This window comes from Oscillibacter sp. (assembly GCF_040505565.1).
Lineage (GTDB): Bacteria > Bacillota > Clostridia > Oscillospirales > Oscillospiraceae > Oscillibacter.
The window spans coordinates 54,631-168,654 of record NZ_JBEUWZ010000011.1 but is presented as its reverse complement, the minus strand read 5'-3'; the positions used below and the strand labels follow the sequence as shown (position 1 = coordinate 168,654).

The following is a 114,024-nucleotide window of genomic DNA, read 5'->3' as shown; positions in this document are numbered from 1 at the left end:
GGCGTCAGGAAATAAGCGATGTTCACACGCATACCTCTTTTCATTTTTTCATTCTAGGATGCCGGTGTGACGAAACCTTATATTTACTATAACCGATTCCTTCCGGAGAATGATGAACAAATTCTTAAATTGTGCCTGCAAGCGAAAATGGGCTTTACATTTACAAAAAATTCTGCTAAAATGTGATAAATGCAACAGAGGGGGCGTTTTTATGCTATCGCCGGAGGAACTCAAGGCAAGCCCGATATTTGAGGGGATCAGCTACCAGAACTATCTTTTGATGATCGACTGTTTTCAGGCAATTCAAAAGACCTACCGTCCCGAGGATGTGGCCTATAATTTTGAGCAGGGCGGAGAACAGGTCGGGATTCTGGAAAGAGGAGAGGCGTCTTTGATCCGTATTGACGAGGACGGCGTTTCCACCGTTCTGGAGAATCTGACGGTTGGCAGTGTTTTCGGCCGCAGCCTCGCTTTTTACGGGGGCAGCGGAGACAGCATGGAGGTAGTCTGCCGGACGGCCTGCGACGTGCTGTACATAGATTTTCCGCACATATTGAAAAGGTGTGAGAAGGCCTGCGTCCACCACAGTCTGCTGGTCCAGAACATGCTGATGCTCATTACCGGCAAGGCTCAGGTGCTGGCGGAACGAATCGACGTGCTCTCCCGCCGCTCCATCCGGGAAAAACTCCTGTGCTTTTTCCACCAGCAGGTGGAGAAGACCGGAAAAAACTCATTTATGCTGCCGTTTTCCCTGAGTATGCTGGCGGATTACATTGCCACCGACCGAAGTGCCATGATGCGGGAGATGAAGCATCTGCGGGAGGAGGACCTCATTCGGACGGATGGGCGGGAAATCACCCTGTTGGGCTGAGAAGCGTTTCGTAAAAACGGAGAAAAAAGAAACCCGCCGACATGGGAAAGTTATCATTTTTGCATGAAGGATTGGAAGAAAATCGGTTTCTTTTCCTGAATCTACGAATGTTACAAAAATATTGTCAAAATTTTGACACAAAAATAGAGGAATTGATTTGACGCGCCGGAACCCGTGTGTTAACATGGGAAAAGTATGTTATCCCTGTGCGCAGCAATATGAGGAAAGAAGGAGAACTATGTTTCGTATTGTGAGAAAAGAGGCGCTCAAACCCACCGTCGTGCTGTTTGAGATTGAAGCTCCCATGATCGCCAAAAAAGCCCAGCCCGGCCAGTTTATCATCCTGCGCGTGGATGAGAACGGCGAGCGCGTCCCCCTGACGATCCATGATTACGACCGCGAGAAGGGTACTGTCAGCATCATTGTCCAGATCGTCGGTGCTACCACGGAAAAGCTGAACCATCTGAACGAGGGCGACTGCCTGCAGGACCTCGTTGGTCCTTTGGGCAAAGCCACCGAGACAGAGGGCAAAAAAAAGGTCTGCGTGGTCGGCGGCGGTGTGGGCTGCGCCATCGCGTATCCCGTTTTGAAGAAGTTCCATGACGACGGCGCGGAGGTCCACGCAGTCATCGGCTTTAAGAACAAGGATCTGGTGATTTTGGAGGACAAGTTCAAGGCCGCATCCTCCATCCTGAAGGTCTGCACCGACGACGGGTCCTACGGCCAGAAGGGTATGGTTACCGACGCTGTAAAGGAACTCATCGACGCCGGCAACCAGTATGATGAAATCTTTGCCATCGGCCCCATGATTATGATGAAATTTGTCTGCAAGACCACCCAGCCTTACGGCGTCCCCACCACCGTTTCCATGAGCCCCATCATGATCGACGGTACGGGTATGTGCGGCGGCTGTCGGTTGAGCGTGGGCGGCGAGATGAAATTCGCCTGCGTGGACGGCCCCGATTTCGACGGGTTTAAGGTTGACTGGGATCTGGCTGTCAAGCGCAACCAGATGTACCGTGACTTCGAGACGCACAAGCATGAAGAAGTCTGCAACCTGTTCAAAAAGGAGGTCAACTGATCATGGCTAATATGAGTTTAAAGAAGAATCCCATGCCCGCTCAGGACCCCAACGTCCGCAATAAGAATTTTGAAGAGGTCACCCTGGGCTATACGAAGGAAATGGCACTGGACGAGGCGCAGCGCTGCCTGAACTGCAAAAACCATCCTTGTATTCAGGGCTGCCCCGTCATGATTCACATTCCCGAATTCATCGCTGAGGTTGCCAAGGGCGATTTCGAGGCAGCTTATCAGATTATCTCCCAGACCAGCTCCCTGCCTGCGGTGTGCGGCCGCGTCTGCCCGCAGGAGAGCCAGTGCGAAAAGTACTGCGTCCGCGGCGTGAAGGGCGAACCCGTGGGCATCGGCCGACTGGAGCGCTTTGTGGCCGACTGGCACAACGCCAATGTCTCTGCCACTCCCGAAAAACCCAAGTCCAACGGTCACAAGGTTGCCGTCGTTGGCTCCGGTCCCTCGGGCCTTACCTGCGCGGGTGACCTTGCCAAGAAGGGCTACGACGTGACCGTGTTTGAGGCCCTGCATTTGGCGGGTGGCGTGCTGGTATACGGCATTCCCGAGTTCCGTCTGCCCAAGGCCATCGTTCAGAAGGAAGTGGACGGGCTGAAGGCGCTGGGGGTCACTGTGTCCACCGACACCGTTGTGGGCCGCACAATCTCCGTCGACGAACTGATGGAGCAGGAGGGCTTCGAGGCCGTGTTCATCGGCTCCGGCGCGGGCTTGCCCATGTTCATGGATATCCCCGGCATCAACTACAAGGGTGTTCTCTCCGCCAACGAGTTCCTGACCCGTATCAATCTGATGAAGGCCTACCTTCCCGACTCCGACACGCCCATCATTCACCCCAAGAAGGTGGCGGTCATCGGCGGCGGCAACGTGGCCATGGATGCGGCCCGCTGCTCCAAGCGCCTGGGCGCCGAGGTACATATTGTCTATCGCCGCGGTATGGAAGAGCTTCCCGCACGTCATGAGGAAGTGGAACATGCCGAGGAAGAGGGAATTATCTTCAATACCCTCAATAATCCCATTGAAATTCTGGCGGACGGGGACGACAACGTCCGTGCCATCCGCTGCATCAAGATGGAACTGGGCGAGCCGGACGCTTCCGGCCGCCGCCGTCCCGTGGAGGTTGTCGGCAGCGAGTTCGACATGGAGGTGGACTGTGTCATCATGGCGCTTGGCACCAGCCCCAACCCGCTGATTAAGACCACCACCAACGGTCTGGAGGTCAACAAGAAGGGCGGCATTGTCGTCAATGAAGAGGGTCTGACCTCCCGCAAGAGCGTCTACGCCGGCGGAGACGCCGTTACCGGCGCGGCCACTGTTATCCTGGCCATGGGCGCCGGTAAGACCGCCGCTAAGGCCATCGACGAAGAACTCAGTAAGCAGTAATTTTTCCAATTTTCAAACGCCCGCGGGAATTTTTCCTGCGGGCGTTTTTCCTGCCCCTGACCTGAGTGCGACAAAAGAAACAGATAAACTAACCAAAAAGGCTGTAATTTTTTTGAGAACTTTGACATATGTTTGCTTGAATCACAAAAATAAACCACAATATTTTGTGGAAACAGATGACTCTTGTACAAAATAACCATGAGGGTCTTGACAGTCGGACTTGAAATGATATAATAACCTCAGAAAATCTTTCAGTAGGGTAATGTGATACATGGAAAATAAGGAAACGCTGTACATTATTGGCGAGTCTCGGACCAACAGCGACAATGCCATTACGAAGATTTACGGCTCATTCTACATGGCACTGGAAATTGAACCGGAGAGCGGAAAAATTTTGAATTTCAGCTGTACGCACTCTCTGGACCTGACGGAGGAGTTCCTGCGGCGCATTTTTATGGGAAGGTCCCTGCTGGAACAATATGCCCAGATTGAGGACGAGGTAGCCCGCCGGTATCACGGTTCTTCCGCAAAAGCAGTGCTGGCGGCCATGAAGGACGCGGAAAAACGGTATCGGGCCGCAGCGGAAAAGAGCGAGTAAATCATCAACTTCATAGACTGCTTCCCTTTGTGTGATATATCTTCCAATATATCAATCAGCAGGGGAAACCCAGTGAAGATCGAAGAATTTCTTCGGTCCTTGCTGGGCTTTTATTTTTTTTCTGGCAGACAATAGAACCTAATTTGTGCCCTATGCCGCTGCCTCGGCAGCGGGGCAGAGAATGGAGAGGAACGCGCAATGGAACTGAAAGACCTTGTGGAGGGGCAGCGGGATGCACTGCTGGGGACCTTGCGGGAGAGTATCCGCATCCCAAGCGTACGGGAGGAGGACAGCAGCGGCTATCCCTACGGCGCAAATATTCAAAAATGTCTGGAGTTTATGCTGGAAACGGGGAAGCGTCTGGGTTTCACGGTGGGGAACCTTGACAATCAGGTCGGCTGGTGTGAGTACGGGGCAGGGGCGGAAATGGTGGCTGTGCTGGGTCATCTGGACGTGGTCCCCGCCGGAGAGAGCTGGAGCGGCGACCCGTTTTCCGGCGAGATCCGGGACGGAAAGGTGTTTGGCAGAGGCTCCATGGACGACAAGGGCCCCACGGTGGCCGCGCTTTATGCGCTCAAGGCATTGAAGGAATCCGGACTTCCCCTGCGGCGGCGTATCCGCATCCTGATGGGCACAAACGAGGAGACCGGTTCCGCCGATATGAAATATTACCTCGCCAACGGCGGCGAAAAACCGGTGATGGGTTTCACGCCGGATGGGGAATACCCCCTGATCAACGGGGAGAAGGGCATTGTCAACGTGACATTTTCCCATCGCCTGCACCAGCCCGGCCCAGTGCGGCTGAAAAAAATATTCGGAGGGACCGCACCCAATGTGGTGCCTGCCTTCGCGGCTGCGGAGCTGGAATGCCCCGGTGAAATGCTGGGTCAGATCCGCGCGGCGCTGCCGCAAAAGACGGTCTGCGTCCCCATTTCCGGCGGCGCGCGGATCGAGGCTCAGGGCGTGGGCGCCCACGGCAGTGCCCCGGAGCAGGGGGAAAACGCGATCGGACGCCTTCTGCTGGCACTGAACGACCTGCCGCTGGAGGGAGAACTGAAAGAGACAATCCGCTTCCTTGCGGTGAAAATCGGAATGGAAACCGGCGGAGAGTCTCTGGGGATTGCACTGCAAGATGAGATCTCCGGCAGGCTGACCTTCAATCTCGGTACGATCGAGGGGGATGAGACCGGCCTGTCCTGCTGCGTGAACTATCGCTATCCTGTGACAAAGACGCTGGCCGACTGTGACCCCAAATTCCAGGCGGAGCTTGAGGCGGGCGGTTTCTGGGTGGAAAAGCAGACCCACAAGGCAAGTCTTTACGTATCACCGGAGAGCGAATTGGTGACCAAGCTGCTGCGGGTGTACAGGGAGGAAACGGGCCTGCCTGCGGTTCCCAAAAGCATCGGCGGAGGAACCTATGCCAAGACCATGCCCAACGTTGTGGCCTTTGGCCCTGTTTTTCCCGGAGATGAGGTCCGGGAGCACAAGCCGGATGAGTTTATCGAGGTGGACCGGCTGATGAAGAATGCGCAGATCATCGCGCGGGCGATGTATGAACTTGCGATTTAAAAAACGAGGAGGAGCGGTATGAAGATCACAGAAGTCCGGCTGGGACGCATCTCCGTGCCCCTGCGGGTGCCATTTAAGACGGCGCTGCGGCAGGTGAACAGCGTGGAGGACATCATCGTGGAGGTACACACTGATACCGGCGCGGTGGGCTATGGCGAGGCGCCCCCCACCGGCGTTATCACCGGCGACACCACCGGAGCGATTATTGGAGCATTGAAGGACCACATCATCAAGACGGTGGTGGGCCGGGACGTGGATGAGTTCGAGGATTTGATGACGGCCCTGAACGGCTGCATCGTGAAGAACACCAGCGCAAAGGCCGCCATGGACATGGCGCTGTGGGATCTCTACGGCCAGCTTTATAGGATTCCGGTCTACAAACTGATGGGCGGCGCACGGAAGAAGATCGTCACCGACATCACCATCAGCGTGAACGATCCGGAGGAGATGGCCCGGGATGCGGTGAATGCCGTTGAGCGGGGCTATGACTGCCTGAAGGTTAAGGTCGGGGCCAATCCCGAACTGGACGTGGCCCGACTGGCCGCCGTGCGGAAGGCAGCAGGGAACAGCATGTGCATCCGAATCGACGCAAACCAGGCATGGTCTCCCAAGCAGGCGGTAAAGCTGCTGAACCAGATGCAGGAAAAGGGACTGGATATCGAGTTTGTGGAGCAGCCGGTGAAGGCCCATGACTTTGAGGGCTTGAAATACGTCACCGAGCGGAGCTATGTCCCCGTCCTGGCGGACGAGAGCGTGTTTTCTCCGGAGGACGCCATGAAGATCATGCAGATGGGCGCGGCTGATCTTGTGAACATCAAGCTGATGAAGTGCGGCGGTCTCTGGAACGCGTTGAAGATTGCCTCCGCTGCCGAGGTTTACGGAGTGGAGTGCATGATCGGCTGTATGCTGGAGGCTAAGGTCAGCGTCAATGCGGCGGTGCATCTGGCCTGCGGCAAGAAGATTATCACACGGGTGGATCTGGACGGTCCGGTGCTGTGCAGCGAGGACCCCATCGACGGCGGTGCGGTGTTCAATGAGAAGGAGATTACCGTCTCCGACGAGCCGGGACTTGGCATCAAGGGCATCCGGGGCCTGACCTATCTGGATTGAGCAAATCCGCGGACGGTCCTATATACCATTGAAAAAAGAGTTGAAGGAGGCGGTGTGTTTAGGTATGGGGCGCCGCGCGCGCTTTACCCAAGCGGGCCGGGCAGTATGGGAACTGCGGAAAACCGGCCAATCTGAATAAAAAAGGGAGAGACGACTATGATTACCAACGGATTTACTTACATTGCGTTTCTGATGTTCCTGGCCGGCGGGTTGTTAGCTTTGGAAAAATACGCCAAGTGGAAGGTCTTTGGCTATGTTCCGCCCCTGGTCTGGATTTACGTGCTGAACATGGTGTTCTGCACCATGGGACTGTATGCCTCGGACGAGTGCTCCGCTACATATAGCGGATTAAAGAACAACCTGCTGTATGCCATGATCTTTGTCATGCTGCTGCGCTGCGACTTCCGGAAGCTTGCAAAGCTGGGTGGCCGCATGGTGGCTATTTTCCTGGGCTGCTCTGTGACGCTGGCCGTCGGCTTCATCATCGGCTATCCCATTTTTAAGGGTATGCTCGGAACAGACACCTGGGCCGCCACAGCCGCGCTGTATGCCTCTTGGGTGGGCGGTTCCGCCAACATGGCCGCCATGCAGGATGCACTGCCTGTGAATCCCGGTGCGTATAGCTGCGCGCTGGCACTGGATACCGTGTGCTATTCCGTGTGGATCGCGCTGCTGCTGTTTATGGTCAGGTACTCCGGCAAGTGGGATAAGTCTGTGAAGGCCGATACCTCCAAGCTGGCCGCTGTGGCCGCGGCCGCCAATGCTGAGGTTGCGAAAGAAAAGCAGCAGGCTAAGGCCGCCGACTGGATCTGGCTGATCGGTCTTGCACTGTTTGTCTCTGCGGCTTCTCAAAAGATTGGACTGCTGATGAATACCGGCCTAAAGGCTGTCGGTCTTAGTATGTTCGATAAGGGTACCTGCACGACCCTGTTCGTTACCGTTCTGGGCCTTGTGTGCGCATTGACTCCCATCGGGAAGCTCCCCGCCGTGGAAGAACTCTCCAACATCCTGTTGTACGCAGTTGTGTCTCTGCTGGCAACACAGGCTCCGCTAAACGACCTGCTGTCCGCTCCCATGTGGGTGGTCTACGGCGTCTTCATTCTTGCTGTCCATGTCGTGCTGATGTTCGTGTTGTCCAAGGCGTTCCACTGGGACCTGTGCATGGTCTCCACAGCGTCGGTTGCCAATATCGGCGGCAGCGCCTCAGCGCCAATCATTGCGGTTTCCTATCATGAGTCCTATGCCGGCATCGGCGTTTTGATGGGCGTTCTGGGTGCGGCCATCGGAAACTTTGCGGGCCTTGGCATGGGCGTCATTCTCAAAATGCTCGCTTGAGATCAGTCTAAAAACGATTCTGCGGAGATAAGGAGGAGTCATGGGCATCAACGACAATTTTAAATACCTGCATATCGGTCTTCCGGAGGATGTTTTGCGCCTGAAATACTTCGGGGACTTCACCGGGGCGGATCGCGCCATCGGGCGGTATTTACATGCGCCCAATACACCTGAGGCGCTGAAGAGCTGTCTGACCGTTCAGCGGGAGATGATGGCCCGGCTTCCGGCGGACTATCCGCTGACGCGTGCCGAGGCGATTGCTCTGGCGCAGTCCGCCGCCCCGGACTTTACGGCGGCGGAATTCGATGCGCTGGTGGATGCGGGGCGGATAGACTGGATCTACATGCAGGGCGTGCCCCACTATTTTAACCGTTTTTTTGACTCCCTGTGCAAAACCGATGCCTCCTACGCCGCGCGGGCGGGAGTCTCTCAGCTGGGTGCGGACGGCTCCAGTGCCGCCGGGGAAAACGGAGAGCCCCGTCTGGACCGGGCGGCGCGGTTGCTCAGGGAGAATGGGCGGATGTCTGCCCGGATTCGCTGCCGCGCGTCCTTATGTCTGAAAGACGGAGCATTTCAAAAGGGGGAACTGGTTCGGGCATATTTGCCGCTGCCCTGTGCCTGCGGCGCGCAGAGTGACATCCGTATTGAGCGGATATCGCCGGAGCCTACCCACATCTCCCAGGAAGACGCGCCCCAGCGGGTGGTGTTCTGGGAGGAGCGCATGGAGGAAAACCATGCGTTTTCTGTGGAATTTTCCTATGTGCGCACGGCGCGGTATACGGATCTGAGCCGCCCGGAATACGGCTTGGAGCGGCCGGATTTCTTTCTGGAGGAGCAGCCGCCCCACATTCTGTTCACACCCTATCTCCGCGCCCTGGCCGAGGAACTGACGGAGGGCACGGAGGAGCCTCTTGAAAAGGCACGCAAGCTCTACGATTTCGTAACGCTGAATGTGAAATATTCCTATGTTCGCGCCTATTTTGGGCTGGAGAACATCGCGGAAAACTGCGCCCGGAATCTGGTGGGTGACTGCGGCATCATGGCGCTGCTGTTCATCACCCTTTGCCGCTGCGCGGGAGTTCCCGCCCGATGGGAGAGCGGATGGAAGGCGGAGCCGGGCTTTTGCGGAGCCCATGACTGGGCGCAGTTTTACGCCGCGCCCTACGGCTGGCTGTACGCCGACCCGTCGTTCGGAGCCGGAGCCGTCCGGGATGGGAACGAGGCACGCCGCAGATTTTACTTTGGGAATCTGGACTGCTATCGCATGGCGGCCAACACGGCGTTTCAGGCAGATTTCGATGTTCCCATGGACCATTGGCGGGCTGACCCCTACGACAATCAGGTGGGGGAGATGGAACTCAAGGACCGCGGCCTTCGGTACGACGAGTTTGAACGGACGAAGGAAGTTCTGGAATTCACGGAGCTGTGAGCGGCTTCAAAAGTAATTGAAACAGAGAGGGTGGAGGAAGCTGCAAAGCAGCTTCCTCCACCCTTTTAATTTTCTAGTGCGGGTGCTCCTTCAGCGAGGAACCTACAGCCCGTTTCCTATTTTTCGGAGATCACCTGATAGCATTCGGGTCGGCGATCCCGGAAGATTCCCCAATTGAGACGCTCCTCTTCAAGAACGTCCAAATCGAAGGAAGCCGTGAGAACCGTCTCTTCCTCTCTCCCGGCTGAAGCCGCTAAATCGCCGGTTCCGTCGGTAATGAAGGAAGACCCGTAAAATAAAAGCGCGGAGGACTGACCGCCGTTTTCCCGGCAAGGTTCTACCGTCTCCAGCCCAACCCGGTTGGCGGCAGCCAGCGGCATCAGATTTGCCGCCGCATGCCCCTGCATAACGCGCCGCCAGTGCGGCATGCTGTCGCAGGTCAGGATGGGTTCACTGCCGATGGCGGTGGGGTAGAGCAGCATTTCCGCCCCGTTTACTGCGAATGCCCGGGCCGTCTCAGGGAACCACTGGTCCCAGCAGATTCCCACACCGACCCGCCCATAGGCGGTGTTCCACACACGAAAACCGGTATCGCCCGGTGTGAAGTAGAATTTTTCCTGATAATAATGGTCGTCGGGTATGTGAGTCTTCCGATAAACTCCAAGGAGACTCCCGTCCGCATCCAAAACAGCCACGGAGTTAAACAGCCGGTTTCCGTCCTTTTCAAAAAAACTCACCGGCAGTACGGTGCCCAATTCCCTTGCCACGGAAGCAAACCGGATCACGGCGGGATTTTTCTCTGCCGGGGCGGCATAATCATAATAGTCATAGCGGCGCTCCTGGCAAAAGTAAGGGTGTTCAAACAGCTCCGGCAGTAAAACGACCGTCGCGCCCTGCGCAGCGGCTTGGCGAACCAGCGCTTCCGCCTGATTCAGATTTTCGTTTGGATTCTTCGAACAGCGCATCTGCACGGCCGCCAGAGTTACCTTACGCACGGACAGGACCTCCTTTTGGAATTTGCTGCGTAATACAGTGGATATTGCCGCCGCCCACCAAAATATCCCGGGCGGGGATGGGGATGACGGTACGGTTCGGGAACAGGTTCCCCAGCCGCTGGGCGGCTGTCAGATCGTTGGGATCCCCAAACTGCGGAAGAATCACGCCGCCGTTTGAGAGATAGAAGTTCACATAACTTGCGGCCAGACGTTCGCCATTTTCCCGGACATCCTCTCCCTCCTCGAAGGAAAAGCCGGATACCTCTTCGGCGGTCAGGCAAACCGGATGGGATGGAAGCGGCAGCTTGTGAACGGTGATGGACCGCCCCCTGGCATCCACCGCACGGGACAGTGCGTCCAGACAGGCGGCGCTGTAAGCGTACTGTGAATCGTCCTGATCGTCCGTCCAGGCCAGCACGACCTCCCCAGGGCGGACAAACGCGCAGATATTATCCACATGCTCATTGGTCTCGTCTCCCCGGATACCGTGGGGCAGCCACAGAATCTTTTCTATTCCCAGATACTCCCGCAGCCGCTCCTCAATCTGCTCCCGGCTCAGTTCCGGGTTCCGCCCGGGGCTTAAGAGACAGGCCTGCGTGACCAGCGCCGTGCCTTCGCCGTCGGAGTGGATGGAACCGCCCTCCAGCACAAAAGGGTGGGCGTCGTAGCAGTCAAATCCAAGAAGGCCGCAAAGTGCTTTCGCCACGGCATCGTCCTGCTCCCAATGGGCATACAGCCCGTCGTACGTGCCTCCCCAGGCGTTGAACCGCCAGTCCACGCCCCGGACACCGCCCTGATCGTTCACCACAAACGTGGGGCCGACATCCCGGGCCCAGGCGTCGTCGCTCTCCATGGGCAGAATCCGGACGCTTTCCGGCAGCATCTCCCGGGCGCTTTCCATGCCGTCCTTCCCCGCCAGCATATAGACCGTTTCACTCTGTGCAATCGCGGAAGCCACGGCAGTAAACGCTTTCCGCGCCGCCTGCGCGCCAAAGGGCCAGGAGCCGGGCCGGGACGGCCAGATCATCAGGCAGCCCTGGTGAGCCTCAAACTCACCGGGCATCCGAAACCCATCTCGGCGTGGTGTGGAAGAACAGTTCATAAGGCACCTCAGGAAAGCCGGGATTTAAAATCCTCATAGCTGAATTTCTTGATGATACGGCAGCTGCCGTCTGGATCCATGGCGGCGATGGCAGGCAGCGGAATCCCGTTGAAGGTATTGTTTTTCACCATGGAGTAGATCGCCATGTCCTCAAAGCACAGCCTTTGACCAATCTCAACAGGCCGGTCAAAGGAGTAGTCGCCGATCACGTCACCCGCCAGACAGGTACAGGAGGAGAGCCGGTAAGAATAAGCTTTTTCCCCGGGCTTCCCCGAGTCCCGCAGCGGCGGCCGGTAGGGCATCTCCAGCACATCCGGCATATGACAGGCGGCGGAGGTATCCAGAATCAGCGTCGTAACGCCGCCGTTTTCCACGATGTCCAGCACCTCGGTGATCAGGTATCCGGCATTGAGGGCAACGGCCTCTCCCGGCTCCAGATAGACCTGCACTCCGTAGGTATCCTGTACATGACGGATGCACTTCTTCAGCAGATCGATCTGATAGCCCGGACGGGTGATATGATGCCCGCCGCCCAGATTCAGCCAGTTCATCCGGTGGAGAGCCGTTCCAAATTTTTGCTCCACCGCCTCCAGTGTCACGGCCAGCGCATCGGCATCCTGCTCGCAAAGAGTATGAAAATGAAGTCCATCCACCCCATCCAGCTTGTCCGGACTGATTTGATCGGCGGTGACGCCCAGCCGAGAGCCGGGCGCGCAGGGGTCATAGATGGCATGGGATTCCTGCGTAGAACATTCCGGGTTAATACGAAGCCCAATGCTGACGCCGCAGCAGCGGGAACGGTACTTTTCCAGCTGAGCAAAGGAATTGAAGACGATGTGGCTGCAAAGATCCGCAACTTCGTCAAAGTCCCCCTCCCGATAGGCGGGAGAGAAAATGTGGGTCTCCCCGCCCATCTCGGTGGCGCCCAGCCGGGCTTCAAAAAGGCTGCTGGCAGTGGTCCCGGCGAGGTATCGGCGGATGAGGGGGTACTCGGCGTACATGGAAAACGCCTTTTGGGCCAGCAGAATCTTACAGCCCGTATCCCGCTGAACGGTTTGCAGCAGCTCCAGATTTCGACGCAGCTGCCCTTCGTCCACCACATAGCAGGGCGTGGGCAATTGATCGAATCCGCTCACTCGACCGTCTCCGGATGCTCGTCCACGACCCAGGGAAGTCCCCACTGGGTCAGGGCGTCCATAAAGGGATCGGGGTCAAACTCCTCCACATTGAACACGCCGGGCTTCCTCCATTGGCCGTCCGCCACCAGCATCGCGCCGATCATAGCGGGTACGCCGGTGGTATAGGAGATGGCCTGACTGCCCACCTCCCGGTAGCACGCCTGATGGTCGCAGACATTGTAAATATAGATCGTCTTTTCTTTTCCGTCCTTCACACCGGTAAAAATGCAGCCGATGTTGGTCTTGCCAACAGTGCGGGGGCCAAGAGAGGCGGGGTCCGGCAGCAATACCTTCAAAAACTGGATAGGCACAATCTGCTGTCCCTGAAAGTCCACCGGAGTTGTGGACAGCATGCCCACATTTTCAAGGCACTTCATGTGGGTCAGATAGCTCTGGCCAAACGTCATGAAAAATCGGATGCGGCGGACACCCGGGATATTCTTTGCCAGGGATTCGATTTCCTCGTGATGGAGCAGATACATATCCTTTTTGCCCACCTCAGGGAAGCTGTACTCCCGCTTAATGGACACCGCCGGAACTTCCACCCACTTTCCGTTTTCCCAATAGGAGCCGGGGGCGGAAACCTCCCGCAGGTTGATCTCCGGGTTAAAGTTGGTGGCAAAGGGGTAGCCATGGTCGCCGCCGTTGCAGTCCAGAATGTCAATGGTGTGGATCTCGTCAAAGTAGTGCTTCAGGGCATAGGCGGTGAATACACTGGTGACGCCGGGATCAAAGCCGGAGCCCAGTAGGGCGGTGAGGCCGGCCTGCTGGAATTTTTCCTGATAGTCCCACTGCCAGGAGTAGTCAAAATAGGCAGAAAAGCCCAACTCCTTGCAGCGCTTTTCATATACGGCCCGCCATTCGGGGTCATCCGTATTCTCTGCCTCAAAGTTGGCGGTATCGATATAGTGCACACCTGCGGCAAGGCAGGCGTCCATAATGGTGAGGTCCTGATACGGCAGGGCTACGTTCAAAACGGCGTCCGGCTGATATTCCCGGATGAGGGCCGTCAGGGCGGGGACATCCGCCGCGTCCACCTGAGCCGTGGTGATCCTTGTGGCAGTCTTGCCGGTGAGCTTTTCTTTCAGCTCGTTGCATTTGGAAATGGTGCGGCTGGCAATGCATAACTCGGTGAATACCTCGCTATTTTGGCAGCATTTGTGAATGGCGACGGACGCAACGCCGCCGCAGCCGATGACTAAGAGTCTGGACATCGAAAGTCCCTCCTATCAAAATTCTTTTAAATTTAACGGGCCTTATCGACCGCGTTTTCCGCCTCGACCAGCAGGTCCTCCACATATTTTGGCAACAGAAAGGCGCCCAGGTGCAGATTGGTGGTATAGTACCAGGTCTTAATGCCGCGGGCATTCCAGCGGGCAGGATCAAAGTCATTAATCGGATGATACTTCTTGGAGGCAAAACCGAACATCCAGTAACCCGAAGGGCAGGTCGGAATGTGGGCCTGATAAACGCGGCTGATGGGAAAGCTCTGGTATACTTTTCGGTGCATTGCCCGGAAAGCGGTCTCGTCCTCGTCGAAAAACGGGCTTCCGTGCTGATAGATCATGATCCCGTCATCCCGCAGGACACGGTAGCAGCTTCCGTAAAACTCCTTGGTGAACAGCCCTTCCGTATGGCCAAACGGGTCGGTGGAGTCGTTGATGATGATGTCATACTCTGACTTCCGCCCGCGCAGAAAACGAAGACCGTCCTGATAGATAATGTTGACTTTCGGATTTTCAAAGCTCCTGGCGGCCTCCGGGAAAAATTCCCGGCTGACCTGAACAAACATCTCGTCCGGCTCCACCACGTCGATGGTCTCGATTTCGGGGTATGCCGTAAACTCCCGGGCCACACCGCCGTCTCCGCCGCCGATGATTAGAACATTTTTGACATGGGGATGCACCGCCATGGGTACATGAGCCACCATTTCGTTATAAATGAACTCGTCCGCGGAGGAAAAAATCACATCTCCGTCCAGAGCAAGCAGCCGGCCGTAATCCGGAGACTCAAAGACCTCGATCTTCTGGTATTCGCTCTCCGCAGAATAGAGCTCCCGGCTGACCCGCATGCTGATCTGACCGTTTGCGGTATAAATCCACATATCCATCGCGCTGTCACTCCTTAATCACTTGGAGATAATCCACTCCGGGATCGGCAGTTCCCTGAAGCGAGCAGCCCTTCTCACGGGCAAAAAGGATGTGCTCAATGATCTCTTCGGTGACCCGTTCGCCGGGTGCCAGGATCGGGATTCCCGGCGGATAGCACATGACGAACTCGCCGGTAACCCGGCCCGCCGTCCGGCGAATGGGCAGAGGTTCCTTTTCGGCATAAAAGGGTTTCTGCGGGGAATAGACCACTTCCGGCTGAACAAAATCTCCGAAATACAGGCTGGAGCCCTCTTTTGCATACAGCCGTTCGATGTCCTCCAAGGCGCCCACAAGCCGCTCAATATCCTGAATGCGGTCACCAATGGAAATATAGGCCAGAATGTTCCCGATATCGCCAAATTCAATCTGAATATCATACTCGTCCCGGAGCAGGTCGTAGACTTCAATGCCTGTCAGTCCGATACCCTGAGTAAAGACGGATAATTTGGTCACATCGTAGTCACAGACGCTGACACCGTCAATTAGCTCCCGCCCATAGGCGTAATATCCGCTGATCCCGTTGATTTCGGATCGGGCATATTCGGCCATCCGGACTACCTTGGCAAAGGATTCCCGGCCCCGAAGCGCCAGGTTTCGGCGGGAGATATCCAGACTGGAGAGAAGCAGATAGGATGCGCTGGTGGTCTGGGTGAGATTGATGATCTTGCGGACGTGGCCGACATCCATCTCTTTGCCAAGGAGGAGAAGAGAGCTTTGAGTCAGGCTTCCGCCGGACTTGTGCATGGATACGGCAGCCATATCCGCCCCCACCGACATAGCGGAGGCAGGCAGATCGTCGCCGAAACTGAGATGCGTGCCATGCGCTTCATCGACCAGCATCTTCATCCCGTGGGCATGGGCTAGCTGCGTAATGGCTTTCAGGTCAGAACAGATGCCATAATAGGTGGGATTATTGACCAATACCGCTACCGCGTCCGGGTTTTCCCGGATGGCAGCTTCCACGGAGGCAACTTCCATTCCCAGCGCCACCCCGATATGGGGATGAATCTCCGGTTTTACATAGACAGGAATCCCGCCGCAGAGAATCAGCGCGTTGATAACGCTCTTGTGAACATTGCGGGGCAGGATGATCTTCTCTCCCGCCCTGCATACTGAGAGGACCATGCTCTGTACCGAACTGGTGGTGCCGCCCACCATAAAAAAAGCGTGAGCCGCGCCGAAAGCATCGGCAGCCAATTCCTCTGCCTCCCGGATCACAGACACCGGATTGCAGAGATTGTCCAGCGGCTTCATAGAGTTTACATCCAACCCCACACACTTTTGCCCCAGCAGTTCGGCAAGCTCCGGGTTGCCTCGGCCTCTCTTATGGCCTGGCACATCGAAAGGAACAACCCGCCGCCGCTGGAATTGCTCCAAAGCCTGGCAGATGGGGGCTGATTTCTGACGTTCCAAATCCATGGTTTTCTCCTTTCTGACGCCCGGCACAAAACAAAACCGCAGATGACAATGTCATCTGCGGTCAAAACAATCAATAGAAAAGCCTAACGAATAAGATCGCATAGTAACATGCGACCAAGTTTCGTATGGCAAAGATTTGAGCGGTTCCGCAAAGAATCGGCTGCTACTCTTTTATTGACCGTTTCACAAGATGATTGCCCGCAGGCTCGATTATAAAGTAATCAACTTATAAAATTTGAGCTTCTAACTCAATCAATAATGCGGATTATACCGCCCGGCAACCGACCCGCCTGTCCGTAAGGGCTTATCTTCAGCTTAGCAGAAGATTGGTCTGCTTCTTTTTGCGAGAATTCACAAAAAGATCTTGCTGAGAATTTTAACATTTTTGTTCTCTTCTGTCAAGAAAAAACAGAATTCCCCTTTGCATTCCGGATGCCTCTGTTCCCGGCGGCTTACTCATTTGATTCCCACCGCGATGCCTATTTTGAAAGCTGCTCCGCATTGCTCAGATCAGCCTGCAAAAATTCGCCCTCTTTAAATTTAAAATGCCCGGATGAATAGGGGCTGCCCTCAATTGTCAATATCACTTTATCCGTATGATAGTAATCCCCAAAGGTATTTGCCAGGCATTTAAGAATCGCGGACTCATACCCGGACCCGGCATTCATCTCTGTTAAAAACGCCTGGTTCAGGTCCAGAGAGACGCTGCCGTCGTCATTCAGGAACAAGCTGTTGATCTCTGTGTTTTCGGAAAAGACGTTTGCGGCCCCGTTGGGAACTTCCCGATAAGCCTTCGCAATTACGTCTTTTGTGACATCATTTGTATAAAAATTGATCTTTTTTTCCTTATAATAAATCTTATCCTGGTCAACATTGGGGTAGAAAAACCGAACGTTTTGCGTCAGAGGCACATCTTTTTCAACGGAACTGAGCGTGGAGGAAATCTGAGATTCTCCCGACCCATAGACAATTTTAATCAGGCCAATCGCCTTGGCGTAATACTGAATGGTTGTGCCGTTTGCTCCTTGGGTTGTAACTTCAAGCGCGTCATAATCTACGGAAGGGGTGGAAACGGAAGCGGAAGTGTCGGTGATCGTTCGGGTACTCCCGTCTTTCAATGTCCAGGCAGTGCCCCTGACGATCGGTTCTGCCAGCAGGACCTCTTCTTCACCGGTCTTATTTAAGTCATTTTCCCGATCATATGTCTCGCCGCTTGAATAGGTCTGAACCAGTTTTCCGTCAGAGAGAGCAATCACCATTGTTAGAATGGTGCCGCCGTTGTCAATCCTCAGCTGTATCTGATTTTTCGAAGTGAAATCAGGATAAGCGTCATAGAAGGCGTACTCGTTTCCCTCGCCCTGATATACGTATCTTGTGTTCTCCACCATTGGAAAATAGTCGCTTGCTTTCAATTCCTCGGGCTTATTCGTATTCGACGATGTGTTTGGCGCAGAAGTAGATCCGCTTCGACAGCCGGACAAAGCAAGTAAAAGACAAAAGACAGCGAAAAATTTTGCTGCATGTTTCATCGGTGACCCCCTATTCCGTGCACACAATCAATTCTACATTAATAAGAAAAATATGGTTCTCGATTATTCTGTGTGGCAATTCTGTTTTTATGTATAGTGCATATAGAACGAAAAAACTGTTTGGCTGCAGAGGTACTGACCGTTAACAAAGCGGAGGATGTGCCACTGATCGGAGGTGCAAATTTATTTCCGGCCCGAATCAATCCTGACAAATATGCAATATAAATTGCGCAACATTGCGTAATAATAATTTTACTTTTGCGTATTGTGTGATATAATAGCACTGGGGCAAACCGAAATTCGATCCCAGCAAAAACAAGAATATGTCGGGAGGTAAACAATCATGAGCTATCCGCAAACGGGCAAAGAGGTATTTGTCAGCTTTTCCCTGTCCAATACGATGTTCTCCGGAATTGGAAAGGGGACCATTACCAGAGAGGAAGTGTCGGTCGACTACTTAAAGGAGCTGTTTGAAAAATACGGCGTGATTGTCTCGGCCAAGCCGGAACAGCGCAAGCTGCTGAAAGAGATCAACGAAATTTACGATTTGAAGCTGGAAATTCCGGAAAACCTGAAGATCATTCATCTCTCGGAAAAGAACCGACGTCTCGTGGTGATCTCCGTGCAGGGACTTAAGCGGTTCAACGGCTCCCTCCTGCCGCAGTATACGGAAGAAGAGTTTCAGGAGGCCACCTTCAGTTTTGTCAAATATTACGTACAGAGCCGCCATTATGACGACCTCGTCGCAGAGAACGCCAAGTTGAAAAGAGATCTGGAGGTCGAGATCGCTTGGCGTACAAGGGAGTGCGACATCTAATCGCCTACGGCAGCGTTTCGCCTGCGGCTGCTGTACCGGACTTGCGGCAAAGAGTCATACAGGAAGCATCGTCTTTGACCCAAGGATTAAAAAGGAAAGAAACACGCGTGTGTTTCTTTCCTTTTTGCTGTATAATTGCCTGCCCTAACCGAGAGCGAAGAAGACAGGTCCGGCTCGGAGTAGGGAATTTTGCGGAGCGGCAGACCATATCGCAGCGGAGAGCCGCCGAAGAAGACTTATCGCGTCTCCCGGGGGCCGGGACGGAAGTCCTCGCCCCGTTTTGCCATGGACAGAGCCCCGGCTGAGAGTTCTGTCAGACGGGGGGCGAACAGCTCCGCGCCGCCCTGGGGGAATGCGGCAAGAAGCGAGATGTCAGCGCCGTAGTCCGCGCGTTCAACAACGCCTCCGATAGCTGCCAATTCTAGCTTAACCCGCTCCAGCAGGGGATAGGTGCAGGGCACGTCCCACAGCGTCCACAGGCTCACACGGCTGACTCCGGAGGCATCCAGTGCATCCTTCGCACCTCTGGCATAGGCCCGGGTCAGCCCACCGGCTCCCAGCAGCACACCGCCGAAATAGCGGGTGACCACGCAGCACACATGGGTGACTTCCTCCCGCTGAAACACATTCAGCATGGGCTGACCCGCTGTGCCCTGAGGCTCGCCGTCGTCGGCGTAACGCACCGCGCCGCCCTCCCGGAGCAAATAGCACCAACAGTTGTGACGGGCGTCGTAGTATTGCTTTTTTGTTTCCTCAATGCGGGCGCGGGCCTCTGCCTCGTTTTCCACCCGCCAGATATGGCTGATGAAGCGGGAGCGTTTTTCCGTGAATTCGCTTTCGGCGTCCTCAAAGGGTACCAAGTATCCGCTCATGCCACTCCTCTAATTGTCATGGGGGCTCTCCGCCTCCCGCACGTAAGGAGCTACCTGCCCCAGAACCCGGGGAGCGCACACGGCGGTGACGTCGATGGTCTGCGCGTAGTCCACCTTTTCCACCTTTGCATCCCGATATAAAATGTCCAGGAGCCCGCCCTTGTCATAAGGCAGGTGGATGATCACCCGTCGGGCGCCCTTATCAAGCCGCTGGTCAATCAGCTGCAAAAGCTCCGGCACGCCCTCGCCGGTTTTGGCGGAGATGGTTACCATATCCGCCCCGCGGGGCAGGATTTCGCCGCCCGATAGGTCGCTCTTGTTAAAAACCTCAATGCGTGGAAGGTCACTGGCCCCCAGTTCCGCAATCAGGTCCTCCACCACCTGAGCCTGCTGCTGCCATTCGGGGTTGGACACGTCGATGACATGGAGCAGAAGGTCCGCGTATTCCAGCTCCTCCAGCGTTGCCTTGAACGCTTCCACCAGATGGTGGGGGAGCTTGCGGATAAAGCCGACGGTGTCGCTGAGAATCACGTCCAGTGTATCGCTGACCGTCAAAAGCCGGCTGGTGGTGTCCAGCGTGTCAAACAGGCGGTTGTTGGCGGGAATGGACGCGCCGGTGAGTTGATTCAGCAGCGTGGATTTGCCGGCGTTGGTGTAGCCCACGATCGCCACTACGGGAATCTCATTTTTTCGCCGCTGCTGGCGTTGGGTACCACGGACCCGGCGTACGTCGTCCAGGTCGGCACGGAGCTTGTCGATCTTTTTGTGGATCAGCCGCCGGTCTGTTTCCAGTTGCGTCTCGCCGGGGCCCTTGGAACCGATGGCGCCATTGCCGCTGGTGCCGCCCTGCCGCTCCAGATGGGTCCACATGCCGGTCAGGCGGGGGAGAAGGTACTGATATTCCGCCAGCTCCACCTGTAAGCGGCCTTCCTTTGTCTTGGCACGCTGGGCAAAAATGTCCAGAATCAACCCGCAGCGGTCCAGAACCTGAATACCCAGAATCTCTGTCAGAACCCGCTGCTGAGAGGGGGACAGGTCGTTGTCGAAGATGACCATGGTGGCTCCCACATTTTCACAGTAGAGCTGCACCTCAGCCACCTTACCCTCGCCGATAAAGGTACGGGGGTCGGGCTTTTCCCGGTTTTGAATGATGATGCCCTCTGTTTCTCCACCGGCGGTCTCCACCAGAGCGGACAGCTCCTCCATGGTGGACTCGTCGGCATTACCTTCCTTATTTAGTACCGGTGAGTTCAGCCCCACCAGTACCACTTTGTCTCGAATTTCGTTTGTTTCCTGCATAAATCTCCTTCACCGCTTCAGGCGGTCATGCGTGATAAGCCTCCACGATCTCGCCAATATACATCCGATGCCAGTCGCCTTCCTTGTAAAAGGGGGCTGCCGCGCCGTGATCGATCACACAATCCTGATTCATGTCCTGTGTGTACAGCTTGCGGCACACCAGCACCAGCTCCGCCTCGTCGAAAAAGGGGGCATTGCCGGCGCCATAGCATACCGTGAGGCCGCAGGATGAAATCTTGTCCGTATCCCGGCCACTTTTGGTTCCGCACAGGAGCAGAACGTCTCGGTGGCTTTCCGGAAGGACGGACACGGTGAAATAGTCGTGTGACTCCATAAATTGAAAGGTATAACGCGACTGCCGCACGTACACCGTACAGACTGGCTTCTGCCAGAGTTCCCCCAGACCGCCCCAACCGATGGTCATGGTGTTGCAGGCAGTCCGGTCCCCTGCGGTCAGCAGAGGAGTCCTCCCGGTGAACAGGCGGAGCGTTTCCAAAGAAAGGTCCTTGGGATTAACAGCTTTCAGGCGCATGGCAATCGTCTCCTTTTATGTTGAACATAGCGGTATTATTATATCCGCTCCGCCGGAAATTGTAAAGCGGGCGAATACGCAAAAAACCCCCGTATCCTCACGGATACGGGGGTTCGTGAACGTGTCAGTGGACTTACTTGTCCAGACCGAACTTCTTATTGAACTTGGCCACGCGTCCGCCGGTATCTACCAGCTTCTGCTTGCCCGTAAAGAAGGGGTGACACTTAGAGCAGACTTCCACCTTGATATTCTTCTTGGTAGAACCTGTCTCAATCACATTACCGCAGGCGCAAGTAATAGTAGTCTGCTGATAATCGGGATGGATTCCTTCCTTCATTGCTCGTGTTCACCTCTTTCGATCCTGTTGATTCTGATAAAAGCCTTCTCACAAAGGCACAAGTTAGTCTAACACAGTTTTTTGAGTATTGCAAGGATTATTTAAGAATATTTGTAAAAAACAGATACTCGCCGCTATTTCAGGATGTTCCGGATGGCCCGCAGGCAGAGTTCCACTTCCTCCACCGTATTTTCCGGACCGAAGGAGAATCGGACCGTGCCTTGAGGAAAGGTACCCAGCGTTTTGTGGGCACGGGGAGCACAGTGCAGCCCCACCCGGGTCATGACTCCGGCCTCCTGCTCCAGGGCATAGGCCAGCTCTGCGTTGTCCGATGGAGAAAAGTCCACACTGACGACCCCCAGCCGCTCTGCCAGTCGGGCTTGGTCGGAAATGCCTGCGACTTTTGCACTTGGAATTCCAGAAAGTCCATGCAAGAATTGAGAAGTCAGCTCCATCTCATACCGATAGACCGCCTGCGTACCGTTTTCAAGCGCCAGCAGCGCCTGCCTTAAGCCGATGATGGCGGGGAGGGGAAGGGTACCACCCTCAAACTTGTCCGGTAGGAATTCGGGCTGTTCCTCGGAGTCTGAACGGGAGCCGGTACCGCCCTCAATCACCGGACGCATGGCCGCCGCCAACTGCGGCGTGACCAGAAAACCGCCCACGCCCTGAGGTCCCCGCAGACTTTTGTGACCGGGGAAGGCCAGAAAATCAATGCTCATGCGTTCCATGTCGATGGGATAGATCCCGGCGGTTTGAGCCGCGTCCAACGCGAACCAGACGCCCTTTTCCCGGCAGAGCGTACCGATCTCGTCCACGGGCAGGATTGTGCCGCAGACGTTGGAGGCATGGGTACAGAGCACCGCCTTTGTGTTGCTCTTAAAGCAGGCCCGGACCGTCTCCAGATCCAGCGTTCCATCCGGTGCGCACTGGGCCGCGCTGACCTCCACGCCTGCCTGAGCCAGCGTATACAGAGGACGCATCACTGCATTGTGCTCCATGGAGGAGACGATCACGTGGTCTCCGGGAGAGAGTGTTCCCTTCAAAAACTGGTTCAGCGCGGCGGTGACTCCACCGGTAAAGCAGACGCAAGTTTCCTTTGGCGCGGAAAACAGCCGTTTCAGCCGATCCCGAACGTCCAGCACCTGGGCCAGCAGTTCATAGGACCGCTCGTATCCGCCCCGGCTGATATTGAAGGCTCCCTTTTCAATCAGGTCGGCCATTGCCCGCCCCACGCCGGGGGCCTTGGGAAACGAAGTGGCGGCGTTATCAAAATAAATTGTATCCATGTCGTTCCTCCATAAATTATCGTTATTGTTATCTTAGTATGAATGGGGGAAGGGTTCAATCGGCGAATAAAATTGTTGAGTGGTATGTATTGAAAAGACCGATGGATGTTGAGGAACGAAGCCTCACCTTTATGACATGGCTCCGCCCCTTTTTATGCGATTTTACAGGGCACATAAGCCTTCCCCAGCTGAAGCAGATACTGGACCGCGGAACGAAGCTGGTCCTCACTTTATACCGCAATGCTCTCCTGCGACGCTGTGCTGAATGTGTGGAAAAGGGTCCCGTTGTCTGCGCGTCATTCTCCGGGACCTCGAAAAGGATAAACGGGGCTTATTCCAGAAGGAGTCGCTGCTCCATGGCAGGCTGCGCCTGTTCCCGGCATTCGCCCAGCTGAGAGATGGACGCGGCCCTTTCACTGATACTGAAAAACAGATCAATACGCTCGCAGGCGTGGATTTCCAAGCGCAGTTCCTTGATGACCCGGGTCAGTGCAGCCTGAAGCTGCTCATAATTCAGGGGAAGGTAATTCAGAATACCGAAAATCTGGCGACTCGGGCAATCGTATTGAATTTATGGCAGAGAGGGCGGATTAGTTCTCTCATGTCGGTTTCCACCAGAAGGAGAGGCAGATCGAAGACCAACTGCGCGTAAGGATGTCGACGGTCTGAAAATCCTTAAAGGCCCCCTGAACGCAGAAAATTTTAAAAATGCCAGACTGAAATTGAGCATACTAATTTTTATTGACCTTCGCCTAACCATTTTTTAATTGTACCACGTAAGGACAAAAAAGCGAAGCATCCCGCAGAATAAGCCGAAAATTTAGATCAATTGATTTTAAAGATTATTGGAAGCATACAGCCCAAAATAACGGTGTACATGCAAATCTCAGCGAATTTTGCGGCAGGGCATCATTCATTACCTGAGCTTTTACAAAATATTACCGGCAAAATTCCGGCATATTCTTAATTTTTCGAGTCAAACTATGCTTGCGATACCCAGATAACCCACAAATAAAATAAATTTAAGATTGAGAAAAGGAGAAACGATTATGTATTCCAATAGTAACAGCAAGATCAACGTGCCCGAGGCTCGTGCGGCCATGGATAAGTTCAAGATGGAGGCTGCTTCTGAGGTTGGCGTCAACCTGAAGGAAGGTTACAATGGCGATCTGACCTCTCGTGAGGCTGGTTCTGTCGGCGGCCAGATGGTCAAGAAGATGATTGAGTCCTACGAGAAGTCTCTGTAACTTCTCCACTGGACCAAGAAGCGCGGCTCCCGGCAAAAGCCGGGAGCCGCGCTGTTCAAACAGAATTGTGCGCTCAGCCCGGATAAAAACAAAAGCCCGCCTGTTTGCTTTATCCAAACAGGCGCGCTTTTTAAGCTGTGAATTTTAAACTCAGGCGGCCTTAGAGGCGGTCAGAGTGGAGGCAAAGCGATAGATGATCGCCGCGGACTGACCGCGGGTGGCAGTGCCGAAAGGACGAACCGTGTTGTCACTGAAACCGTTTACCAGACTGTTCCCGTTGGCCCAGACCATGGCTTTTGTGGCGTAGGAAGAGACCTGACTGGCGTCTGTGAAAGCGCCCAGACTGCCGCCGACGCTGACACTATAACCCAGGGCCTCCGCATAACGGAACATAAACGACGCGAACTGTTGACGGTTTACGGAATCGCCGGAGACAAAGGTAGTCGCCGTCTTACCGTTGACGATGCTGTTCTCATTGGCCCAGGCCACAGCCTTGCCCAGATCGGTGGTAAAGTCCACGTCGGTAAAGGCGGGAGTCGCTTTGGCGGCGGGCTTTCCGGCAAGATTCCACAGAGCCAGGACCACATCGCCGCGGGTCATGGTGACGTTGGGACTGAAGGTGGTGGCGCTGGTGCCGGGAATCAGGCTGTTCTTCTCGGAGAAAAGGACTGCGTCATAGTAATAGGAACCGGAGACCACGTCGGTGTAAGGCATAACCACGCCGGTAATGGTGATACGGCCCTGAGCTTTCGTGTACTCAGCGGGGACCGTGCCCTTCAGCGTACCGGTGATAAAGTTGATCAGGATTTGGTTATCCAGCATAGCGGGAACGGCCAGAAACTTATCCTTCTGGAACATGTTCAGACCGTCGCCCGCGCTCTCCAGCATGTAGTTGTGAGAGGCCAGCTTATAGGTTTTGGTGGCCACGATGGCCACGCCGCCGACCTTGACGTCCTTGACGCGGCGCGCACCGGTGACGGAGACAAACATCTTGTTGTCGTCGGTCTTGACGGTAGAGGGGATGGAGGTGTCGATGGTGTAGGTCAAGCCAGAAACCTGGAGGAAGCCGCCGTTTTCATCAGGAGTGCTGCGGGCGGACATTTCCAGTGCGTCCAGAATCTGCTGGCCGGTGGCTTCTACCATCCGCAGCTCGTTGCCAAAGGGATGGACGGCGATGATCTGCCCATAGGTGATGTCGCCGGCTTTGATGTCGGCCCGGATGCCGCCGCCGTTGACAATGGCGATATCGGCGCCTGCGACGTCACGGTAAGCGTCGGCCACCAGATCGCCCAAATTGGTTTCCTGATTGCGGATGGCGCGGGTCTTGCCGTCGGCTTCTATGGTGGTCAGGTCAACGGAGGTCTTGGCCACGACCTTATTCAGCAGGGCTTCGTTCTTGGACTGAATGCCCTTGACGAAGGTATCCATTGCGGGGTTCTTGGCTGTGTAATCCGTGACCAGTTCGGTGGTGACAGCGCCGCTGGACTTCAGAACCAGCTTGCCGATGGCAGCCAGCTTGGTGCCGGTGGAGGTCAGGAGAACAGTCTTGCCGTCCTTGCCAGAGACCTTCTGTGAGGGAATGGTGCTGTGGGAATGGCCGTCCAGGAAGGCGGTCAGACCGGAGACGTTGGCGATAATGTCCGTGGAACGCCAGGGAGCGCTCTGCTCATCAATGCCGCAGTGGCCCACGGCGATGACGTAATTGGCGCCTGCGGCCTTGGCGGAGTCCACAGCGGACTGCACGGCGTTGTACAGCTCCTTGCCATTGTTGCCATTGCAGAAGCCATAGATATACTTGCCGGTATTATCCTGGAAATAGGTGGGGGTGGATTTGGTGATGGACTCGGGAGTGTCGATGCCCACATAAGCCACCTTGGTATTGCCATAAGTAATCATCTTGTAGGCGTCGAACACGGGCTTATTGGTCCGCAGGTCCATAAAGTTGCAGCAGACGTAGCCACACTTCATTTCCTTGGAGAGGTTCAGGAACTGATCCATGCCATAGTCAAATTCGTGGTTGCCGGGGACAGCCACGTCATAGCCCATCTGATTCATGATGTCCACAATGTACTCGCCCTTGGACAACGTGCCCAGAGCCGCGCCCTGCACGGCATCGCCCACATCGGCCAGAGTCACATAGTCGGTGGCCTTCTGCATTTCGGCTTTGTAGGCGGCAAGGCCCGCGTAGCCGATGTTGTCATCCACGCCGCAGTGGACGTCGTTGGTGTACAGAACCACGATGTCGCCCTTGTCCACCGCCGTAGTATCGGCGGCAAAACTGACCGTGGTCAGAGACATCGCCATGACCGCAGCCAGCAACAGGGAAATTACCTTTTTCATCTTCTACCTCCTTCAAAATCAAAAGCACGGCGCTTTCCGTACTTTATAGTATTTTTAGTATAAACTGCTCTGCATAAAAAATAAAGAAGATAACATAAAAATAGTGTAAAATTTTCCAAAATTAAACTGTTTTGGGAAATGGACAAAAATACAAAAAATATCTATATCAAAAATTTTGCCATTTTTAATAAAACGGAAGGGCCGCACCGCAAAAATATTTCTCTTCGGCGGGCGTTTGACAGCTGGAAATCCGGGGAGAACTGTGCTATGCTGAACCTGCATAAACGCAAGGATGCAAGGGAGGATTTGCGATGAGAACATTACTAAAGGGCGGCAGCGTGGTGTCTGGCCGGGGTGTGCGCAGGGCGGACGTGCTGATCGACGGGGAGAAGATTGCACAGGTGGGCCGCGGACTGTCTGCCGCGGGCGGAAATGTGATGGATGTAACGGGGATGCTCCTGTTTCCTGGGTTTATCGACGCCCACACCCATTTCGATCTGGACGTGTGCAACACCACTACCGCCGACGATTTCACATCCGGCAGTCGCGCGGCTATCCGGGGCGGCACTACTACGGTGATCGATTTTGCCTGCCCAAACAAGGGGGAATCCCTTCAATACGGCTTGGATCTCTGGCACAGGAAGGCCGACGGGCGAGCCTTTTGTGACTATGGTTTCCACATGACCATCGATGATTGGAACCCTGCCATCGAGGCAGAGCTTCCGGCCATGTTTGCTGCGGGGATTTCATCTTTTAAAATGTATCTGACCTACCCCGCCATGATGATCGGCGACGGGGCGGTTTACAGCGCTCTGAAATCCATCAGGCGAATGGGCGGGATCTGCGGCGTCCACTGCGAGAACGCCGGAGTGATCGATGCCATGATTGCCGAGAGAAAAGCCGCCGGGGAACTGTCACCCGCCTCCCATCCCCGGACCCGCCCCGCGTGTCTGGAGGCGGAGGCGGTGGGCCGACTGCTGCGCATTGCTCAGGCAGCGGACTGCCCGGTGGTGATCGTCCACCTGACGAACCACCAGGCACTGAACGAGGTAGAGGCCGCCCGGAAGCGGGGACAGAAGGTCTATGTGGAGACCTGCCCTCAGTATCTGCTGCTGGACGAGAGCGTTTACTTCAATCAGGACTATTCCGCCGCCGCACGGTATGTCTGTGCTCCGCCCATCAGGGAGAGAACGGAGCAGGCGTATTTGTGGCGGGGACTGAAGCGCGGTCAGATCCAGACCGTTTCCACCGACCACTGCTCCTTCACGCTGGAGCAAAAGGACGCCGGACGGGAGGATTTCACGAAGATTCCCGGCGGGCTTCCCGGTGTGGAGACCCGGGGAGAGCTGATCTATTCCTATGGCGTGGAGAAGAAGAAAATCGCCCTGCCGACGATGTGCCAGGTGCTCAGCGAGAATGTCGCGAAGCTGTACGGCCTGTATCCCCGCAAGGGCGTGATTCGTCAGGGGAGCGACGCGGACATTGTGGTTTACGACCCGGGAGCCAGCCATGTGATCCGGGCGGAAGACTGCGTTGGCGCGGCGGGATACAGTCCTTACGAGGGCTTCGTTACCTCCGGCGGGATCGCACAGGTATATCTGCGGGGCAGACTGATGGCGGAGCTTGGCAGGATTCTGGTGGCGGAACCCAGCGGGAAATACATGGTTCGGGGAAAGAACAGCCTTTGATGCCGCAAGGATACTCCACAAGGTACGTTGCTTAAAAAGCGCTTCAGGGCGCCGTCGTGATGAACGACGGCGCCCTGTTTTTGTTAGGAAAGTAATCTGCGCTGACATTGACCTCTAAAGGCGGGCCTCAGCCGCTCAGATCACGCGAAATGCTCGATGATATCTACCAGCTCGGCGCCGATGCGCTTCTGGGCCTCTTTGGTGCCCGCGCCGATGTGGGGCGCGCAGGCTACCGACGGGTGAGCGGCCAGCGCCCAGTTGGGCTCCTTTTCGCTCAGCCACACGTCCAGGCCCGCGGCTTTTACCTTCCCGGAATTCAACGCGTCCAACAAAGCGGCCTCGTCGATATTGGTCCCCCGGGAGGTATTAAGGATGACCACGCCGTCCTTCATCTTGGCGAGGCTCTGCGCATCCACCATGGGCTTCTCCCCGGCGGGAGCGCTGAGGGCGATGATATCGGACTGGGCCAGCAGCTCATCCATGGAGACAAAGTGCATCGTTTCGCACTCGCAGCCCTCGGGCTTGGTGCGGTGGACACAGGACAGCACGTTCATGCCCAGCGCCTGAGCCTTGTCGCCAATCAGGCGGCCGATACGGCCATAGCCCACCACGCCGATGGTCTTTCCCTGAAGTTCAAAACCTTTGGAATAGGCCTTCTTTTCCCATTTCTGCTCCCGCATGGTGTGGCCCGCGATGGAGAGATTCCGAGCGCAGGCGAACAGCAGCGCGATGGCCAGCTCCGCCACGGCGTTGGAGGAGGCCCGGGGCGTGTTCGTGACCTGAATGCCCGCCGCCTCCGCGTATTTCACCGCGATGTTGTCCACGCCGACGCCGGCCCGGATGATGAGCTTCAGACTGCTGCCCTTGGCGGCATCGATCTGCGGCTCCTTGATCTTGGTGGCGCTGCGGATGACCACGATGTCAAAATCCCGCAGGGCCGCACCCAGCTGGTCGGGCTCATAAAACTGCTCGACGACCTCATAGCCGTCCAGCCGCAGTTTCTCTATTGCACCGGCATCCATGCCGTCAGTAACTAAAATTCTCATATCAGGTTCCCCTTTTCATCGATTTTCCGGCGCACCCCAGGGACGCCATTCCGTCGGAAAAACTACCCATTGGGGGATGGGTACGCATGGAAGGTTTCAACCGTTCCAATATGGCTCAGGCATGCTCCTTCTCGTACTTCGCCAGGAAGTCCACCAGTGCCTCAACGCCTTCCTTGGGCATGGCGTTGTAGATGGAGGCGCGCAGACCGCCCACGGATTTGTGTCCCTTCAGATTATCAAAGCCCGCAGCCTTGCTGGCGGCCACAACTTCGGCGTCCTGCTCCTTGCTGGGGGTGACGAACGGCACGTTCATCAAAGAGCGGTCTTCTTTCACCACCGCGCCGGTGAAGAACTTGCTCTGGTCCAGGAAATCATACAGCACCTTGGCCTTTTCCTCGTTGCGCTGGTTCATGGCCGCAAGGCCGCCGTTTTTCAGCAGGTACTTGAAGACCTTGCCGCAGCAGTAGATTGCCCAGCAGTTGGGGGTGTTGTACAGGGAGTCGGCGTCGGCGTGGGTATTGTAGCTCAGATAGATCGGCAGCTTGTCATCCAGATCGTCCCGGATCAGATCTTCCCGGATGATGACGATGGACATGCCCGCAGGTCCCACGTTCTTTTGTACGCCGCCCCAGATCAGTCCGTAATCAGATACGTTGCAGGGCCGGGACAGGAACATGGAGGACTGGTCGGACACCAGCACATGGCCCTTGGTGTCAGGCAGCTTGTGATAGGTCAGGCCGTGGATGGTCTCATTTTCACAGATGTAGACATAGTCCGCGTTATCGGGAATGTCCAGATTGGAGCAGTCCGGGATATAAGAGAAATTTTTGTCGGCGGAGGAGGCCACAACCTTTACCTCGCCAAACTTTTTAGCCTCCTTGATGGCCTTCTTGGACCATGCGCCGGTCTCCACATAGCAAGCCACGCCGCCTTTCAGCAGATTCATGGGCACCATGGAGAACTGTACCGTGCCGCCGCCCTGCACGAACAGAATCTTATAATTGTCGGGAATGCCCATCAGCTCCTTCAGATCGGCCTTAGCCTCGTCAAAGATCGTCTGGAAGGTCTTGGACCGGTGGCTCATCTCCATGACGCACATGCCGCTGCCGCGGTAGTTCATCATTTCGGCTGCAATCTCCTCCAGAACCTCCTCAGGCATCATGGCCGGGCCGGCGGAGAAGTTATAGGTACGTCCGTATTTCATCATCTGATCCTCCATTGTTCAATAAATTTGTCAGGTTCCCAAATGTTTTGTTTGCATTCTCACATTCAGTATACGACATCTCAAGGGGATATTCAACCGTAAAGAGGGAGTTGACGTAAGCCAAATATAGATCATGTTTTTATTTAAAAAGACCAAAAACGTTTACGTATTCGTATACATAAAGACGGCTTCCACGCAGAATGTGCGTCATCTCCGGAAAATAAAGCTCCAACGGACAGGCGTATCCTGTTTTAAAGCACTTTTGACCAAATCCTTGAAATTTTCTGAACATTCCTGTATACTATAAGTCATATTGGCACCGACCTATCGCGGCGCGACCGCGGGAAAGGAACGTGTGAGCGATATGAGAGCGGACGGCACTCGCGTCAGGGACCTGACGTCCATCATGCAGGCTCTGCCCTACATCATGCCGCGCCGGTACGACGCCCAGAACTGGGCCAGCGACATGATTGACGAGGATATTGTGAAGGCATATATCCGCCGGAAGCGGCGGGAGGGATGCCGCGTGACCCACATGAGCGTGTTGGTGGCGGCGTATTACAAGGCCGCGCTGGAAAATCCTAAGATCAATTATTTTATCATGAACCGGAGAATTTACAGACGGAACCATTTTTGCTTTTCTTTTGTGCTGCTGAAAAAGCGGGCTGACGGAACGCCGGACGAGACGACGCTAAAGGTCTTTCTGAAGCCGGAGGATACGGTGTTCACCATCAGCTCCCGTGTTCAGGAACTGATTGACCGAAACAGCGAGTCCGCGCACAGCAACAGCACGGACAAATTCGCCAATCTGGCCTTTGCCGTTCCGGCTCTGCCGCGGTTTATTTTTTGGCTGATTTATCATCTGGACCTCCACGGGCTGCTGCCAAGAAAGATTATTGACCTGAGTCCGTTCCACACCAGCCTGTTCGTTACAAATCTGGCGTCCATCAACACCAGCTGCATCTACCACCACTGCTATGAGTTTGGCACCACCGGCGTCTTCATCTGCATGGGCAAGCCGGTGCGCAAGCCGGATGCCCTCCCCGGCGAAAAGGGGAGAGTTATGCCGCTTGGCGTGGTGATGGATGAACGGATTGCCACTGGCATCGAATACTCCCGCTTTTTCGCGGCGTTCAGCCGCAACATGAGGAATCCGGAGACGCTGGAGACCCGGCTGGACGGATTGGACGCCGGTGAAACGTTCCGCGGACCGGATGAAATCCCGGAGGTCATTACGCCTACTGCGAAATAACCCTTCTCCCACGCGGCGGACCGTGTTTCACAGGCGGTAGACAGCGAAACGCTGTCTGCCGCTTTTATTCTGAAATGAAACAACGAGTTTCTCAAAAGCTTTTTGATTACTCTTGTTTATTTCTTATAAATTTTTCCGGGAGACTTGTTAAGATATCTTAACGTGTGCTATACTGCAAATGTATGCAGTCTTTTTGAATTATTAATTCAAGTACAGAGGTTTTTTAAATGAGTGAACAGAGAGCAAAAATTTACCGGTTTCTATCCGACTTCAATCGACTAAAATGGAGCATTGCGTTCAAGGCGATTCTCACCGGCGCGGTGGCGGGGCTGCTGGCGGTTTTGTACCGATTGGTTATCCAACGCGGAACCGCCACGGCCGTGGCTTGCTACGGCTACTTCAAGGACCACCCCGTGTTGTTGATTCCCTGGGCGCTGGGCGCGGTAATTGTAGGGCTTTTGGTGGCTTGGCTTGTGAAGCTGGAACCGGCGGCCGCCGGAAGCGGCATCCCTCGGGTGGAGGGTGTGGTGCTGTTTGGTATGAAAATGAAGTGGTACACGATTCTGGCTGTGCGCTTCGTGACCGGCGGACTGTGCAGCATCTTCGGACTCTCTCTGGGACGGGAAGGTCCCTCCATTCAGATCGGCGCCGCGGGCGCCCAAGCGGTGTCACGGCTGCTGGGTAAAAGCAAGGTGGAGGAGAACTACCTCATCACCGGCGGCGCCGCCGCCGGCCTGGCCGCTGCGTTCAACGCGCCCTTGTCCGGCGTGATTTTCGCGCTGGAGGAGGTTCACCGCAACTTCTCTCCCGCAATTATGCTTACGGCCACGGCTGCGTCCTTGGTGGCGGACTTCGTATCGAAGTACTTTTTAGGCCTGACGCCGGAACTGCAATTCACAAAGATCCCCCAGCTGCCCATCCACATGTACTTCTGGATGATTCCACTGGGTATGCTGACTGGGTTTGTGGGATCCCTGCTCAACCGGGCGCTGCTTGCCGCCGGACCTCTTTACGGGAAAATGTCCGCTCGGTGGGCGCCTACCGTGGCACTGCTGCTGGCCATCCCCTGCGGCATGTATCTGCCCTTGACCCTGGGCAGTGGCCGGGATTTGATTGAATTTGCGGAAAACGCCACGGGTGGTATTTTGCTGCTTCTGCTTTTGCTGGCGGTTAAATTCCTGTTCACCTGCACCAGTTTCGGCAGCGGCGTCCCTGGCGGTATTTTTATGCCTATTCTGGCGGTGGGCACTCTGACGGGCAGCATCTTCGGTATCGTCTCGGTAAACCTGGGTCTATTCCCCGCTCAGTACATCCCGGATTTTGCGGTGTGCGCCATGGCGGCGGCTATGGCTGCGTCGGTGAAGGCTCCCATTACCGCCATTTTGCTCACGGTTGAGATGTCCGGCTCTCTGGTACATATGCTTCCGGTGGCAACCTGCGCATTCTCCGCGTTGCTGATTTCCGACTTTATGAAGATCGACCCGATTTACGAGGTGCTGCTGGATCGCTCCATTAAACAAGAGAAGGATATCGCCACGTCCCAAGAGAAGAAAAATTTGATGGAGATTCCCGTGGAGCTGGGAAGCTGCGCGGCGGGTCGGCGAGTCGACGAGATTAACTGGCCTGCGGGCACGCTGATCGTTAGCCTGCGTCGGGGCAACAAGGACATCATCCCCCACGGTGAAACTACGCTGATGCCAGGGGATTATATTGTGGTTTTCTATCCCCAGGGGCAGGAAGAAGAGATCCGCAGGTCCATCACAGATCTATGTCACGAAAAATTCTGATGTGTCCGCCTTGCGCGGGGCAGCGGGAATAAATTCCACTTTTATGGCAACACTCCTTCCGTACGCTTATACGGAAGGAGTGTTTTTTCATGAAAGAGGCCATGGCCGACATCGGTCCCACGGTACTGACTTCAATGTTATCTCTGGTGGCGTTATTTGCCCTGACCAAGCTGATGGGCTGTAAGCAGGTATCTCAGTTGACGCTGTTCGATTATATCATCGGTATTACCATCGGCTCCATCGCCGCAGAGCTGGCCACGGAGTTGGAAGAACCGCTACAGCCGCTGACGGCCCTGATCATTTATGGTCTGGTGGCTTTCGGCATTTCAGAACTGGCCACCAAGTCTGTCCGGGCGCGCAACTTCATTAACGGTAAGCCCTTGGTACTGCTGGACGCGGGGCAGATCTACCGACAAAATCTGCGCAAGGCCCGGCTGGACCTGAACGAATTTCTGACACAGTGCCGGGCAGCGGGGTACTTTGACCTCAGTCAGGTTCAGACCGCGCTGATGGAACATAACGGCTCCGTCAGCTTCCTGCCGAAGGAGCCCTATCGTCCCGCGACGCCCTCGGATATGGATCTGAAGCCGAAACAGAGCCATGTGCAGATACCCTTCGTCATAGATGGAAAGCTCCTGCCAAAGAACTTAACCGAGGCGGGTAAGGAGGAAACTTGGGTTCGCAGGGAGCTGATGAAACAGGGCTATCGGGACGAAAGCAAGGCGTTTCTGGCCCTGTGGGATGGGGAGACAAAATTGATCGTGTTTCCGATGGAGACCGGAAAGACGCCCTCCTGACGCGGCGCGTCAGGGCTCATTATTACAGATATGCCTCTGCACCGCGATGGTGGTCAGCGTACCTCCCAGTTGAGAAATCACCGCAATCAGAAGATCCAACTCATCATCGCTGAGATTTTTGGCCAGCGCCACAGACAGAGAGTTGATTGCCATGGTCAGAGCCAGAGGGTCGCAGCAGAAGTTATCCATAAAATCACCCTATTTAGGGTATGAGGGAAATGCAGCTTCAAGCACCGAAAATAAGGCGGCTCGCATTTACCGCGTGTTTCTCAGCCGCCTGAATTCCCCATCAGGCGCTTTGCGGTTTCGACGTTTCTGCGCTCCATCTCCTGAAGCCGTGCCACGGCGGCCTCCTGCTCCTCGGGGCGCTCCGTGCGCTCCACAGCCAGGTCGATCATGGCGCACAGCTGCTTTGCGGTGACGTCCGCCAGACTCACGAACAGATCCTGTCCGATGTAGCGCAGAAAGGCGGAGACTTTAGGGTCGTAAACCACGCCGATCAGAGGAATTCCCTGCCCGGCGGCGAAAATCAGCGCATGAAGCCGCATGGAGACCACCACTTGCATCCGGGAGAGGGCGCCGATGATGGTGCCGGCCTTGCCCGCGTCATTGAGAAAGTAGTGGGGGACGGAGACACCCTGAGCGGCGATGGCTGCCGCCAAAGGGTCCTGGCGGTTCTCCACCGCCAAAAACACCGGCGTCAGGCCGTGACGGTTATAGGCGTATTCCGCCGCCGCGGCAAAGACCGGGGCCTTTTCCTCAAATCCCTTCCACTTGCGCAGCGCAAAGCAGAGATACCGCCCGTCCGTGGGAATACCCGCCTGTAAAAGCACGCTGTCCGTTTTCTCCAGAGGAGCGCAGTCCAGCGTCAGGGCCGGGTCGGCGGTCAGGAGAATTTCGGGTTTGGTTACGCCCATGGACTTCAGTTCTGCCTGAGAGTCCGGCTCCCGGAGGGTGATGACGTCCACGGAGGCGTTGAGAACCCGGGCGGCCATTTTCCGGTGACTGGGGCGGGAGACGGGGCCAATGCCGCAGCCGTACATTTGAACCTTGCAGCCTAAATGCTTCGCAGTGGATATATTGTGCAGGTAGAACCAGAGGGACCGGCGGGAGGTCACATCCTGAATGAGACTGCCGCCGCCGTTGATGTAGAGTTTGCCGCGGCACATGGCATTTCGCCATGCGGGATAGTTGAATCGGTGGACTGCCCGGACCCGGTAGGTGAGGCGGGTCTCTTTGGGGCTTTTACTGAGAACCAGCACCGGCATATCCGGATCGATGCCTCGCATCTCCTGCAAAATGGCTTCCAGGATCGCGTCGTCTCCCGCGTTGCCCCGGCCGTAGGCACCGCAGATCACCACGCCGTCCCGATCCGCTTTGGGACGGTTGTGGCGGCGGACGATCTCTTTATAAATATGCAGCTGGGTGTCCACCGTGTGCTGGATGGAAAACTGAGCGGACGCCTTTTCATAGAGCCGTTCTCCCATGGCGCGGCGCCGTTCGTCGTTCTGCGCCAGAGAGACCAGAGCGTTTCCCAGCGCCGTGTCGTCGCCGGGGGCGAACAGATAGCCGTTCACGTCCGTGTCGATGAGGGCGGGGATGCCGCCCACGGCGGTGGCCACGGTGGCCAAATGAAACCGCGCGCCCTCCGTCAGGGCATAGGGAAATGTCTCGGACACGGAGGTCAGGGCGTTCACGTCCAGAGCGCTGTAAAACCGGTCCATACCCCCGGAGATCCATCCGGCAAAGCAGACCTTGCCGCCAACGCCCAGCTCGTCTGCAAGTGATTCCAGCTTCTGCCGCTCCTCACCATCCCCGGCGATCAGAAGGCGGAGGCGGCCGCACTTGGCATAGGCCTTCGCAAAGCCACGGACCAGAGTGGAAATGTCCTTCACCGGGTTCAGCCGGGCGGCAATGCCCACCACCACGCTGTTCTCGTCCACCTCCAGACCCAGATCCCGCAGATAGGGGAGCCGTTCGCCCTGAGGCGGGGCGGGAGTAAAATCAATACCGTTATAAATGGTGAAGAACCGGTCGGGCGGGAAGCCCCGGTCGATCAAAAGGTCCACCATGGCATCGGACACGCCGATGCGGTAGTCCAGCGCCCGCAGAGCGTGGGCGTTGATACTGCCAAAGGTGAGGCGGCTGAAGGGGCGGCCCATGTAATCCAGCTTGTAGTCGCTGTGGACTGTGGAGCAGACCGGAAGGCCGGTGGTCTTGCGGAGCATGGAGCCGATCATGTTGGCCCGGGCTCCGTGACAGTGGATGACCTCATAGCCGCCGTCCCGGATATACTGCGTCAGCTGTTTGCGGATGCGGAAAATGTGGTTCCCGGACATAATCTCCGTGGGAATGCCCAGCTGGCGGGCCTCTTCGGCGAAGGGACCGTCCCGGAAGCAGACCAGCTGGGCGGTAATGGTTTCGTTCAGATGCTGGAGGAGGCTCAGGACGTGAGTCTTGGCTCCGCCGGAGTCGCCTCCGCTGATGAGATGGATAACTTTCATAGTGTGCCCTCTTTTGAAAAACGCGCTTTTGCGCGAAATCCCTCTTGTACAAACTCAAAAAATATTATACAATAGCAAAAGTCTGAAAGCAAGGACCAACGGACAGACCGGAGGCGGTTTGATGGAAAAAGACTGTACTGTGAGGGTTGCGTCGCCGCGGGATGCGGAGGCGCTGCTGCGCATATACGCGCCCTATGTGGAGAAGACGGCGATCACCTTTGAATATGAGGTCCCCTCGATCCGGGAATTCGTGGGACGGATTGAGCGGACTCTGGAGAGGTATCCCTATCTGGTGGCCGAGGCGGACGGTGTGCCTGTGGGATACGCTTACGCGGGCCCCTTCAAGACGCGGGCGGCCTATGACTGGGCGGTGGAGACGACGGTCTATGTGGGCGGCGACAGGAAGCGGCGGGGCATTGGAAGAAAGCTCTATGAAGTGCTGGAAAATGCTCTGGCGTTGCAAAACATCCTGAATCTCAACGCCTGCATCGCCTATCCGGCGGAGGAGGACCCGTTTCTGACAAGAGACAGCGCGAATTTTCACCAGCGCATGGGGTATCACACGGCGGGACGGTTTTCCCAGTGCGGCTATAAGTTTGACCGCTGGTACGACATGGTGTGGATGGAAAAGCATATCGGCGCGCACATCGCGCAGCAGCCGGCGGTAAAGCCGTTCGGCGCGATTGCGGGAGATCTCTTCCTATGAGAACCACCGGGAGTCTGGGGGTGCGAATCAGTCCCCAAGACTCCGCAAAGTTGAAAAAACCCTATTACTTGGAGGTTAAATGATGGAACAGCAGTCCAAAAAGAAATTCAACGTGATTGACGTGATCGCGGTAATCCTAATTCTGGCGGTGGTCGCTTTCGTGGGGTTCAAACTGATGAACCGCGGCGGAGGGTCCGGCGAGGCGAAGATGATCCATGTTACTTATGTTGCCAAGGCGGAGGGGGTGGACAAGTCTCTCTATGATAACTGCACGAAGCACCTGCCCTCGCCCCTGATGGCTTCCGGTGCAATTCTGAGCGGGCAGATTGAGTCTGTAAAACAGGAGCCATACTACGTTGTGGATGAAAACGGTGACTGGGTGGAGGACCCCTATCATGTGAATCTGTATTTTACCGCCAGCATCGACGTGCCAGACGCCGCCGTTCAGACCACCAAGGTGGGCGATCAGGAAGTCCGCGTGGGGAAGACGGATTACGTTCTGAAAAGTGAGTACATCGAATTCAGCAATGTCACCATCGTGGACGTGCAGTGGGGCGAGTAAACGCTTATTCCACAAAAACGATTTATTCAGCAAAAAAGCGCACCGGAGGAAAGCTCCGGTGCGCTTCTTTGCGCGGCAGCGAAAAAAGTTCATATTTTTTAACTGACGCTTCTATTTACTTTTTGAAGTTGTCAGTGTATAATAATCAATACGAGCAAATTGCATTGTATGAGCCAAAAGAGGAAGGAGAGGCTTTTCCAAGCGGAAAAACAGAGCTGTTTTGACCAAAATTAGAAATCAGAGGTGAAAGATGTGCGGCAAATGACCGTACCTGCACAGTATTTGCAGATTGCGGTGGACGTGGCCTCGCGGGTGTCCGGCGGAGACTTGCGGGAGGGTGACCGGCTGTATGGCCGGTCGGTGATGGCATCGGAATACGGCGTATCGCCGGAGACCATCCGCCGGGCGCTGCGGCTGCTGGCGGACATGAAGGTCATCGATGTGAAGCCCCAAAGCGGTGCGGTGGTCCTGTCTCGGGACAACGCAAAGCGCTACGTCGAGGGATTCAGCGAGGGGGCGGAGACCCGGTCTCTCCGCCAACAGATGAAGGAGATATTGGGGGAGTACGAGGGTTTGAACCGGAGGCTGGTGGAAGTATCCGCTGCTCTGATCCAGAGCCAGGAGATGTATTCCTCCGCAACAGAGCCTCTGCCTAATTATGAAGTGTCGGTGCCGTCCGGTTCCCCCCTAATCGGAAAGAGCATCGGAGAGCTGAAGTTCTGGCAGTCCACCGGCGGCACCATCGTGGCTATCCGCCGCAAGCAGAGGGTGATTCTGTCTCCCGGGCCATACGCGGAGCTGTATGATGGGGACATGATCATTTTGGTGGGCCCGCCCGCCGCCGCAGAGGCGGCGCGAAAGCTACTGGCAGGTCCCATAGAGGAGTAGGAAACAGGCGGGCGCAGCCCGCCGCGGTGAAAGGAGCTGGCTGACGAATGATCCAGTTTGAACATGTTTGTAAGCGATATGGAAAGACGACGATTCTTGAGGACTTGAGCTTTACTATACCGGATGGGCAGTTTGTGGTGCTGATTGGACCTTCCGGCTGCGGAAAGACCACCACGATGAAAATGATCAACCGGCTGCTGGAGCCGGACGGCGGCAAGGTGCTGATTGATGGAAAGGACGCCGCTTCCATGGACCGGGTGGAACTGCGCCGCCACATCGGCTATGTGATTCAGCAGATCGGACTGTTTCCCAACATGACGGTGGCTCAGAATATCAGCGTGGTGCCCCGACTGCTGAAATATGACAGGGAGCGCTGCGACCAGATCGTCCACGAACTCCTTGAGATGGTGGAGATGCCCTATGACCGGTATGCGGGCAAGTACCCCAACGAGCTCTCCGGCGGACAGCAGCAGCGCATCGGCGTGCTGCGGGCGCTGGCGGCGTCGCCACCCGTGGTGCTGATGGACGAACCCTTTGGCGCGCTGGACCCCATGACCCGGGAGGTTTTACAGGACGAGGTGAAGAAGCTCCAGATGAAGCTCCACAAGACCATCGTTTTTGTGACGCACGACATGGGCGAGGCACTGAAGATGGCGGATACCATTCTCTTCATGAGCGGCGGCGGCATCGAGCAGATGGCGTCCCCGGAGAAGATGCTGGAAAATCCCGCCAGCGATCTGGTGCGCAGCTTCCTTGGAAAGCATGTCCCCGGCAGCGGAGCCGCCGCCAGAATCGAGACGTTCATGCGCCCCAATGCCTACCGCGTTCGAAAGGACCGGGGCGTTTTGGAGTGCGCGGAGATGATGGCCCGCAACAGTGTGGATACCCTTCTGGTGACGGACGAGGCGGAGCATTATCTGGGCGTGGTCACTATCCGAGGAATCAAGCTCTGGGGCAAGGGCCTGCCCAATATTGAGACCCTGATTGTCCAGACGCCCCATGTCGCGCGGATTGGGGACGAGGCCAAGGAGAGCGTGGACTATCTGCTGGAATCCGGGGACGACTATGTGGTGGTGCTCAACGCAGACGACACCATCGCCGGAATCGTCACCAAGACCAGCGTCGCCAAGTCTGTGGCCACGACGTTGTGGGGGGATGAGCGATGAGGGCTTTCTTTGCAACTTACGGGTCCATGCTGGCGGAGGCCATCGGCGTCCACATGCTCTACGTACTGGCCAGCGTGGCGATCGGGTTTGTTCTGGGACTGGCGCTGGGTGTCCTTTTGAGCCGGGTGCCCCGGTGGTCCGCGGTTCTGATCCCGGTTATATCCATTTTCCAAACTATTCCGGGTCTGGTGTTCATCGGTGTGCTGTTCATCTGGATCGGGATGCGACCGGCCACGGTCATCATCGCCCTGTCCATCTACGCCATGTTCCCTGTGCTCAAAAATACATACACCGGAATCTTAGGCGTGGAGCCGAAATACGTGGAGGCAGCGAAGGGCTGCGGCATGTCCCCGCTTCAAACGCTGTGGCGGGTGGAGCTGCCACTGGCCATGCCCACCATCATCGCGGGATTGCGAATGGCGGCCATTTATACCGTCAGCTGGACGGTGCTGGCGGCCATGATCGGGCTGGGCGGTCTTGGGAACTTTGTGTATCAGGGTGTCAGCTCCAACAATAACACGCTGATCATCGCCGGCGCCGTTCCGGCGGCGGTCCTTGCCATTGTCATCGGGGCGCTGATCGATCTGCTGCAAAGGAAGGTCACACCCCGTGCGATGAAAAAGGAGGTGGGCAGATGACTTGGGACCTGATTCTCCAACATTTGTTCATTGTGCTGGCCTCGGCGCTGCTGTCCATTGTGGCTGGCCTGCCGCTGGGCGTACTGGCCTATCTTTACCCCAGGGCCCGGACGGCGATTTTATGGGTGGCGGATCTATTGCAGACAATCCCGTCCCTGGCGTTGCTGGGCATCATCATGGTGGTGGCGGGACCGGGTAAGCTGACTGTCATCATCGGCATCACGCTGTACTCGCTGCTCCCAATCGTCCGCAACACCTGCCTGGGGCTTCAGGAGGTGGACCCCGGTGTCAAGGAAGCGGCCCGGGGCATGGGCATGGGGCAGATTTACCGTCTGCTCCATGTGGAATTTCCCCTGGCGTTCCCCATGGTGTTCACCGGGGTCCGCATCGCGGTGGTGAACGCCATCGGCTCCGCCGTATTCGCGGCGTTCGTGGGCGGCGGGGGCTTAGGCAGCGTTATCAACCGGGGCATTCGGATTTCCAACATGGGCATGATCCTCTCCGCCACCGGGGCGCTGATGGTCATTGCCGTGCTGCTGGACCTTGCCATGGGCTGGTTTGAAGGACATTTAAAAAAGATGCACGGCGTCAGCCGTCGGTCCGGCATCATTCTGGCCTGCCTCATGGCGGCTGTTGCCATCTCTATCCCCTTTGGCCTGAGGGATACCACCGACGCCAAGGAGCTGATTCTCTATGACGGGGATTACTCCGAGACCCAGATCATGGATCGCATCATCCAGCAGTTGGTGGAGAGCAAAACGGATTTGACCGTCACAATCAAGGATCAGATGTCTCAGGTGAATAATTTTAACGCCCTGAAGGGCGACAGTCACAGCTGCGACATGATGATCTCCTACGACGGAACGCTGCTGACCACCTTTTTGAAGAAGGACCCAAACGACGTGCCGGAAGGGGAGTCGCTGTACGACTTCACAAACGCTTTGTCGCTGGAGCAGCACGATATGCGGCTTCTCAATAAGCTGGGCTTCAACAATACCTATGCCATTGCGGTCCCACAGGAGATCGCGGACCAATATAACCTTGAGACCGTCAGCGACCTGGTCCCGGTGGCGGATCAGCTGACCTTCGGCGCGGAGCAGGAGTTCTTTACGCTGGAGGGTAGTATGAAATACGGACCTTTCACGGATTTCTACGGCCTGAAATTTAAAGAGGCCGTCCCGGTGGACGCGGGGCTCAAGTATACCGCCGTTGAAAACGGAAGCTTTAACGTCACCGAGGTCTTTGCCACCGACGGCCTGAATCGCAAAGCGAAATTGAAAATTTTGAAAGACGATCTGAACTTTTTCCCGGAGTACAACGGAGCGTTTTTGGTCCGGGAGGATACGTTTAAAAAATTCGCGGACGCGGCCCCCAATTTGGAGGACGTTTTGAATCTGCTGACGGGAAAGATTTCCAACGAGGATATGACGGAAATGACCTATCAGGTGGATGTGCTCGGCCGCAGCGCCGACGATGTGGCACGGGAATTTTTACAGAGTCTGAATCTGTAAGATTTTCGCGGCGGGAAAAATGAATAATCGTGCGGCTTGCATAGTTTTATTCCTGCGAGTGTGGTATTCTATCTGAAGAGTGCGCAGCCGCGCACCGGGAATCGTGCGGCGCCGCCCCAAGTAAAAGGAGAATTGCCGGGACCGGCCAAAACACATGACAGGAGGGCGTTTCCATGCTTCAGGAGATTGTGCCGCACATCTTGCACAATGAATTTAAAAATCCACCTCCGTCCCCGCGGGATACCGATTTAGTGGCCGTGTTCGACGGCGGCTCCGCGCTGCTGGCCCAGGAGGGCGGATTTCCCACGGTGGCGGCGGTCCGGGCGTTGGGTGCGGCGGACGGTGAGCTGATCTACCTCTTCGCCGTGGATGAGATCGGCTTTTTCCTGCTGGAGCGGCCGTCAAAGACCGTGAAGGCTGCGCTGCAGCCCGCACCGACGACGGCGTTTCGGACGATGGAGCCGCGTTTTATGCGCCTGGCGGCGCCGACGGCGCTGCATCTTATGAACTGGTATCGGACCAATCGTTTCTGCGGCTGCTGCGGCGCGCCCACTGTTCGAGAAGACAAGGAGCGGGCCATGCGCTGCACCTCCTGCGGTGCGCTGGTCTATCCCCGGATCAACCCCGCCGTCGTGGCGGCGGTGAGGGACGGGGACCGCCTGCTGCTGATCCGTTACGCCGACCGGCCAATGACCACGGCGCGGTACGCGCTGATCGCCGGGTTTACGGAGATCGGAGAGACGATGGAGCAGACCGTCCGCCGGGAAGTCCTGGAGGAGGTGGGCCTCCATGTGAAAAACGTCCGGTATCACGCAGACCAGCCATGGGGCTTTGTGGGTAATCAGATGGTGGGTTTCTGGACGGATTTGGACGGAGACGGGACCGTCACGCTGGATACCCGTGAATTAAAGGAGGCGGTCTGGCTGCGCCGGGAGGAGATACCGGAGGTACATGACCCCGTGGACCTGACTCACACCATGACGGAGCTTTTCCGGCTGGGCAGGGACCCCCGCTGACACGGCTTTTTAAATAGGCGCAGGAACGGCTCTCCCCAGAGGGAAGAGCCGTTCCTGCGTTTTTTAAGTTATCAGGCCAGCTCCGCCTGACCGGTATAGAGCTGATAATAGCGTCCTCTCTGGTTGAGCAGCTCCTCGTGGTCACCCCGTTCGATGACCTCGCCCTGTTCCAGAACGAGAATCGCGTGGGAGTTGCGGACGGTGGAAAGCCGATGGGCGATGACGAAGACCGTGCGGTCTGCCATCAGCTGGTCCATGCCCCGCTCAATGAGCTTTTCCGTCCGGGTATCAATGGAGCTGGTGGCTTCGTCCAGAATCAGCACCGGAGGATTGGAGAGGGCCGCGCGGGCGATGTTCAAAAGCTGACGCTCTCCCTGACTGAGACTGCCGCCGTCGCCGGAGAGAACCGTTTGATACCCCAGAGGCAGGTGCCGGATGAAATTATCCGCGTTGGCAAGCTTTGCCGCCGCCTCCACCTCCTCGTCCGTTGCGTCTAGCTTGCCGTATCGGATGTTGTCCGCAACGGTTCCACTGAACAGGTGGGTGTCCTGCAGAACAACGCCGAGAGATCGGCGGAGGGAGTCCTTTTCGATGTCCTGAACGTTGATGCCGTCATAGGTGATGACGCCGCTGTCGATGTCATAGAACCGGTTGATGAGGTTCGTGATGGTGGTCTTGCCTGCGCCGGTGGAGCCGACGAGGGCAATTTTCTGACCGGGCTTGGCGAAAAGAGAAATACCGTTCAGAACCGTCTTCTTCCCATCGTAGCTGAAGACCACGTGATCGAACCGCACGTCGCCCTTCACGGGAATCAGCGTACCGTCAGTCTGTTTCCATGCCCACGCGCCGGTATCCAGGTCGGTCTCCTCCAGCTTATCGCCGGGGAGGAACTTCACGCGGACCAGAGTGACCTTGCCCAAATTGGTCTCCGGTTCGGTCTCCATGACCTCAAAGATGCGCTCCGCGCCGGCCACGGCGGCCAAAATGGTATTCACCTGCTGGGCAATTTGGTTTACGGGCTGAGATACCTGACGGGTGTACTGCAAAAAGGTGGCGAGGCCGCCCAGATCGCCGCTGCGGATGGCGAGGATAGCGCCCACCATGCAGGTGAAAGCGTAGTTGATATAGCTGAGGTTACCCATGACGGGCATCATGGCCCCGGCAAAGGTCTGAGCGCTGGTAGCCGCCTGCCGGTAGACTTCGTTCCGCTCTCGGAAACCGTCAATGGCGGCGGGCTCATGGTTGAAGACCTTGATGACCTTTTGCCCCTCGGTCATCTCTTCAATATAGCCGTTCACCGCGCCAATGGCTTTTTGCTGGGCTGCGAAGCTGCTGCGGCTGCGGCCGCCGATGCCCTTCACCGCCGCAAACATGACCGCCAGCACCGCGAAGGTGATGAGGGACAGCAAGGGACTGATATAGAGCATCATGGCAATCGTGCCCACAATTGTGGCGGAGCAGGAGATCAGGGAGGCGAAGGAGTTGTTGATAGCCTCGCTGACGTTATCGAGATCGTTGGTAAAGCGGCTCATCAGTTCGCCGTGGGTGTGGGCGTCGAAGTACTTCAGGGGCAGACTCTGCAATTTTGCAAACAGGTCCCGGCGCAGGGCGGCCACGGTATTCTGGGAGATATGGACCATGGTTCGGGCATAGGCAAAGCTCATGAGGGAGCCCAGAATATAGACTCCCGCCATGACCGCCAGCATTTTGGCAAGGCCCGGAAAGTCACCGGGAAGGATATAGTCGTTGATGAGGGGGCGCAGCAGATAAGACCCGCCCACGCTGCACGCCGAGCTGATAAGAATGCAGATCGCCACCAGAATCAGCTGGAGCTTATAGCGGCCCAGATAATTCATCAGCTTGCCGACCGTGCCGCGGAGATTCTTGGGTTTTTGATAACCGCCGCGGTTAGGACCATGCCGGGGCATGGGCATGTTATTTTCGCGTTCAGCCACCGATGCTCACTCCTTCCTGCTGGGACTGATAGACGTCCCGATAGATTTCACAGGTTTTCATCAATTCCTCATGGGTTCCCTGCGCCGCCACATGTCCCCGGTCGATCACCAGAATCAGATCCGCATCGGCAATCGAGGAGACACGTTGGGCAATAATCAGCTTGGTGGCGCCCTTCAGGTCCGCGCGGAACGCCTGCCGGATTTTAGCGTCGGTGGCGGTGTCAACGGCGCTGGTGGAGTCGTCCAGAATCAAAATTTGTGGCTGCTTCAAAATAGCCCGGGCGATGCACAGCCGCTGCTTCTGCCCGCCGGAGACATTGACGCCGCCCTGACCCAGATCAGTGTCCAGGCCGTCTGGCATACGGGACAGAAATTCATCCGCGCAAGCGGCGCGGCAGGCGGATTGAAGCTGTTCCTCCGTGGCGCCGGGATTGCCCCAGAGCAGGTTCTCCCGGATCGTACCGGAGAACAGGGTGTTTTTTTGCAGCACCACGGAAACCGCATCCCGCAGGTGCTCCATGGTGTAATCCGACACGGGGCGGCCGCCCACGGAGACGGTGCCCTCCTGAGCCTCATACAGCCTGGGAATCAAGGATACCAGCGTGGATTTGCCGCTGCCGGTTCCGCCCAGAATGCCCACGGTGGAGCCCGCGGGGATATGGAGGTTTACATCCTCCAGAACCCACTCGGTCCCGTTCGCGTTATACTTGAAACTTACATGATCGAAGTCGATGGAGCCGGTTTCCACCCTCGCACCGGGCAGGGCGCGGTCGTTGGTGATGGCGGGCGCCTCATCCAGCACCTCGCAGATGCGTTTGGCGCAGGCGATAGACCGGGACATCATCATAAAGATCATGGACACCATCATGAGGGATATCAGAATCTCCGTAATATAGGAGAAGAAGGCGGTGAGGTTGCCCACCTCCAAAGTCCCGGCATAGACCATTTTTCCACCGAACCACATGACGGCGATGATGGTGCCGAACACGATCAGCATCATGACGGGCATATTCACCACGACCGCGCCGAAGGCCTTTTCGGAGGTGGAACGCAAATCGTTGTTTCGCTTTGCAAATTTCTCCTTTTCATGGTTTTCCCGAACAAAGGATTTCACCACTCGGATGCCGGTCAGGTTCTCCTGAACCACCAGATTCAGGGAGTCGGTCTTTTCCTGAAGAATTCGGAACAGGGGGCCCACCTTCACCATCAGGATGCAGATGAACACCAGCAGCAGCGGGATGGCCACCAGAAATACCCGGGAGAGCTGTCTGCTCAGCCCAATGGCCAGAACCAGAGCCGCCACCAGCATCACCGGTGCGCGGACCAGCAGCCGCATGCCCATCATCAGGGTCATCTGCATGGAGTTGACGTCGCTGGTCAGCCGGGTCACCAGCGATGCGGTGGAGAACTTTTCAATGTTGGAAAAGGAGAAGCTCTGCACGCGTGCGTACTCCGCCGCCCGGAGGTTTGCGCCGAAGCCCATGCCGGCACGGGAGGAAGACGCTGCGCTGCCCAGACCGAACGCCAGCGCAATCAGTGCCATTGCCACCATTAGTACGCCCTTGCGTACGATGAAATTTGTGTCGGCGTTTGCAATGCCGATATCCACGATGTCCGCCATCACCAGCGGGATCAGCAGCTGAAAAATGGCGTCCATGGCGGAGCAGATAACGCCCAGTGCAATCCATTTTCGATATCCTCTGGTATACGGGGAGAGTTTTTTCAGCATTTTTTCCGGTCCTCCTCTAAGTTCTGAATCACGCGATTCAGCAGTGAATGAAACTGGGTCAGTTCCTCCGGCGTAAATTCGGATTCGAACAGACGTTCCGTCTCCCGCATCTCCCGGCGGAACAGATCCAGCTGCGCCTGCCCGGTCTGTGTCAACGCAATGCGGCGGCGGCGGGCGTCCGACTCGTCCGCGCTGCGTGCCACAAGCCCCCGCTCCTCCATGCGGTCCACGATGCCGTTGACGGTGGAGGGCTTTACCCGCAGGTGTCCGCCCAGCGCCTGCTGGGTCGTTTGGCCGCCCCAGTGGGACAAATACAAAATGACATGGGCCTGAACAGGCGTTACATCGTATTTGGTCATTCGCGCGTCCGCTCGCTCCCGAAACAGATGCGCGGCGCAGGCAATGGACTGTCCAAGGGATCTGGTATCATCCATAGCGACAGCTCCTTCCAAAAAATTCTTCGTTCGCTAAACATTAGCGTGCTAAATAATAACACCTGGCAGGTAAGTTGTCAATGAGCAATTTACCATTTTATTTGAACGAATTGTGAACAAATTCTGGAAAATCAATGCGTTTGTAAACAAATTGTGAAAGGTCACCCCAATCTGTTGACTTTTTACTGGAGGGCCGCTATCATAAAACCATCAAGCAGAACACTTGATACATTTCTCCAAGTTTTCCCTCTCCTTTCTCTATACCATACAGGCAAAGCGGACGGCTGGCAGGCCGTCCGCTTTGCCATTCCGGAGAAGAGGGATAATAGCAGGGAGAGGCACATTGGATGCCTCTCCCTGCTATTTTAACAAAAAGAATTTATTTGTTTCCCTTCTTCGGCTGCTCTCCCTCCGTAAGGCGGGAAATGATCCGGGCATAGCCATCTGCGCCGTAAACAAGACATTTGCGGACGCGAGTGATTGTGGCGGAGGAGACACCGGTCTTTTCGTTGATGGCGTTGAAGGTCTCTCCCTCTTGGAGCATCCGGGCCACCATCCATCGCTGAGCCATGACCTGGATCTCTCCGACAGTGCACAGGTCGTCAAAAAAGCGGTAGCAGTCCTCCTGGTCCTTCAGGGAGAGGACTGCCTGATACAGATGATCTACCATCTCAGATTTCATTCTGCTTTCATACATCTTGTAGCCCCACTTTCAAACTCAGGTGTCATCGGATGCTGATCCCGACGGCAGCTTGCTTTCATACAATAATGAGGTATCTTACAGTCAACAGGATAGCAGACTTTTCAATTGCTGTCAATCTACTTTGCTTTTTATGGCAGGCAGTTCCAAGAAGGTTGTACTATATTTTTTTCGCTGCCGTGATATCGTGTTAGTGCTTTATCAGAACACCGTGATAATGCACAAAAAGTAATATTAAATTTTAAATATTATGTTGATTTTACACAAAAACGGTGTTACTATAACTATAAGCAAAAAATCAACCGACAAGCGCACAATACAGACAGGATCGTGAGGGCTCACCCCTGGGCAGGGTGAAGGCGCTTCCGGCGCGGGCCGCGCCGGAAGCGCGCTTTGGCTTCCGCGTTCCAGACACATTTCTCATAAAACTTGGAGCTGCCGCTGGGGTATGCCCCTTTCCGAACGCTGTCCGCGCAAACGGACGGGCGCCGCTGAGAGACTGACCGTTCAGGGCAAAAATTGAAACGAGGTACGAGTAAATGATTATGAAGCCTTCCGAGATAAAACATGTGATTGTCGATGGACACAGTCTGACACTGGAGTCCTTTGTGGCTGTCGCCCGTTACGGCGCGACGGTAGAGCTGGCCGATTCCGCGCTGGAGGCCATGCGGAAGTCCCGCGCGCTGGCAGAGAAAATTGTCGCCGAGAACCGCGTTGCTTACGGAATCACCACGGGCTTTGGCGATTTTCAAAAGGTTGCCGTCCCCGAGGAGATGAGCAATCAGCTCTCCACCAACCTGATCCTCAGCCACTGCACCGGCACTGGCGATCCCTATGCCGAAGAAGTGGTCCGCGGTATGCTGCTGCTGCGCGCCAATGCCCTGAGTGGAGGCGTATCCGGCATCCGGCCCATTCTGGTGGAAATGATGCTGGCAATGCTGAACGCAGGCGTTACCCCCGTGGTTCCTCAGAAGGGCTCTCTGGGTTCCTCCGGTGATCTGGCGCCTTTGGCGCACATGACTCTGCCCATGCTGGGTAAGGGTCTTGCTACCTACAAGGGCGAGAAGCTGTCCGGCGCCGAGGCCATGGACAAGGCCGGCATTAAAACGCTGGACACACTGGTGTGCAAGGAAGGTCTCGGCATGACCAACGGTACCTGCGCCATGACCTCCGTGGGCTCCTTGGCACTGTATGACACCATTTGCGCCGCTCAGTTGGCCGACACCATCAGCTCTCTGGACTTCGAGGCGCTCACCGGCCTTCGCAACGCGTTTGATCCCCGCGTTCACGCCGTCCGCGGTCAAAAGGGCCAGATGCTGGTGGCCGCCAATATGCGCAAGCTTCTGGCCGATTCCGAGATTCTGGACAACTGCCAGAAGGACCGTGTGCAGGATGCTTACGCTCTGCGCTGCATTCCCCAGCTCCACGGCGCTGTCCGCGATGCGCTGGAGTATGTGCGGAGCAAGGTTGAGATCGAGCTGAATGCCGTCACCGACAACCCGCTGCTGTTTTTGGATGATGAGGCGGTCATTTCCGGCGGAAACTTCCACGGCGAGCCCATGGCGATTCCCTTTGACACGCTGGGCATCGCGTGCAGCGAGATCGCCAATGCCTCCGAGCGCCGTACCGAGCGCATGGTGAATGCGGCGCTGTCCAACGGCCTCACCCCGTTTTTGACCACGAAGCCCGGCGTGAATTCCGGCTTCATGATTGTGCAGTACGCCGCAGCTTCCATGGTGTCCGAGAACAAGGTCCTGGCTCATCCTGCATCCGTGGATTCCATCCCCTCCTCTGCAAATCAGGAGGATATCGTCTCCATGGGTACCACCGCAGGCCGCAAGGCGGGTTGGATTGTGCAGAACACTCTGTCCGTGCTGGCGGACGAACTGCTGACCGCCTGCCAGGCCGTCGATATCCGCCGCAACCTGAATACCCACGGTCAGGGTATCGCTCCTGTACACGAGGCTCTTTACAAGCATGTGCGCGAGAAAGTTGACTTCTACGAGATCGACCGCGAGATTTGGCCGGACATCGCGGAGGTGGAAAAGATGGTCCGCAGCGGCGAGCTGCTGGATATCGTCAAGGAGCACATCCCCGACTTTGAATAAGCCGTACATCAAGCGGAAAAGCCGCCGTGCCGGGAAACCGGCGCGGCGGCTTTTAACAGCCCAAAGTCGTGAGTGTGAATGTTGGGAGGAGCCTACGCCGCGTTGAATTTTCCGCCGCAGCGCGTTCCCAGGGCAGAATTTGCGGCGATGCTCTCTCTGCTATCCCCGCGCCCTGCACCGCCAACAGAGACGGCGGAGATTGATAGCTGCCTCACAGCGTACGGGGAGGACGATTCTTTCGCCTCGCGAAGAGAGAACGCGGCCCCCGGAGAGTTCTCCGGGGGCCGCGCTTTCAGGCTTTTTTCTTCCGCTTTGCGGCTGGATTTGTTTTTTCACTGATATCGCTGACTTTGATGCCGGAGTTCCGCTTCGCTGCCAGCTCCATAATCTTTTTCGCGTCGCTCTTGGTAAAAAACAGTCGTTTACTTTTGATGTCGTTGGCAAAGTAGAGCGCCACTAAATCGGGGTAGCCTCGATCCTCCCGGGTAACCGCGCGAATCTCGTCCCAGCTCAGAAAATCGTAGTGGGTGGTGATTTTCATCTGGTAGTAAATTTCCACGCCGCGGCTGGTTACTGCAGTGGTTTTCACCATCATCAGCGCCAGCAGGTACAGAAGGCCAAAGACAGCCGCCACATGATACTGCGTCACAAGTCCGCCCACAACCAGCAGACCGGCCATAAACCAGCTACCGACTTTTACCCACTTTTTCAAAGGCTTCAATTCTTTTGCATAATATTTGGGCCCCTCGACGGATTCCCATGGGAGATGTTCGATCATCACGCAGCGGTTCCTTTCTTTACGGAGAGTCAGGAGAGAACGGTATCCTTACACGGATGGCTCAGGCCTGAATGGAAGGCGCCTTGCCAGCGGCGCGGCGATCCTCCAGATTCTTCACAGCGCGCTCGTGCGCTTCCTCGGGAGCGCCGGCGGGCTTTCCTGCCCGGGTCTTGCCGAAAAGGTTAGTGTAAGAGCCGTCAGCCCAGAAAATGTTGCGGCCCAAGGCAGCTGTGACGGCGGCGTAGATGGGGTTCAGCAGGTTCAGGAAGGCGTACGGGAAATAGACGAAGGGGTGGACGCCCAGCACGCCGTACTGATAAGCGCCGCAGCCGGTCCACGGGAACATAACGGCCCACAGCGTGCCGCAATCCTCCAGCGTACGGGAGAGCATATTGCGGCCAAGACCCATCTCATCGTATTTATCCTCGTACAGCGGAGCGGGAACGCCGATTCCCAGGAACTGGTCGCACATAGTGGCGTCGCAGAACAGGGAGGTCAGCAGAGTTGCCAGAATCAGACTGCCCACAGAGTGCAGGTGGTTCTTCAGCTTGCCAAACAGCGCTTCCACGCAGCCGCAGCGGGCCAGAGCGCCGCCGTATGCAACCGCCAGCAGAATCAGATTGATAGTCCACATCTGATGATCCATGCCGCCGCGGCTGAGCAGGTTGTCCGCCAGCTCGTTGCCGGACTCAAAGCCCGTGCCGTAATGCAGGGTATCAAAGATGGTGCTGATGTCGGTCATGCCCTGGAAAATGGCTGCAAACAGAACGCCGCAGCCAACTGAAATGGCAATACCCACGAGACCGGGGAGCTTCATGACGCAAGCTATGATAATGACGAGAATGGGAACCAGCAGGAAGGGATTGATATTGAACCCATTATAAATAGCGGCCTGCAGATCCGTGGCTACGGTGCTATCATAGCCGGCGCTGTCAATATTAAGACCCAGAATGGTATAGAGAATCAAAGCGATGACAAATGTAGGAGCCGTGGTGGAGACCATGGCGGCCACATGGTCAAAAAGTCCTGTTTTCGCAACTGCGGCAGCCAGGTTGGTGGTATCGCTCAGAGGAGAGAACTTGTCGCCCACATACGCGCCGGAGATGATCATACCGGCGGTGATGGCGGGGTTGATGCCAAGGCCCGCGCCGATGCCGAGGAACGCAATACCGATGGTGGCAGTGGCGGTCCAGGAGGAGCCGCAGGCCAGACCCACGACGGCGCACATAATGCAGCCAACCGGCAGGAACAGCTTCGGGGTCAGCAGATCCAGACCGTAATAAATCAGAGCCGGAATGGTTCCGGACATGATAAAGGAGGCCACGAGAATACCCACGGTGCAAAGAATCAAAATGGCTTCCATCGTGGCGTTCAGCTGGTCCAGCATACCGGCCAGCATATCGGAAAAGCTGTGTCCGCAGGCAAAGCCCACGATGCAGGCCACCACGATGGCTACCATCAATGGCATGTGGGCATCACGATAACGATCGGGGCCCATAAAGCCGTAAATCATCAGGCCCATCATGACGACGATGGGCAGCAGCGCCTCAAAAATGTTGGGAAGTCGGACAGTACGTACCTTTTTCTGCTTGGTTTCAGGCATTTGAAATCCCTCTTTCCTTATGATAGTTGATTTTTGCAGTTTTTACGGGAAACCTTGTACAGCGGGCTGCCGATTTTCATCCGGCTTGCCGCCTTTCACATTCTCCGTAAATGCCCTCCTTTCCGGACAGATTCGCTGCAACAATACAGACACAGGAAATACCGCCCGCGCCTTAGAGCGGACGTTGAGCGCCGGAGAATACCAGAAGCGGACAAACGCTGTTTGGGCAAAACAGCGCTTTCTCATGCTGCCGTTTCAGACCTTCCCCGACGGGACTTCACGGACAAACGATTTCCTCGCTGAGAACTTTCTCCATTCCCTCTCCGTGATTAGATACATTTTACATGATGGAGCGTCTATAAAACGTCTATTTTTGTGAGATTCGCAGGACAAGAGAGAGTGAGAATTTCTAACGCTCCCGTAACTCGGCAGTTTTCGCTGGCATTTGCCGTAATACTCCAGAAAACGGGGAGTCATTGCGTATTCCGCCGCTTGGTGAGAAACTCCTCCGCCACCTGAGGAAATAGAGTCAGGGAGAGCACGTCCTCCTCACTCTGGGCCAGATCCCTGTATTTTTCCCGATTTTCAGGCAGCTCCGGCTGCAGAAGATCCGCCGGGCGGCAGAAGATACGGTCTTCTTCCCGGATGCCGGCTTTTTGAAGAACCTCCGGGTTGACCTTGCCGGGAAGCTTCCCATACTCTCCCTTTAGCATGGCTTTGGATTCTTTGGAGAACATCTGATAGCGCTTCCCTGTGATTACATTCAAAACTGCCTGAGAGCCGACGATCTGACTGGAGGGAGTCACCAGCGGAGGATAACCAAAATCCCGGCGGATATTTGGAATTTCCGCCAGAACGGTTTCATACAGGTTCTCCCGTCCAATCTGCCGAAGCTGGGCGATGAGATTGGACAACATCCCGCCGGGAACCTGCCAGAGTAGGGCGTTGGAGTCCACCCGCAGAACGCGGGGATCAAGAAAGCCCTCCTGTTCCAAAGAGTTTGCCACGGTCTTGAAGTGAGCCGCCGCCGCACCAAGGCGGGAGAGATCCAGTCCGGTGTCCCGGGGCGTGCCGCGCAGCGCGGAAACCATGGACTCGGTGGCGGGTTGGGAGGTACCGCCCGCCAGAGGAGACAGGGCAGTATCAACGATGTCCGCTCCGGCAAATGCCGCCATCAGATTCACCATGGCACCGGTCCCCGCGGAATCGTGGGTGTGCAGGTGTATGGGAAGCGTGACGGACTCCTTTAGCCGCTTGATCAGGGAATAGGCTGCCATGGGGGACAGCAGGTCTGCCATGTCCTTGACGCAGATGGAATCAGCGCCCATTTGCGCAAGCTCCTGGGCCAGACAGACGAAATAAGCCTCGTCGTGGATGGGAGAGACTGTATAGGAGATGGCGGCCTCTGCAAGGCCGCCGTATTTTTTTACGGAGCGGATGGCTTGCTCCATATTCCGAGTGTCGTTCAGCGCGTCGAAGACCCGGACGATGTCAATGCCGTTTTCGATGGATTTTGCGCAGAAGGAGTCAACCACGTCGTCGGCGTAGTTTCGGTAACCCAAAATGCTCTGCCCACGAAGCAGCATTTGAAGTTTCGTGTGGGGCAAGTGCTGGCGAAGTGCGCGGAGCCGTTCCCACGGGTCCTCGTCCAGATAGCGCATACACGCGTCAAAGGTCGCGCCGCCCCAGCACTCCAGAGAATAGTAACCGATTGAGTCCAAAATTTCACAGGCGGGCAGCATGTCCTGGAGCCGCATCCGCGTGGCAGCCTGAGACTGGTGGGCATCCCGCAGGATCGTATCGGTGATAAGAAGAGGCCTGTCACTCAGAAATTTCATATTAATTCTCTCCGTTTCTAAATCCACTGTACCGTTATTCGTCAATTTCAACATGGGAAATCCTTAGTTGCACTTATGATTTATTTATAATATACTTGTTCCGTGAAAGCAAACGCGGAGACTAATTCCATGAAAAGAAAAGCTCCACCGGCTTTTTGCTTTGCAAAAGAAATTGTAATCGTATACCTACTGATTTATACGAAACGCATCTAAAGAAAACAAAGGAGTATTTATATGGATGACATTGATCACAGAATTCTGCAATGCCTCCAAAAAGACGGCAGAATGTCTTTGAAGAAGATTGCGGAGATTGTGCCGCTGACGCCGCCGGCCATCGCGGAGCGTATCCGCAAGCTGGAGGAAAGCGGAGTCATTACCGGCTATACTGCCATTGTCAACACCCTGAAACTGGAGGAAAACGTGCGGGCTATCATCAACGTAACGCTCCCGCCGGAACGTCAGGACGCGTTTGTCGAATGTGTGCGGGAGCTGGAGGGCGTGCAGTGGATGCATCACGTGACCGGTGCATTCTCCATGAGTATTTTTGCCGCTTTTCGGAATACCGGTGAGTTGGAGCGGATGGTGAAGACGCTTCAGAAGTTTGGAAGGACTCAGACACTGATCGTCATGTCGACGCCAATTCCTTATGCACTTGGAGGGGCATAGAACGGAAAATAAAAAAAGCAGCCGCAGCCCGAAGACGGGCTGCGGCTGTTTGATTTTCAGGACCGGCATCCAGGCTGCAAAGGGGAAAAACGAAAGGGACTGGGCGGTTTTTCTCCGCTTTGCACCGACAAGAACCGTCGATTTTCAGCCTTTCGCATCCGGATACGGCCCGAAATACCCCTCCGGCTGATTTTTGTCATCGAACAGGTGATTATAGGCCATGATGCGGTAATCGTTATAAAGCTGTTCCTCGCTCTTTGAGAGGGCGCTCTCGTCGGTTTCGCTGAGAAGCGTGCCGTCGGGCCTGCCGAAGCCGATGGTGGTGTTCACCGGCAGCGCGTCCAGCAGCTTGGCGTGGAGCTGTTCATAGTCGGTCAGCTGAATGCCCGCCAGCTCCATGGTCAGTGTTCCCAGCATGTTGGAGCTGATGGTCACGCCGTCTTGCGCCGGAATATCGTAGTTTGCCCAGATGAAAAACGGGACCTCGTACTGCTGGAAGACCTCTTTTGTGGTGCGGTCATCCAGTTTTTTGCCGTATAGCTTTTCATAAAAATCGTTGCCCAGCGGCGGTTGATGATCGCCAAAGAAGACGATCATGGTCCGCTCGTCCGTGTTTTGATAGTGTTCGATCAACTGACGGATGGCATTGTCACTTTCCTTGATGAGTGAGAAATACTGAGCCGCCACGGCGGACGATCCCCGGCTGCTGCCCGCCAATTCCACGGACCGCTCCAGATTGTTCCAGCCCTGCGCGTAGCCGCTGTGGTTCTGTATGGTGACGTTAAACGTGAACAGAGGGCCCTTCGTCTCGTCGGTCAGGCGGTAGAGCTGCTCATAGTCCGAAGCGTCGCTGATATAGTTGCGTATGTACTGGGGATTAACCACGTCCTCCTCATACAGCTGTTGGTCAAAGCCCATCCAGCTGTAGACGGACGTTCTGTTCCAGCCGGAGGATAGGTAGGGGTGGAAGGATGCGGTGTGATAGCCCAGAGCGCTCATCTGAGACACCAGAGAGGGCATCCCATTGTAGCAGTACAGCTGATAGGCTACGGTAGAAGAGGGCAGAAACGCCAGAGAATCCCCCGTCAGGTACTCGAATTCCACGTTGGCGGTGCCGCCGCCGGTGACGGGGGAAACCATCATGCCCTTTACCGTATTCTTCGTCAGGGAGTGATAAAAGGGCAGAGGGTCTTCCGTCAGCTCCAGGTTGGGGAAACTGGCTTGCAGATCGGAGAAGGACTCGTTCATGATGACCAGCAGATTTTCCGGCGGCTGCGTGTCCGTCGCCGTCCCGCCGCCGGCACCGTCGGCGATCCCCTGAGCCGCGTCTGGGGAGTAGCCGTCCGGTGCGGAGACAAAGCTGTACCGCAGGGCGGTCATAAAGTTCAGCAAAAAGCCGTTGGCCTGTGTTTTCCACTGCTGCGCCCAGATGCCCACCGTGGGCAGCAGCGGCGTATAGAAAAAGGCGTACAGGAACACAGCGATTGCGGCCCAGGAGCCGACTGCCGTAATCTTTTTCAGCTTTTGCCGCCCTTTGACCTGCTTGGGCGGCAGGGCCAGCAAAAGAAGATATACAGCGAGAATGCCCACCGCGATCCAGACGTTTTTGTCCGGTGTATAGTCGTAGCTGTCGGCCACGTTGGCGGCGGTCCTCAGAGTCATCAGGTCAACCGGAAAGATAATGCGCCCCCGGAACTCCAAAACATAGTGATTCGCAAGGCCCAGCAAGAAGCAGAGAATCACGGCAATCCGCGCCCCGGCCTTGGGCCGCCCCGTCACCATCCGGGCTACCCAGAAGATCAGGTAGTACCAAAGAGCCGAAAACAGCAGCTGGGTGTGGTTCAGCGCGGTGAAGGGATCGTTTTCATTCAGATACTCCACGCACAGATATGCCGCCCACGGCCCCATCAAAAAGAGAAACCGAGCGGGGGTCCGGGCGTCATGCAGCACCCCCCGCAGCCACAGGCGCAGACGGGAAACCTTTTTTTGCGGCGCGGCGGCGATTTCTTCCGTCACTGCCGGTTCGGTCTGGGGGATCAGAGTTTGGTCGTTCAAGAGAGAACGCTCCTTTCAGAATGCGACATGGCAGGCGACAACAAGTCACCTGCCATGCGGATAAACTGCCTTACTTGTGCAGAAGGGGAGACAGCGGCTTGTAGATCAAAAAGCACAGCGCCACATCCAGAATGCCCTTCAGGAATGTAAACGGCATGTTAAAGGTGACCAGACAGTCCAAAAGGCCGTTGGTGGAAGGCCGGATTGCCTGATACATCCCCACAATGGTGTCGATGGGCATGAACTGGGTGTAAATGGGATAAGTAACGTAGTAATTCACGGGCACAGACAGCACCGCCATGGCCGCGGCACCGATCAGTGCACCGAGAAGCGCGCCCCTACGGCTCTTGTGATGGTGGAACCGCTGATAAACAGCACCCGCGGTCCCCACGAAGATAGCTCCCAGCAGGAAGTTGCAAAGTTCACCCACGCCGCCGGTGGAAGTCCGCAGACAGTTGATGACGTTTTTCACAAGGCAGACAGCCACGCCGTACCAAGGTCCGATGCTGAACGAGGCCAGCAGAGCGGGGAGCTCCGAAATGTCCAGCTTGATGAATGAAGGCATGAACGGAACGGAGAAGTCCACAAACATCAGCACCGTTGAAACGGCGCTAAGCATGGCGGCGACGGTGAGCCGATGGGTGCGGGACTTTGCAGAGGAGCGGCTGTTAGCCGCGGTTTCCAGTTGAGACATAAAAATACACTCCTTTAATTAGCTTGAAAACACCTCAGTACGGAGTCTCCCCAAGGTGAAACAAGCAACAAAGAAGCGCGCCGAAAGCGCGGCTCTGCCGCAGGAATCTTCTTCCATCCAGACTGCTGCCCTCGCATTAGAAGGCATCACTGTCGGTCCCGGAGTCACACCGGGTCAGCGGACACCCTTTCGGATGACCGGTCGCGGACTATACCGCCGGTGGGGAATCACACCCCGCCCTGAAGACACGTATTCAGTTGCTTTCTGTGGTGAAGTATACGACTTCTAAAACAAAAAAGCAAGAGGAAAATTCAGCCGAAGGCAAAGAATTGGGCATATGGTCGGTTTCGTAATCGCTTGGCAAATTGTACTTTACAAACAAGAACGCATGTTCTATAATAGAAATTGACAAGTTCGTAGATTGCAAAAGTGAGCATCCGATTTTCAGGAAAAAATGAGTCTTAGACCGGTTGATTACCTTTGCAATAGAAATGTGCTAGTATGGATTCGGTCACAATCTGTGGGAGGTGGGAATGAGCCGAATCACATTATCGGAAAGCTAACTTTGGCTGAAAGCGGAAAGAAAATTAACAAGAACAGAAGTGAATTAAAGCGAATTGGAGAGATTGAATTCACAGTTGCCGTCGAGCGCCGAACAAGGGTATGCTACTGTGATCCGCAAGCTTCGTGGCAAAAACCACACATAGAGAAAAATCATGAATACACCAGATACGTACGGCCCATAGGCAAGAGTTTTAATCCATATACACAGGAAGACATGGTGCTTTTAATGAACCATATCAACAACACTAAGCGAAAAAGCCCTGGTGGTGGGGCTCCTTATGAACTGGCCACAACAGGCGAGTTTAAAAAGCTTATGCAGGTACTGAATTTTCACTTATTACCGGCTGACGATGTTAATCTGAATTCCAAGTTACTGAAACGCAAGACGGAAAACGGAAATATCTCGTATTGAAAAGCAGAAAGTGACCGATATATTTCCACTTGATGGGGCGATGTTCACTTCTGCAAAAAGGGCAGCGTCCTGTCCACTTCATTATGCAAAAATTGCGTGGAATGTGCCAATTTAGGCATCTTTTTACTCTGAATTTGGCGTTTAAATGGCCCAGATTAACTTGAAATTTGGTAAGCCGTTGTTTTATATTACGTTCACTATTTTATTCAACAATTACAGCTCATCTGCGGTTGCTGCGCAATGCTGAAAAATGACTGCCCGCGGCCGGGCGGATGAGGAAAGAGAGGGGATGCGTGTGCGGGGAAGACAGTCGGCCTGCTGCTTCACCGGCCATCGGCCGGGAAAGCTGCCCTGGGGTTATGAAGAGAGTAACCCCCGCTGTGCGGATTTGAAGCGACGGCTTTGCGACGCGGTGGAGGCGGCCTATGCCGAGGGGTATTGCCATTTCCTCTGCGGCATGGCCCAGGGGTGCGATTTGTACGCCTGCGAGTGTGTGCTGGAATTAAAGGCCCGTCATCCCGAGGTGACAGTGGAGGCCGCGATTCCCTGCCCCACGCAGGCGGATGCCTGGCCGGAGGAGGAGCGGACGCGGTATCGGCGGCTTTTGGAGCGGTGCGACTATGAGACCATGGTTTCCGCTGCATACAGCCCCAGCTGTATGCAGCGCCGGGACCGGTATATGGTGGACCATGCGTCGCTTCTGATTGCCATGTTTGACGGCAGCTCCGGCGGCACCCGTTATACCATGGAATACGCCATGCGGCAGGGGCTGGATGTGGTGGACCTGCCCATTATGGAGGAAACTCAATGAACGAACTGAAACTGACTGCCCCGGCAAAGCTGAATCTGACGCTGGATATTCTCCGCCGGAGGGAGGACGGCTATCACGATTTGAAAATGGTGATGACCTCGGTGGACCTGTGCGACTATTTGACGGTACGTCTGCGGGATGACGGAAAGATCCATGTCCGAGTCCCCGGTACGAACCTGCCGGAGGGTGAGGATAATCTGGCGGGAAAAGCAGCCCGGACGTTTTTCAACGAGACCGGATTGGCGCCGGGGGCGGAGGTCACAATTGAAAAACACATTCCGTCTCAGGCGGGTATGGCCGGCGGCAGTTCCGACGCGGCGGCGGTGCTGCGGGCGCTGCGGAAACTGCTTTGTCCCGAGCTGACGGTTCGCCATTTGGAGGCCATGGGGGAGCGGGTCGGCAGCGACGTACCCTACTGCGTCCGGGGAGGTACGGTTCTGGCGGAAGGCAGGGGAGAACGGCTGACGGACTGGCCCGCGATGCCGCCCTGTCAGATTGTGGTGTGCAAGCCGGAGTTCGGACTATCCACGCCGGAGCTGTTCGGGCGGGTGCAAGCGGAGAAGCTGCGCTTGCACCCGGACCACACCGCCATGTACGCCGCCCTGCTCAGCGGGAATTTGAGCGCGGTGGCCGCCAAAATGGCCAACGTGTTTGAAGAGGTGCTGACGCTGCGAGAGGCGGAGACAGTCCGGGACATCAAAACGCGGCTGTGCCGTTGCGGTGCGGAGAACGCGCTGATGACCGGTTCCGGCCCCACGGTGTTCGGGCTGTTCCAAAGCCCCGAAGATGCCCGGCGGGCCTTTGAGGAGCTGCGTCCGCATTATCCCCGGACGTTTTTGACCCGTCCCTTGTCGAAGGTATGAATTTTTTCGTTTCTGTCTAAACTTTTCCCAGAGGCCAATTGGCCCGTACATCTCCCGCTCTTGGGCGGGAACGGAAAAGGACGGAAACGACATGGAACAGACAAAGGAGCGGCGCACCAACAGAGCGCGCCGTGTTTTGGAGATCGCGCTGGGAATCGGACTGGCCGTTGCGCTGGTCTGGGGGACGACCGCGCTTCACCGCCAGCAGGAGCTGGCGGACCGGGTGGTGCGGCTGCACATTCTGGCAAACTCGGATTCGGAGGAGGACCAGGCGCTGAAGCTGCAGGTACGGGACAGGATTCTGGACCGGGCCACGGAAATTTTGGAGCAGTCGAAAAACCGAACAGAGGCGGAAGCTGCGCTGCGCTCCGAACTGCCGGAGCTTCAGCATCTTGCGGCAGAGGAAATTGCCGCCCGGGGGTACGACTATACTGTCACGGCGGAGTTGGCTGAGACCGCTTTTCCCACTCGGGAATACGACGATTTTACCCTCCCCGCCGGAGATTACCTGGCGCTGCGGGTGGTCATCGGTGCGGGAGAAGGGCACAACTGGTGGTGCGTGGTGTTTCCGCCGCTGTGTACCGCCTCGACAACCGACTTGACGGAAACCGCCATGTCCGCCGGACTGAGCGGTGACGATGTAAAACTTATCACGGAGGATGGAAGCGGCTATGTGTTGAAATTCAAATCCATCGAGCTTTGGGAAGCACTGAAAGAAAAATTTTCGTGACGCACGGGGAAACTTGGGAGGGTGAGGACAGGATGCAATATAAAGGTCCGCTGTTGGTGGTGAAGGACCTGCCAAGGTCGCTGGAATTCTATCAAAAGGTGTTGGGATTGCGCAAAACCGTCGATTTTGGAGCCAATGTGACGCTTACGGGCGGCATTTCCCTTCAGACGGAGGAGAGCTGGCTGGACTTTATTGACCGGGAACCGTCTGATCTGACGTACGGAGGCAACGTCTCCGAGCTCTATTTCGAGGCGGAGGACTATGATGCGTTTCTGAAAGAACTGGAGGGCGCGGAGCTGGTACACCCGCCAATTGAACACCGCTGGGGACAGCGGGCCGTGCGGCTTTACGACCCGGACCGACATTTGATTGAGGTTGCGGAGCCTCTGACGGCGGTCGCCCACCGCTTCCGGGATGCGGGATTGACGGAGGAGGGTATAGCAAAGAGGATGGACGTGCCGCCGGCAATGATTCACCGCCTGCTGAAGTGAACAGATCGAAAACGCCGTCGGAACTTTCGTTCCGACGGCGTTTTTAGATGTTGAAAAATGAATCAATTATCCTTCAACTGAAAGCGATTCACCAAATCCCGGAGCGTTTGAGCCTGAGCGGACAGCTCCTCGCTGGATGCGGCGGTTTCCTCAGCTGTGGCGCTGTTGGTCTGCACCACCCGGGAAATTTGTTCGACACCGTGAGCGACCTGGTCAATGGAGTGGGATTGCCTGTCGGATGACTGTGCGATCTGATCCACAGCCTGCGTGACGGATTTGATGTCTTCCACCGTCGAACGAAGGGAAGCGGCGGTTTCGTCCGCCAGAGCGCTGCCGCGCTGAACAGCTTCTGTGGAGGCCTGAATCAGGTCCGCCGTACCCTTGGCGGCCTCAGCAGATTTAGAGGCCAGATTTCGCACTTCATCCGCCACCACGGCGAAGCCGCGCCCAGCGTTTCCGGCACGGGCAGCTTCAATGGCGGCGTTCAGGGCCAGAATGTTAGTCTGGAAGGCTATGTCGTCGATAGACTTGATAATCCGGCTGATCTGCTGGGACTGCTCGTTGATATCGCTCATGGCGGAAATCAGCTGCTGCATACGCTCGTTGCTTTCAGAGACGCGCCCTGCCGCGGCGTCCACATCGCCGCTGGTCTTACGGCAGTCGGTGGCATTGGCGCGAACCTGCTGAGACAGATCATCGATGGTAGCAGATAACTCCTCCACGGAGGAGGCCTGCTCCGATGCACCCTGAGAGAGGGTCTGGGCTCCGGCAGAGAGCTGGTCTGCACCCACGGAGACTTGGTCCGAAGCCTGGTTGATCTGAGCCATCGTTTGATTCAGAGAGACGGAGATATTTTCAAGCGCCGCCTTGATTCGGGCAAACTCGCCCACATACTCGCGGGTGAGGGTAAAGGTGAGATTGCCTTTGGCGATCTCGCCCAGCACGGCGGCGATTTCGTTGATGTAGTCCACATAATTGTGGAGCCGGTCCACGGTTTTGCCGAAGTTGGCAGCCAGAGCACCAAACTCGTCGCTGGACCGGTATTCCAGCTTGGCTGTCAGATCGCCGTCCGCAATGCGGCGGGCAACGCCGTCCAATTTCTTCACAGGGACGACGACCATCCGGCGGATTAAAATGAAGAATAGCCCAGCCATGACCGCAATGGCAATGACGGCTATGATGGAAAGCAGGGTGGTCAATGCAGTCAGATCCTGCACAATTTCCGTTTTTGGAACATAGGACACCGCGACCCACCCGCACCCGGGGACCTGCTGCAGATCCAGGCACATCTGCCCGTTACTGGACGCACAGGTCTGCAGGCCGTATGTTTCGCTGCCGATCCACTGGGCTAACTGGGAATAGAAGGGATCATCGGCGTGGTCGGTCAAAAGCGTGCCCGTCACAGTGTCGTCCTTGTGCCCGATGATCATGCCGGTACTGCTGTCCACCAGCAGGGTGCCGCCAGTCTGTTCAATCTGTACCTGCTTGACAATGTCGGAGATTGTGGTCAACTGGATGTCCGCTGCGGCTACGCCGCGGGTGCCGCCGTTTTTATAGTGCAAGGCGGCGGAGGCGAAAACCACGTTGTTCCCCGTGATGACGTCCAGATAGGGAGAGCCGAAGACAAAGCTGTTGGAGTTCAGTCCTGCCTGATACCAGACTCTCTCGCGGGGATCATAGCTGGCATCGGGGACATAGCTGCTGTGAAGAAATCCACCGGCGGTGGTACCATAATAGATACCGTCCGGAATGGCGCTGTTGACACCGGCGGTGTGCCGGATATAGGCAAGCTCTTCTTCCGGCGTCATGGACATGTACTCCAGCGTGTCTCGCTCTGCGTCCAGTGTGGAGGTAATGCTGTTCATCCAAGCCTGAACCGTGCTGACCACGCTGTTGGTGTTGGCTTCCAGCAGGGAGTTGCCTTTTTCCAACAGGATTTTGGAGGTGGCCGACTGGACCGCTATCACGATACCGCCAATCACCACGATTATGATGGGAATCAGGGCTACCAGCAACTTCGCCTGAATGCCCAACCCCTTTTTCCCGCTGGAGGATCTGACTGCCAAATTTCCGGTGGACTTTTTTTGGTCGGCTGCCATGGTGCTTTTGAGATTGAAATTCTCTACAGGTTCTTTTTCTTGCAAATCCTTCATCTCTTCTACGCCCTTTCTTAGTGAAACATACCCGCTTATCCATGTATGCGCCGCGTTTCCTTCAGGTAGCCACGGAGCCGAGGGTGAGAACTTTAAAAATCACATAGAAAAACAGGGCAATTCCAATTTTCTCTGCGCGCCGCCGCGAAAACAGTCCCTCCACCATTTGTGCGGCAACAGTACGGAATATGGAGAACTGACCGTTGTTTATTATAGCAGTCTGCCGCTGATTTTACAAGATAAATTTGGAAATGTTTTCAAATCCGGCATAAAAGTGTAACCATAACTTGTGAAACTATTATTCGGCGGCTCAGCGGTAAAAAACCTTAGACGCCAATGCTGATAGACTTGCTCTCCGTGGAATCCGTCCAGTCGTTAGAGTTGATGACCTTGAATTTCAGTTCCACGCCAGTGATATTGGTGATGTTGTTCTGATCCAGCGCGCTCCTATAAAGCTTGATGTCGCTGTTGGCCTTTTTTCCCGCGGCAACCTCGCAGGAAAAGACGCTGTCAGTCATGAAGCCGTTGACAGAGAAGTCCCGTACCTGTACCATAATGCCCTTGCTGGAATTGTTTTCAATCCGCAGATTGATATTGGAGCCGCCCAGAGACGAAGATCCGGCAGTGATGCCCAGATAGTAGATCTTTACGCTGTTCTGATCGTACACCAGCTTTTCCGTCGCAGGTGTCTCCTCTGCTTTCGTCCCGGAGGTCTTCAACACCACCGTGTTGGTACTTCCATCCCAGGCGACGTCCAGCCCTAACGCCTCAGCCAACGCCCGGGCGGGGAGATAATTGGTCCCGTCCAACATGAACGGCTCCACGGCGTTACCCGCTGCGTCCTTCAAATCCAACTTTTTGCCGTCCAGCGAAACCTGAATGTTTTTATATTCCAACGTTTTCTGACTCTTAGCCACTGAGGCTCCCACCATACAAATGGAGGAGACCAGCAGGAGCGTGGTAAGTACTCCGGCAATAAAACCCTTTAAACCGTTTGTTTTCATCATAAAAAATCTCCTTTCTTTTTTGCGCTCCCGCATCTTGGATATTTGGACGCTATGTTGTTGTAAACTGCGGGTGCAGGTTGATTTTACCACTACGTCGAAAAAAAACAAATCTTCAAAGCAAAAAAGGATATAAAATTATTTTCCGTCATAAGGCGCGAAAAGGTAGCCGATGCGGCGCTGGGCACACGTACAACAGCCCTGACTTTTAAGTCAGGGCTGTTGCGAACCGCTGTTTTGAGGATGCCCATAAATTAAAGGGCGGAACTCAGCTGTGAAACAAAGGATTCCATGCTGTCTACGGGGACGCTTTGAATTTTAAGGAGGAGTCGCTGCTTCTGCTGGGGGGTGCAAGTGTCGTAGATGTGAGCGGCCTCAGGGTTTTCCCGCAGGAGCGCTCCGAAGGCCATGGCGGAGGAAATGCCGCTGTCCATTAAAATCACCTCTTAAAGCAGTATACCGTTTTAGAAAAAAATTTATACCGTGAAGAGCTTTCCCCGGAATATAAGAATGTCTGTCTGGGGCCTTGGTTCCGGCCTGCACGGGGCCTCAAAAATTTTTTCTTAAATGCGCTGTATGATGCAGTTATCTTTTGGCTCTGTGGGGATCTGCAAAAATCGGATTATAGCAGAGATGAACTGTGGTGCATAGCATTGGTCTGATATTTATTGTGGTAGACGTAAAAGACAGTGAAAACATTTTTTTAAAGAAAAAATTTGGATTTAACTGTTGACAAAGCAATCTTTCTTTGCTATACTGACAACTGTTCTAAGCGCCGCATGGTGCTGCGGGGCAATGGTTTTGGGGTTCGGAACGGGTTTTGTATTATTTTTTCAGCAAGGTGTTTTTTATAATTTCGGTTGTATTCTTTTCTATCTGGGGGATTAGTTCAGCCGGGCGTCCAACACAAGCGTGTCCTCCGTTCTTGTAAGTTCAAAAAGTTCATATTCGCACTCTCTACTATCTGGGGGATTAGCTCAGCTGGGAGCGCAAGCGCTCAGGTATGCGACCCCTCAAAAATGAGAAAAAGCAAAAAACTGAATAGCCGGGAAATCCAGTGAAATCAAGGGTTTCCGAACACATGGGGGTATAGCTCAGCTGGGAGAGCGCTTGAATGGCATTCAAGAGGTCAGCGGTTCGATCCCGCTTATCTCCACCAAAAACAATAAGCCACAAGGCCAAAACCTTGTGGCTTTCGTTTTACCTATCAGACCGGGCACTTGATAAAGAGCAAAGCATAAAAAGAGACGCCGTTGCACATTACTGCACACGACCGCGCCTCTTTTTTGCATATCATCCTTACCCCCTTCACGTATAGAAGCGGAAGCACTTGATTTGGCAGAAAAAAGTAATTATACTGAACCTATACTTTATAGAGAAGGGTGATTAAAATGCCGCGCGGATCACGTAAAAAGCCCATTGAAGAACAGATTGCGGATGTTGAATCCAAGATTCAGGAACTCCAGACGAAAAAGAAAGAACTGCTGGAGGCAAAAGAACAGGAAGATATCCGTCGACTTCTGGATGCCGTAAAAGAAGCCGGCACAACTCCCGAAGAACTTGTAAAGCAGCTTCTCTCTCAAAATGAAAATCAGTGATCTTTGATCGATAAAAACGAAGGCATGAGGGGAATTCCTGATGCCTTTGCTTTTTTATAAAGTGAGCGCAAGCATAAATAAATTTGGACAGAGCCATGTTTTCCGATTTGGAGAGCATGGCTCTTTTTTATACCCCGATATAAAATTCAGAAAAGAAAGGCGGAATGCTCCATGGTCTATGCAACCCTATCAAATTCAAACCGGCCCGGCTCACCTGCCGTGACAGTCGGCTTCCCCATCACGGAAAATGTATACGCGGATTTGGAGTCCATTGGTATCGGCAGCGCTACGGAGCGTGACTGTTATGCTGCTTCGGTCGGCGGTGACGTTCCGATCCTCAAGCGTCTTGAAAAGACTGCCGTGAACGTCGACGAGCTGGACTATCTCGTCAAACGGCTGGACAGCTTTGACCGGCGCGAGCTCGCACAGTTTCAGGGTGTGGCTGTCAGCCGCGGCTATTTTGACATGACCGATCTCATCAATCTGACCTTTTGTTGTCAGAGCGCAACGGTGGTGCAGAATTTTTCCGACCTCGCCTCCATTGGCCGCGCGCATTATCTGGACATCCATGGCGGCGCAACGGCAGAAGAACTGCAGTCAGTCGACGCCCGAAAGCTGGCCCTGTCCCTTCTGCTCAACGAGGACGGTAAGGTCACGCCTTACGGCGTCGTCTATGACAACGGCATGCAGCTGGAACAACTCTACGATGGACAGTACTATCCCGACTACCTGTACAGCGGCAATACCGTGCTGACTGTGGCGATGACGGATCGCAGATTTTCTGAAGATGCCACGCCGATCACCTGGCTGCACTTTCCTATAAACGACTGGCAGATAGAACGATCTGTCATTCGAACCGGGATCTCTGTTCCCGAAGACATGCGGCTGCGGTATTCCGACAGCGAGCTACCGAAGGAATTAACTGCGTTGCTGGGCGGCGAGAACCTCCATGACGTCAATGATCTATGCGCCGTCTTTGTAGAATTGGATCAGGGCTACCGGCAAAAGCTTGGCGCCGTCCTTCAGATGGTTCAGCCCGATGATCTTGTCCAAGCGCGGAACCTCCTGAAACAGCTCGACCTGTTCGATTTCATTCCGAAGGTCTCCACTCCCGCGGAATACGGGCGGTACATGATCGCGGAATCTGGTCGATTTGAATACGATGAAAATTTGGATGAGTTCTATGACTATCAAAAGTATGGAAAACAGCGCATGAGTCAGGAGCAGGGCCAGTATGTCGGCGGCGGCTATGTCAGCTACCACGGCTTCATTTCCATTGAGGAAGTGCTGGCGGGCAGTGAAACGGAACGGATGGAACAGACGCTGGGAGGAATGTGACATGCTCAAGCTGCAGTTGACCCGAGACGGTGCCTATGACGACGAATATCTGGAGCTTCCGGCAACTCTGGCCGATGTCGGTGAGGTAATGTCACAACTGGATGAAACAAGCAGCAATGTTGCTTCCACCCGCATCTACGGCACCATCAGCGACGTCTGGAATATCGGACGCTACTTGAAGCGTGCAAACGTGAATGATCCCGATCAGCTAAAAAAGCTGAACCGCATCGCGGAGATCGTCAACACGCTGGGCCGCGAGCAGTGCTTCGTATTCGAGGGTGCGTTGGATGCCGAGTCTGTAAATGGCCTGGATGATGTGATCGACATTGGAGAACGGCTGGAAGATTATATTCTCGTTCCCGAAATTACTACTGACCGGGAGCTGGGCGTTTGTCTTGTGGAATCCGGCGTCAAGCCTTTCAGTGAAAGCGTCCGACCTTATCTGGACTACGGGAAGATCGGCACCGAGTATTACGCCGATCACGGCGGCGCGTATATTTCCTGCGGCTATGTTCTCAGAAAAGACAGCGCGGATCAGGCCCTGCTGGATTTTACCCAGCCCCACCAGGCTCAGGAGTTCGGCGGAATGAATATGGGATAGCTATTCCCGCCGCTTCATGGTATCCTGTGTGCTTGACAAATATAAAGGAGATGAAAATTACACATGAGCGTAAACGCCAGAGAGGAACAGTATGAACATGTGGAGCTTTTCGGAAAACCCGCCCTCTTTACGAATTCCCGCATTGACCGCGCCACGATACCCGAAGGCTTCCACTGCTACGACCTGCGCGGCTCCGACTACGATCCCGGCAAGCCGGTGACAGTGGAAAATCAGGTTGCGGTCAATCACGCCGGCACGGTGCTGACTGCTGAGCCGGTGACCATTCCCAAGGAGGGCTTCCGCCGATTGCGCGGCAAGCTTAATTTTCTCGGTGAATGCCTGACGCTGCCGGAATTCTGCGAGGAACACGGCATCGCGCTCCCGCCCGACCACCGGAAATTCATTCTGCGCCCCGCCTCTCCTAATGAGGCGGGATTTTTTTATGCCCTGCCGGAGGAACAGGACGCGGAGCTGGGCGCCATCGGCCATGTCCGCATTGATTTTGGGCACGACGGCAATGAGTTCTGGCACACCTGGCATCCTCGCGGCGACGAGTCGCTGAACAGCCCCGAGTTCAAGACGGAACTGACAGAGCTGGTCAACGAGCTCAGGGAAACCGGCCCTCTGAAAAATCTCAGTGCCATGTACGGCTATTGCGGCAATCGCGGCGGAGAGATCGAGGGCGGCTGGCGGCAGAACTACGGCTATGTGATTGAAACCGGGCGGTACCGTTACTGCCTGCGGTGCAATCCCGGCTCCGGAGATTACCACGCCTATCTCACCGCCTTCGACCTGCGGGCGCAACGGATGAACATGAAGCAGGAATCTCCAGAACAAAAACATGGCCTCACGGAGGCTGGAAAGGAACTGCTCCGGAACGCCGCGGACAATACGCTGCCTCACAGCTACAGCTGGTTCATTTTTCAGGATTATAACACGCCCAGTGAAAAGCTCACCAGCGACCTGACGCTTCCGGAGGCGATCCAGTTATATAACGACATAGGCAGCGGCAACAAGCGGCTCGGCGTGACCAAGGACGGGATCGCCACCGTGGATCTCGCAATCACGCTGAACGGCGAACAACAGCTGTCGGAGGACTACACCCGACTCGCCAGCTTCTCCGGCGATCCGGTCATCGCGGAGGCGGCGGAAACGCTGCGCGGGGCAATCATAGAACAGACGCCCGAGCAGGGCATCACGATGGGAGGTTTATGAAATGAGACAGAACTCCGAATGGGTGAAATTCATAAAGGAACAGTATCCGCCCGGCACCCGCATCCGGCTCACGGAAATGCGCGATCCCTACGCTCCGGTGCCACCCGGCACTGAGGGAACCGTTGATTTTGTTGACGATGCCTGCGGGATACACATGCAATGGGACAACGGCCGCACCCTCGCGCTCATCCCCGGTGAGGATCGCTTTTCCGTCATTCCGCAGCCGCTTCAGACGCTGAAGCTGTACATGCCGCTCACCGTCAGAAGCTATGAGCGCAACGAATACGGCGACATGGACGATGATCCCATTGAGCTTGACGGCCGGACGGCCCTTTCCTATGAGGATCACATTCTCGCCGCCCTTCTGAAAGAACGCAGGCCGGAGGAAACGGAGCGCGGCCTTATGAAATACTACGGCGCGGACGACAGCGTAAACAGAAAGGTACGGTCTTACGTTTTCACAATAGAACGTGTTCAGGGCCAATTGATGGGGGTTGCCGAGTGCCACGTGCAGGGCGATCTGATGGCGGAGGAACTCGACCGGCTCAAGGAAACCATCATCGGTCAGGCAGCAGACGGCTTCGGGGAAGGGTTCGAGCAGCGCCCAATCAAAACCGGGGACGGCGAAATTTATGTCAGCCTGTGGAGCAGTGATAAAAGCTGGAGCATCATGACACGGGACGAGTTGGAGCAGGGCCAGCAGATGGGAGGAATGACGCTTGAATAATAAAACTATGGAGCTGGAGATCAGCCGCCCCGGCCCGTTCGGGGCAAACACTTCCGCAACCCTCGTTCTGCCTGCCATGCCCTATGAAATTCTGGACGCGCTGGACAGGGCGCGCGTGACGGATGAGCGCGTCATTTACTCCACGGAGATCCTGAGCTGTGAGCTGGACTACCTGCCGCAGTTTCTCAGCCCGAGCTCCAACCTTTATGAACTCAACCACCTGTGCAATCGTCTGGCTTCCCTCAGCGATTGGGAGTTGGACTGCTTCGAGGGCATGGTCATGATGGACGCTGTGCAAACCAGCTACGCACCCATCCCCTTGGACCGGCTCATCAACATGACCGCCAGCATGGAGCACTGCCAGATCGCCTATGAAGCGCACGACGACGAATCCCTCGGCAAATTCTACGCGGAAAACGGGTTTGTCCCGCAGCTCGACAGTGTGCCGGACAATATCTACGCCTGGCTGGACTTTGAAAAGATCGGTAAGGAGATGCGCGAGGGCGAGGGCGGCGTCTTCACTCCCCACGGTTATGTGGTACAGAACGGCATCATCGCACGGCTGTACCAAAGCGGAGAGGCCGTTCCCGCCGAGAAGCCGGATTATACCGTACTCCTTCACGTGACTAAGGGACGCTTCAACGATCCCGAATATGACAACGACCTTTCAACGCTCCTGAAGCTGCCCACCGGCGATCAGGAACTTTTTCACGCGGTGAAGGAGGTTGACGCAGCCTCCCCGGAGGAATGCGCGTTCACCGCCGTGGACTGCACCGTCCCCCGGCTGATGGAAAAGATCACTGACGAGCTGGAAGCCACGAACGGCGACTGTTACGGGCTGGTTAATGAGCTGGCCGGACAGCTCCGACACCTCGACCGGGAGGGCGGCATCCCGGTCTGCAAGGCCATGATCGCAGCGGCGCCCGATGACATCTCACTGGACGAGGCGCTCGACCTCGCGTATCAGGCCGACGAGTTTTCTCTTCTGCGGGAAGCCGCCACCCCCGCGGACTACGCGAAAACGGAGCTTGCGAAATGCTCAATCCCTCTGAAAGAAGAACTGTTTTCCGGCGATGCGGCTCTCCATCATTACGGCGAAAAGCTCATGGAGCACAACCTCGCCTCCGCCACCGATTATGGCATCCTCGTCTCCCGAAACGGCCGGACGGTGGAGCAGTGCCTGAACCGGCCCGGGCCGCAGATGGAAATGAGGTGAAAAAGATGAAAGCATATCCGTATCCCTACCCGTGGAAAGATCTTTCCGGCAGCATGGATGAAACGGCATATCTGGAACGCCGCTTTGCCGAAATGTCCGTCCGGGAACGGTATTTGCTGGAGGGTGCCGCCCGGCTTCAATCCATCGACACCGCCGCGGACATGATTAATCTGACGGAGCAGCTCGACAGCTTTTCCCTCTGCCTTGGCGCGACGGATGACGCCGCGCTCGGCGCTTATGTCGCCCGTTGCCGGGAAAGAATTCCCGAAAAACAGATACCCCTTCTTGATACGGCGCGCTGGGGACGCGACCTGCGGGAGCAGCATGACGGGGTTTTCACATCGGGCGGCTTCGTGGAGCAGACCTCTCCCCTCCGGCAGATCTACGCCGCCGGGGACTCTCTCAGCAAGCTGACGGCCGGAGACGCCGCCATGCGGCTGAAGGTTGCGTCCGCTCACTGTCCGGACGGCGTGTGGCTCATGCTCCCCGACCACGAACCCATCACCGGCGAGCCGGACGAGCGGGCCGCCGCGCGGGAAGTGCTCGGCGTGACGGGATGGGACGGCGCGGTCTTGCTGGAGGCGAAATGCTGCCTCTGGAACATCACGAACCCCGCGCGTCAGTACGCGACTCTCGAACAGCTCATCGACGCCGGAAATAACCTCGGTTACGTGCTGGAGGAACAAGAACAGGGAATGACCTGCTTCGACGAATATTTCCGGGCGGCAATGGAGCTGGAGGGCTGTACCCGGCTCGACGAGGCGCTGGACATCTCCCAAAATCTGAACTGCTATGATTTCATTCCTTCCGAGGAACATTGGAAAAAGTTCGGGCGCCGGATTGCTGAACGGGCAGGAATTATCGCTCCCAACAGCACCGCGGCCCTGTATTTCGACTATGCCTCCTACTGCAAGTCCGAGATCGAACGGCTTGGACTCAAGCGCTGCGCGGACGGATATATTGCCCGGAACGACCAAGCGTTCATCCATGAATTCAGCGAACCTGCCCCACAGGAACAGAGTTTGAGCCTGAACCTATGAAGGAGGCTGGCGACATGAGTATGATATTTTCTCTCGTCGGTCTGGAAACCAACACCGGCATCCGGGATATCGGGATCATGGGTGGCATACCGGAACTGGAGGACATCCAGAACTCCAAGGTGTACCGGGAGCTGGTGGAGGACTGCGGCGAATCGGAATACATCGCCGTCGTTGTCAAGTCCTTCCGTTATGGGCAGGGCCCACCCGAGCCCGCCTCCTCGGAAGACCTGAGCTGGATCGGGATGCATCCTGAGATTGTGAAAAACGGCGACGCGGCGGAGCTTCAGACCTCACGCTTCGCCATCCTTTATCCCGACCAGGGGATGCAGTTTCATATGTAGCGCCTTCTGATTTTAAAAGAATCGGAAGGCGCTTTTTGCGTTTCAGGGAAAAAAGCAGGTCGTCGTCAAATCGATACACAATCGCATACGGAAAACGAGAGGCGCTGTCTTTGTAAAAAGGCGGCGCCTTTTTTGTTTTCCGGGAAAGGAGCGCGCCATGCGCCAGGAAACCAAAGCAGAAGAAAAAACAGGAGCCGGAGCGACCGGCCCTCCGGAGAAACACACCGTGCCCCCTCCGCGGGATCTCCCACGCTGTGAGGGCTGCCCATATCCCCGCGTCGGCTTTATCTGCTGGAGTCCGGACGGTTCCTGCATGAAAACCGACATGGACAGATTCAGCCGCAGCCGGAAAGGCGGGTGACGCGATGAACAGCATCATCAGCTGGGTGGGCGGCAAGAAAGCGCTGCGGGATCTCATCTATCAGAAAATGCCGAAGGAGTTCGGACGGTATATCGAAGTCTTCGGCGGCGGAGGCTGGGTGCTGTTCGGACGAACACCCGACGCCGCCATGGAGGTCTACAACGACTTCAATTCCGACCTTGCCAACCTGTTCCGCTGCGTCCGCGACCAGCCGATGGCGTTCCTGAAGGAGTTGGGTTTCCTGCCGCTGAACGGCCGGGATGAATTCTTTGTGCTGAGAAAATTTCTGGAGCAGGAGGAATTCACCGACGCGTTTATGCGCCAGGAGCTGGAGCTTGCCCAGCGGGAGCTGACGCCCGTCCAGTTCGACGAGATCAAGGCGATTCTTTTGGAAAGAGCCGAGATGAACAATATCCGGCGGGCCGCCGCGTTTTTCAAGGTGATCCGCTACAGCTACGGAAGCGGCTGCACCAGCTACGGCTGTCAGCCTTTCGATATCCGTAAGACTTTCGATCTCATTTGGCAGGGCAGCCGGAGGCTAAAAGATACGGTCATAGAGAACAAGGATTTTGAAGAACTCATCAAGCAGTACGACCGGGAAAACGCTTTCATCTATTGCGACCCGCCGTACTATCTGACGGAAGGCCACTACGCCGTGGAATTCCGCAGAGAGGATCACTTCCGGCTGCGGGACACCCTGAAGGGCTGCCAAGGCAAATTTTTAGTCAGCTACAACGACTGCGAATTCATCCGGGAGCTGTACCAGGATTTCCGGATCGAAACGGTCAGCCGCCTGAACAATTTGGCGCAGCGGTACGACAGCGGCTGCGAGTACGCCGAAGTCCTGATCTCCAACTACGACACCGGCGAACGCCTGCGGGACTTGCCGATCCAGCTGGGGCTTTTCGATACCGCCGGGCTTACCGCGTGAAATCGACCCAAATATATTTTAGGAGGAAACCAATATGAAGCTTTTGAAAGTGTCCGCAAATGTGGACAAGGAGGGCCGCCTGGTTCTGCCCATGGAGTCCGTGAAACTCGAAGGGTTCCGGCCCGGCGACGAGGTGTTCGCTCTTCTGGCCGTCCCGGAGGACGAAGAATTTCCCGGCCTGATGATGCTGGCCGCGCCGAAGGATTCGGCCATGTCTTTCTTCACACAGGACTGCGGCGGCGATGAGGACGGAGAAAGCGCTGAGGAAGCGGACGATTTCGCCCTGCCGCACGATCTCCTGCGGGCCGCGGGCATCCCCATCGACGGGGATCTGGACGTCACCTGCGTCCCCGGCGCCATTATCATCCGGGAATCGGACGTCCTCGACCGCCTGCCGGACGGTCTCCGGGAGATATTCCGGTCCTTCGGCATCCATCCCGACACCGTGCGGGAGGTTATGAAAAAGGAGGGTTACTTCGCATGAAAGCAAAGCAGATGTATAAGGTCGTGGACGGCAAGGGCCGTGTCCTCATTCCAAGAGAGCTCCGCGCCGCATCCGGTATGGATTACGGCGACATCGTCCGGCTTGGCGTCAGCCAGGGAGCCGTCAACGTGAAAAAGGTGGATCTCATCGAGGTTGGCGACCAGTCTCCGGAGGCGGTGGAAGCCTTCATCTACGCCGCGATCCGGGACATGCCAGAGGAAAAAAAGATCGCCATAGCCGCGAAGCTGCTGGAACAGCTTCAGGGCGGGAAGGAGCCGCTTCGTGTCAACTGAAAAATCGCGGTACGGGCCCGAGGACTGCGTCCGGACCGGAACCGGCATGTTTATCGCCGGTTTCGTGGCCGTCATCGATCCGGATGCTCTGCCGGAAGACCAGCGCGGCGTCCGCCAGCTCCTGTTCTGCGAAGGCGGGGCAGGCAGCTTCCCAAACGCGGCCGACGACGCCGTGCGCGCCGTGTCCCTCTCAAACGGAGAATGCGTCATCAGAAAGCGCGGTGAGCTTCTCGGCCTGTTAAAGCCCGAACTGCTTCCCGACCGCGCGCGGCTCCAGCTCTCGCAGATTCGTCCTCTGGATTCGGAGATTCCGAAGAAACCGGAGTTTTTCGGCTACTGCTTCCTGCCGGACGGCCGGTACGCTTCAGGTGTCCCACTTGCGAATGATCTGGAGGTCCGGGAGTACATCGATATCCAGAGCCGCTACCAGCACCGCCTCATGATCTGTGACCGGGAGGATTGCTGCGTTTTTGATATGCGGGAGGGCAAGCTCATTTTCCCGACGAGGGAAGCTCTGGACGTACAGCGTCCGGAGTCTGACAGCGGCATGGAACTGAAATTATGAACCATATGCCGGGAAAGGAGGAACCCCCATGGACGGCATTCAGGTGAAAAACAACCGCATCCTGTACTATGGCAACACCGCGGGATATCTTGACGCAAAGCGGAACAAGGCGGTCGTCGACCCCATGTTCCGCACCGACGAAATGGAGTCTTATCTCTCGGAACAGAAAGGGCTCTCGGTGGAATGGGCGTCCGGTACCTATGACCGTCTCACGTCCGGCATCTCCGATACGGAGGGCAACCCGCAAGTGCTGAAAAAGTGCCGGATTCATCAGCTGAAGCCAGACGCCGACGTCATGATGAAATTCATCGGCTACGACGAGCTAACGGAACGCTTCGGGGAGCCGGACCCGGAAAATTATGAGGTAGTATACGACGGTGAGGTAAGTACCAACGATCTCGAAGCGCTCTATGAGAAATTCAACATCGACCACCCGCCCGGCTATAAGGGCCACAGCCTCTCGATCTCGGACGTGGTGGAGTTGTACGACGTGTCCGGCAGCACCTTTCACTATGTAGATCGCTTCGGGTTTAAAGAGATTGGCTTTCAACAACCTGGACAGGAAATGTGTCAGGGGCCCGCCATGAGCCCTTAAAAGATTCTCAAGGATTTTATCACATATGGAGGTGTGATATGCAAAAAAGGATTTTGATGATTGTCCTATTCATTCTTTTGCTCGTGGCAATCGGTATCACTTTTTCTTTTTGCCATGCCGGGACACCGAATGGCAGCCCATCCCCATCCAGCCAATCGGCCCCTTCTTCGCTCGATGATAACGGCAATGCCTTACCGGGCGGGTACGTTCCCAAATCCCGGCAGGAGATCCTATCCGAGCTGCGGGAGAAGGAGGTCGTAGTCACCGACAAAGTAAGCGAACAGATCGCTTTTTCAAGCGGTGGAAAGGGCACAGTCGGGACATGGACGGTGGAAAACCCGGCATCCAACAAGGTAATTGAGCAGTGCGCTGTCATACTGAACGGGCAGACTGTCGCAACGTCGGTGCCAATTTATCCAGGTCAGCACATTGAACAGATTACGCTCTCCCAGAAGGTGGCCCCCGGTACTTACGACGTCATCGCAAATATCAAATATTACAGCACGGATACCAAGTCACTGCTCGGCCAGGCGGATTACCGCCTTAAGCTCACCGTTTCATAATGAGTCGGAATTTCGGCTTACAATCAGATTTATAAGGAGGATTCCCCATGAAAAAAGGTATCAAGAAACTGCTGGCGGGTATTGTCACCCTTACTATGCTCACCCTCGCGGCGGTTCCGGCGTTTGCTGCGACCACCACAACCGATTCGGGCACCGGCAGCGTCACCGGCAACGTGACGATCAACGGCTCCATTTCACCGCTGACTATCAGCGTGACGCATCCGATCAACGTGGCATACGCCATCAGCCCCGACGCCGGCACGTTCACCTCGCCGGACATTGGGATCACCAATAATACCAAAACGGCGGTCAATGTTACCGTTCAGTCCCTCACCGCAGCATCCGGCGGTACACTGACCTTTACCGATGTCGATCCTGCGGCGAAAAGCTGGAATACGCTGAACAACGCAGATTCCAAGAAATACATCGCGCTCGGCGTGAAGGCAAAGGACTCCATCGGCTGGAACTCCGGTTACAGCACCGCCACCCATTGGGCGACCACCCCGTCGTCGCTGCTGGTCGGATCGCTGAACCCTGCCACGACCGGAACCTTGACGCTTACGGCGGATTACGGCCTTGCCTTTGACGCGGCCTACACCGCAAACCACAGCCTCGTGTTCCTGTTCCAGCTCACATAACCGATAACGGACAGGCTGCCGGAAGCACATCGCTTCCGGCTATCTGCCCCCCGGAAAGGAGGTCAAACTCTTCATGCATCACTTAAAGCGCCTGCTCTTCGTCCCGTTTCTTTCGCTCGCGCTGCTGTTTTCCTTCGCCGCGCCCGGCGTGACGGCTTCGGCCGCGACAGCGTTGACCCTTTCCGCTTCGCCCAACGCGTCCGGCAACTATGTCGCGCTCAGCTGGACCAACAGCGACAAAAACCAGCCGTACAGCTATATGCTCTACAGCAAGTCCTCCCACGAATCCACGTTTCAGAGCATCCCCTCCAAAAGCAGCGTGAAGGTGCTGAACATTTACCCCGACGTGACGTCCACCGTAACTTTTACAACATGGACGGGACAAAACTACACCCTGCCGAAGTCGGCGTCACTTAAAATGTGGATGGAGACTCCAAACCAATACGACTCCAAAGGTTACGGCAAGGGTTTAATTTCAGTCGATACCGTGTCCATCACCAGTTATAACGCCAATCCGAACGCATACCTGAAGAATTCGGGTGGCTCGTATAAGTACGATACCCTCTATTTTGGAGCATGGGATGCCTTTGCCAGCGAGGATCTTTCGGCTGCGGCGGAAACCGCTACCGACACTTTCATCAAAACCGGCAGAGGTGTGCTGTTCGGGCACGATACTATGGTAGACAACAGTGGCATCTCCATGCCGAATTTCTTTAAATTGGCCCATTACTGCGACATTCAGACCATCAGCAATTACACAGTGCTTGGCAACACGCAGATCAAGGTTTTGAAAAAAGGCTTGCTCACCAACTATCCATGGCAGATCGGAGACGTCGGCACGGTGCTGAATGTACCGCTTTCTCACTCCAACCAGATGGCCTTCGGCGATATATGGATGACCTACCAGCAGCCTTTTACTTATCCAAACAGCGCTCTGGTCACCTCGGGCATGGGCACCAACAATTTCTACCTCACCAGCTGGAGCAATGCCGCCATGATCCAGACGGGGCACAGCAATGGCGATGCCACCCCTGACGAGCAAAAAGTGACGGCTAACACGCTCTTCTATTTGAGCCAGATCACTACGGATACTTCGTGGAACGATCACAAGGGGCAGGATCTGGATTCACCGGACGCACCGGCGATATTGGGTGTCACCCACAATGCTGGCCGGACGCAGTACACGATCAGCTATTCATCGCAGGACAATGCCACTGGTTATCAGTATTATGTGGAAAGCACAGGCGAAAACGATGGTGCGAAATACAGTTCGTCCACCATCAGCACCAGTATAGAAAGCGGCATGCGGGGATATTCAGTTTCCGTAGACAATAACCCTTCAGGCATTCCAAACGGTATGGTTACCACTACGATGGGAAGTTACACTTTTGCACGGCCCTCCGGCAGCGGCTTCTATATTCACGTCGAGGCAATTGATGCGTCCGGAAACATCTCTCCGGTGACGACCTACCATGTGGACGAGTTAGTTTCCATTACGCACCCGGTCAGCGTCGGCTATGTGATCGATCCCAACAGCGTGGCTCCTTTTACGGCACCGGATGTCCAGATTATCAATAATTCCACGATTCCCATCCGGGTCTCGGTTCAGAACCTTTCCGCGACCGCAGGCGGTTCGCTCACGCTGAACGATGTGCCGCCGTCCAAGTATGCGGACTGGAGCAAGCTGACATCCGCGCAGACCAAGTCGGATATCGCCTTCGGGCTGGTGATCAGGGAAACCGTAACCGGAAGCGGCACATGGTCGGAGATCAACCGGACAACCCCGCTTTATGCCTCAGATATAACAGGCAAAACTCCAATTGGCATATTGAACCCCAATGGTGCCACAGGGACACTGGTGCTTACGGCGAAATACGGGCTTGCCTGGGATAAAGCATACACCTCGGTTCATGCTCTTACGCTATTTTTTGACCTTACAGACTGAAAATACTTCTCGGCTGTTTGGCCGCATCCATCTTGGACGTGGTGGAGCTGTACGATGCGTCAGGCAGCGCCTTTCACTATGTCGACCGCTTCGGCTTCAAGGAAATTGCGTTTCAGGCGCCGGAGCAGGAACAGCGGCAGGGCCCGCAGATGAGCCTGTGACCCACGGCAGCCGAACGGCTGCTTTTTTATTTCACAGCAAGGAGGATTTACCAATGTCAGATGAGTTTCCGATTATCTACCCCTATTCTTGCGAGGAAGCAAGAAGCCGGAACCAGATCTCCCAGTGGCGTGAGAGCCACAGGGAGAATATCGCGTGCAAAAACGCCATTGAGGAAGCGATCCGCAGGGATTTTGACGGGATGCACCTCAAGGCTGAATGCGCACAGAGCGTGATCGAACAATACGGCTTCAAACGCGTTCAGCGGGTGCTGGCAAACACCGTACAGCAGAAATCATGGGACGGGCGCTTTTCCCATGACAACAAAGCCTGGGCAAAAAGCGTGTACATCCCGCCCGATAAGAACAGCCTTACAGACCACAATCTGGAGTATGTGGCGGAAAGCCACCCCGCCGTGCTGGATGGCTTCATCAATCAGTACCGCCGCGCGTATCAGGCGCTGGAACTGTTCGGCCCCGGCCAATGCGAGCCGGACTCCGATAAGCTGAGCTACGAAGGCCGCGTTCTGGTGCTGTCGCCGGACATTTTGAAGGAGAACAGCTGGAGCCAGCAGAATCAGCTCTGGCTGGCGACCGGCGGCTTCGGCTGCGCCCCCAATTCTTCCGGCCGGGCGGTGTTCGCCACCTGCCTGAACGATGGAGAAAAAACGCGCTGGAACCGCGCTGACTTTACCGGCGTTCTGCAAGAGCAGCTTCTGCCCGATTGGGCGAAGGAAAAGTTCTCGGAGCTTCAGGAGCAGCAACCGTCCGAAGGCATGGGCGGCATGAAGATGGAATGATCACAGACACAAAAATCTGAAGGAGGAAACGATCATGAGTAAAAACCAGGCAGCCGAAAAAGCCCCGCAGACGGCGCAGAGCGCCGCGGAACAGCCCATGCCGATGAAAGTAGACGTGAAAATCGGCTCCATCCGGCCGGAGGGCAGCGTCCGGGCCTTCGCGTCCATCAACCTGAACGACTGCTTCGCCATCCGGAACGTCAAGGTCGTGGACAGCACCAAGGGCCTGTTCGTCGCCATGCCCAGCTACAAAGCGGGCAACGGCGAGTACAAGGACATCTGTTTTCCGGTGACCAAGGAATTCCGGGAGCAGCTCAATCAGGCGGTGCTGGACGCCTATCATCAGGTTCTCACGCAGAGCCAGAACCAGGGACAGACCCAGCAGAGGGCGGCAACGCCCCCTTTTGAACAGGCACCGGAGCAGGGTTCCGGTATGAAGATGGCGGGGCTGTGAGGCCCCGCTTTTGCTATGAAAAAACATATTGGAGGTAAAGCGAAATGAAGAAATTTCTGAGCAACACAAAGAACGGCCTGGTTTCCATGGCGAGGCGCGCGAAACGCGGCCTTAAAAGTATGGCAGACAAGGCCAGATATGAGCTGACCATGTTCTACCTGAATTCCCGCGGCCTGCTTCGCTCCCAGAGCGGCGAAGGCTACGTGGACACGGCCATCAAAATCCTCATCGCGGTCGTCATCGGGGCGTTGCTGCTGGCGGGCCTCTACGCTCTGTTCGGGGAAACGGTGCTGCCGACCCTGAAGAAACGCATTCAGGACATGTTCAACTATGGCGGTTAACGGTCCGCTTCTTCTGCAGGCGGTCAGCTTCACCATTCTGCTGACCGCCGCGGCGGTGTGCGATATCCGCAGGCGAATCGTTCCGAATCTGCTCTGCGCGGGGATCGCCCTGACGAGCCTTCTCGCGTTTGAACCGGAAAATCTCGCCGGAGCGCTCATCGCAGTGATCCCGCTGGTGATCGCCCGGTTTTTCGGCGGTATTGAGGGCGGGGACATCAAGCTCATGGCGGTGTCCGGGTTGGTGCTGGGTTTCCGACAGAGCCTTGCCGCCGCCATTCTCGGCTTCACCGCGTTTGCGGTGATTTCCGGCATTTACACGTTAATCGGGAAGGTGCGCGGAAGGGATACGGAAAGAATGCCGCATCCCCTCGCGCCCTTTCTCTCTCTCGGCTGTCTTGCAGCCTATTTTCTTTTCTGATGGGAGGAAATACTCATGAAATTTTTAAAAAACCGCACGGTGCTGGGCGCTGTCTGCATCGTGCTTTCCTTGCTGATCTGTTTCGCGCTGACGCCGCTTTTCAATCAGAGCGTGTCGCGAAAGACCACCGTGGTAAGAGTGGTTAAGGACATCCAGAGCGGAGAGCAGATCACCAAGGACATGGTCCAGACTGTGGAGGTGGGCGGCTACAACCTGCCTGAAGCCGTCATGAAAAAAGCCGATTCCGTGGTCGGCAAATACGCCAAAGCCGACCTTGCTCCCGGCGATTATGTCCTTTCCGCCAAGCTGTCGGATGCTCCGGCAGTGGAAAACGCCTATCTGTCCAGCCTGAACGGGACAAAGGAGGCCATCTCCGTCAGCATCAAGAACCTTGCGGAGGGGCTGTCCGGAAAGCTGGCGTCGGGCGACATCGTCAGCGTCATCGCCCCGGACTACAAAAAGCAGGGCTCCACGGTCATCCCGCCCGAGCTGACCTATGTGGAGGTCATCGGCGTGACAGCCAGTTCCGGCAATGACACCGATCAGACCAAGACTGAGTCCGGCAAATCCGACAGCGAGGACGAGGAAAAGCAGCTCCCCGCCACCGTGACCCTGCTGGCAACCTCGGATCAGGCGAAGATCCTGGCGGAGCTGGAGTCGGAGGGCAGCATCCATCTATCCCTTGTCTACCGGGGCAGCAAAGACAAGGCCGATGAATTTCTAGCGACGCAGGACAAGCTGCTGGATGCGTTATATCCGAAAAGCGCAGGCAGTTCCAGCGGAACAGGCACCGGTACGAATGCCCCCGCCGCGAGCTCCGAGGCGCCGGAAAGCGAGGGGAAATAAATGCTCAATTTCATGAAGGGGAGCATCTTCACCCGAAATAAACCGGCCCCTCCCCAGGAGGAAGCGGAGCCGGACATCCGGATGCTGGCGGTCTGGGGCAGCCCCGGCAGCGGCAAAACCACCGTCAGCGTGCGCCTCGCCAAATATCTGGCCGACCACAAGCGCGACGTGGCGCTGCTTCTGTGCGACATGACGGCTCCCATGCTGCCCTGCGTCTGTCCGCCCGCCGAGCTGGAGTGTGAACGCTCCCTCGGCAGTATTCTCGCGGCAGCCCATATCACCGACACCCTCGTCAGGCAGAACTGCGTCACCTTGAAAAAGACGAGCCACCTGACCATCATCGGCATGCTCAAGGGCGAAAATGTGTTCACCTATCCGCCCTATACCCAAGAGCTGGCGGCCGAGCTTCTGGACCACCTGCGCGACGTCGCCCCGACCGTCATCGTCGACTGCGGCAGCTATATCGCCCACGACGTCCTCTCGGCGGTGGCCCTGCTGTCGGCCGACTCCGTTCTCCGGCTGGTGAACTGCGACTTGAAGTCCGTCAGCTACCTTTCCAGCCAGCTTCCGCTCCTGAAAGAGCAGAAATGGGACGCTGACAAGCAATACAAGGCGGCCTCCGACATCAAATCCAATCAGGCCGGGGAGCACATCGAGCAGGTGCTGGGCAGCGTGGCGTTTCAGATTCCGCATTCCTCCGAGCTGGAAAATCTGGCGCTGGAGGGGAACCTGCTGGGTGAGCTGGCCCTCAAGGACAGCCGGGGGTTCCGCTCGGAGATTGCCAAAATCGCAAAGGAGGTGTTCGGCGTATGAGCAGAAGGCCCGATCTTTTAGCTTCCCAAAACATGACGGACAGCCAGGATCTGTTCTTCTCCTCCGGGGAAACAGTTCGGGATTTCCGTTCGGTGCTGCGCGACGTGCAGGAGTACATTTCCAGTAAATACGCGACGCTGATCACGGACGGCGGAACCGAGGAAGTCAAGGCGCAGGTCAAGCGGTATATCGCAAAATATGTGCAGGATTACCGCCTGACGGTGCAGGGCATGACACAGGAGCAGCTTGTGGATGCGCTTTATACCGAGATGGCGGAGTTCTCGTTTCTGACCAAATACATCTTCGGAACGGGCATCGAGGAAATTGATGTGAACGCCTGGAACGACGTGGAGGTGCAGTACAGCAGCGGCATCACGAAAAAGCTGGACGAGCGATTCGACAGCCCGGAACACGCCGTCAACGTCGTTCGCCGGATGCTCCATGTGTCCGGCATGGTGCTGGATAACGCCAGCCCCGCCGTGCTGGGACATCTGTCGAAGAACATCCGCATCGCGGCGCTGAAAACGCCGCTTGTGGACGAGGACGTGGGCGTATCGGCGTCCATCCGTATCGTCAACCCGCAGTCCATGAAAAAACAGGACTTCATAAACGGCGGCACCGCCACTGGGCCGATGCTGGATTTTCTCTCAGAATGCCTGCGTTACGGCGTTTCCACCTGCGTCGCCGGGGCCACCAGCTCCGGCAAGACCACGCTGGCGGGCTGGCTTCTGACCACCGTGCCGGACAACAAACGAATCTTTACCATTGAAAACGGCTCCCGCGAGCTGTCTCTGGTGCGGCAGGAAAATGGGAAGGTGGTCAACAGCGTCATCCACACCCTGACCCGCGACAGCGAGAACGAGCGTCAGCGGATCACGCAGACCAGCCTGCTGGATATGTCTCTCCGCTTCAACCCAGATTTGATCGTGGTTGGCGAGATGCGCGGCTCCGAGGCTTACGCGGCGCTGGAAGCCGCCCTGACCGGCATCGGCGTTCTGACCACCATCCACGCAACCTCCTGCGACGCGGCCTACCGCAGAATGGTCGCGCTGTGCAAGCGCGCCGTGGACATGTCGGATGAAACGCTCATGGCCTACGTCACGGAAGCCTATCCGCTGGTGGCCTTCTGCAAGCAGCTGGAGAACAAACAGCGCCGCATCATGGAGATCATGGAGTGCGAGATCCTGCCGGACGGCACAAGAAGCTTCCGCCCGCTTTTCCGGTACCATATTTCCGAGAACCGCATGGAGCAGGGCAAATTCATCATTACCGGCGAGCACGGCAGCGTGCAGCCGATCTCGGAAAGCCTGCAGAGGCGGCTCCTCGAAAACGGGATGCCGCAGGCTACCCTGAACCGCATCCTTTCCATGGGAGGTGAGGCGGCGTGAACGCCATTCTTCTGATTGCCTGCGTCGGCATGATCGCCGGCGCTTTTTTACTGCTCGGAATCTCTCCGCTGGGGTTTGCCGACGGGCTGTTCGGGTTTCTGACCCGGAGGAACAAAAGTCTCCGCGCGGAGATCGACGAGGCCGCGCGGCGCAAAAAGGCGTCCTTTTTCCGCAGGGAAATCTCGGAGGTACAGGAAATCCTCAAGATCACCGGCCGGAGCGGACGGTTTTCCCTTGTCTGCGCGGCGTCCCTGCTGTGCTTTGCCGTGGGCGCGGCCTTCGCCATCCTGCTCGGAAACGTGTTCCTTCTGCCGGTGATGGCCATAGGGATGATGTTTATTCCGCTCTGGTATGTCCGCCTGACCGCAGGCCACTACAAAAAGGCCGTCGCGTCTGAGCTGGAAACGGCTCTGTCGATCATTACCACGGCCTACCTGCGCAATGAGGACATCGTGTCGGCGGTGGAGGAAAGCATCGCATATCTGAACCCACCCGTGAAAAGCGTGTTTGCAGGTTTTCTCACGCAGGTGAAGCTTATCAGCCCGGATGTGGAGGCGGCGCTTCATGACATGAAGCCGAAAATCGAAAACGACGTCTTTCACGAATGGTGCGACGCGCTTGCCGCCTGCCAGTATGACCGGAGCCTGAAGACCACTCTGACGCCCATCGTCAGTAAGCTGTCCGACATGCGCATCGTCAATGCCGAGCTGGAATATCTGGTGTTTGAGCCGAGGAAGGAATTCATTGTCATGGCGATGCTGGTGGCCGGAAACATTCCTATCATGCGCCTGTTAAATAAGGATTGGTACTATACCCTGATGCACACGCCGGCGGGACAGATCACTCTTGCGGTGTGCGCGGCCGCCATTTTTATCTCCACGGCTTTTGTCATTAAGCTGACGAAGCCCATCGAGTACAGAAGATAAGGTGCGCACAATTTCTGCGGAAATTGCATGGTTCGCTGTGCTCACGGCGCACCTCACGGGCGGGACCAGTCCCCCCGTGTGCCCCCTTGCTCTCCGAGGGGGATTTTTACAGTAAAGGAGGTTCTATTTTGAATTTACTCTTTGTAGTTGGCGGTCTTCTGGTAATTGGACTGTTCTTTATTTTGGCGGATGTGCTAAAGCTCCCCACGCTGAAAGCGGCGAAAGCCATGCTGGGTGCGGGCAAGGAAAGCAAAAAAGCCTCCAAAACGTTGGAGGCCTGGCTGATGTCCGGCGCCGTGAAGCTGGCAAGGCACATCCGCATGGACGAGTACAAAAGGGCGCGGATGGCGAATGTGCTGAAGGCGGCCGGTTATTCCATGACCCCGGAGGTGTACACAGCCTACGCCCTGACAAAATCCGGCGCCATCCTGCTGGGCGTGATCCCATGCCTGCTTCTGCTGCCTCTGTTGACCCCGCTGGTGGTTATCCTCGCCGTCCTGTCGTATTTTAAGGAAGCGCGCAAGGCGGACGAGCAGCTTAAAACAAAGCGGGATCAGATCGAAGGCGAGCTGCCCCGGTTCGTAGCGACCGTGGAGCAGAGCCTGAAGGCCAGCCGGGACGTGCTGGCAATGCTGGAAGCCTACAAGAAAAACGCGGGCCCCGCCTTCGCCCATGAGCTGGACGTGCTGACGGCCGACATGCGCTCCTCCTCCTACGAGGCGGCGCTCACCCGGTTCGAGGCAAGGTTCAATTCCCCTATGCTTTCCGACGTGGTGCGCGGGTTGATCGGCGTCCTGCGCGGCGACGACAGCGCCGTGTATTTTCAGATGCTGTCCCACGATTTCAAGGCGCTGGAGCTTCAGCGCTTAAAAGGCCGGGCACAGAAAATCCCGCCAAAAATCCGCGTGTTTTCCTTCGTGATGCTGATGTGTTTTCTTTTGACTTATATGGTCATCATCGCGGTGCAGATCATGGATTCTCTCGGCACCATGTTTTAACAAGGAGGGTTTTGTATGGATCAAAATGAAAAACAATTGGAGAAAAAACTGCGTGACCGGATCGAGGCCAACTACCGCTCCTATATCCAGCAGCTCCAAAGCAGGCCCGCTCCCGACCTGATCGAACAGGCCGCGGAAATCGCCTCGGTAAAGCTGGTGTATGACGAACTTATGGATTGCTGCAATCCCGGTGACGCGGAATACCTGCTCCGGTTTGAAAACCCGCTGCGGCTGGTGAGTGACCAGTGGCTGGCTGAGCAGAACGTGTCGCACAGCGACGAGCTCGGGCATGTGCTCTGGAGCATCACCGACAAGGGGCTTGGCGAGGGCGAATACGCCATGCTGGATGCGGTGCAGGATGGCCCGGAAACGGCCGGGCTTGATCAGGGGGTACAGCTATGCTGAAGCTCCTCCGCTCCCGGCGCGGCGAGGGATATATCGACACAGCGGTGATGATTCTCTGCGCCATGCTGGTGATCGCGGTGGCGATGAGCGTCCTGCCGGTGTTTGTCACCAAAAACAGGCTGGACACCTATGCCTCCGAGCTGTGCCGTGAAGCGGAAATTCAAGGATGCGTCGGAACGGAAACAGCACGTCGGGCGCAGGTGCTGACCGAGCAGACCGGCCTCGAGCCGGACATCTCATGGTCGAAGACCGGAAAGATTCAACTCAACGAGGAATTCACCGTTACCGTCTCCGTGCGGGCCGATATCGGGCTGTTCGGCGGGTTCGGGAGCTTTCCCGTTACGCTGACGTCGAAAGCGTCGGGCAAAAGCGAGGTGTACTGGAAGTGACATCCAAAAAATTCTGTGCTATACTCAAAAGCAATAGAGGATCGGCCTTTCCGCTCACCATCGCGGTGACGCTGGCGCTTTTGCTGCTTCTCTGCGTCGCTTCCGAGGGCATACGACTGATGATCATCGCCCAGGGCGTGCGGGACGCGGTGCAGTCCGCCGTGATCTCAACCGTAAATGACAGCTATGACAATGTATATCACGGCGTGCGGGAGGGCTATTCCGGCGCTTACCAACTCTCGGCGGACGACTTCGAGGAAAGCCTCGATTACGGCGATATTTACGGACGGCTGGACAATCTGCTGGAACTCCGGCAGGAGAATGGATATCATGTGAAATACGCCGGGGACGAAGCCGAGTTTCGGTTGTCAAACCTGTCCGTCAATCTCAGGAACATGCCGCTGGCACCGTCCGATCCGGACAACGCGAACGGTTATCTGGCCGACGCGGTGATCCGATTGGAGGTTCCCGTGCGGTTTGGAGGGAATATCCTGCCGCCCATGACGATCAGCCTCAAGGTACAGGCAAAATATATGCCTTTATTCTGACTATTTCACGCGTGCCCCATAGACTTTCGAAACCGTCTGTGGTACTGTGTGATACTGAAAAAAGTCGATGAATCAACAACATGAAAAAGGAGGGTATCTCATATGAAACTGACAGATAAAACAAAAAAACGGCTCACGCTTGCCGGGCTCGGCGTTTTGAGCATTGTGCTGGTCGTCGCTATCGCCGCGCAGTTCAGAACGGGGACGCCCATGGATGGGAAAGGGAACGCCTCCTCCGCCGCGTCGGATGCCTCGGTTCCTTCAATCTCCGCTCCAGAAACCACGGGCTCTTCACCGGACGTCAGCGTCCCGGTTGTTTCCGCGCCGGACACGGCTTCTCAGAATGGCGGCGCCGAAGATACCGGGGATTCCAGCGGCACGGACCAGAGCATTCAGGCACCGGTGACCAAACCGTCCGAGCCTTCGTCGGAAGCGAAAACGAACCCCAATCAGACGCCGGACGGTAAAAAGACAACGAAAACCGATGGCGGAACGCCGACCGCGAATTCCTCCTCCGAACCATCGACACCGAAGGCCGGAGATAAGAACAGCAAAGGTCAAGTTTATTTCCCCGGCTTTGGATGGGTTGATGACGAAGGCGGCGGTACATCGGGAACAACCGCCGGTGATATGTACGAAAACGGCAATAAGATCGGCAACATGAATTAGCTCGATATCACGATATTACGGAAAGCACGGCTTCGGCCGTGCTTTTTCGTTTGGAAGGAGGATTTCATGAAACGAATCATCAGCCTTTTTTTAGCGTTTGTACTGATGATTTCCGTATTCCTGCCGATGAACGCCTATGCCATCGGAGACGGGAATGTGGATGGCGGCGGAGGTGGGATGGGAGACGGAACTAACACGGATTTCTGGAACACCGGCGACGAGGGAGTACGGGTAACGGTCATCCGGGCCAACGATCATGCGGTTGTGACAACGCCGGTCGATTTAACGAACAGGACCCCAGCCGGAACAATATGGCACTTTGGAAAGGTGTGCAAAATCTCTTATAATAGAGGGCAAACTTTAACACCAAGGACCGGAAACTATTCTTATGTAAACCCGTCTCAGGCTCTGCCCAAGATCATCAGCACATCCGGAGGAAACGGTAACATCGCCGCGATCAAGAGCTATTTCACTGACGAGCAGGTAATTCGGAGTATCGCGAACCTAACCGGAATGAACTTTAATGTCCTGATCAACGGGCAGTACAAGCTGCTTCTGGAGCCCATCGCATATATGACGTTCGGCGGTGTCAAATACGCCATGACCGCCACGGAGGCCGCGCTGTTCGATCAGCAGCTCGGGGGCGGCCTGCGGAGCAAGATGGTCTCTCTCAGCCACAAAAACCTGCCGCTAGCGATGTTCTTGGAAACCCCGGATCTCGGCTACCCGGCGTGGGGCGGTTCCACGACCAGGGCGGCGTCGGACACGGATATCATCTCATCACTTGGCCTTGGCATCGTGCGGTTCAGCGAAGCGGAACCGCCTACGATCAGTACAACAAATTATGAATACCGCGTCAACACGGAGGTCATCACATCCGTGACGGTGCGGGGCGGGCAGTCCGATCCGAACAATCCCGTCACAGTGCGTTTCACTATTGGGGGCCAGACTTACACCGTAGGCGGCGTCTACTACCCAGATGGCGACAGCCAGCTGGCGTGGGTGCGCTGGACAACCCCATCCACTCCGCAGACCATGACCATCCGCGTGTCGGTGAACGGCGGCGGCTCGGCAAGCGAGGGAACCATCACCGCAAAAATTACGGATCTCTCCGGACACGATCCACCCGATCCGGTGGCGGATGACCGGAACGACTCCTACGCCGCGTCACCTGTCCCCAATAATACGCAGAAAACTTCGGCGTCCTGGGGAGTCTGGTGCCCGTCATGGCACGCGAATTGGGTCTGGATTTCCACAGGAGAGGACTCCGGCTATTGGGAAGACACTGGATGGTGGGACTTTAACTGGACTTCTTATTCCGCGAGCCTGACCGCTTCCATGAGCATTACGCCGGATGCGAAAGATCCCACGGCATCGGGCAAAGTCCTGAAAAGCGGCTATGGGATCAACCAGACAACGACTGCCAGAGTAAGCACCGGCCAGTCTTCGGCGGTGACGGACGCGCAGACCGCCGTCACGTACTTTCCGGAATTCGGGTACCAATCATTCTGGCGGCTACTGGAACAGACGCGCTCCGGATATAACGCAGAATTTGAGTTTGCATCAAACAAATATTCGACTTACAAACGCCGGACGCACTTCACGCCGATTTGGATGCCGGACGGCAGCTACACGCCCTATACCTATCTGGAGGACTGCTGGACGCCCGCGGGGATGCTCAGCATGAACCTCACCGACTCGGTAACGATACGGGGCAGCCTTTGGAGCGACTGGCACATCACGCCTGTAAAGCCATAGCAACAGAAAAGAAAAAGGATCGCGGAGCAGGAGCTTCAGCGGTCTTTTTTCTTGCACAAAATTATTTGAAAGGTGGAAAATCCATGAAAACGAAACGTATTTTCGCGGTTCTGTGTGTGGTTCTCATCCTGACCTGCCTCTTTGGAACGACCGCGTATGCTGCGGGAAGCGGCGATGTGGCGGGAGCCGTGGAAGGCACTTGGAAAACAGCGTCACAGCAGATAAAGACTGTTGTCAACAGCGTGGTATTCCCAGCAATCGACCTGATTCTGGCCGTGTTTTTCTTCGCCAAATTAGGCACGGCTTATTTCGACTATAGAAAACACGGGCAATTTGAGTGGGCGGCGCCGGCAATCCTATTCGCCTGTCTGGTGTTTACATTGACGGCGCCGCTATATATTTGGAGCGTAGTTGGGATGTGATATATGAAAGCAGTCCGGCTCCAAGAAAGCCGGACTGCTTAAAATGGTATTGAATTTCAATTGGTCACTTTAATTTTGAAAGAAAATCCTGCAATTCAGGTCCGTTGTGAACAGGTGAACCATGCGAAGGACATAACCATTCAAATTCCAAGTTTTTGAGCATGGAGAGTGATTTTATTACTTCATCCTGATTCCAGTTCATAAATCCAGGGAAAAGTGCAAAGCGGCCATGGATAAATTTAAACAGATCGCCTGTAAAAACAATGTCCCGAACCTGAAAAATAGTATGTCCCGGCGTATGCCCGGGCGCACGCAGAATATGTATATCGCTGTAAGGCCAACCGGCGCTATAAGTTCCGCTGACGGCAGATTTTCGCGGCCTTATGATGGTTTCAATCAGATGCTTTACACCTGGACGCCTTTTCTCACCAATGATGTAGGGAATGTCTTCCGAAGGTGCCCACAGCTCGGCACCGGTGGCTTCCTGCAATTGCTTTGCATTTCCGATATGGTCTACGTCATGATGTGTGAGCAGAATCATGCGAATATCGTCGGGGCAAGTGCCGAGGCTTCGGATTTCTTCCAATATTTTTTTTGAAAGCCCCGGCATTCCCGTATCGATTAAAAACGTTTCATCCGTCCTGACTAAAAAAACATGGCTGCGTTTAGCAGCTTCCAGTTGAAAAACATTCTCGGTAATTTTCAAAGATATTCCTCCAATCAGCATGCGAACAATATTCCGATCGTTCATATACACTATTTAAACATCAGCATACCGCCCATGACAACGATCATTATGAAAAGCACCGGCTGGAGAACCTTCTCCAGCTTTTTCTTGTCCGCCCGTTTCAGGAGGAACGGCCCGGCGAGCGCGCCGCACATGGTGCCGATGGCCAGAAGCCCGACAAGCTGCCAGTCGATATTCCCAACGCTGAGATGCGCGAGAAAACCTGTCACCGCGATTCCGAACAGCACCAGAACCGAGGTGCCAACGGTCTCCAGTGCCGGACAGCCCAGGATCATCAGGCCCGCGACAATCGGACCGCCGCCGCTTAAACCCACCAGTCCGGACATGATTCCGCCGAGCAGTCCGAAGCAAACAGCCTTTATGGTGTTAGCCTTTTTTATTTGGGCAGAGTCCTGTTCCGCTGTTTTGCCGTGCTTTTTTCGCAGGAAGGAGATTAGCATCTGCAGGGCAAGCAGAAGTAGGATGATTCCGGTTAGTTTGTTATAAAGGCCCTGCGGCAGAAAACCGGAACACAGCGAACCGATGACGGAGCCGACCGCGCCGCTTACGAGCATTGTAATGCCGAACCGCAGATTCATGTTTCCGGCCTTCCAATGGGAAAACGCCCCCACCGCCGTGGTAGGGATCGTGGTAGCAAGCGAGGTTGATGCCGCAATAGCAGGCGAAATGTGAAAGAACACCGTCAGAATCCCAACATAGACGGCTCCGCCGCCTCCGCCGAGAGAAACAATCAGCAAGCCTACGACAAACCCAACAATGGGTAAGGCAATATAAGTACCCATATCAATCACTCTTTTCCATACTTAAAGATGAAATCAACCGAAAAGCAAGCTGTCGATAACTTTCGTCGACGTCCGCACCATTTCCACGGAAAAATCCAGCCGCTTCCAGAGAAACAAACCCATGGAGCGCACTGCGGAAACCACGGACAAAATGGATCGTTTCCTCTTCCCCTAAGTGATACGGCTCCATCACCTGATACAGAATCCGGACAACGGTGTGCCCCTTCTCCTGAACATCGCTGTCGCCGCAGTCCGGGAAGCGCAGGATTGCCTTGTAAAGCTCCGGATTTTCTTTCGCGTAGCTCCGATATGCCAGGGCGATTGCCAGTAACGCGTCGCCCTCGGACCGGCCGACCGCCGCGCCGCGGATTGCTTCTTCCAGCCTGCCGAGGGCAAGCTTCGCAATTCCTGTGGAGAGCTCCTGAACTCCGCTCAGATGGTTATAAAGGGACGGCGATTTGACCCCCAGCTTTTCCGCTACCTGAAGCAGAGAGACATTTTCAAGCCCCTTTTCTTCCGCGAGCTCCGCCGCAGTATTCAGGATTGTCTGCGAGTCCAGATTTCTTCTTGTGCCCATTGTGACCACTTCCATAAACTATAATATGCTTATTATAAACTAATGTAATTAGTTTATCAATACCCAATAATAAAAAAGGAGGCGATGTCCGATTGTTCTATCTCTAAGCGCCCGCAATCGTTTTGCATTGGAGCCTGCGAAAGCGGGCTCCATATTTTTTGAAGGAGGTGACCTCCCATGTTCATATGGGACTTTGTGGCAAACACCGTGCTGGGGCAGATTCTGGACTGGATCTACAGCCAGATGATCGGATTCCTCGGCAACTTTTTCGCGGCCATGGGCAACATGGGCGCGGACCTGTTCGACATGACATGGGTAAAATCCATCGTCCTGTTTTTTACTTACCTTGGCTGGGCGCTCTACGGGACCGGGCTGGTGGTTTCGGTCTTTGAGTGCGGCATTGAGTACCAGTCCGGCCGGGGAAGCATCAAGGACACCGCGCTCAACAACATCAAGGGTTTTCTCGCGGTCGGCCTTTTCTCCACGGTGCCGGTGGAGCTGTATAAGCTCTCAGTCTCCCTGCAGAGCAGCTTCACGGCTGGCATAACCGGGCTTGGAACCGGCATTGACACCGTAGCCGGAAACATTATCAGCCAGCTGTCCTCCGCGGGGGCGCTGGAGCAGGCCGCGAATGCCGGAGTGTTCGGCGGGATCGGAGGCACGCTCAATCCCATCATGCTGATCTTTATCCTCATCATGATGGGCTACGCCGTGATCAAGGTGTTTTTCGCCAACCTGAAGCGCGGCGGTATCCTGCTCATCCAGATCGCGGTGGGCAGCCTGTACATGTTCAGCGTCCCGAGAGGATATCTGGACGGATTCGTGAGCTGGTGCAAGCAGATCATCGGGCTGTGCCTGACCGCATTTTTACAATCTACCATCCTCATTGCGGGGCTGATGGTGCTGAAGGATCACGTCCTGCTGGGGCTTGGCCTGATGCTGGCGGCCGGGGAAATTCCGCGCATCGCTGGAGCGTTCGGATTGGACACCAGCACCAGAGCCAACTTCATGAGCGCCGTCTACGCCGGTCAGACCGCGATGAACATCACCCGCACCATTGTGAAGGCGGTGGCGAAATGAGGCTGGTATATATCTGCTCTCCCTACGCGGGGGATGTTGAAAGCAACGTCCGGTTTGCCAAAGCCGCCTGCCGATATGCGATGAAACAGGGCTGCGCGCCTGTCGCCGTTCATCTGCTGTATCCGCAGATTCTGAACGATGCCGTTCCCTCCGAGAGAAAAGCCGGTATCCGGATGGGGCTGCGGGTGCTGGTTTCCTGTGAGGAACTGTGGGTTTGCGGCGGCACCGTCAGCCATGGAATGAGCTGTGAGATCGCAAAAGCCGCACGATTGGGAATCCCCGTTCGATACCTGTCTGCGGAGCAGATTCAAAGCGAAGCTCCCGTAAGGCAATACGGCGTTCTGGCGCGCCGGAGCGCCGCGTCAATCTGCGGAGCGGCGGAAAACTGGCTCCAGCAGGACGGAAGGCCCATGACATTCGGCACTTATGAAGAAGCTGCGGCGGAAGCCGAGCGGCTGAACGACCGAATGGGGCCTGTCAACCGAACCGTCGAGTATTTTCCAAAAGAAACGGAGGCTGTGCCGGAGGAAACGCCTTCCTTCGGCATGGAACTGCGCCTGTGACCGCGCCGCTGACCCTTGGCAGCCTGTTTGACGGGATCGGCGGATTTCCGCTGGCAGGCGTCCGGCAGGGGTTCACTCCTGTGTGGGCCAGCGAGATCGAACCGTTCCCGATGAAAGTTACAAAAATACGGTTTCCGGATATGCTCCCTGTCGGCGACATCATGAAGCTGAAGGGCTCGGAGCTGACCCCCGTGGATGTGGTCTGCGGCGGGAGCCCGTGCCAGGATCTCAGCGTGGCAAACGGCAGGCGTCTCGGACTTCAGGGCGAACGCTCCGGCCTGTTCATGGAGCAAATTCGGATCATCAAGGAGATGAGAGCGCATGACAAAGCAAACGGAAGGCCAGCTGACGCTGTTCGACCTCGGTATATGGTCTGGGAAAATGTGCCTGGAGCCTTCTCCTGCTCAGGAGGCGAGGATTTCCGGGCGGTTCTCGAAGAAACCTGCCGAGTTGCTGACAACACCGTATCTGTACCTCGACCTCCGGGAGGGGTATGGCAATCTGCTGGGGCCATATTGGGAGATCAATTCTCCGTTGCTTGGAGAGTATACGACGCTCAATACTGGAATGTCCCGCAACGGCGCAGGCGCATCTTCCTTGTCGCGGATTTTGGAGGCCGAACCGCCCCAAAAGTACTATTTGAGCAGGACCGCCTGCCTGGGAATTCTGCGGCGGGCGAGAAAGCGCGGCAAGGAGTTGCCCCCGGTGCTGAAGCAGGCGCTGGAGCTTCAGGCGGGAATCCGGTCGGAGGATGCCTGACATCATGGGATGTACAAAGCCACCGGATATATGAAAGCGAGGGCGTCTGGCCCTCCCTGTACAGCGGCGGCGGTGGCGGGCACGGCTATGTATCCACAGAAAAAGAAAAAACGGAACCTTCGGAGGGCGGACCCATGGCTTTTGCGTGCAATCAGCGCGATGAGGCTCGGAACTTGCACGATGTGTCCGGGGCAATACAGGCCCAGCCCGGTATGAAGCAGCAGACTTTTATAGCCGAGACACCGCAGCAGGAGAATGCGAACTGCCTAACGCCATGGGATACCCAGCAGGGCCGAGTTTTTACAGAAAAAAGCGTTGCGCCTACGCTGGCCGGCGCCGATGGAGGCGGCGGCAGAAATCCGGGCGGGCTTTTGTTTACGGCGGCGTTCAGCGCGGGGGCCGGTTCGTCCGCAGGAGGGATCGGCTATCAGGAGGAATGTGCGCCGACCTTGAAGGCGACGGCAAGCGGAAGCATGATGCCCTCCGTGCTGTGCCTGAACGACCAGGGCGGCAACCGCATGGATGTTTCCGAAGACGTCGCCGCGACGCTCCGCTCGCAGGAACACGGCCATTCGCCGCTTGTCATGGGAAACCAGCCGGAGCTGTTTGAGAATTATGGGATCGACTCGCGTTACACGGGACCGCACAAGGTAGCGCCCACCATGTCCGCGAGATACGGGACCGGCGGGAACAACGTCCCTTTAATCTCCCAGCCGTCTGCGTTTCTGGCGGACTCGGGCGAAGACTCGGCGCCTGCCGAAACCTACTGCATTGCCGGAAATATCATCGACCGCCAGGACAAAAACGGCGGGAACGGTATCGGCGTCCAGCCGGATATCAGCTATACCGTCACGGCCACCGACCGGCACTGCGTGTTTTCCCAGCAGCGCAGCGACGAGTACGCGCCGAACGAGGTGGTAAGCACCGAGAGCGCCCGGCAGTATAAGGACGCCACCGACCTCGTGTGTGAAACGAGCCAAGCCGGGGCGCCTGAACCTCGCGGTGCGCCAGCCGAACCACATGTGCATCCCTATCGCATCCGCAAGCTGATCCGAAGGCTAACCCCGTTGGAATGCGAACGGCTACAGGGTTTTCCGGATCACTGGACGGACATCCCCGGCGCTTCGGACAGCGCCAGATATAAAGCTCTTGGTAACAGCGTGGCGATACCCTGCGTGGAGCATGTGCTCCGGGGAGTCGCTTATTTTTTACGCAAATTCAAGGAGGAATCATCATGTACATCTATCCGGACAACCTGAAATCCAAGGCGACGCTGTGGCTGTGGCAGCTCCGGGACATCGGGATCATCGGCGTGGGCCTGCTGCTCTCTGTGTTTGCGCTGGCACAGCTCCGGTTCCTGCCGCCCATTGTCATCACGGCTCTCTACGCGTTTCTGACGATCCGTTTTGATGATACCAGCATCCTCGACTTTATCAAAAACGCCTGCTCTTTCTTCTTCGCAAGGCAGCAGGTCTACGAATGGGGGTATGGAAAACATGAATAAGGCAGAAAAGAAAAACGCAAGGCAAAAACAATATACCCGTCAGCTCATCAACACGAAGGCCGTCACCGATTACAGTCTTGCGACCAGCCGCGGCGACGAGCTGGTGTATTTTATTATCAAGCCCACCAACATCTCCGTGCTTTCCGAGGAAAGCGTCTCGGCCCGAATTTATGCTTTGATGACCGTGCTCAAGGGCATCGCGGAGCTGGAATTTCTGTGCCTGAACAGTCGGGAAAACTTTGAAGACAACAAGCAGTTTCTCCGGACACGGCTGGAGCAGGAGAACCATCCCGCTGTGCGGCAGCTTCTGGAGCAGGATCTCTCCCAGCTCGACCGGATGCAGGTACAGATGGCGACGTCCAGAGAATTTCTGGTGGTGATCCGGCTCCGGAATGAAAAGCAGAGCGAAGTGTTCTCCTACCTGAACCGCATAGAAAAAACCCTGCGTGAGCAGGGCTTTTCCACAAAACGCGCCGGCAAGGAGGACATCAAGCGTATTCTCGCCATTTATTTCGAGCAGAATGTTACAACGGAAAAATTTGAGGACTACGACGGAGAGCGCTGGATCGTGCCGGAGGACTGACAGCTTATTTCAGCTTTTCGGAACAATCATCCATCAGAAGCTGAAACACCTGTTTCCCCGTCTCGCTGTCCTCATAAACCAGGCTGTCCAGCAAGGCGCAGGAGAGCCCATAGGAAAATCCCATGGAAGCAGGGACGGCAAGAAATTGCTCCTTCAGCATCCGGTTAATCCGCTCCATCGGGGGCTCTCCGACGACAGCGGAAATTCTGTCATACAGCATGTTCAGATCAGCGTTTTGGAGAACTTCGCTGATGCTATCCCTTTTATCCGACAGGAACCGGGACATGGCGTATTGGAGGAATTTCTCCGCCAGCAGCGCGTAATGCCGGTTCACGACAGTAAACCGCTGTGCAGATTGATCCGAATGTTCCTCAAAATTCTGCTTTACCTCCGGGTAAAAGGGATGTTCCTCTGCCTCTGCGCCGGTGTTGGTCAGTTGGAACGGGCGGTGCTTGTGCTCAGACGAATTTCCTGAGACTGCATCCAGAGCATAAAAGCACAGGTCTCTCAGCTCCGATGACACCTCATACCCGTCTGACACAGCCTCCTGACTGGAGGAAGCGATGACCGCTTGAAAGAAATGGGACAGGTAGCTCTCCACCAGATATCCCTCCCCGCCGAGCTTCGTCCGGATATCCGTGGTAAGCAGCAGGAGATCCGTGATGGAACTGGGCTGTTCAGTTTCCTTGGAAACCAGCAGATCCTCAGGATTCTGAAAAATGTTCATTTTTACCCCGACCTTTCTTTGAAGTCGGGAATCTCCGGCGCTTAAAAGTGCGGGCAAAGGCGGGGCTTCTCTGCCCGCTACCCTTGCACGCGCGAAAGATTCTTCTTGTGCCGCCACAAAAAACAAGGTACAATAGCCTTGTCGTGGTGCCGTTTACGGTTGTGCAGGGTGGTATGTTCACCTTTGCGCAGGGCTGATATGTTCTCAGCATATCAGCCTGCCATGACGCTTTTATTTTTCCGGGCAACTCCCGTTGGTGTCTATATCAACTCTGATCAAAAGAAAAGTCAAGGGCCTTGTGAGAGACGGCAAAAAAATTGGGAAGTCAAGAGCATAAGCTCTCAGCTTCTCATTTTGCTCCATAATGATCAGTTGGGCTTATACTAAATTACATGAGTTGGGCGCATAATGCTATCATTTTCATCCACAATTAATTTTCCTTCTAAATATTTATCAAATATTGATAAGCAAGGAAAACTAACCACTCCATCATCATCTTGAAACTCTATATCTAAAGGCTTTGAAGAAACAAAAAGAAAATGCGCTTTTACTGATTTTTGAGCCCCAATAAAAGTTTCCATCTTTTGTGGTTCACTAAGCACTAAGTCATATCTTCTTCTACAGTGGTCATAATATCCATCAGTTTTATAGAGCTTTTCATAGTCAGATATAATCCCGCTATTATTTAATGAATCAGAGAAAAATTTGGCTTCAATCAGGAATAACTCATTTGTTTCCTTTGTATAAAAAATTAAATCAAAATCACCGTAATTGATGGGCTTGCTTCCGAAAATTCTGTCATATTGAACATCAATCTCATCAAAGTAAGCTGTGTAATGATTTCTCAGCTTTTCTCTGAGAATATCAACTAACTTTACTGACAGTTCTTCATTACGCTTTTCAATAGTTGCAGTTAATTTGTCTTTGCAATTCGAGTAACTCATTCCACCATTATTAAAAATTGATACCCAAAGTTGCTTGGCCTGCTCAATAGCACAATACGAAATATTAACCCGGTCATTATCTAAACAAATAAATGGTCTTAACTCGTGTCTATACTTATTTGAATTCATCACCCAAATAATAGGGTCATTCTTTCTCACTTGATCTTTAACGTTCTCCTTTGTTAAAACAAATGTATTAAAAAATGCATTTCCGTCAACCAAGTTATTAGAATACTGTCCCACTTCGCCTATGAACTGGTCTTTATCAATAATTGTCATAGCTATTTTTCCATCTGATAACATATATTTTTGAAAAGAACTCATTACTTTTAATGAGTTAATAAACTTAATATTATACTCTTCGAAAAATCCTTTGCCAAATACTGATTGATCAGCATTTTTTAGTTCGCCATTTGTGTCGAAAACATTTTGATTTCCCGTCAACAAAGTATTGAAATAAATTATGGGGTGATATTTTATTACCTCCGCAGGAACATCCCTATTTGGAGTAATAGATATTCCATAAAACATTTCCTTATCGCCAAATTTTTGGCTCATTGAGAGTAAGGATAAAGCTTGGGATGCAAGACCATAGATATACATATCCAAAAACAACTCAAAATCAACATCAAACGACTTTGTATCATATTCTTTAGTCAAATCAGTCTGATAAAGAGCACAGTTTTCTAACCATAAATTAACCGCATCAATAACATTGCGAGACATATTACGGTTTTGCTCAAAAGTATCTCCTATTGATGCAGTGCTGACATTTAGTCCAGACATTTCGTGTCGTGCGTTTTTTTGCCGAATATAGAAATGAAAACACTCGTCTAATATTTTGTATAAGTCCTTTATTGTCAGATTAATATTTTCGCACTTCATCCGAATCATCATCTTATCCTGAATACTTCCTGTGATTGTAGATAGTAAAGCAATAGCTTCTGCTCTATTCTCGATGGAGTAGTCATTTCCTCCAAAGTATTCTTTATATTTCGCTCTAACTATTGAATTTGGTACATTAAGCTCAAACCAGAATGGCCTTGTCATAAATATGTAATCCATTGGCTATCTCCTTTTCTCCAAATACGCAAATAATCATCAATTGAGCTATATCATGTTTCGATTATTTCCACGATTAAAATTGCCGATCATATAAAATAACACGAACTTTTGCATTGAGACTATTATACCATATTTTGTTTCAAGAGTGTTCAGCGCCGTCACAGGAATGTGGCGGCTTTTCTTATATTCAGAATCAACTCAGAAAGGAAGAATGCCCTATGGCAAAACAGCCGAAAACCAACGCGCCTGCGCAGGAGGATGCCCGTATTCAGGAATTCCTCGATATGATATCGCCCTCCATCATCAAATTTAGCACCGATTACTTCATCTGCGGCAATACTTTCCGCTGTGTGTGGGCCCTGCGGGAATACCCAACCTCCACGGAAGAACAGGCGATCCTGCGTTATCTTGGGGAAAAAGACGGCGTGACGTTGCACATCTATACCCGTCATGTAACCCCGATTGAAGAAAAGAAAATCATCAGCAACGCGGCCAACAAGAACAGGATGCAGCGCAGTAGCACTCAGGACCTCCAGCAAACCGTCACGGCCGAAAGCAACCTGCAGGACGTCGCTACCATCGTGGCGCAAATGCACCGGAGCAAGGAGCCGCTGGTTCACACGGCGGTGTACATCGAGCTGTCCGCCCACGACCTCGACCAGCTCAAGCTCCTGCAGACGGAGGTTCTGACCGAGTTGGTGCGCTCCAAGCTCAATGTGGACCGTCTTTTACTGCGGCAGCAACAGGGCTTCCTGTCTGTGATGCCCTCCGGATGGAATGTGTTCGGGGATCAGTTCGAACGGGTTCTGCCCGCCAGCTCCGCCGCCAACCTGTACCCGTTCAACTATTCCGGCAAGACCGACCCGAAGGGCTTCTGCTTAGGCCGGGACAAATTTGGCAGCAATATCCTCGTCGATTTCAACCGCCGCTCCGACGACAAGACCAACGCCAATATTCTCATTCTCGGCAACTCCGGCCAAGGCAAAAGCTATCTGCTGAAGCTGATCCTGTGCAGCCTGCGGGAATCCGGCATGCACATTCTGGCCTTAGATCCCGAGATGGAATATGAGGATCTGACCCTGAACCTCGGCGGCTGCTTCATCGACCTGATGAGCGGCGAATTCATCATTAATGTGCTGGAGCCGAAAAGCTGGGACGAGCAGACGGAGCCAGTGCTCAATCCGCACGCGAAAACGTCGCCGGATCAGAGCGCCGACGACGGCGGGTTTGTGCCGGAAGCCTTTCGCAAAAGCAGCAAACTCAGCCAGCATATCAGCTTTCTCAAGGACTTTTTTCGCGCTTACAAGGATTTCACTGACAGGGAAATCGACACCATCGAAATCATGCTGGGCAAGCTCTACGACAAATGGGGTATCACCGACCACAGCAATTTCGACCGCCTCAAGCCGGAGGATTATCCCATCCTGTCCGATCTGTACGATCTCATCGAAGCGGAATATAAGGATTTCGACGAGAGCCGACGCCAGCTTTATACAGCGGACTCCCTGCGGGAAATCTGCCTCGGGCTCCACTCCATGTGCAAAGGAGCGGAGTCCAAATTTTTTAACGGCCACACGAATATCACCAGCAGCGAATTTGTGACCTTCGGTGTGAAGGGTGTGCTCAACGCCAGCAAAAATCTGCGCAACGCCCTGCTATTCAACGTTTTGTCCTACATGAGCAACGAGCTTCTGACCATCGGCAATACAGCGGCCAGCATCGACGAGCTGTACCTGTTTCTCACCAACCTGACCGCCATCGAATATATCCGGAACTGCATGAAACGCGTCCGCAAAAAAGAAAGCGCAGTCATCCTCGCGTCGCAGAATCTGGAGGATTTCAACGTGGAGCACGTCCGCGAATTGACGAAGCCTTTGTTCTCGATTCCTACTCATCAGTTCCTGTTTAACGCCGGTTCCATCGACGCGCGGTTCTACATGGATACGCTCCAGCTGGAGAAATCCGAATACGAGCTGATCCGCTACCCCCAACGCGGCGTGTGCCTCTACAAGTGCGGCAACGAACGGTACAACCTCATGGTTCAGGCGCCGGAGTATAAGGCGGCGCTGTTCGGAAAGGCGGGCGGACGGTGATAAAGCATGGACATGAAGGATCAGCGCTTCGGTATTGAGGTGGAGATGACCGGCCTCACCCGGCAGCAGGCCGCACAGGTGGCCGCTGAGCATTTCGGCTCGTCCGTCCATTTTGACGGTACCTATTACGGGATTTATTCCACGCTGGACAGCGAGGGGCGTCAATGGAAATTCATGAGCGACGGCAGCATCGACACGCAGAAAAAAAGCGGACGGCAGATCGTTTCCGCCGACAGCGACTACAGCGTGGAGATGGTCAGCCCCATCTGTCGCTACGGGGATATCGAAACGATACAGGAGCTCGTGCGGAAGTTGCGTGGGGCCGGGATGTTGGTCAACAGCTCCACCGGCATCCACGTTCATGTGGACGCGTCGCCTCACGACGCGAAGACGCTCCGGAACATTACCAACATCATGGCTTCCAAGGAGGATCTGATTTACAAGGCCCTGCAGGTGGAGGTGGCGCGGGAGCGGCAGTATTGCAAAAAGGTAGATCAGAGCTTCCTCGATGAAATCAACCGGAAGAAACCTAAAACGCTGGACGAGGTCAGCCGCATCTGGTACGGCGGTGAATCCCGCAGCAGCCAGCATTATGACAACAGCCGCTACCACTGCCTGAACCTGCATTCCGTGTTCCAGAAGGGTACGATTGAGTTTCGCCTCTTCAATTCCACCACCCACGCCGGAAAAATCAAGGCGTACATTCAGCTCTGCCTCGCCATCTCCACACAGGCCCTGAACCAGAAGTGCGCCAGTCGGCAGAAAACCCACAGTACCAATGAAAAATACACCTTCCGCACCTGGCTTCTGCGGCTGGGGCTGATCGGGGACGAATTCAAGACCGCCAGGCTTCACCTGCTGGAGCATCTGGACGGGTGCATCGCGTGGAAAGATCCGGAGCAGGCCCTGCGGCAGAAGGAACGGTTAAGGCAGAAAAAAGAAAAAGAGCTGGCCGAGGCCGCGCAGACGGTATCGGGACAGCCGGAACCTACAACTGAAAACGGACAGGAACAGGCCGGGGAGGAAGAAAGCCCCGGCTTTTCTCTGTCCATGTAGAAGGAGGAACCATTTCGATGAAATCCGAAACCCTGTACATCGCCTACGGCAGCAATCTCAACCTGCCGCAGATGGCGTTCCGCTGCCCCACCGCCAAAGTGGTCGGCGTCAGCGAAATCAAGGACTACGAGCTACTGTTCCGCGGCAGCCGGAGCAGCGCGGTTGCTACGGTGGAGCCGTTCCAGGGCTCCAGTGTCCCTGTTCTTCTGTGGAAGTTGAAGGATCAGGATCTGCAGGCCCTTGACCATTATGAAGGCTATCCGAGTTTTTATCGCAAGGAGCTTCTGCCGGTGGAGCTGAACGGAAGAACAGCCTCCGCGATGGTTTACATCATGAACGACGGGCATCACTTCGGGACTCCCTCCGATTATTACCTGAACACTATTCTAGAGGGCTACCGCACCTCTGGCTTCAATACGGATTTTCTGGAACAAGCCGTGGAGAAATCCGTCCGGCTGGCACAGGAGCAGCAGGAAACGGAACCGGAGCAAGGTACGCTGTTCGGACCGAAATGGTGGTAAAGAAACGAGCCATACCATCCGGTACAGCTCGTTTCTCAGCTGTCTCTTAACATCGCCTCAATGGTCGCGTAAAGAATCTGAAGCTGTTTCTCATTGCATTGCCGCATCAGCCGTTCGGTTTTGCGGTAGGTCTCCAGCCCATCCGCCCGTTCCGGAAAGAACAACGTGTCCAGCGACAGGTTCAATGTCCGCACCAGCCGGTACAGAAGCTCTATCGACGGCTTGCGGTGTTCGCTTTCAATATGCTTGACATGCGTCGGCGTAATCCCGACCAGCTCTGCCAATTCCTCCTGCGAAAGGTGTTTTTCCAGACGCGCGGCGCGGATAGCCGATCCAAGCTCACCCTTTTCCAATTCGGTTTTCATAACTATCAGCTCCTTTATATATTAGCTTACAGAGTCTATTTACGGTTGAAAATTAGCTAATAGAGATTTATAATATCTCTTATAGCTAACTATACAAGAATTTATACAGAAGGAGTAAAAAGTATGGGAAATCGATCAGGGAATAGCGAGCTGGATCTTTACCGCACCTGTTGCTTTACGGGGCTACGGCCGCAGAAGCTGCCCTTCGGCTTCGACGAGGGCAACAGGCTGTGCCTGCAAATCAAAGAACGGCTGAAGCAGGAAATAATCCGTCTGATTACGGAGCAGCATGTGACCCATTTCATCAGCGGGATGGCTCTCGGTGTGGACCAATGGACAGCCGAGGTTATCTTGTGTCTGCAGGAGCAGTATCCGGATATCACGCTGGAGTGCGCGCTTCCTTGCGAAACACAGGCGGCCAAGTGGTCGGTAAACCAGCGGGAACGCTATTTTTCCATCGTGGAAAGGTGTTCAAAGGAAACTATGCTGCAGACCAGCTATACGCGCGACTGCATGATAAAACGCAACCGTTACATGGTCGACCGCAGCCGGTATGTGCTGGCTGTTTGGGACGGCTCCAACGGCGGGACGGGCTATACGGTCCGATACGCCCGGAGCCAAAACCGGATCGTACAGATCATCAACCCAACTGAATTATAAAAAAACATACCGCAGAAACAGGGTGCTTCCGGTTGTTCGGAAAACATCCTGTTTCGTGCTGAAAGGGGGAAAATCACTTGGCAGCTCCCGCAATTGCCTTGGCGGTCAAGGCCGCCATCGCCGCCGCCACCGACAAACGAACGTGGAAGGCGGCCGGAATCCTGATCGCCGCCATTCTGACGCCCGTCATTCTGGCAATCGTCCTGATTCTCAGCCTTCTCTCCGGCACCTCCCAGCATAACAACGCCGCCGTTGACCTGTGTTTCAACGGCGGCGCTTTCTCGTCCTCCGCGCCCGCCGAGTATACCGCTCACATCGAGGATATGAGGAACTGTTTTTCTGCGCTGGATCAGGCGATCTCCGGCGCGGAGGCGGAGATGGACGGCGGCACGCTCGACAGCGTCCGGATCAAATCCATTTTTTACGCTCTGAATTTCGGCGCCGACCACTTGTCCCTGTCCGGCGCGGAGGCCAGATCCTTTGTGGACTGCTTCGTCAGATATGAGGAAAGGACCAAAACTGTGAAGGATGAGGCGACCGGCGAGGAAAAAACGGAAACCGAAACGGTCGCCGTTCCGGTCGGTCTGGACACGGCCTACGCGAACCTCTCGACGTCGGGAATCCCGGCTGGCAGCGACGACAGGACCAACGCGCAGAAGATCTATGAAAAGGTTGCCTGTGGCGGATCAGGATCGTATTCCGGCGGAATCGATCGAGGCGGCGGAAACGGAATCGCGCTGGACGGGCTTACCCTGCTCCACCCAGAAACCAAAAACAACCTGGACCTGGTTATCTACGCGAAGAACGCCTATGACTCCGGCTGGGGATATGTGTGGGGCACCTACGGCGATGTCCTGACGGATTCGCTGTTCGCGTCCAAGCTGAAGCAGTACCCGGACGGCGTGGGCAGCTACGCGGATTTCATTCGTGAAAACTGGCTGGGCGGCAGGACAACAGACTGTGTCGGGCTCATCAAAGGCTACGGCTGGTTTGATCCCGGCACGAAAGCCATTGAATACGGGACCAACGGCATGAAGGACGTGGGCGCGGACGGCATGCACAGCGCCGCCATCGTCAAAGGCTCCATGGACACCATGCCCGACACGCCCGGCCTCGCCGTCTGGAAGTCGGGGCACATCGGCGTCTACATCGGAAACGGCGAGGTGGTCGAGGCGATGGGCACGAAATACGGCGTGGTAAAAACAAAGCTGGCGGGCCGCGGCTGGAGCGCGTGGCTGCAGATCCCGTACATCAGCTACATTACGAAATAGGAGGAAAAACAAATGAGCATAACGGAACTGAATCTGTCCTTCCCCACGGAGAAGCTGGACGCTCTCCGCTTTTTTATGGATAAAAAGCAGCAGAGCATTGAGCATGAACTGCAGGATTATCTGGACAAAACCTATGAAAAGCTGGTTCCCGCGCAGGTACGGGAGTATGTGGAGAGCCGCATGGAGCCGGTGTCCGCACAGCGGCAGGAATCCCCGGCGCCAGCCAGAGAGCGCCCCGCGCGCCAGCCCCGCCGTTCCCGGCAGGCGGCATCCGAGGCGGCGTCGGTGCCGGAAGCTCCGCCCGAGCCTGAGGGCCCTGACGAGCAGGAGGGTCAGGGCATGACCTTGAACATGTGATCCACAGAAGAAGGAGGTGCGAGCTATGATCAAGCTCGGTGTGGACAACGGAAACTACAACACTAAATCCTCAGAGGGGATGCTCTATGCCTCCGGCTATGCGGTGAGCGACAAGGAATTCATCACGCCGGAGATGCAGCTTTTCTACGAGGGAAAATATTATGCTGTCGGAGAACGCCGCCTGCGCTTTCAGCAGGATAAAACCAAAGAGCCGGATACCTTCATCCTGACGCTCCCGGCCATCGCGGAAGCGATGAAAAGGACAGGAGCCGTCAATGCGGAAATCATCCTCGGTGTGGGGCTTCCCATCGACAGCTATGGAACGCAGAAGGACGCATTCCGCCGGTATTTTCTGCATGACAATCTCTCGTTTATGTTCGAGGGTACAACTTACCGCTGCCGTATCGCGGACTGTAAAGTGTTCGCCCAGGGGCACGCGGCGCTTTGCCGGTACTATCAACAGCTGAAGGAATACCGGAGTATCACGCTGGTGGATATCGGCGGGTACACCGTGGACGTTCTCACTGTTCACAATTTCAGATTAGACAGATCCAGCTGCGCCAGTCTGCGCATGGGAACCATCACGCTTTACAGCCGGATTCAGGACGCGCTCCAGAAAAACGACATTCTGCTCTCAGACGAGCTCATCACCGACGCCATCCGCGGGCAGATTCAGCACGCCGACCGCGGGCGGATCGATACAGTAGTGAAACAGTCTGTCGCAGTCTACTGCAAGGAGCTGTTCAACGCTCTTCGTGAAAGAGGGCTCGACCTGAAGCTCCCCACCGTGTTCGCGGGTGGCGGCGCGGAGCTGCTGGAATCCCGATTGCGCGGCGAGGGCATCAATACAGTGGCGGTCCTGAACCGATTTGCCAACGCGGACGGGTACCGCCTCCTGATGGGGTGAGCCTATGAGAAAGCGGTACTATCTTTCGTTTGACATGGATGATCCCAGGCATCGGGAAGCCGAAGCCCTTCTTGCCGATCAGGGCAGCCGCCAGCGCACCGAGTGTGTGGTTTCCGGCCTACTGGCGGCGAAGCAGGCAGATCACATAGAGCGGATTATCCGGCAGGCAGTCAGTGAGGAACTAAAAATCCTCCAATGTCGGTCATCCCCTCTACTGGCGGATGCGGCCGATAAAACGCAGTTGGCCGATCTCCCAGACAGCCTCATCCACGCGCTGGACGAAATATAAACCAAGTTGGCTCAACTATTTCGTGCCTTCCGGAAGTCGCATGGAAAGTTGCACCAACCTGGCTCACTTCTGAGAAATCGATATGGAAAGGAAGCAATCATCTATGAAAATGTCAACTGTTCAGATCCGGTATGACAGCGAAAAGTTGAGCGCCCTTCGGGAACACATGAGCGAAGCTGAGCTTCGCGCCGGACTGGAGGAACACCTGCAGGAACTCTATGAGCGGAATGTTACGGCGGAGCTGCGAAAAGCTCCCGGCCGCCGGGATGAAAGCGCCGCTGTCTGAGAGATACGGCGGTCTCGCTTTTTTTCTCTCTGCCGTTCGCGCTGCAGGCGCCATGGCATCCCGCTGAATGCGTACTGCGGCAGCATCCAAGCTGAATCGGAGAATCTGACGGGCCAAATGACACAGCAGATATGAAAGCCCGCGTCACCGCCCGTGTGCCCCTGTGCCGCGTTTTCCCCACGGGATGGCACGTTTACACCATCAAAAACGGTTGCGCCCCGTGTCGGAGCCTTGCACGGAAATTTGGCAGACAGCCGACCGGCAAGACTCCGGAGCCCGAGGTGAACCATGGGGTCGAAAACGATGCGGGTTAAAGAAGCGGGGTCGTAAAACGCCCCCGCTTCGGCTTACACCGCCCCGCAACGCGGGTCGGGGACGTTTCTCACCGGGGTCAGAATCCGGCCCGTGGAGTCGCTTCCGGGGTCGTGAGAAAAGCGGAATGTCGAAAACACAAGCTAAATCAAGAATTTCTTAGGGGTTGTGACCGGTGTTGCGGCCCCTTTTCGCGTGAATGGAGGTTTTTGCATGCCGGAAGAAACAATGAACAAAAAGAAGTTTCCGCTTTGGATGTATCCGGAAACCAGGAAGCTGGTTTCGGATTGGTATGAACGGGACAATTGCCAGAGCCAGAGCGAATTTATTGAAAAAGCAATCAAATTTTACTGTGGTTATATCTCCGCGGAGGAGGGCGTGCGCTATCTTCCAGCCGCTATCACCTCGGCCATGACCGGCATGGTGGACGGCATGGAGAATCGCATGGCCCGCCTGATCTTCAAGCTGGCGGTAGAAATGAGTATGATGATGAACGTCCTCGCCTCCACCGCCGATGTGGACGAAGCCACCCTTCGCCGTCTGCGGGGCAAGTGCGTCAGCGATGTGAAGAAATCAGTCGGCGCCGTGACCTTCGAGGATGTGGCGAGATTCCAGAAGGGTGAATGATTATGCCCCGGATTATCTTCAAGTGCCGGTATCTGAAAAACGCGGCGGCGCACGCGGAAAATCTGGTGACCTATGTTGCGACACGGGAGGGCGTCGAAAAAATTCCGCAGAATAGGCGGAGCCTCCCGGCCACAATTAAACAGAAGCAGCTCATCGCGGATATCCTCGCACGGTTTTCCGACTCCGACCGGCTGTTTGAGTACGAGGACTATCAAAACAGCCCGACCGTGGAGAACGCCTCGGAGCTGATTTCCGCGGCGCTGGATCAGAATTTCGATCAGCTGTCGCATCAGGAGGTCTACGTCAACTATATCGCCACCCGCCCCCGCGCCGAGAAGCTTGGCGCCCACGGCCTGTTCTCCGATGAGAATACGCCGCTGGTGCTGTCGCGGGTGGCGGAGGAAGCGGCCCGGTACACGGGCAACATCTGGACGCCGATCATTTCCCTGCGGCGGGAGGACGCCGCCCGGCTCGGTTACGACAACGCCGCCGCTTGGATGGCGCTCCTGCGCAAGCAGCGGAACATGTTTGCGGAGCAGATGAAGATCGCACCGGAAAATCTCCGCTGGTACGCCGCTTTTCACAACGAGGGTCATCATCCGCACTGCCACATGATCGTCTATTCCGCCGATCCCCGTGAGGGCTACGTCACCAAACCGGCCATCGAAACAATGCGGAGCAGCCTCGCGCGGGAAATCTTTCAGCAGGATCTGCTCCAAATTTATTCCGAACAGACTGTGTTGCGTGATTCCCTGACCGCGGAGAGCCGGGATACCCTGCAGGAGCTGCTGGAGCGGATGCGGACCGGTACCTGCGCAAACCCGGTCATTGAGGATCTGATGTCCCGGCTGGCGGAGCGGCTGAAGTACACGGCCGGGAAAAAACAGTACGGCTACATGAAGGCTCCGCTCAAGGAGTTGGTCAATCAGATTGTGGACGAGCTGACGAAGGACGAACGGGTGGCGGCGGCCTATGCCAAATGGCAGGAGCTCCGCAACGAGGTTCTGCGCACCTATAAGGATAAACTGCCCGAACCCTTGCCACTTTCCCAGCAGAAGGAATTCAAGCAGATTAAAAACATGGTGATTGCAGAAGCGGTCAGCCTCGGCAGTCACCATGTTACGTTTGAGGGAGATGAGAATGCCGGGCCGTCTTCTGAAGAAGAAAACGCCACAGAGGAAACGGAACCCGAACTGCCTCTATCGGAGCTGCCTGAAACAGTCATGGATCAGGATGGTTCCCCGGATTACGGCGTTTCGGACGATGCCCCGTCTTCGGATTCCGATAGGGCTGCGTCCGACAGGCCCCATATCGCATGGAATGACCGTTATAAGGAGGCCCGTACGTTCCTCTTCGGCAATGATGAGACTGAGCCGGACTTTGAGCAGGCCCTCCGGCTGTTCCGGGAGGAAGCGGAAGATGGTAACGCCCTCGCCATGCACGACCTTGGCCGAATGTATGCGGACGGGCTAGGTGTGGAGATCGACACTGACACGGCTTTCAGCTGGTACGCCAAGGCCCTCTCAACTTTTGAGGACATCGAATCACAAAAGGAAAACCGGTATGTGGAATACCGGATCGGCAAAATGTACGCGGCGGGACTCGGCACGGAACAGGATTATGAGGCTGCTGCCGGATGGTTTAGCGAAGCGGTCGCTAAGCGCCACAAATACGCGCAGTATTCCCTCGCCGGGCTGTACTTCCACGGGCAGGGTGTGAAGCAGAGCTATGAAACCGCATTCAGCCTGTACCTGCGCGCCGCAGTGCAGCACATGCCCTACGCCGATTACGAGCTGGCAAAAATGTACCGGGACGGAGTCGGCACAGCCGTCAACATCGCGGAAGCCGCGCGGCATTTCAAAATCGCCTTCCAGGGATTTCAGCAGATGGAAAAACAAAGCCGCGACGATAAGCTCCAGTACCGCCTCGGTCAGATGCTTTACACCGGAACCGGGACAGAAAAGGATGTGGAGGCAGCCCTCGGTTACTTTGAGAAATCCGCTCGGCTTGGTAATGTCCACGCACAGTACATGCTCGGCAGAATCTATCTGGACGCGGACGGCGGCCATGAAAATGCGGAGCAGGCCGTCCGGTGGCTGACGAAATCCGCGGATGGCGGTAATGCCCTCGCACAGTATGCGCTTGGAAAGCTCTACCGGGACGGAAACCATGTGGAAAAGGACATTCAGAAAGCTATTGCCTTTTTTACATCCGCCGCGGAACAGGACAATTCCTACGCGGCCTATGCCCTCGGCAGGCTCTATCTGCAGAACGAAGATATCCCAAAGGATGTGGACACCGCCGTAAAATGGCTGGAGAAATCCGCAGACCTCGGAAATCAGTTCGCCCAGTATACACTGGCAAAGCTATACCTCTCCGGAGAAGATGTCCCGAAGGATATTCCGAAAGCGCTGGAGCTGTTTCAGAAATCGGCGGCGCAGGGCAACTCATTCGCACAGTATCAGCTCGGCAGACTCTATCTGCTGGGTGAGGATATCTCAAAAAATGTGGATGCGGCCATTCGGTGGCTAACTGCCTCTGCGGAACAAGGCAACCAGTACGCCCAATACGCTCTTGGCAAACTCTATCTGCTGGGCGAAGACGTTCCAAAAGACGTGGACACCGCCGTCCGGCGGCTGACCGCCTCCGCGGAACAGGGCAACCAATATGCTCAATATGCGCTCGGCAAGCTATATCTGGCGGGGCGTGACATTCCCCGCGACCGGAAAGCCGCCATTCGCTGGCTGACACTATCTGCGGAGCAGGGCAACATTTACGCGCGGTTTTTTCTCGATCATCCGGACTCCTTCCGAGATCCGTCGCTTTTCCTCGCGGCGACAAGGCTCCTGCACCATCTGAGCCGAATTTTCCGGGAGGAACAGGAGTGGCTTCCCGGAGGCCCGCGCATGCAGGTGGAAAGCAAACTGCGGCGGAAGATCCGTCAGAAAAAGATCGCCCAGGGTCACGCTCCGGACGATCATGAGCAGAAATTTACCACTTACTAAACAGGATAGGGGGATTATCATGCACAGGCCGTTTGAAAAACCGTGGCAGAAAAAAGAAAACCTGATCATGAAAAAAGCATATCAGCAGGCCGCCTATTCGCCAACGGGCGGCCTTTTTCCGTCGCTGCGGAAAGCGCAAGCGCTGACGAGGGAGGGATTCCGGTATGGACTATGTGTATTTCACGGACGAACAGAAGCAGCGAGCCAACTCCGTGGATCTGGTGGATTTTTTGGAGCGTCAGGGCGAAAAGCTCGTCCGCTCCGGACACGAGTGGCGATGGAAGCGCTATGACAGCGTTACCGTCCGCGGGAACGAATGGTTCCGGCACAGCCGCAAGGAGGGTGGCCATGCTATCGACTTCGTGCAGGAGTTTTACGACATGAGCTTTCCCGAAGCGGTGCAGTGGCTTCTGGGCGGCGAGAGCGGCGTGGAATGGAACCAGACGGGCAAGAACGCTCCGACGCCGGAAAAAGAGTTCGCTCTTCCGGATGCCAATCCAGACATGCGGCGTGTATTCGCCTATCTCATCAAACAGCGTTTTATTGATCGCGAGGTGCTGTCCCGGTTCGCCCATGCAAAGCTTATCTATGAGGATAAGCAGTATCACAATGCCGTTTTCGTGGGACTGGATGAAAACGGGATTGCCCGTCACGCCCACAAGCGCGGCACTTATACCCAGGGAGAACCATATAAGGGAAACACGGAGGGCAGCGATCCCCGGTACAGCTTTCACTGGATCGGCAAAAGCGACAGGTTGTACGTCTTTGAGGCACCGGTGGATATGCTGTCCTTTATCACTCTACACCCAAAAGATTGGATGAATCACAGCTATGTCACGCTGGACGGCGTGTCGGAACACGCCATGCTCCGGCAGTTGGAGCTCCACCCGAATCTGAAAAAAGTTATTCTCTGCCTGGATCACGATGAGGCGGGCATCGAAGCCACTGGTCGGCTCCGGGGCATTTTAGCTGAACGAGGATATATGGATACCGAAGTCCTGCAATCTGTCTGGAAGGACTGGAACGAGGACGTGAAGGCCCTGCATGGGGTTACCCCCATCCCGGCGTCGGAGCATCCCAAACTGGAACTTTTACCGAAGGTATGCGAAGGAATTTCCAGCCTGTGCGAAGCGCTTTCCACGCAGAGGGATCTGCGCGCTTTTCTGGCTGACTGCGCGCGGGAGCTGGAACCGCTGACCGCGTCCGGGAAGGTGACGTCTGAGAATACGGGCATGGCCGTGGACAGTTTGGAGTGCATGGCGGCGGGCTCCCTGCTGCTTTTGAAAGACCTGTGCCGACAGATGGAACGGCCCGTGACCGCGGAGCAGCTGGTGCGTAAACTCCAGTCGGAATACAAGCCCCATGAGGACAGAGGCTGGCTGCGTTCCAGAATGGAGAACATCCGGCGTGATTTCGCGGACATCGGCAAGCAGGTAGACACACCCGGCATCCGCAGCGAGGACGATATGCGGCAGCTCTGCCGGTCTTACCTGAACTTCGCCCTGGACTGCGTCAAGGCCCGGATGTTTGTGGAGCTGGAATCACCGGAGTTGATTCCAGAGCAGGAGCAGGCCGTAAATTTTACGATGAGCATGTAGGACGCGCTCCCTCCTAAATTATATTTTTTTCCTTGATTGATTTCATGCTAAAATAGCGTATAATATTAGCATGAAACGAAATTGGGGGGAGGTGATCCCGCATGTACGCGGAAACCCTGCAATCCCTTTGTGAACAGAGCGGAGGCATCCTGCTCACGAAGGATATTGTTAACGCCGGCGTTCCCAGCAGTTATCTGACAGCATTTTTGAGAGATGGCAAGCTGGAACGTGTCGGGCATGGCGTGTATATCACGCCGGATGTGCTGGAAGATAAGATGTTCACCCTGCAGGCCCGAAAAAACCGGCTGATTTATTCTCACGATACTGCCCTGTTCCTGCACGACCTGACTGACCGTGATCCGCTGACATACAGCGTAACGGTGCCGACCGGCTACAACACCAAGCGGCTGACGGAGGAAGGGCTCAGCGTGTTTTCCATCAAGCCTGATTTATACGGGATGGGAATCACGACGGCGCAGTCACCCTTTGGCAGACCAATCCGGGCTTACGACGCGGAGCGCACTCTGTGCGACATGCTGCGCAGTCGGCATCAGATGGACGGCGCGCTTTTCCCGGAAGCCCTGAAGCGGTATGTCCGAAGAAAGAATAAAAACATTCCCCTGCTGATGCGGTATGCGGAATCGCTCCGCGTTAACAAACTGCTCCGGCAGTATTTGGAGGTATTGCTATGAAAACATCCCGGCAGCTTAACGCCCTAATC

The 114,024-nt window shown here is 55.5% G+C and carries 114 protein-coding genes, 1 tRNA gene, 1 pseudogene and 1 riboswitch (2 of these 117 cut by a window edge); of the genes and pseudogenes, 80 read left to right on the top strand and 36 right to left on the bottom strand.

Going from position 1 to position 114,024, the window contains the following annotated elements; all coding sequences use genetic code 11:
- Positions 1-32 carry the 5' end (the start) of a CBS domain-containing protein gene (locus ABWQ15_RS05820; RefSeq protein WP_353907812.1) on the bottom strand. 424 nt of this gene lie to the left of the window's left edge, so only the first 32 of its 456 coding nucleotides appear in the window; it begins with the start codon at positions 30-32; its stop codon lies off the left edge, out of view.
- 179 nt (positions 33-211) lie between these two features.
- On the opposite strand from ABWQ15_RS05820, the gene ABWQ15_RS05815 reads away from it, so the two are divergent.
- The 8 genes from ABWQ15_RS05815 (at position 212) to ABWQ15_RS05780 (ending at position 9,381) form a co-directional block, all read left to right on the top strand.
- The gene (locus tag ABWQ15_RS05815) at positions 212-871 is read left to right on the top strand and encodes a Crp/Fnr family transcriptional regulator (protein ID WP_353907811.1); all 660 of its coding nucleotides are present in this window, start codon (positions 212-214) and stop codon (positions 869-871) included.
- Between the two features lie 238 nt (positions 872-1,109).
- Positions 1,110-1,952, top strand: a complete 843-nt coding sequence (locus ABWQ15_RS05810; protein ID WP_353907810.1) for a sulfide/dihydroorotate dehydrogenase-like FAD/NAD-binding protein — start codon at positions 1,110-1,112, stop codon at positions 1,950-1,952.
- A gap of 2 nt (positions 1,953-1,954) precedes the next feature.
- Positions 1,955-3,340: an NADPH-dependent glutamate synthase gene (gltA, locus tag ABWQ15_RS05805; protein ID WP_353907809.1), complete on the top strand. Its 1,386-nt coding sequence runs from the start codon at positions 1,955-1,957 to the stop codon at positions 3,338-3,340.
- Between the two features lie 271 nt (positions 3,341-3,611).
- Positions 3,612-3,938: a DUF3870 domain-containing protein gene (locus ABWQ15_RS05800; RefSeq protein ID WP_353907808.1), complete on the top strand. Its 327-nt coding sequence runs from the start codon at positions 3,612-3,614 to the stop codon at positions 3,936-3,938.
- Between the two features lie 198 nt (positions 3,939-4,136).
- Positions 4,137-5,507, top strand: coding sequence for a dipeptidase PepV (gene pepV / locus ABWQ15_RS05795; protein WP_353907807.1), 1,371 nt, complete (start codon positions 4,137-4,139; stop codon positions 5,505-5,507).
- An 18-nt stretch (positions 5,508-5,525) separates the two neighbouring features.
- Positions 5,526-6,617 (top strand): dipeptide epimerase, encoded by a 1,092-nt coding sequence (locus tag ABWQ15_RS05790; RefSeq protein WP_353907806.1) that lies wholly within the window; start codon positions 5,526-5,528, stop codon positions 6,615-6,617.
- A gap of 156 nt (positions 6,618-6,773) precedes the next feature.
- A complete protein-coding gene (locus ABWQ15_RS05785) occupies positions 6,774-7,952 on the top strand; it encodes a DUF819 family protein (protein WP_353907805.1) in 1,179 nt (392 codons plus the stop codon).
- Positions 7,953-7,992: 40 nt separating this feature from the next.
- Positions 7,993-9,381: a transglutaminase-like domain-containing protein gene (locus tag ABWQ15_RS05780; RefSeq protein ID WP_353907804.1), complete on the top strand. Its 1,389-nt coding sequence runs from the start codon at positions 7,993-7,995 to the stop codon at positions 9,379-9,381.
- A gap of 116 nt (positions 9,382-9,497) precedes the next feature.
- Here the strand turns inward: ABWQ15_RS05780 and aguB are convergent, their stop codons facing one another.
- From aguB to ABWQ15_RS05745, 7 genes are all read right to left on the bottom strand, one after another.
- A complete protein-coding gene (gene aguB / locus ABWQ15_RS05775) occupies positions 9,498-10,376 on the bottom strand; it encodes an N-carbamoylputrescine amidase (protein ID WP_353907803.1) in 879 nt (292 codons plus the stop codon).
- Positions 10,369-11,478: an agmatine deiminase gene (gene aguA, locus ABWQ15_RS05770; RefSeq protein ID WP_353907802.1), complete on the bottom strand. Its 1,110-nt coding sequence runs from the start codon at positions 11,476-11,478 to the stop codon at positions 10,369-10,371. The genes aguB and aguA overlap by 8 nt, the downstream gene beginning before the upstream one ends.
- A gap of 8 nt (positions 11,479-11,486) precedes the next feature.
- Positions 11,487-12,614, bottom strand: a complete 1,128-nt coding sequence (gene nspC, locus ABWQ15_RS05765) for a carboxynorspermidine decarboxylase (RefSeq protein WP_353907801.1) — start codon at positions 12,612-12,614, stop codon at positions 11,487-11,489.
- Positions 12,611-13,870 carry a saccharopine dehydrogenase family protein gene (locus ABWQ15_RS05760; RefSeq protein WP_353907800.1) on the bottom strand — a complete coding sequence of 420 codons (1,260 nt, stop codon included), beginning with the start codon at positions 13,868-13,870 and terminating at the stop codon, positions 12,611-12,613. Before ABWQ15_RS05760 ends, nspC begins: the two co-directional genes overlap by 4 nt.
- 32 nt (positions 13,871-13,902) lie before the next feature.
- Positions 13,903-14,766 (bottom strand): polyamine aminopropyltransferase, encoded by an 864-nt coding sequence (gene speE / locus ABWQ15_RS05755; RefSeq protein ID WP_353907799.1) that lies wholly within the window; start codon positions 14,764-14,766, stop codon positions 13,903-13,905.
- Between the two features lie 7 nt (positions 14,767-14,773).
- Positions 14,774-16,225, bottom strand: a complete 1,452-nt coding sequence (locus ABWQ15_RS05750) for an aminotransferase class I/II-fold pyridoxal phosphate-dependent enzyme (RefSeq protein ID WP_353907798.1) — start codon at positions 16,223-16,225, stop codon at positions 14,774-14,776.
- Positions 16,226-16,704: 479 nt separating this feature from the next.
- Positions 16,705-17,613 carry a GerMN domain-containing protein gene (locus tag ABWQ15_RS05745; RefSeq protein ID WP_353907797.1) on the bottom strand — a complete coding sequence of 303 codons (909 nt, stop codon included), beginning with the start codon at positions 17,611-17,613 and terminating at the stop codon, positions 16,705-16,707.
- A 484-nt stretch (positions 17,614-18,097) separates the two neighbouring features.
- Here ABWQ15_RS05745 and ABWQ15_RS05740 point away from each other — a divergent pair, with 484 nt between their 5' ends.
- Complete coding sequence (locus tag ABWQ15_RS05740; RefSeq protein WP_353907796.1) at positions 18,098-18,571, top strand: hypothetical protein; 474 nt, start codon at positions 18,098-18,100, stop codon at positions 18,569-18,571.
- 236 nt (positions 18,572-18,807) lie between these two features.
- On the opposite strand, the gene ABWQ15_RS05735 is transcribed toward ABWQ15_RS05740, so the two are convergent.
- From ABWQ15_RS05735 to ABWQ15_RS05715, 5 genes are all read right to left on the bottom strand, one after another.
- Positions 18,808-19,443, bottom strand: a complete 636-nt coding sequence (locus tag ABWQ15_RS05735; protein WP_353907795.1) for an IMPACT family protein — start codon at positions 19,441-19,443, stop codon at positions 18,808-18,810.
- Positions 19,444-19,452: 9 nt separating this feature from the next.
- Positions 19,453-20,742 carry a GTPase HflX gene (gene hflX, locus ABWQ15_RS05730; RefSeq protein WP_353907794.1) on the bottom strand — a complete coding sequence of 430 codons (1,290 nt, stop codon included), beginning with the start codon at positions 20,740-20,742 and terminating at the stop codon, positions 19,453-19,455.
- Between the two features lie 25 nt (positions 20,743-20,767).
- Positions 20,768-21,274, bottom strand: coding sequence for a flavin reductase family protein (locus ABWQ15_RS05725; RefSeq protein ID WP_353907793.1), 507 nt, complete (start codon positions 21,272-21,274; stop codon positions 20,768-20,770).
- 133 nt (positions 21,275-21,407) lie between these two features.
- Positions 21,408-21,611: a 50S ribosomal protein L31 gene (gene rpmE, locus ABWQ15_RS05720; RefSeq protein WP_014118554.1), complete on the bottom strand. Its 204-nt coding sequence runs from the start codon at positions 21,609-21,611 to the stop codon at positions 21,408-21,410.
- A 134-nt stretch (positions 21,612-21,745) separates the two neighbouring features.
- Positions 21,746-22,900: an aminotransferase class V-fold PLP-dependent enzyme gene (locus tag ABWQ15_RS05715; RefSeq protein WP_353907792.1), complete on the bottom strand. Its 1,155-nt coding sequence runs from the start codon at positions 22,898-22,900 to the stop codon at positions 21,746-21,748.
- 1,049 nt (positions 22,901-23,949) lie between these two features.
- On the opposite strand from ABWQ15_RS05715, the gene ABWQ15_RS05710 reads away from it, so the two are divergent.
- A complete protein-coding gene (locus tag ABWQ15_RS05710) occupies positions 23,950-24,147 on the top strand; it encodes an alpha/beta-type small acid-soluble spore protein (RefSeq protein WP_353907791.1) in 198 nt (65 codons plus the stop codon).
- Between the two features lie 150 nt (positions 24,148-24,297).
- Here the strand turns inward: ABWQ15_RS05710 and ABWQ15_RS05705 are convergent, their stop codons facing one another.
- The gene (locus ABWQ15_RS05705; protein ID WP_353907790.1) at positions 24,298-26,487 is read right to left on the bottom strand and encodes a 5'-nucleotidase C-terminal domain-containing protein; all 2,190 of its coding nucleotides are present in this window, start codon (positions 26,485-26,487) and stop codon (positions 24,298-24,300) included.
- A gap of 311 nt (positions 26,488-26,798) precedes the next feature.
- On the opposite strand from ABWQ15_RS05705, the gene hydA reads away from it, so the two are divergent.
- Positions 26,799-28,175 (top strand): dihydropyrimidinase, encoded by a 1,377-nt coding sequence (gene hydA, locus ABWQ15_RS05700; RefSeq protein WP_353907789.1) that lies wholly within the window; start codon positions 26,799-26,801, stop codon positions 28,173-28,175.
- Positions 28,176-28,315: 140 nt separating this feature from the next.
- On the opposite strand, the gene ABWQ15_RS05695 is transcribed toward hydA, so the two are convergent.
- Both ABWQ15_RS05695 and serC read right to left on the bottom strand, forming a co-directional pair.
- Positions 28,316-29,221: an NAD(P)-dependent oxidoreductase gene (locus ABWQ15_RS05695; RefSeq protein ID WP_353907788.1), complete on the bottom strand. Its 906-nt coding sequence runs from the start codon at positions 29,219-29,221 to the stop codon at positions 28,316-28,318.
- A gap of 115 nt (positions 29,222-29,336) precedes the next feature.
- Positions 29,337-30,428 carry a 3-phosphoserine/phosphohydroxythreonine transaminase gene (gene serC, locus ABWQ15_RS05690; protein ID WP_353907787.1) on the bottom strand — a complete coding sequence of 364 codons (1,092 nt, stop codon included), beginning with the start codon at positions 30,426-30,428 and terminating at the stop codon, positions 29,337-29,339.
- Positions 30,429-30,789: 361 nt separating this feature from the next.
- Between serC and ABWQ15_RS05685 the strand changes: the two genes are divergently transcribed.
- The 3 genes from ABWQ15_RS05685 to ABWQ15_RS05675 all read left to right on the top strand — a co-directional run bounded on the left by ABWQ15_RS05685 (position 30,790) and on the right by ABWQ15_RS05675 (position 34,261).
- Positions 30,790-31,677, top strand: a complete 888-nt coding sequence (locus ABWQ15_RS05685; RefSeq protein WP_353907833.1) for a hypothetical protein — start codon at positions 30,790-30,792, stop codon at positions 31,675-31,677.
- A gap of 227 nt (positions 31,678-31,904) precedes the next feature.
- The gene (locus ABWQ15_RS05680; protein ID WP_353907786.1) at positions 31,905-33,464 is read left to right on the top strand and encodes a ClC family H(+)/Cl(-) exchange transporter; all 1,560 of its coding nucleotides are present in this window, start codon (positions 31,905-31,907) and stop codon (positions 33,462-33,464) included.
- Positions 33,465-33,553: 89 nt separating this feature from the next.
- Entirely contained in the window at positions 33,554-34,261 is a 708-nt protein-coding gene (locus ABWQ15_RS05675) for a DUF421 domain-containing protein (protein ID WP_353907785.1), read from the top strand.
- A 9-nt stretch (positions 34,262-34,270) separates the two neighbouring features.
- Here the strand turns inward: ABWQ15_RS05675 and ABWQ15_RS05670 are convergent, their stop codons facing one another.
- Positions 34,271-34,450 (bottom strand): DUF6774 domain-containing protein, encoded by a 180-nt coding sequence (locus ABWQ15_RS05670; protein WP_353907784.1) that lies wholly within the window; start codon positions 34,448-34,450, stop codon positions 34,271-34,273.
- A gap of 80 nt (positions 34,451-34,530) precedes the next feature.
- Positions 34,531-36,765, bottom strand: coding sequence for a polysaccharide pyruvyl transferase CsaB (gene csaB / locus ABWQ15_RS05665; RefSeq protein WP_353907783.1), 2,235 nt, complete (start codon positions 36,763-36,765; stop codon positions 34,531-34,533).
- A gap of 121 nt (positions 36,766-36,886) precedes the next feature.
- On the opposite strand from csaB, the gene ABWQ15_RS05660 reads away from it, so the two are divergent.
- The 7 genes from ABWQ15_RS05660 (at position 36,887) to nudC (ending at position 43,252) form a co-directional block, all read left to right on the top strand.
- Positions 36,887-37,471 carry a GNAT family N-acetyltransferase gene (locus ABWQ15_RS05660; RefSeq protein ID WP_353907782.1) on the top strand — a complete coding sequence of 195 codons (585 nt, stop codon included), beginning with the start codon at positions 36,887-36,889 and terminating at the stop codon, positions 37,469-37,471.
- A 79-nt stretch (positions 37,472-37,550) separates the two neighbouring features.
- Positions 37,551-38,033 (top strand): DUF4330 domain-containing protein, encoded by a 483-nt coding sequence (locus tag ABWQ15_RS05655; protein ID WP_353907781.1) that lies wholly within the window; start codon positions 37,551-37,553, stop codon positions 38,031-38,033.
- A gap of 261 nt (positions 38,034-38,294) precedes the next feature.
- On the top strand, positions 38,295-38,921 hold the full coding sequence (locus ABWQ15_RS05650; RefSeq protein WP_353907780.1) for a GntR family transcriptional regulator: 627 nt from the start codon (positions 38,295-38,297) through the stop codon (positions 38,919-38,921).
- Positions 38,922-38,968: 47 nt separating this feature from the next.
- The gene (locus ABWQ15_RS05645) at positions 38,969-40,087 is read left to right on the top strand and encodes an ABC transporter ATP-binding protein (protein WP_353907779.1); all 1,119 of its coding nucleotides are present in this window, start codon (positions 38,969-38,971) and stop codon (positions 40,085-40,087) included.
- Entirely contained in the window at positions 40,084-40,725 is a 642-nt protein-coding gene (locus ABWQ15_RS05640) for an ABC transporter permease (RefSeq protein ID WP_353907778.1), read from the top strand. Before ABWQ15_RS05645 ends, ABWQ15_RS05640 begins: the two co-directional genes overlap by 4 nt.
- Positions 40,722-42,236, top strand: a complete 1,515-nt coding sequence (locus ABWQ15_RS05635; protein WP_353907777.1) for a glycine betaine ABC transporter substrate-binding protein — start codon at positions 40,722-40,724, stop codon at positions 42,234-42,236. Before ABWQ15_RS05640 ends, ABWQ15_RS05635 begins: the two co-directional genes overlap by 4 nt.
- Before the next feature lie 173 nt (positions 42,237-42,409).
- The gene (gene nudC, locus ABWQ15_RS05630; RefSeq protein ID WP_353907776.1) at positions 42,410-43,252 is read left to right on the top strand and encodes an NAD(+) diphosphatase; all 843 of its coding nucleotides are present in this window, start codon (positions 42,410-42,412) and stop codon (positions 43,250-43,252) included.
- A gap of 71 nt (positions 43,253-43,323) precedes the next feature.
- Here the strand turns inward: nudC and ABWQ15_RS05625 are convergent, their stop codons facing one another.
- The 4 genes from ABWQ15_RS05625 to ABWQ15_RS05610 form a co-directional block, all read right to left on the bottom strand.
- The gene (locus ABWQ15_RS05625; protein ID WP_353907832.1) at positions 43,324-45,186 is read right to left on the bottom strand and encodes an ABC transporter ATP-binding protein; all 1,863 of its coding nucleotides are present in this window, start codon (positions 45,184-45,186) and stop codon (positions 43,324-43,326) included.
- 13 nt (positions 45,187-45,199) lie between these two features.
- Positions 45,200-46,936 (bottom strand): ABC transporter ATP-binding protein, encoded by a 1,737-nt coding sequence (locus ABWQ15_RS05620; RefSeq protein ID WP_353907775.1) that lies wholly within the window; start codon positions 46,934-46,936, stop codon positions 45,200-45,202.
- Positions 46,930-47,370, bottom strand: a complete 441-nt coding sequence (locus ABWQ15_RS05615) for a MarR family winged helix-turn-helix transcriptional regulator (protein WP_353907774.1) — start codon at positions 47,368-47,370, stop codon at positions 46,930-46,932. Before ABWQ15_RS05615 ends, ABWQ15_RS05620 begins: the two co-directional genes overlap by 7 nt.
- A gap of 379 nt (positions 47,371-47,749) precedes the next feature.
- Positions 47,750-48,067 (bottom strand): YerC/YecD family TrpR-related protein, encoded by a 318-nt coding sequence (locus tag ABWQ15_RS05610; RefSeq protein ID WP_353907773.1) that lies wholly within the window; start codon positions 48,065-48,067, stop codon positions 47,750-47,752.
- Positions 48,068-48,609: 542 nt separating this feature from the next.
- Between ABWQ15_RS05610 and hutH the strand changes: the two genes are divergently transcribed.
- Complete coding sequence (gene hutH / locus ABWQ15_RS05605) at positions 48,610-50,178, top strand: histidine ammonia-lyase (RefSeq protein ID WP_353907772.1); 1,569 nt, start codon at positions 48,610-48,612, stop codon at positions 50,176-50,178.
- Positions 50,179-50,470: 292 nt separating this feature from the next.
- On the opposite strand, the gene ABWQ15_RS05600 is transcribed toward hutH, so the two are convergent.
- From ABWQ15_RS05600 to ABWQ15_RS05590, 3 genes are all read right to left on the bottom strand, one after another.
- Positions 50,471-50,956, bottom strand: coding sequence for a PH domain-containing protein (locus tag ABWQ15_RS05600; protein WP_353907831.1), 486 nt, complete (start codon positions 50,954-50,956; stop codon positions 50,471-50,473).
- 61 nt (positions 50,957-51,017) lie between these two features.
- Positions 51,018-52,559, bottom strand: coding sequence for a Na+/H+ antiporter NhaC (gene nhaC, locus ABWQ15_RS05595; protein ID WP_353907771.1), 1,542 nt, complete (start codon positions 52,557-52,559; stop codon positions 51,018-51,020).
- 473 nt (positions 52,560-53,032) lie between these two features.
- Positions 53,033-54,397 (bottom strand): pyruvate carboxylase subunit B, encoded by a 1,365-nt coding sequence (locus ABWQ15_RS05590; RefSeq protein ID WP_353907770.1) that lies wholly within the window; start codon positions 54,395-54,397, stop codon positions 53,033-53,035.
- Positions 54,398-54,631: 234 nt separating this feature from the next.
- Here ABWQ15_RS05590 and ABWQ15_RS05585 point away from each other — a divergent pair, with 234 nt between their 5' ends.
- Positions 54,632-55,063 (top strand): Lrp/AsnC family transcriptional regulator, encoded by a 432-nt coding sequence (locus ABWQ15_RS05585; RefSeq protein ID WP_353907769.1) that lies wholly within the window; start codon positions 54,632-54,634, stop codon positions 55,061-55,063.
- A 144-nt stretch (positions 55,064-55,207) separates the two neighbouring features.
- Here the strand turns inward: ABWQ15_RS05585 and ABWQ15_RS05580 are convergent, their stop codons facing one another.
- Complete coding sequence (locus ABWQ15_RS05580) at positions 55,208-57,118, bottom strand: LTA synthase family protein (protein WP_353907768.1); 1,911 nt, start codon at positions 57,116-57,118, stop codon at positions 55,208-55,210.
- 70 nt (positions 57,119-57,188) lie between these two features.
- Entirely contained in the window at positions 57,189-57,812 is a 624-nt protein-coding gene (locus ABWQ15_RS05575; RefSeq protein ID WP_353907767.1) for an ECF transporter S component, read from the bottom strand.
- 101 nt (positions 57,813-57,913) lie between these two features.
- Positions 57,914-58,063: riboswitch (FMN riboswitch) on the bottom strand.
- Between the two features lie 314 nt (positions 58,064-58,377).
- On the opposite strand from ABWQ15_RS05575, the gene ABWQ15_RS05570 reads away from it, so the two are divergent.
- From ABWQ15_RS05570 to ABWQ15_RS05550, 5 genes are all read left to right on the top strand, one after another.
- A complete protein-coding gene (locus ABWQ15_RS05570) occupies positions 58,378-58,788 on the top strand; it encodes a hypothetical protein (protein ID WP_353907766.1) in 411 nt (136 codons plus the stop codon).
- Positions 58,789-59,077: 289 nt separating this feature from the next.
- A complete protein-coding gene (locus ABWQ15_RS05565; protein ID WP_353907765.1) occupies positions 59,078-59,599 on the top strand; it encodes an SLOG family protein in 522 nt (173 codons plus the stop codon).
- Positions 59,596-60,462 (top strand): 4-(cytidine 5'-diphospho)-2-C-methyl-D-erythritol kinase, encoded by an 867-nt coding sequence (ispE, locus tag ABWQ15_RS05560; RefSeq protein ID WP_353907764.1) that lies wholly within the window; start codon positions 59,596-59,598, stop codon positions 60,460-60,462. The genes ABWQ15_RS05565 and ispE overlap by 4 nt, the downstream gene beginning before the upstream one ends.
- A gap of 91 nt (positions 60,463-60,553) precedes the next feature.
- Complete coding sequence (gene spoIIR, locus ABWQ15_RS05555; RefSeq protein WP_353907763.1) at positions 60,554-61,192, top strand: stage II sporulation protein R; 639 nt, start codon at positions 60,554-60,556, stop codon at positions 61,190-61,192.
- 32 nt (positions 61,193-61,224) lie between these two features.
- Positions 61,225-61,683 carry a VOC family protein gene (locus ABWQ15_RS05550; RefSeq protein WP_353907762.1) on the top strand — a complete coding sequence of 153 codons (459 nt, stop codon included), beginning with the start codon at positions 61,225-61,227 and terminating at the stop codon, positions 61,681-61,683.
- A gap of 62 nt (positions 61,684-61,745) precedes the next feature.
- Here ABWQ15_RS05550 and ABWQ15_RS05545 read toward each other — a convergent pair whose 3' ends face one another.
- From ABWQ15_RS05545 to ABWQ15_RS05535, 3 genes are all read right to left on the bottom strand, one after another.
- Entirely contained in the window at positions 61,746-63,836 is a 2,091-nt protein-coding gene (locus ABWQ15_RS05545; protein WP_353907761.1) for a methyl-accepting chemotaxis protein, read from the bottom strand.
- A gap of 326 nt (positions 63,837-64,162) precedes the next feature.
- Positions 64,163-64,843: a stalk domain-containing protein gene (locus ABWQ15_RS05540; RefSeq protein ID WP_353907760.1), complete on the bottom strand. Its 681-nt coding sequence runs from the start codon at positions 64,841-64,843 to the stop codon at positions 64,163-64,165.
- A 251-nt stretch (positions 64,844-65,094) separates the two neighbouring features.
- Positions 65,095-65,274 carry a hypothetical protein gene (locus ABWQ15_RS05535; RefSeq protein WP_353907759.1) on the bottom strand — a complete coding sequence of 60 codons (180 nt, stop codon included), beginning with the start codon at positions 65,272-65,274 and terminating at the stop codon, positions 65,095-65,097.
- A gap of 649 nt (positions 65,275-65,923) precedes the next feature.
- Here ABWQ15_RS05535 and ABWQ15_RS05530 point away from each other — a divergent pair.
- From ABWQ15_RS05530 to ABWQ15_RS05365, 33 genes and pseudogenes are all read left to right on the top strand, one after another.
- A tRNA-Ala gene (locus ABWQ15_RS05530) sits at positions 65,924-65,999 on the top strand.
- A gap of 223 nt (positions 66,000-66,222) precedes the next feature.
- Positions 66,223-66,438: a hypothetical protein gene (locus ABWQ15_RS05525; protein ID WP_353907758.1), complete on the top strand. Its 216-nt coding sequence runs from the start codon at positions 66,223-66,225 to the stop codon at positions 66,436-66,438.
- Positions 66,439-66,609: 171 nt separating this feature from the next.
- Complete coding sequence (locus ABWQ15_RS05520) at positions 66,610-67,776, top strand: antirestriction protein ArdA (RefSeq protein WP_187034859.1); 1,167 nt, start codon at positions 66,610-66,612, stop codon at positions 67,774-67,776.
- A gap of 1 nt (position 67,777) precedes the next feature.
- A complete protein-coding gene (locus ABWQ15_RS05515) occupies positions 67,778-68,377 on the top strand; it encodes a hypothetical protein (protein WP_187034862.1) in 600 nt (199 codons plus the stop codon).
- A gap of 63 nt (positions 68,378-68,440) precedes the next feature.
- Complete coding sequence (locus ABWQ15_RS05510) at positions 68,441-69,592, top strand: LPD28 domain-containing protein (protein ID WP_187034864.1); 1,152 nt, start codon at positions 68,441-68,443, stop codon at positions 69,590-69,592.
- Between the two features lies 1 nt (position 69,593).
- Positions 69,594-70,319: a DUF4314 domain-containing protein gene (locus ABWQ15_RS05505; RefSeq protein ID WP_187034866.1), complete on the top strand. Its 726-nt coding sequence runs from the start codon at positions 69,594-69,596 to the stop codon at positions 70,317-70,319.
- Positions 70,312-71,535, top strand: coding sequence for an antirestriction protein ArdA (locus tag ABWQ15_RS05500; protein ID WP_330601015.1), 1,224 nt, complete (start codon positions 70,312-70,314; stop codon positions 71,533-71,535). Before ABWQ15_RS05505 ends, ABWQ15_RS05500 begins: the two co-directional genes overlap by 8 nt.
- Before the next feature lie 5 nt (positions 71,536-71,540).
- Complete coding sequence (locus ABWQ15_RS05495) at positions 71,541-72,575, top strand: hypothetical protein (RefSeq protein ID WP_187034868.1); 1,035 nt, start codon at positions 71,541-71,543, stop codon at positions 72,573-72,575.
- A 14-nt stretch (positions 72,576-72,589) separates the two neighbouring features.
- Positions 72,590-72,916: a hypothetical protein gene (locus ABWQ15_RS05490; protein WP_187034870.1), complete on the top strand. Its 327-nt coding sequence runs from the start codon at positions 72,590-72,592 to the stop codon at positions 72,914-72,916.
- A gap of 365 nt (positions 72,917-73,281) precedes the next feature.
- Positions 73,282-74,208, top strand: coding sequence for a DNA adenine methylase (locus ABWQ15_RS05480; RefSeq protein WP_187034874.1), 927 nt, complete (start codon positions 73,282-73,284; stop codon positions 74,206-74,208).
- A 34-nt stretch (positions 74,209-74,242) separates the two neighbouring features.
- On the top strand, positions 74,243-74,692 hold the full coding sequence (locus tag ABWQ15_RS05475; protein WP_187034876.1) for a hypothetical protein: 450 nt from the start codon (positions 74,243-74,245) through the stop codon (positions 74,690-74,692).
- Positions 74,689-74,985, top strand: a complete 297-nt coding sequence (locus ABWQ15_RS05470) for an AbrB/MazE/SpoVT family DNA-binding domain-containing protein (RefSeq protein WP_187034878.1) — start codon at positions 74,689-74,691, stop codon at positions 74,983-74,985. The genes ABWQ15_RS05475 and ABWQ15_RS05470 overlap by 4 nt, the downstream gene beginning before the upstream one ends.
- Positions 74,975-75,550, top strand: coding sequence for a hypothetical protein (locus ABWQ15_RS05465; RefSeq protein WP_228724974.1), 576 nt, complete (start codon positions 74,975-74,977; stop codon positions 75,548-75,550). Before ABWQ15_RS05470 ends, ABWQ15_RS05465 begins: the two co-directional genes overlap by 11 nt.
- 28 nt (positions 75,551-75,578) lie before the next feature.
- Entirely contained in the window at positions 75,579-76,145 is a 567-nt protein-coding gene (locus tag ABWQ15_RS05460; protein ID WP_187034880.1) for a YodL domain-containing protein, read from the top strand.
- Between the two features lie 38 nt (positions 76,146-76,183).
- A complete protein-coding gene (locus ABWQ15_RS05455; RefSeq protein WP_187034882.1) occupies positions 76,184-76,708 on the top strand; it encodes a hypothetical protein in 525 nt (174 codons plus the stop codon).
- 47 nt (positions 76,709-76,755) lie between these two features.
- Entirely contained in the window at positions 76,756-77,346 is a 591-nt protein-coding gene (locus ABWQ15_RS05450) for a hypothetical protein (protein WP_187034884.1), read from the top strand.
- A gap of 73 nt (positions 77,347-77,419) precedes the next feature.
- Positions 77,420-79,291, top strand: coding sequence for a DUF5057 domain-containing protein (locus ABWQ15_RS05445; protein ID WP_187034885.1), 1,872 nt, complete (start codon positions 77,420-77,422; stop codon positions 79,289-79,291).
- Positions 79,292-79,317: 26 nt separating this feature from the next.
- Positions 79,318-79,452: pseudogene (locus tag ABWQ15_RS05440) on the top strand (YodL domain-containing protein); the annotation flags it as partial.
- A 53-nt stretch (positions 79,453-79,505) separates the two neighbouring features.
- Positions 79,506-80,249 (top strand): DUF3849 domain-containing protein, encoded by a 744-nt coding sequence (locus ABWQ15_RS05435; RefSeq protein WP_187034887.1) that lies wholly within the window; start codon positions 79,506-79,508, stop codon positions 80,247-80,249.
- Between the two features lie 34 nt (positions 80,250-80,283).
- Positions 80,284-80,703, top strand: coding sequence for a SpoVG family protein (locus tag ABWQ15_RS05430; RefSeq protein ID WP_187034889.1), 420 nt, complete (start codon positions 80,284-80,286; stop codon positions 80,701-80,703).
- Between the two features lie 119 nt (positions 80,704-80,822).
- Positions 80,823-81,044 carry a DUF6133 family protein gene (locus ABWQ15_RS05425; protein WP_187038135.1) on the top strand — a complete coding sequence of 74 codons (222 nt, stop codon included), beginning with the start codon at positions 80,823-80,825 and terminating at the stop codon, positions 81,042-81,044.
- Positions 81,034-81,462: a prepilin peptidase gene (locus tag ABWQ15_RS05420; RefSeq protein WP_353907757.1), complete on the top strand. Its 429-nt coding sequence runs from the start codon at positions 81,034-81,036 to the stop codon at positions 81,460-81,462. The genes ABWQ15_RS05425 and ABWQ15_RS05420 overlap by 11 nt, the downstream gene beginning before the upstream one ends.
- Before the next feature lie 15 nt (positions 81,463-81,477).
- Positions 81,478-82,308: a Flp pilus assembly protein CpaB gene (gene cpaB, locus ABWQ15_RS05415; RefSeq protein ID WP_187034893.1), complete on the top strand. Its 831-nt coding sequence runs from the start codon at positions 81,478-81,480 to the stop codon at positions 82,306-82,308.
- Positions 82,309-83,121, top strand: coding sequence for a nucleotide-binding protein (locus tag ABWQ15_RS05410; protein WP_187034895.1), 813 nt, complete (start codon positions 82,309-82,311; stop codon positions 83,119-83,121). It abuts the gene before it with no gap.
- Positions 83,118-84,509 carry a CpaF/VirB11 family protein gene (locus tag ABWQ15_RS05405; protein WP_228724975.1) on the top strand — a complete coding sequence of 464 codons (1,392 nt, stop codon included), beginning with the start codon at positions 83,118-83,120 and terminating at the stop codon, positions 84,507-84,509. Before ABWQ15_RS05410 ends, ABWQ15_RS05405 begins: the two co-directional genes overlap by 4 nt.
- The gene (locus tag ABWQ15_RS05400) at positions 84,506-85,435 is read left to right on the top strand and encodes a type II secretion system F family protein (RefSeq protein WP_187034897.1); all 930 of its coding nucleotides are present in this window, start codon (positions 84,506-84,508) and stop codon (positions 85,433-85,435) included. The genes ABWQ15_RS05405 and ABWQ15_RS05400 overlap by 4 nt, the downstream gene beginning before the upstream one ends.
- Before the next feature lie 125 nt (positions 85,436-85,560).
- The gene (locus tag ABWQ15_RS05395) at positions 85,561-86,433 is read left to right on the top strand and encodes a type II secretion system F family protein (RefSeq protein WP_187038137.1); all 873 of its coding nucleotides are present in this window, start codon (positions 85,561-85,563) and stop codon (positions 86,431-86,433) included.
- Positions 86,434-86,448: 15 nt separating this feature from the next.
- Positions 86,449-86,838 carry a DUF3848 domain-containing protein gene (locus ABWQ15_RS05390; RefSeq protein WP_187034899.1) on the top strand — a complete coding sequence of 130 codons (390 nt, stop codon included), beginning with the start codon at positions 86,449-86,451 and terminating at the stop codon, positions 86,836-86,838.
- Entirely contained in the window at positions 86,832-87,227 is a 396-nt protein-coding gene (locus ABWQ15_RS05385) for a DUF4320 family protein (RefSeq protein WP_187034901.1), read from the top strand. Before ABWQ15_RS05390 ends, ABWQ15_RS05385 begins: the two co-directional genes overlap by 7 nt.
- On the top strand, positions 87,224-87,775 hold the full coding sequence (locus tag ABWQ15_RS05380) for a hypothetical protein (protein WP_187034903.1): 552 nt from the start codon (positions 87,224-87,226) through the stop codon (positions 87,773-87,775). The genes ABWQ15_RS05385 and ABWQ15_RS05380 overlap by 4 nt, the downstream gene beginning before the upstream one ends.
- 102 nt (positions 87,776-87,877) lie before the next feature.
- Entirely contained in the window at positions 87,878-88,444 is a 567-nt protein-coding gene (locus ABWQ15_RS05375; protein ID WP_187034905.1) for a DUF6550 family protein, read from the top strand.
- A gap of 66 nt (positions 88,445-88,510) precedes the next feature.
- Complete coding sequence (locus tag ABWQ15_RS05370) at positions 88,511-90,202, top strand: DUF8193 domain-containing protein (RefSeq protein WP_353907756.1); 1,692 nt, start codon at positions 88,511-88,513, stop codon at positions 90,200-90,202.
- Between the two features lie 83 nt (positions 90,203-90,285).
- Positions 90,286-90,624, top strand: a complete 339-nt coding sequence (locus tag ABWQ15_RS05365; RefSeq protein WP_187034909.1) for a DUF3852 domain-containing protein — start codon at positions 90,286-90,288, stop codon at positions 90,622-90,624.
- Positions 90,625-90,688: 64 nt separating this feature from the next.
- On the opposite strand, the gene ABWQ15_RS05360 is transcribed toward ABWQ15_RS05365, so the two are convergent.
- The 3 genes from ABWQ15_RS05360 to ABWQ15_RS05350 are packed head-to-tail and all read right to left on the bottom strand — an operon-like array spanning position 90,689 to position 92,731.
- The gene (locus ABWQ15_RS05360; RefSeq protein WP_187034911.1) at positions 90,689-91,330 is read right to left on the bottom strand and encodes an MBL fold metallo-hydrolase; all 642 of its coding nucleotides are present in this window, start codon (positions 91,328-91,330) and stop codon (positions 90,689-90,691) included.
- Between the two features lie 50 nt (positions 91,331-91,380).
- Positions 91,381-92,154 (bottom strand): sulfite exporter TauE/SafE family protein, encoded by a 774-nt coding sequence (locus ABWQ15_RS05355; protein ID WP_187034913.1) that lies wholly within the window; start codon positions 92,152-92,154, stop codon positions 91,381-91,383.
- Position 92,155: 1 nt separating this feature from the next.
- On the bottom strand, positions 92,156-92,731 hold the full coding sequence (locus tag ABWQ15_RS05350; RefSeq protein ID WP_187034914.1) for a TetR/AcrR family transcriptional regulator: 576 nt from the start codon (positions 92,729-92,731) through the stop codon (positions 92,156-92,158).
- A 177-nt stretch (positions 92,732-92,908) separates the two neighbouring features.
- Here ABWQ15_RS05350 and ABWQ15_RS05345 point away from each other — a divergent pair, with 177 nt between their 5' ends.
- Genes ABWQ15_RS05345 through ABWQ15_RS05325 form a run of 5 tightly spaced genes read left to right on the top strand, consistent with a single transcriptional unit; the run spans position 92,909 to position 97,220 of the window.
- Positions 92,909-93,811: a conjugal transfer protein TrbL family protein gene (locus ABWQ15_RS05345; protein WP_187034916.1), complete on the top strand. Its 903-nt coding sequence runs from the start codon at positions 92,909-92,911 to the stop codon at positions 93,809-93,811.
- Positions 93,808-94,374 carry a DUF7768 domain-containing protein gene (locus ABWQ15_RS05340; protein WP_187034918.1) on the top strand — a complete coding sequence of 189 codons (567 nt, stop codon included), beginning with the start codon at positions 93,808-93,810 and terminating at the stop codon, positions 94,372-94,374. Before ABWQ15_RS05345 ends, ABWQ15_RS05340 begins: the two co-directional genes overlap by 4 nt.
- A complete protein-coding gene (locus ABWQ15_RS05335; RefSeq protein WP_187034920.1) occupies positions 94,371-96,392 on the top strand; it encodes a DNA cytosine methyltransferase in 2,022 nt (673 codons plus the stop codon). The genes ABWQ15_RS05340 and ABWQ15_RS05335 overlap by 4 nt, the downstream gene beginning before the upstream one ends.
- On the top strand, positions 96,368-96,637 hold the full coding sequence (locus tag ABWQ15_RS05330; RefSeq protein ID WP_187034922.1) for a hypothetical protein: 270 nt from the start codon (positions 96,368-96,370) through the stop codon (positions 96,635-96,637). Before ABWQ15_RS05335 ends, ABWQ15_RS05330 begins: the two co-directional genes overlap by 25 nt.
- Positions 96,630-97,220: a hypothetical protein gene (locus tag ABWQ15_RS05325; protein ID WP_187034924.1), complete on the top strand. Its 591-nt coding sequence runs from the start codon at positions 96,630-96,632 to the stop codon at positions 97,218-97,220. Before ABWQ15_RS05330 ends, ABWQ15_RS05325 begins: the two co-directional genes overlap by 8 nt.
- A 4-nt stretch (positions 97,221-97,224) precedes the next feature.
- On the opposite strand, the gene ABWQ15_RS05320 is transcribed toward ABWQ15_RS05325, so the two are convergent.
- Positions 97,225-97,947, bottom strand: a complete 723-nt coding sequence (locus ABWQ15_RS05320) for a hypothetical protein (protein WP_187034926.1) — start codon at positions 97,945-97,947, stop codon at positions 97,225-97,227.
- A 383-nt stretch (positions 97,948-98,330) separates the two neighbouring features.
- Entirely contained in the window at positions 98,331-99,956 is a 1,626-nt protein-coding gene (locus tag ABWQ15_RS05315) for a hypothetical protein (protein WP_353907755.1), read from the bottom strand.
- A gap of 218 nt (positions 99,957-100,174) precedes the next feature.
- Between ABWQ15_RS05315 and ABWQ15_RS05310 the strand changes: the two genes are divergently transcribed.
- From ABWQ15_RS05310 to ABWQ15_RS05300, 3 genes are read left to right on the top strand one after another with little or no spacing between them, the layout of a single operon-like run.
- A complete protein-coding gene (locus ABWQ15_RS05310) occupies positions 100,175-102,049 on the top strand; it encodes a VirB4 family type IV secretion system protein (RefSeq protein WP_187034933.1) in 1,875 nt (624 codons plus the stop codon).
- Between the two features lie 6 nt (positions 102,050-102,055).
- Positions 102,056-103,105, top strand: a complete 1,050-nt coding sequence (locus ABWQ15_RS05305) for an amidoligase family protein (RefSeq protein ID WP_187034935.1) — start codon at positions 102,056-102,058, stop codon at positions 103,103-103,105.
- Positions 103,106-103,122: 17 nt separating this feature from the next.
- Entirely contained in the window at positions 103,123-103,626 is a 504-nt protein-coding gene (locus ABWQ15_RS05300; RefSeq protein WP_187034937.1) for a gamma-glutamylcyclotransferase family protein, read from the top strand.
- A gap of 35 nt (positions 103,627-103,661) precedes the next feature.
- Here ABWQ15_RS05300 and ABWQ15_RS05295 read toward each other — a convergent pair whose 3' ends face one another.
- Positions 103,662-103,991: a helix-turn-helix transcriptional regulator gene (locus ABWQ15_RS05295; RefSeq protein WP_187034939.1), complete on the bottom strand. Its 330-nt coding sequence runs from the start codon at positions 103,989-103,991 to the stop codon at positions 103,662-103,664.
- 123 nt (positions 103,992-104,114) lie between these two features.
- Here ABWQ15_RS05295 and ABWQ15_RS05290 point away from each other — a divergent pair, with 123 nt between their 5' ends.
- The 11 genes from ABWQ15_RS05290 to ABWQ15_RS05240 all read left to right on the top strand — a co-directional run.
- On the top strand, positions 104,115-104,651 hold the full coding sequence (locus tag ABWQ15_RS05290) for an SLOG family protein (RefSeq protein WP_187034941.1): 537 nt from the start codon (positions 104,115-104,117) through the stop codon (positions 104,649-104,651).
- A 77-nt stretch (positions 104,652-104,728) separates the two neighbouring features.
- The gene (locus tag ABWQ15_RS05285; protein WP_353907754.1) at positions 104,729-105,922 is read left to right on the top strand and encodes a hypothetical protein; all 1,194 of its coding nucleotides are present in this window, start codon (positions 104,729-104,731) and stop codon (positions 105,920-105,922) included.
- A 12-nt stretch (positions 105,923-105,934) separates the two neighbouring features.
- The gene (locus ABWQ15_RS05280; RefSeq protein WP_187034945.1) at positions 105,935-106,279 is read left to right on the top strand and encodes a DUF6103 family protein; all 345 of its coding nucleotides are present in this window, start codon (positions 105,935-105,937) and stop codon (positions 106,277-106,279) included.
- 25 nt (positions 106,280-106,304) lie between these two features.
- Positions 106,305-107,186 carry a ParM/StbA family protein gene (locus ABWQ15_RS05275; RefSeq protein WP_187034947.1) on the top strand — a complete coding sequence of 294 codons (882 nt, stop codon included), beginning with the start codon at positions 106,305-106,307 and terminating at the stop codon, positions 107,184-107,186.
- 4 nt (positions 107,187-107,190) lie between these two features.
- Positions 107,191-107,475, top strand: coding sequence for a plasmid segregation centromere-binding protein ParR (locus ABWQ15_RS05270; protein WP_187034949.1), 285 nt, complete (start codon positions 107,191-107,193; stop codon positions 107,473-107,475).
- Between the two features lie 103 nt (positions 107,476-107,578).
- Positions 107,579-107,761, top strand: coding sequence for a hypothetical protein (locus tag ABWQ15_RS05265; protein ID WP_187034951.1), 183 nt, complete (start codon positions 107,579-107,581; stop codon positions 107,759-107,761).
- A gap of 525 nt (positions 107,762-108,286) precedes the next feature.
- Positions 108,287-108,700, top strand: coding sequence for a hypothetical protein (locus ABWQ15_RS05260; RefSeq protein ID WP_353907753.1), 414 nt, complete (start codon positions 108,287-108,289; stop codon positions 108,698-108,700).
- Between the two features lie 2 nt (positions 108,701-108,702).
- A complete protein-coding gene (gene mobP3, locus ABWQ15_RS05255) occupies positions 108,703-111,705 on the top strand; it encodes a MobP3 family relaxase (protein ID WP_353907752.1) in 3,003 nt (1,000 codons plus the stop codon).
- Between the two features lie 164 nt (positions 111,706-111,869).
- Positions 111,870-113,303 (top strand): DUF3991 domain-containing protein, encoded by a 1,434-nt coding sequence (locus tag ABWQ15_RS05250; protein WP_353907751.1) that lies wholly within the window; start codon positions 111,870-111,872, stop codon positions 113,301-113,303.
- A 101-nt stretch (positions 113,304-113,404) separates the two neighbouring features.
- Positions 113,405-113,995: a type IV toxin-antitoxin system AbiEi family antitoxin domain-containing protein gene (locus ABWQ15_RS05245; RefSeq protein ID WP_353907750.1), complete on the top strand. Its 591-nt coding sequence runs from the start codon at positions 113,405-113,407 to the stop codon at positions 113,993-113,995.
- Positions 113,992-114,024, top strand: partial view of a hypothetical protein gene (locus ABWQ15_RS05240; protein ID WP_353907749.1) — the 5' portion only. It continues 189 nt past the right edge of the window; the window shows 33 of its 222 coding nt (coding positions 1-33); it begins with the start codon at positions 113,992-113,994; the stop codon falls past the right edge of the window. Before ABWQ15_RS05245 ends, ABWQ15_RS05240 begins: the two co-directional genes overlap by 4 nt.

Coding starts and splice junctions, on each gene's coding strand:
- ABWQ15_RS05680 (WP_353907786.1), top strand. CDS start 31,905: ATGAGTGAACAGAGAGCAAAAATTTACCGGTTTCTATCCGACTTCAAT.
- ABWQ15_RS05600 (WP_353907831.1), bottom strand. CDS start 50,956: ATGATCGAACATCTCCCATGGGAATCCGTCGAGGGGCCCAAATATTAT.
- ABWQ15_RS05800 (WP_353907808.1), top strand. CDS start 3,612: ATGGAAAATAAGGAAACGCTGTACATTATTGGCGAGTCTCGGACCAAC.
- ABWQ15_RS05340 (WP_187034918.1), top strand. CDS start 93,808: ATGAGGCTGGTATATATCTGCTCTCCCTACGCGGGGGATGTTGAAAGC.
- serC (WP_353907787.1), bottom strand. CDS start 30,428: ATGATGAAATACGGACGTACCTATAACTTCTCCGCCGGCCCGGCCATG.
- csaB (WP_353907783.1), bottom strand. CDS start 36,765: ATGAAAGTTATCCATCTCATCAGCGGAGGCGACTCCGGCGGAGCCAAG.
- speE (WP_353907799.1), bottom strand. CDS start 14,766: ATGGATATGTGGATTTATACCGCAAACGGTCAGATCAGCATGCGGGTC.
- ABWQ15_RS05245 (WP_353907750.1), top strand. CDS start 113,405: ATGTACGCGGAAACCCTGCAATCCCTTTGTGAACAGAGCGGAGGCATC.
- ABWQ15_RS05330 (WP_187034922.1), top strand. CDS start 96,368: ATGTACATCTATCCGGACAACCTGAAATCCAAGGCGACGCTGTGGCTG.
- ABWQ15_RS05660 (WP_353907782.1), top strand. CDS start 36,887: ATGGAAAAAGACTGTACTGTGAGGGTTGCGTCGCCGCGGGATGCGGAG.
- ABWQ15_RS05495 (WP_187034868.1), top strand. CDS start 71,541: ATGAAAGCATATCCGTATCCCTACCCGTGGAAAGATCTTTCCGGCAGC.
- ABWQ15_RS05575 (WP_353907767.1), bottom strand. CDS start 57,812: ATGTCTCAACTGGAAACCGCGGCTAACAGCCGCTCCTCTGCAAAGTCC.
- nhaC (WP_353907771.1), bottom strand. CDS start 52,559: ATGCCTGAAACCAAGCAGAAAAAGGTACGTACTGTCCGACTTCCCAAC.
- ABWQ15_RS05375 (WP_187034905.1), top strand. CDS start 87,878: ATGAAACTGACAGATAAAACAAAAAAACGGCTCACGCTTGCCGGGCTC.
- hydA (WP_353907789.1), top strand. CDS start 26,799: ATGAGAACATTACTAAAGGGCGGCAGCGTGGTGTCTGGCCGGGGTGTG.
- ABWQ15_RS05650 (WP_353907780.1), top strand. CDS start 38,295: ATGACCGTACCTGCACAGTATTTGCAGATTGCGGTGGACGTGGCCTCG.
- spoIIR (WP_353907763.1), top strand. CDS start 60,554: ATGGAACAGACAAAGGAGCGGCGCACCAACAGAGCGCGCCGTGTTTTG.
- gltA (WP_353907809.1), top strand. CDS start 1,955: ATGGCTAATATGAGTTTAAAGAAGAATCCCATGCCCGCTCAGGACCCC.
- ABWQ15_RS05480 (WP_187034874.1), top strand. CDS start 73,282: ATGAACAGCATCATCAGCTGGGTGGGCGGCAAGAAAGCGCTGCGGGAT.
- ABWQ15_RS05810 (WP_353907810.1), top strand. CDS start 1,110: ATGTTTCGTATTGTGAGAAAAGAGGCGCTCAAACCCACCGTCGTGCTG.
- ABWQ15_RS05505 (WP_187034866.1), top strand. CDS start 69,594: ATGAGACAGAACTCCGAATGGGTGAAATTCATAAAGGAACAGTATCCG.
- ABWQ15_RS05410 (WP_187034895.1), top strand. CDS start 82,309: ATGCTCAATTTCATGAAGGGGAGCATCTTCACCCGAAATAAACCGGCC.
- ABWQ15_RS05540 (WP_353907760.1), bottom strand. CDS start 64,843: ATGATGAAAACAAACGGTTTAAAGGGTTTTATTGCCGGAGTACTTACC.
- ABWQ15_RS05300 (WP_187034937.1), top strand. CDS start 103,123: ATGAAATCCGAAACCCTGTACATCGCCTACGGCAGCAATCTCAACCTG.
- hutH (WP_353907772.1), top strand. CDS start 48,610: ATGATTATGAAGCCTTCCGAGATAAAACATGTGATTGTCGATGGACAC.
- ABWQ15_RS05510 (WP_187034864.1), top strand. CDS start 68,441: ATGAGCGTAAACGCCAGAGAGGAACAGTATGAACATGTGGAGCTTTTC.
- ABWQ15_RS05260 (WP_353907753.1), top strand. CDS start 108,287: ATGCCGGAAGAAACAATGAACAAAAAGAAGTTTCCGCTTTGGATGTAT.
- ABWQ15_RS05645 (WP_353907779.1), top strand. CDS start 38,969: ATGATCCAGTTTGAACATGTTTGTAAGCGATATGGAAAGACGACGATT.
- ABWQ15_RS05310 (WP_187034933.1), top strand. CDS start 100,175: ATGGCAAAACAGCCGAAAACCAACGCGCCTGCGCAGGAGGATGCCCGT.
- ABWQ15_RS05545 (WP_353907761.1), bottom strand. CDS start 63,836: ATGAAGGATTTGCAAGAAAAAGAACCTGTAGAGAATTTCAATCTCAAA.
- ABWQ15_RS05350 (WP_187034914.1), bottom strand. CDS start 92,731: ATGGGCACAAGAAGAAATCTGGACTCGCAGACAATCCTGAATACTGCG.
- nudC (WP_353907776.1), top strand. CDS start 42,410: ATGCTTCAGGAGATTGTGCCGCACATCTTGCACAATGAATTTAAAAAT.
- ABWQ15_RS05780 (WP_353907804.1), top strand. CDS start 7,993: ATGGGCATCAACGACAATTTTAAATACCTGCATATCGGTCTTCCGGAG.
- ABWQ15_RS05715 (WP_353907792.1), bottom strand. CDS start 22,900: ATGGATACAATTTATTTTGATAACGCCGCCACTTCGTTTCCCAAGGCC.
- ABWQ15_RS05450 (WP_187034884.1), top strand. CDS start 76,756: ATGAAAAAAGGTATCAAGAAACTGCTGGCGGGTATTGTCACCCTTACT.
- ABWQ15_RS05295 (WP_187034939.1), bottom strand. CDS start 103,991: ATGAAAACCGAATTGGAAAAGGGTGAGCTTGGATCGGCTATCCGCGCC.
- ABWQ15_RS05610 (WP_353907773.1), bottom strand. CDS start 48,067: ATGTATGAAAGCAGAATGAAATCTGAGATGGTAGATCATCTGTATCAG.
- ABWQ15_RS05280 (WP_187034945.1), top strand. CDS start 105,935: ATGAGCATAACGGAACTGAATCTGTCCTTCCCCACGGAGAAGCTGGAC.
- ABWQ15_RS05740 (WP_353907796.1), top strand. CDS start 18,098: ATGAGCTATCCGCAAACGGGCAAAGAGGTATTTGTCAGCTTTTCCCTG.
- ABWQ15_RS05705 (WP_353907790.1), bottom strand. CDS start 26,487: ATGAAAAAGGTAATTTCCCTGTTGCTGGCTGCGGTCATGGCGATGTCT.
- mobP3 (WP_353907752.1), top strand. CDS start 108,703: ATGCCCCGGATTATCTTCAAGTGCCGGTATCTGAAAAACGCGGCGGCG.
- ABWQ15_RS05725 (WP_353907793.1), bottom strand. CDS start 21,274: ATGCGCCTGAAAGCTGTTAATCCCAAGGACCTTTCTTTGGAAACGCTC.
- ABWQ15_RS05635 (WP_353907777.1), top strand. CDS start 40,722: ATGACTTGGGACCTGATTCTCCAACATTTGTTCATTGTGCTGGCCTCG.
- ABWQ15_RS05265 (WP_187034951.1), top strand. CDS start 107,579: ATGAAAATGTCAACTGTTCAGATCCGGTATGACAGCGAAAAGTTGAGC.
- ABWQ15_RS05550 (WP_353907762.1), top strand. CDS start 61,225: ATGCAATATAAAGGTCCGCTGTTGGTGGTGAAGGACCTGCCAAGGTCG.
- ispE (WP_353907764.1), top strand. CDS start 59,596: ATGAACGAACTGAAACTGACTGCCCCGGCAAAGCTGAATCTGACGCTG.
- ABWQ15_RS05815 (WP_353907811.1), top strand. CDS start 212: ATGCTATCGCCGGAGGAACTCAAGGCAAGCCCGATATTTGAGGGGATC.
- ABWQ15_RS05620 (WP_353907775.1), bottom strand. CDS start 46,936: ATGCTGAAAAAACTCTCCCCGTATACCAGAGGATATCGAAAATGGATT.
- ABWQ15_RS05760 (WP_353907800.1), bottom strand. CDS start 13,870: ATGTCCAGACTCTTAGTCATCGGCTGCGGCGGCGTTGCGTCCGTCGCC.
- ABWQ15_RS05430 (WP_187034889.1), top strand. CDS start 80,284: ATGAGTAAAAACCAGGCAGCCGAAAAAGCCCCGCAGACGGCGCAGAGC.
- ABWQ15_RS05655 (WP_353907781.1), top strand. CDS start 37,551: ATGATGGAACAGCAGTCCAAAAAGAAATTCAACGTGATTGACGTGATC.
- ABWQ15_RS05425 (WP_187038135.1), top strand. CDS start 80,823: ATGGCAGACAAGGCCAGATATGAGCTGACCATGTTCTACCTGAATTCC.
- ABWQ15_RS05535 (WP_353907759.1), bottom strand. CDS start 65,274: ATGGACAGCGGCATTTCCTCCGCCATGGCCTTCGGAGCGCTCCTGCGG.
- ABWQ15_RS05345 (WP_187034916.1), top strand. CDS start 92,909: ATGTTCATATGGGACTTTGTGGCAAACACCGTGCTGGGGCAGATTCTG.
- ABWQ15_RS05785 (WP_353907805.1), top strand. CDS start 6,774: ATGATTACCAACGGATTTACTTACATTGCGTTTCTGATGTTCCTGGCC.
- ABWQ15_RS05365 (WP_187034909.1), top strand. CDS start 90,286: ATGAAAACGAAACGTATTTTCGCGGTTCTGTGTGTGGTTCTCATCCTG.
- ABWQ15_RS05625 (WP_353907832.1), bottom strand. CDS start 45,186: ATGCCCATGCCCCGGCATGGTCCTAACCGCGGCGGTTATCAAAAACCC.
- aguA (WP_353907802.1), bottom strand. CDS start 11,478: ATGAACTGTTCTTCCACACCACGCCGAGATGGGTTTCGGATGCCCGGT.
- ABWQ15_RS05445 (WP_187034885.1), top strand. CDS start 77,420: ATGCATCACTTAAAGCGCCTGCTCTTCGTCCCGTTTCTTTCGCTCGCG.
- ABWQ15_RS05520 (WP_187034859.1), top strand. CDS start 66,610: ATGGTCTATGCAACCCTATCAAATTCAAACCGGCCCGGCTCACCTGCC.
- ABWQ15_RS05290 (WP_187034941.1), top strand. CDS start 104,115: ATGGGAAATCGATCAGGGAATAGCGAGCTGGATCTTTACCGCACCTGT.
- ABWQ15_RS05275 (WP_187034947.1), top strand. CDS start 106,305: ATGATCAAGCTCGGTGTGGACAACGGAAACTACAACACTAAATCCTCA.
- ABWQ15_RS05455 (WP_187034882.1), top strand. CDS start 76,184: ATGCAAAAAAGGATTTTGATGATTGTCCTATTCATTCTTTTGCTCGTG.
- ABWQ15_RS05475 (WP_187034876.1), top strand. CDS start 74,243: ATGAAGCTTTTGAAAGTGTCCGCAAATGTGGACAAGGAGGGCCGCCTG.
- ABWQ15_RS05490 (WP_187034870.1), top strand. CDS start 72,590: ATGAGTATGATATTTTCTCTCGTCGGTCTGGAAACCAACACCGGCATC.
- rpmE (WP_014118554.1), bottom strand. CDS start 21,611: ATGAAGGAAGGAATCCATCCCGATTATCAGCAGACTACTATTACTTGC.
- ABWQ15_RS05515 (WP_187034862.1), top strand. CDS start 67,778: ATGCTCAAGCTGCAGTTGACCCGAGACGGTGCCTATGACGACGAATAT.
- ABWQ15_RS05750 (WP_353907798.1), bottom strand. CDS start 16,225: ATGGATTTGGAACGTCAGAAATCAGCCCCCATCTGCCAGGCTTTGGAG.
- ABWQ15_RS05250 (WP_353907751.1), top strand. CDS start 111,870: ATGGACTATGTGTATTTCACGGACGAACAGAAGCAGCGAGCCAACTCC.
- ABWQ15_RS05370 (WP_353907756.1), top strand. CDS start 88,511: ATGAAACGAATCATCAGCCTTTTTTTAGCGTTTGTACTGATGATTTCC.
- ABWQ15_RS05270 (WP_187034949.1), top strand. CDS start 107,191: ATGAGAAAGCGGTACTATCTTTCGTTTGACATGGATGATCCCAGGCAT.
- ABWQ15_RS05405 (WP_228724975.1), top strand. CDS start 83,118: ATGAGCAGAAGGCCCGATCTTTTAGCTTCCCAAAACATGACGGACAGC.
- ABWQ15_RS05385 (WP_187034901.1), top strand. CDS start 86,832: ATGCTGAAGCTCCTCCGCTCCCGGCGCGGCGAGGGATATATCGACACA.
- ABWQ15_RS05320 (WP_187034926.1), bottom strand. CDS start 97,947: ATGAACATTTTTCAGAATCCTGAGGATCTGCTGGTTTCCAAGGAAACT.
- ABWQ15_RS05460 (WP_187034880.1), top strand. CDS start 75,579: ATGGACGGCATTCAGGTGAAAAACAACCGCATCCTGTACTATGGCAAC.
- ABWQ15_RS05735 (WP_353907795.1), bottom strand. CDS start 19,443: ATGAGCGGATACTTGGTACCCTTTGAGGACGCCGAAAGCGAATTCACG.
- ABWQ15_RS05315 (WP_353907755.1), bottom strand. CDS start 99,956: ATGGATTACATATTTATGACAAGGCCATTCTGGTTTGAGCTTAATGTA.
- ABWQ15_RS05585 (WP_353907769.1), top strand. CDS start 54,632: ATGGATGACATTGATCACAGAATTCTGCAATGCCTCCAAAAAGACGGC.
- ABWQ15_RS05790 (WP_353907806.1), top strand. CDS start 5,526: ATGAAGATCACAGAAGTCCGGCTGGGACGCATCTCCGTGCCCCTGCGG.
- ABWQ15_RS05695 (WP_353907788.1), bottom strand. CDS start 29,221: ATGAGAATTTTAGTTACTGACGGCATGGATGCCGGTGCAATAGAGAAA.
- ABWQ15_RS05640 (WP_353907778.1), top strand. CDS start 40,084: ATGAGGGCTTTCTTTGCAACTTACGGGTCCATGCTGGCGGAGGCCATC.
- ABWQ15_RS05710 (WP_353907791.1), top strand. CDS start 23,950: ATGTATTCCAATAGTAACAGCAAGATCAACGTGCCCGAGGCTCGTGCG.
- ABWQ15_RS05325 (WP_187034924.1), top strand. CDS start 96,630: ATGAATAAGGCAGAAAAGAAAAACGCAAGGCAAAAACAATATACCCGT.
- ABWQ15_RS05615 (WP_353907774.1), bottom strand. CDS start 47,370: ATGGATGATACCAGATCCCTTGGACAGTCCATTGCCTGCGCCGCGCAT.
- ABWQ15_RS05565 (WP_353907765.1), top strand. CDS start 59,078: ATGCGTGTGCGGGGAAGACAGTCGGCCTGCTGCTTCACCGGCCATCGG.
- ABWQ15_RS05675 (WP_353907785.1), top strand. CDS start 33,554: ATGAAAGAGGCCATGGCCGACATCGGTCCCACGGTACTGACTTCAATG.
- ABWQ15_RS05470 (WP_187034878.1), top strand. CDS start 74,689: ATGAAAGCAAAGCAGATGTATAAGGTCGTGGACGGCAAGGGCCGTGTC.
- ABWQ15_RS05420 (WP_353907757.1), top strand. CDS start 81,034: ATGGCGGTTAACGGTCCGCTTCTTCTGCAGGCGGTCAGCTTCACCATT.
- ABWQ15_RS05590 (WP_353907770.1), bottom strand. CDS start 54,397: ATGAAATTTCTGAGTGACAGGCCTCTTCTTATCACCGATACGATCCTG.
- ABWQ15_RS05355 (WP_187034913.1), bottom strand. CDS start 92,154: ATGGGTACTTATATTGCCTTACCCATTGTTGGGTTTGTCGTAGGCTTG.
- ABWQ15_RS05305 (WP_187034935.1), top strand. CDS start 102,056: ATGGACATGAAGGATCAGCGCTTCGGTATTGAGGTGGAGATGACCGGC.
- cpaB (WP_187034893.1), top strand. CDS start 81,478: ATGAAATTTTTAAAAAACCGCACGGTGCTGGGCGCTGTCTGCATCGTG.
- ABWQ15_RS05390 (WP_187034899.1), top strand. CDS start 86,449: ATGGATCAAAATGAAAAACAATTGGAGAAAAAACTGCGTGACCGGATC.
- hflX (WP_353907794.1), bottom strand. CDS start 20,742: ATGCAGGAAACAAACGAAATTCGAGACAAAGTGGTACTGGTGGGGCTG.
- ABWQ15_RS05435 (WP_187034887.1), top strand. CDS start 79,506: ATGTCAGATGAGTTTCCGATTATCTACCCCTATTCTTGCGAGGAAGCA.
- ABWQ15_RS05685 (WP_353907833.1), top strand. CDS start 30,790: ATGAGAGCGGACGGCACTCGCGTCAGGGACCTGACGTCCATCATGCAG.
- pepV (WP_353907807.1), top strand. CDS start 4,137: ATGGAACTGAAAGACCTTGTGGAGGGGCAGCGGGATGCACTGCTGGGG.
- ABWQ15_RS05745 (WP_353907797.1), bottom strand. CDS start 17,613: ATGGTGGAGAACACAAGATACGTATATCAGGGCGAGGGAAACGAGTAC.
- ABWQ15_RS05670 (WP_353907784.1), bottom strand. CDS start 34,450: ATGGATAACTTCTGCTGCGACCCTCTGGCTCTGACCATGGCAATCAAC.